The sequence below is a fragment of the Niabella hirudinis genome (assembly GCF_051201075.1).
Classification (GTDB): domain Bacteria; phylum Bacteroidota; class Bacteroidia; order Chitinophagales; family Chitinophagaceae; genus Niabella; species Niabella hirudinis.
This window is the reverse complement of sequence record NZ_JBPEHJ010000015.1, coordinates 1-101371: the sequence shown is the minus strand read 5'-3', so window position 1 is coordinate 101371 and position 101371 is coordinate 1. Positions and strand designations below refer to the sequence as shown.

Annotated in this window: 72 protein-coding genes; 34 read left to right on the top strand and 38 right to left on the bottom strand. The window is 48.6% G+C overall.

What is annotated here, in order from left to right:
* Positions 1-71: 71 nt before the first annotated feature.
* The 3 genes from GGU45_RS19960 to GGU45_RS19950 form a co-directional block, all read right to left on the bottom strand.
* The gene (locus GGU45_RS19960; RefSeq protein ID WP_435227780.1) at positions 72-1085 is read right to left on the bottom strand and encodes an Rpn family recombination-promoting nuclease/putative transposase; all 1014 of its coding nucleotides are present in this window, start codon (positions 1083-1085) and stop codon (positions 72-74) included.
* 89 nt (positions 1086-1174) lie between these two features.
* Entirely contained in the window at positions 1175-1426 is a 252-nt protein-coding gene (locus GGU45_RS19955) for a hypothetical protein (RefSeq protein WP_435227778.1), read from the bottom strand.
* Between the two features lie 62 nt (positions 1427-1488).
* On the bottom strand, positions 1489-2916 hold the full coding sequence (locus GGU45_RS19950; protein ID WP_435227776.1) for a tetratricopeptide repeat protein: 1428 nt from the start codon (positions 2914-2916) through the stop codon (positions 1489-1491).
* Between the two features lie 343 nt (positions 2917-3259).
* Between GGU45_RS19950 and GGU45_RS19945 the strand changes: the two genes are divergently transcribed.
* On the top strand, positions 3260-3622 hold the full coding sequence (locus GGU45_RS19945; protein WP_435227774.1) for a hypothetical protein: 363 nt from the start codon (positions 3260-3262) through the stop codon (positions 3620-3622).
* A gap of 46 nt (positions 3623-3668) precedes the next feature.
* On the opposite strand, the gene GGU45_RS19940 is transcribed toward GGU45_RS19945, so the two are convergent.
* Entirely contained in the window at positions 3669-5234 is a 1566-nt protein-coding gene (locus tag GGU45_RS19940) for a hypothetical protein (RefSeq protein ID WP_435227772.1), read from the bottom strand.
* 199 nt (positions 5235-5433) lie between these two features.
* Here GGU45_RS19940 and GGU45_RS19935 point away from each other — a divergent pair, with 199 nt between their 5' ends.
* From GGU45_RS19935 to GGU45_RS19870, 14 genes are all read left to right on the top strand, one after another.
* A complete protein-coding gene (locus GGU45_RS19935) occupies positions 5434-6594 on the top strand; it encodes a 2-isopropylmalate synthase (protein ID WP_435227771.1) in 1161 nt (386 codons plus the stop codon).
* Positions 6595-6607: 13 nt separating this feature from the next.
* Positions 6608-8065: an ATP-binding cassette domain-containing protein gene (locus GGU45_RS19930; protein ID WP_435227769.1), complete on the top strand. Its 1458-nt coding sequence runs from the start codon at positions 6608-6610 to the stop codon at positions 8063-8065.
* A gap of 1 nt (position 8066) precedes the next feature.
* The gene (locus tag GGU45_RS19925; protein WP_435227767.1) at positions 8067-9041 is read left to right on the top strand and encodes an isocitrate/isopropylmalate family dehydrogenase; all 975 of its coding nucleotides are present in this window, start codon (positions 8067-8069) and stop codon (positions 9039-9041) included.
* Positions 9042-9344: 303 nt separating this feature from the next.
* Positions 9345-11027 (top strand): dihydroxy-acid dehydratase, encoded by a 1683-nt coding sequence (gene ilvD, locus GGU45_RS19920; protein WP_435227765.1) that lies wholly within the window; start codon positions 9345-9347, stop codon positions 11025-11027.
* 6 nt (positions 11028-11033) lie between these two features.
* Positions 11034-11522 carry a DinB family protein gene (locus GGU45_RS19915; RefSeq protein ID WP_435227763.1) on the top strand — a complete coding sequence of 163 codons (489 nt, stop codon included), beginning with the start codon at positions 11034-11036 and terminating at the stop codon, positions 11520-11522.
* 43 nt (positions 11523-11565) lie between these two features.
* A complete protein-coding gene (ilvB, locus tag GGU45_RS19910; protein ID WP_435227761.1) occupies positions 11566-13326 on the top strand; it encodes a biosynthetic-type acetolactate synthase large subunit in 1761 nt (586 codons plus the stop codon).
* 347 nt (positions 13327-13673) lie between these two features.
* On the top strand, positions 13674-14261 hold the full coding sequence (gene ilvN / locus GGU45_RS19905) for an acetolactate synthase small subunit (protein ID WP_435227759.1): 588 nt from the start codon (positions 13674-13676) through the stop codon (positions 14259-14261).
* Positions 14262-14285: 24 nt separating this feature from the next.
* Positions 14286-14750 (top strand): DinB family protein, encoded by a 465-nt coding sequence (locus GGU45_RS19900; RefSeq protein ID WP_435227758.1) that lies wholly within the window; start codon positions 14286-14288, stop codon positions 14748-14750.
* A 40-nt stretch (positions 14751-14790) separates the two neighbouring features.
* Positions 14791-16272 carry a ketol-acid reductoisomerase gene (gene ilvC, locus GGU45_RS19895; protein ID WP_435227756.1) on the top strand — a complete coding sequence of 494 codons (1482 nt, stop codon included), beginning with the start codon at positions 14791-14793 and terminating at the stop codon, positions 16270-16272.
* Between the two features lie 236 nt (positions 16273-16508).
* On the top strand, positions 16509-17945 hold the full coding sequence (locus tag GGU45_RS19890; protein WP_435227755.1) for an ATP-binding cassette domain-containing protein: 1437 nt from the start codon (positions 16509-16511) through the stop codon (positions 17943-17945).
* 299 nt (positions 17946-18244) lie between these two features.
* On the top strand, positions 18245-18892 hold the full coding sequence (locus GGU45_RS19885) for a hypothetical protein (RefSeq protein ID WP_435227754.1): 648 nt from the start codon (positions 18245-18247) through the stop codon (positions 18890-18892).
* A gap of 86 nt (positions 18893-18978) precedes the next feature.
* Positions 18979-19794 carry a hypothetical protein gene (locus GGU45_RS19880; protein ID WP_435227752.1) on the top strand — a complete coding sequence of 272 codons (816 nt, stop codon included), beginning with the start codon at positions 18979-18981 and terminating at the stop codon, positions 19792-19794.
* 66 nt (positions 19795-19860) lie between these two features.
* The gene (ilvA, locus tag GGU45_RS19875; RefSeq protein WP_435227750.1) at positions 19861-21093 is read left to right on the top strand and encodes a threonine ammonia-lyase IlvA; all 1233 of its coding nucleotides are present in this window, start codon (positions 19861-19863) and stop codon (positions 21091-21093) included.
* A 65-nt stretch (positions 21094-21158) separates the two neighbouring features.
* Positions 21159-21650: a DinB family protein gene (locus GGU45_RS19870; RefSeq protein WP_435227748.1), complete on the top strand. Its 492-nt coding sequence runs from the start codon at positions 21159-21161 to the stop codon at positions 21648-21650.
* A 157-nt stretch (positions 21651-21807) separates the two neighbouring features.
* On the opposite strand, the gene GGU45_RS19865 is transcribed toward GGU45_RS19870, so the two are convergent.
* Both GGU45_RS19865 and nhaA read right to left on the bottom strand, forming a co-directional pair.
* Positions 21808-22758 (bottom strand): helix-turn-helix transcriptional regulator, encoded by a 951-nt coding sequence (locus GGU45_RS19865; RefSeq protein ID WP_435227747.1) that lies wholly within the window; start codon positions 22756-22758, stop codon positions 21808-21810.
* Between the two features lie 54 nt (positions 22759-22812).
* Positions 22813-24009 carry a Na+/H+ antiporter NhaA gene (gene nhaA / locus GGU45_RS19860; protein ID WP_435227746.1) on the bottom strand — a complete coding sequence of 399 codons (1197 nt, stop codon included), beginning with the start codon at positions 24007-24009 and terminating at the stop codon, positions 22813-22815.
* A 94-nt stretch (positions 24010-24103) separates the two neighbouring features.
* On the opposite strand from nhaA, the gene GGU45_RS19855 reads away from it, so the two are divergent.
* Positions 24104-24997: a LysR family transcriptional regulator gene (locus tag GGU45_RS19855; protein WP_435227744.1), complete on the top strand. Its 894-nt coding sequence runs from the start codon at positions 24104-24106 to the stop codon at positions 24995-24997.
* Here GGU45_RS19855 and GGU45_RS19850 read toward each other — a convergent pair.
* Entirely contained in the window at positions 24990-26255 is a 1266-nt protein-coding gene (locus GGU45_RS19850; protein ID WP_435227742.1) for an MFS transporter, read from the bottom strand. The genes GGU45_RS19855 and GGU45_RS19850 overlap by 8 nt on opposite strands.
* A gap of 36 nt (positions 26256-26291) precedes the next feature.
* On the opposite strand from GGU45_RS19850, the gene GGU45_RS19845 reads away from it, so the two are divergent.
* Positions 26292-26963, top strand: coding sequence for a DUF1345 domain-containing protein (locus tag GGU45_RS19845; RefSeq protein WP_435227741.1), 672 nt, complete (start codon positions 26292-26294; stop codon positions 26961-26963).
* 1755 nt (positions 26964-28718) lie between these two features.
* Here the strand turns inward: GGU45_RS19845 and GGU45_RS19840 are convergent.
* From GGU45_RS19840 to GGU45_RS19775, 14 genes are all read right to left on the bottom strand, one after another.
* Complete coding sequence (locus GGU45_RS19840; protein ID WP_435227739.1) at positions 28719-30338, bottom strand: beta-N-acetylhexosaminidase; 1620 nt, start codon at positions 30336-30338, stop codon at positions 28719-28721.
* Positions 30339-30619: 281 nt separating this feature from the next.
* Positions 30620-32125, bottom strand: coding sequence for an alpha-L-fucosidase (locus GGU45_RS19835; protein ID WP_435227738.1), 1506 nt, complete (start codon positions 32123-32125; stop codon positions 30620-30622).
* Between the two features lie 643 nt (positions 32126-32768).
* The gene (locus GGU45_RS19830; RefSeq protein ID WP_435227736.1) at positions 32769-34874 is read right to left on the bottom strand and encodes a glycoside hydrolase family 2 protein; all 2106 of its coding nucleotides are present in this window, start codon (positions 34872-34874) and stop codon (positions 32769-32771) included.
* A 222-nt stretch (positions 34875-35096) separates the two neighbouring features.
* Complete coding sequence (locus GGU45_RS19825) at positions 35097-36830, bottom strand: LamG-like jellyroll fold domain-containing protein (protein ID WP_435227734.1); 1734 nt, start codon at positions 36828-36830, stop codon at positions 35097-35099.
* Between the two features lie 10 nt (positions 36831-36840).
* Positions 36841-38865 carry a M60 family metallopeptidase gene (locus GGU45_RS19820; RefSeq protein ID WP_435227732.1) on the bottom strand — a complete coding sequence of 675 codons (2025 nt, stop codon included), beginning with the start codon at positions 38863-38865 and terminating at the stop codon, positions 36841-36843.
* A 21-nt stretch (positions 38866-38886) separates the two neighbouring features.
* Positions 38887-40677, bottom strand: a complete 1791-nt coding sequence (locus tag GGU45_RS19815) for a hypothetical protein (RefSeq protein ID WP_435227731.1) — start codon at positions 40675-40677, stop codon at positions 38887-38889.
* Positions 40678-40711: 34 nt separating this feature from the next.
* Positions 40712-42340 carry a DUF5008 domain-containing protein gene (locus GGU45_RS19810; protein ID WP_435227729.1) on the bottom strand — a complete coding sequence of 543 codons (1629 nt, stop codon included), beginning with the start codon at positions 42338-42340 and terminating at the stop codon, positions 40712-40714.
* Positions 42341-43108 carry a fasciclin domain-containing protein gene (locus GGU45_RS19805; protein ID WP_435227727.1) on the bottom strand — a complete coding sequence of 256 codons (768 nt, stop codon included), beginning with the start codon at positions 43106-43108 and terminating at the stop codon, positions 42341-42343.
* Positions 43109-43118: 10 nt separating this feature from the next.
* Positions 43119-44672, bottom strand: coding sequence for a RagB/SusD family nutrient uptake outer membrane protein (locus GGU45_RS19800; protein ID WP_435227725.1), 1554 nt, complete (start codon positions 44670-44672; stop codon positions 43119-43121).
* A gap of 10 nt (positions 44673-44682) precedes the next feature.
* Positions 44683-47823: a SusC/RagA family TonB-linked outer membrane protein gene (locus GGU45_RS19795; RefSeq protein WP_435227723.1), complete on the bottom strand. Its 3141-nt coding sequence runs from the start codon at positions 47821-47823 to the stop codon at positions 44683-44685.
* A gap of 29 nt (positions 47824-47852) precedes the next feature.
* Complete coding sequence (locus tag GGU45_RS19790; RefSeq protein ID WP_435227722.1) at positions 47853-48872, bottom strand: DUF5007 domain-containing protein; 1020 nt, start codon at positions 48870-48872, stop codon at positions 47853-47855.
* Positions 48873-48892: 20 nt separating this feature from the next.
* The gene (locus GGU45_RS19785; RefSeq protein WP_435227720.1) at positions 48893-49564 is read right to left on the bottom strand and encodes a fasciclin domain-containing protein; all 672 of its coding nucleotides are present in this window, start codon (positions 49562-49564) and stop codon (positions 48893-48895) included.
* A gap of 34 nt (positions 49565-49598) precedes the next feature.
* Positions 49599-51140 carry a RagB/SusD family nutrient uptake outer membrane protein gene (locus tag GGU45_RS19780; RefSeq protein ID WP_435227719.1) on the bottom strand — a complete coding sequence of 514 codons (1542 nt, stop codon included), beginning with the start codon at positions 51138-51140 and terminating at the stop codon, positions 49599-49601.
* A gap of 19 nt (positions 51141-51159) precedes the next feature.
* A complete protein-coding gene (locus tag GGU45_RS19775) occupies positions 51160-54120 on the bottom strand; it encodes a TonB-dependent receptor plug domain-containing protein (RefSeq protein WP_435227716.1) in 2961 nt (986 codons plus the stop codon).
* Between the two features lie 442 nt (positions 54121-54562).
* On the opposite strand from GGU45_RS19775, the gene GGU45_RS19770 reads away from it, so the two are divergent.
* The 4 genes from GGU45_RS19770 to GGU45_RS19755 all read left to right on the top strand — a co-directional run bounded on the left by GGU45_RS19770 (position 54563) and on the right by GGU45_RS19755 (position 60065).
* Positions 54563-58633 (top strand): hybrid sensor histidine kinase/response regulator transcription factor, encoded by a 4071-nt coding sequence (locus tag GGU45_RS19770; protein ID WP_435227714.1) that lies wholly within the window; start codon positions 54563-54565, stop codon positions 58631-58633.
* A 184-nt stretch (positions 58634-58817) separates the two neighbouring features.
* Entirely contained in the window at positions 58818-59024 is a 207-nt protein-coding gene (locus tag GGU45_RS19765; protein WP_435227712.1) for an AtpZ/AtpI family protein, read from the top strand.
* Positions 59021-59440, top strand: coding sequence for a hypothetical protein (locus GGU45_RS19760; RefSeq protein ID WP_435227710.1), 420 nt, complete (start codon positions 59021-59023; stop codon positions 59438-59440). The genes GGU45_RS19765 and GGU45_RS19760 overlap by 4 nt, the downstream gene beginning before the upstream one ends.
* On the top strand, positions 59433-60065 hold the full coding sequence (locus GGU45_RS19755; RefSeq protein WP_435227708.1) for a SprT-like domain-containing protein: 633 nt from the start codon (positions 59433-59435) through the stop codon (positions 60063-60065). Before GGU45_RS19760 ends, GGU45_RS19755 begins: the two co-directional genes overlap by 8 nt.
* 190 nt (positions 60066-60255) lie before the next feature.
* Here GGU45_RS19755 and GGU45_RS19750 read toward each other — a convergent pair whose 3' ends face one another.
* The 4 genes from GGU45_RS19750 to GGU45_RS19735 all read right to left on the bottom strand — a co-directional run bounded on the left by GGU45_RS19750 (position 60256) and on the right by GGU45_RS19735 (position 66025).
* A complete protein-coding gene (locus tag GGU45_RS19750) occupies positions 60256-62526 on the bottom strand; it encodes a monovalent cation:proton antiporter family protein (RefSeq protein WP_435227706.1) in 2271 nt (756 codons plus the stop codon).
* Between the two features lie 339 nt (positions 62527-62865).
* Positions 62866-63033: a hypothetical protein gene (locus tag GGU45_RS19745; RefSeq protein WP_435227704.1), complete on the bottom strand. Its 168-nt coding sequence runs from the start codon at positions 63031-63033 to the stop codon at positions 62866-62868.
* Between the two features lie 262 nt (positions 63034-63295).
* Positions 63296-65149, bottom strand: coding sequence for a PL29 family lyase N-terminal domain-containing protein (locus GGU45_RS19740; RefSeq protein WP_435227702.1), 1854 nt, complete (start codon positions 65147-65149; stop codon positions 63296-63298).
* Positions 65150-65278: 129 nt separating this feature from the next.
* The gene (locus GGU45_RS19735) at positions 65279-66025 is read right to left on the bottom strand and encodes a hypothetical protein (RefSeq protein ID WP_435227700.1); all 747 of its coding nucleotides are present in this window, start codon (positions 66023-66025) and stop codon (positions 65279-65281) included.
* Between the two features lie 46 nt (positions 66026-66071).
* Here GGU45_RS19735 and GGU45_RS19730 point away from each other — a divergent pair, with 46 nt between their 5' ends.
* The 3 genes from GGU45_RS19730 (at position 66072) to GGU45_RS19720 (ending at position 69734) form a co-directional block, all read left to right on the top strand.
* The gene (locus tag GGU45_RS19730; protein WP_435227699.1) at positions 66072-68093 is read left to right on the top strand and encodes a sensor histidine kinase; all 2022 of its coding nucleotides are present in this window, start codon (positions 66072-66074) and stop codon (positions 68091-68093) included.
* Positions 68094-68105: 12 nt separating this feature from the next.
* Positions 68106-68741 (top strand): response regulator, encoded by a 636-nt coding sequence (locus tag GGU45_RS19725; RefSeq protein ID WP_435227697.1) that lies wholly within the window; start codon positions 68106-68108, stop codon positions 68739-68741.
* Between the two features lie 681 nt (positions 68742-69422).
* A complete protein-coding gene (locus GGU45_RS19720; RefSeq protein WP_435227695.1) occupies positions 69423-69734 on the top strand; it encodes a helix-turn-helix domain-containing protein in 312 nt (103 codons plus the stop codon).
* Positions 69735-69783: 49 nt separating this feature from the next.
* On the opposite strand, the gene GGU45_RS19715 is transcribed toward GGU45_RS19720, so the two are convergent.
* The 3 genes from GGU45_RS19715 to GGU45_RS19705 all read right to left on the bottom strand — a co-directional run bounded on the left by GGU45_RS19715 (position 69784) and on the right by GGU45_RS19705 (position 71665).
* A complete protein-coding gene (locus GGU45_RS19715; protein ID WP_435227693.1) occupies positions 69784-70344 on the bottom strand; it encodes a hypothetical protein in 561 nt (186 codons plus the stop codon).
* Between the two features lie 80 nt (positions 70345-70424).
* Positions 70425-70988, bottom strand: a complete 564-nt coding sequence (locus tag GGU45_RS19710) for a hypothetical protein (protein WP_435227692.1) — start codon at positions 70986-70988, stop codon at positions 70425-70427.
* Positions 70989-70999: 11 nt separating this feature from the next.
* Positions 71000-71665 carry an RHS repeat domain-containing protein gene (locus GGU45_RS19705; RefSeq protein ID WP_435227690.1) on the bottom strand — a complete coding sequence of 222 codons (666 nt, stop codon included), beginning with the start codon at positions 71663-71665 and terminating at the stop codon, positions 71000-71002.
* A 283-nt stretch (positions 71666-71948) separates the two neighbouring features.
* Between GGU45_RS19705 and GGU45_RS19700 the strand changes: the two genes are divergently transcribed.
* Positions 71949-72212 carry a hypothetical protein gene (locus GGU45_RS19700; RefSeq protein WP_435227689.1) on the top strand — a complete coding sequence of 88 codons (264 nt, stop codon included), beginning with the start codon at positions 71949-71951 and terminating at the stop codon, positions 72210-72212.
* Positions 72213-72884: 672 nt separating this feature from the next.
* On the opposite strand, the gene GGU45_RS19695 is transcribed toward GGU45_RS19700, so the two are convergent.
* Entirely contained in the window at positions 72885-73010 is a 126-nt protein-coding gene (locus GGU45_RS19695) for a hypothetical protein (RefSeq protein ID WP_435227688.1), read from the bottom strand.
* Positions 73011-73063: 53 nt separating this feature from the next.
* Here GGU45_RS19695 and GGU45_RS19690 point away from each other — a divergent pair, with 53 nt between their 5' ends.
* The 3 genes from GGU45_RS19690 (at position 73064) to GGU45_RS19680 (ending at position 87396) form a co-directional block, all read left to right on the top strand.
* Positions 73064-80557 (top strand): hypothetical protein, encoded by a 7494-nt coding sequence (locus tag GGU45_RS19690; RefSeq protein ID WP_435227686.1) that lies wholly within the window; start codon positions 73064-73066, stop codon positions 80555-80557.
* 42 nt (positions 80558-80599) lie between these two features.
* Positions 80600-84058, top strand: coding sequence for a hypothetical protein (locus GGU45_RS19685; protein ID WP_435227684.1), 3459 nt, complete (start codon positions 80600-80602; stop codon positions 84056-84058).
* Positions 84059-84192: 134 nt separating this feature from the next.
* Positions 84193-87396, top strand: coding sequence for a phospholipase D-like domain-containing protein (locus GGU45_RS19680; protein ID WP_435227683.1), 3204 nt, complete (start codon positions 84193-84195; stop codon positions 87394-87396).
* 908 nt (positions 87397-88304) lie between these two features.
* Here GGU45_RS19680 and GGU45_RS19675 read toward each other — a convergent pair.
* Positions 88305-89660: a 3-keto-disaccharide hydrolase gene (locus tag GGU45_RS19675; RefSeq protein WP_435227681.1), complete on the bottom strand. Its 1356-nt coding sequence runs from the start codon at positions 89658-89660 to the stop codon at positions 88305-88307.
* A 137-nt stretch (positions 89661-89797) separates the two neighbouring features.
* Between GGU45_RS19675 and GGU45_RS19670 the strand changes: the two genes are divergently transcribed.
* The 3 genes from GGU45_RS19670 (at position 89798) to GGU45_RS19660 (ending at position 92171) form a co-directional block, all read left to right on the top strand.
* Positions 89798-91117: a Gfo/Idh/MocA family protein gene (locus GGU45_RS19670; protein WP_435227679.1), complete on the top strand. Its 1320-nt coding sequence runs from the start codon at positions 89798-89800 to the stop codon at positions 91115-91117.
* Between the two features lie 234 nt (positions 91118-91351).
* Positions 91352-91771, top strand: coding sequence for a hypothetical protein (locus GGU45_RS19665; protein WP_435227678.1), 420 nt, complete (start codon positions 91352-91354; stop codon positions 91769-91771).
* A 1-nt stretch (position 91772) separates the two neighbouring features.
* On the top strand, positions 91773-92171 hold the full coding sequence (locus GGU45_RS19660) for a thiol-disulfide oxidoreductase DCC family protein (RefSeq protein WP_435227676.1): 399 nt from the start codon (positions 91773-91775) through the stop codon (positions 92169-92171).
* Between the two features lie 313 nt (positions 92172-92484).
* On the opposite strand, the gene GGU45_RS19655 is transcribed toward GGU45_RS19660, so the two are convergent.
* The 3 genes from GGU45_RS19655 to GGU45_RS19645 all read right to left on the bottom strand — a co-directional run bounded on the left by GGU45_RS19655 (position 92485) and on the right by GGU45_RS19645 (position 93837).
* A complete protein-coding gene (locus GGU45_RS19655; protein ID WP_435227674.1) occupies positions 92485-92862 on the bottom strand; it encodes a VOC family protein in 378 nt (125 codons plus the stop codon).
* A 135-nt stretch (positions 92863-92997) separates the two neighbouring features.
* Positions 92998-93420 carry an acyl-CoA thioesterase gene (locus tag GGU45_RS19650; RefSeq protein ID WP_435227672.1) on the bottom strand — a complete coding sequence of 141 codons (423 nt, stop codon included), beginning with the start codon at positions 93418-93420 and terminating at the stop codon, positions 92998-93000.
* A 6-nt stretch (positions 93421-93426) separates the two neighbouring features.
* Positions 93427-93837 carry a DoxX family protein gene (locus tag GGU45_RS19645; protein WP_435227670.1) on the bottom strand — a complete coding sequence of 137 codons (411 nt, stop codon included), beginning with the start codon at positions 93835-93837 and terminating at the stop codon, positions 93427-93429.
* Between the two features lie 97 nt (positions 93838-93934).
* Here GGU45_RS19645 and GGU45_RS19640 point away from each other — a divergent pair, with 97 nt between their 5' ends.
* Complete coding sequence (locus GGU45_RS19640) at positions 93935-94579, top strand: hypothetical protein (protein WP_435227668.1); 645 nt, start codon at positions 93935-93937, stop codon at positions 94577-94579.
* A gap of 93 nt (positions 94580-94672) precedes the next feature.
* Here GGU45_RS19640 and GGU45_RS19635 read toward each other — a convergent pair whose 3' ends face one another.
* Complete coding sequence (locus tag GGU45_RS19635) at positions 94673-94861, bottom strand: hypothetical protein (RefSeq protein WP_435227667.1); 189 nt, start codon at positions 94859-94861, stop codon at positions 94673-94675.
* A 210-nt stretch (positions 94862-95071) separates the two neighbouring features.
* On the opposite strand from GGU45_RS19635, the gene GGU45_RS19630 reads away from it, so the two are divergent.
* Positions 95072-95563, top strand: a complete 492-nt coding sequence (locus GGU45_RS19630; RefSeq protein ID WP_435227665.1) for a hypothetical protein — start codon at positions 95072-95074, stop codon at positions 95561-95563.
* A gap of 84 nt (positions 95564-95647) precedes the next feature.
* Here the strand turns inward: GGU45_RS19630 and GGU45_RS19625 are convergent, their stop codons facing one another.
* From GGU45_RS19625 to GGU45_RS19610, 4 genes are all read right to left on the bottom strand, one after another.
* Positions 95648-96502 (bottom strand): hypothetical protein, encoded by an 855-nt coding sequence (locus tag GGU45_RS19625; RefSeq protein ID WP_435227663.1) that lies wholly within the window; start codon positions 96500-96502, stop codon positions 95648-95650.
* 10 nt (positions 96503-96512) lie between these two features.
* Positions 96513-97259: an LVIVD repeat-containing protein gene (locus GGU45_RS19620; RefSeq protein ID WP_435227661.1), complete on the bottom strand. Its 747-nt coding sequence runs from the start codon at positions 97257-97259 to the stop codon at positions 96513-96515.
* A gap of 17 nt (positions 97260-97276) precedes the next feature.
* Positions 97277-97789: a hypothetical protein gene (locus GGU45_RS19615; RefSeq protein WP_435227659.1), complete on the bottom strand. Its 513-nt coding sequence runs from the start codon at positions 97787-97789 to the stop codon at positions 97277-97279.
* 233 nt (positions 97790-98022) lie between these two features.
* The gene (locus GGU45_RS19610; protein ID WP_435227658.1) at positions 98023-98172 is read right to left on the bottom strand and encodes a hypothetical protein; all 150 of its coding nucleotides are present in this window, start codon (positions 98170-98172) and stop codon (positions 98023-98025) included.
* A 285-nt stretch (positions 98173-98457) separates the two neighbouring features.
* Between GGU45_RS19610 and GGU45_RS19605 the strand changes: the two genes are divergently transcribed.
* A complete protein-coding gene (locus tag GGU45_RS19605; RefSeq protein WP_435227657.1) occupies positions 98458-101130 on the top strand; it encodes a 4-alpha-glucanotransferase in 2673 nt (890 codons plus the stop codon).
* The last annotated feature ends 241 nt before the right edge of the window (positions 101131-101371 follow it).

Below are 101371 nucleotides of genomic sequence, written 5' to 3'. Positions count from 1 at the left end.
ACCAGTTCTTAATTATTTTTGGTGACAGATTGAAGGTATAAGTTCTACGATTATTTTACCTCGATTTTAACTTACACACTTTTCGGGATACTCCCCTTTTTTAATGAAGCCCTGATTTCCTTTACAACACTCAGGGAAACCTCCGCCGCAGCTGCAGCTTGTTTATCACTAAAATCAAACTTAAGGATGAGATTTTTTACAAAATTGCGGCTCTTCTGTTCTGCGCCTTTTACAATACCTTTTGCAATGCCCTTTTCCATACCCTGCTCCATTCCTTTTGCAATCCCCTTTTCTATTCCTTTTTCTATCCCTTTTTTCATACCCCGCTCCATTGCTTTTTCTTCAGCAGTTTTTAACACAGCATATTCTGTCCATTTATCCAAAAGGTCTTTTTCGTACAACATATAATCCTCCTTTTTTAAATGGGCTATTTCAGCGATCTGGAATAACTTCTGAAATATCCTCTTATGTAAAATTACCGGAATTTTCTCCAACTTTCCCATATTGCGCAGCACATACAACCATCGTTCCAGATCGGTTTTAATTTCTTCCTCTTTCAATTGGAAATTAGGAAGCTCTAAAAATATGAAGCCTAATTTATTATAAAATATCTGGCCGGTTTCTTCTTCTGCCAGCCGTACCCTGTGCAGATATTTTCCGGGCAATGTATTATCAAAGGTAAAGTCCATCACGGCAATAAGGTACACCTCCTTCAATTCAAAGTCCCAGTTTTTTTCACCCTTAGGTCCCTGTTCATGCAATTTACTGGCGGTATAAAAAACAGCGCGGTCGACAAAGCATCTTTGATTAGCCCGTTGTACTTCTATAATAAAGGTTTCGCCATGAACTCCTGTGCAGGTAAGATCAAAAATAGCTTTCCGGTATTCCTTCACCGGTCCTGTTTTTTCCTGTTGATTATAAACCAGGTCCCGTATTACCTTACGGCCCTTAAACAGTTCGTTGAGAAATGCGATTAACAGGTCTTTATTGGGCTCAGAGCCAAAAATTCGTTTAAACCCAAAATCGGTTAGTGGATCTATATACCGCCCCATAGACGGCACGATGTTTTTCTGTGTGTTTCCCATAATCTGGTGTGTTTTTCATAATCAAAGGTAGTATTTGTTTTAAAACAAGCCAACATCCGTTTCAGGACAAAATTGTCGATTCGGCACTATTACCCAATAAAAGGATATAGTTTGTATTCACGCGCCTGCTCAGGATTTAAATAAATATAGGTAAAGTGCGCAGCACTCGTATTTTTATTGTCCAATGGTTTCATTTTACCATCGCATCCACCAATTAAAACAGGAGCACTGCCTGGCTTTAACAGGTAACCAATCCCGATGGAATAGGCGCCCGCCGTTATGTTTTCCAGCCAGATATCCAGCTTTCCATTATTTAAAGGGGTATCTATTTTTAAAGGCACAATAAACAGCCGGCCGCCCCGCAAACCTGGAAAAACATTGAAAGTTATACATCAAACAAAAACTACTTCCGTTTCAACTTTGCGATCAAAGCTGCAACCGCCGGCCGCTGCAGCAGCGCCGGTTCAATCTCTAATATCTTCTTTAACTGACGGGGGGCCCTGGCCAGTCCTTCTTCCAGCTCAATCAGCGCCTGCTTCGACTGGCCCAAACCAAAATAGAAGAGCGCTTTGTAATAATAAAATAAGGGTTTGGGCTTATCTGCTCCAATCCGCGCTATCGCATGCTGGATCTGCTCCAATCCCTGGTCAAACTGCTCTGCTTTGTATAAACCAATAATCAGCGCATCCCAACCCATGAGCTGTTTGGGGCGCAGCCGTACAACATTTAAAAAATATTGCAACGCGTCCTTATTCAGGCCTAAGGCCAGCTTGCTCTGCCCCATCAGCAACAGGTATTCCGGTGTATTGTTTTTGATTTTCAGAGCGGCTTCCAACTGACGAATGCAAAGCTCAAATTTATCCTCCTTATAATAGGTAAGCGCCATTTTGTATAGCAGGGCGCCTTTATCTTCATTGAGATGCGAGGCCTTGCGAAAATAAAACCGGGCCTGCGCATAGTTCTTTAATTTTTCATAACAATACCCAATGGCTTCGTAGATCACATCTTCAGGCTTGGCCAGCTCCAGCACCCGCTCCAGATACTCAATAGCATCCTTGTATTTTCTTAACCGGATATACGCATCCCCGATATTCCGGTAGGCATAGTCAAACTTTTCATCAATGACAATTGCGTACTGGTAGGCATCGATGGCTTTTTCGTAAAGCTTAATACCCTGGTAAGCAGCGCCAAGATTAAACCAGGCCAGCTCACTATACGGAAATTCGTTAATAATCTTTTGGTGCAACTCAATACTTTCAGCATTCCGGCCGGTATAGTCCGTCCAGAAACATATTTTGTAAAGCGCCTCCTCATTGGCGGGTTCCAGCTCCAGGATCCATTTCAGGCAATCAAAAACCTTGTCAAAACTTTCATAGTCGTCATACACATCCGCCAGCTCAAAAAGCAATTCGATCTTTTCATCCCCATCAAAAAGATTCAGCGCCTCCTCCAGCAACATCACGGCCGCCTCCTGCCGGTCCAGCGCCAGCAGCGCCTCCGTTCTTAAAATATAAATATCAATATTATTACCATCAAATATCGATGCCTTATCCAGCAACTCAAGCGCAGTATCGTAGGCCCGGTTGTTCAAAACAAGGTCCGCTTTTTTGATCAGCAGTCCTGCAGAATACGGAAACTGCTCTATCGCTGTTTCAGTGGCCTGGAGGGCTTTTTTAAACGCTTCGCGGGATTCAAAATAGTTGATAATCCGTTCAAACTCTTCCTCTTCAAGATAGGAAGCCGATTGTCCGGTTTTCAGATTTTCATAGCGTTGTAATAATTCCTCCATATCTTCCTTACGCTCCTCGCTTTGATGCGAATACTCTCTCATATCTGCCCATTTAATGTATTATCAAAACCACAAAACCCACTAATTTGTTTCAATATAGCAAAATATTAAGATTTACCACCCCCATAAGTTATCCTCCTGTGTGTAAAACTTTCTTATAAGAGGTTTTTAGCGGCATTTTTGTTGCATTTTTCGCAATGTATTAAAAATCAATAGATTAAAAAAAATCAGCCTTTTATAACGGGTTTAAAAATTTCTAACCGACCTCGAAAACGATTATTTGATATTCATATTATGGGATTTCTGGTTAAAAAAAAATTAAAATTTTCCATTCTTACAATTATATTATACCTTTGTATTAGTTTAAATTCTTAAAGAAACAAAAATGTTGAAAACCTTCTTACTTACTGTGCTGTTTGTCCTGGCTGTAGGGGGTGTTTCGTTTGCAACAGAGAATACCGCTACAGATGCTGATCACGGGAAAGACAAACCGAAAAACGGTTATGTAGCTGCGGAAAATAAATTTGAAAAGCAGCTTTCATCTTTTTCCCTGCGATCTGATTACCAGTTCAGAGGAGATCGTGTTCTTACAAACACAAGCACAACCAATAACAATTATATCAACCTGAATACTTCCATTTCTTACCAGAAAGGAGCCAATACTTATGTGGTGCCTTACAAGAAGAAAGTAATATTGAACCGGTTCACCTTCAACCCGAACGAATCATTGAGGAATTCTTACCGGTAATCCCCCCGGGAATACAATCGTTACAAGAAATTGAATCGCTCCACTATCAGGGAGCGATTTTTTTTACGGGCCGGGTTTCCCGCAAATATTTCTTCCGGATCACATCCTGTACATTTATCCCCGACAATTTACTCTCCAGCCAGCTGATCACATCCAGGTAGGCAAAAGCCCGCGCCTCAAGGCGGTTGCTTTGATACTTTTTTAATTTGACCAGCAGCTTTTCAAACTCCGGTTGTATGGTTTTTGTATTAAACCGGAAGGCATTTCTGAGAAAGCGAAACATCTCTTCCTCTACCTTGCTGAGGTTTTCCATTTTTGCCATGTACCGGTATACCGATTTAATCAGGTATTCCAGCAAATCAAAATTACCCAGCTCATAATGCGCAATCAGGTGCAGCAAACGGGAATAGCATTGCAAATCAGTTCTCAAATCATCTTTCTGATGAATGATGCGGTTTAGATAATCAATGGTTTTTTTGTTATTGCCGCTCCCAAAATACAGGCAGGCGATCTTATAATAAAACACCATCACCCGGTGGCGGTCCAGGTAGCGCCCATGCTCTACCAGCATTTCCTCCAGGTAGGGCACCATCTTCAACCCGCGGTTAAAGGTACCTTCCAGGAAATGCAGGTTAATGACGGCCGTGTACAGGTACACATACCCGGTGATGCGGTTGTTGTTATTATCCTGCACCAGCGGGGTTTGCACAAAATGCTTGAACTTCTTGATGCAGGCCGCCAGCCCATCGCGGTTCATCAGGTCAAAATGAGCACTCATCAGGTTGTGCACCCCTTTGATATACATCGTTGTTTCAACCGCAATCATGTGGGGCGCGGTTTCAAATGTATCTACCCATTTTTGGCAGTACCGGTAAAACATCAGGAAATCCAGCTTTATAAACGCATACCAGGCATAGCTTTGATAATAATATTGCTTTTCGTAAAAGCCGTCCAGCTGCGCCACATTTTTAGGCAGGCTTTTCTCAAAAAAAAGTTTGGCCGTCTTTACATCGTTCTCATTGCGGGCGTGCCCGTTCTGAATATACCAGCTGTACAAATGCAGGGCAAGGTTAGAGAGCGTATTAATATGGCTCAGTTTCTCAACAATAATATCAGCTTCTTCCGCCAGGGCATCTGCCCGGTTCTGAATGCTGCGGGTAATATAGAGGCCTTCAATTTTCTTTTCAAAAAACAGCGCCTGTTGTAAATAAGTAAGCTGATGATAGGTACGTGCAAACTCCTTGGTTTTATCCAGCACTTTGAGCGTTTGCAGGTACAGGCCCTTGTTAAACAAGATGCGGGCGCTGTCCATCATTTCGCGCAGCTGCATGTCTACATTCTTATCATCACGGATGATTCTTAAGCTACCCAGTATCTGCTTATACAACAACGCCTTGGTATTGGAAAGCTGTTGTTTGCTAACCGTGGGCACCCGCTTCAGCAGCTGCTTTTCGTCATACTCCGTCAGCTTGTCCAACGCATTAAAAAGCTGCATGCTCTTTAAAGACTCGGCGCCGGAATTACGCCCGGCAAAAAGTTTCAGATTTCGCTTTTCTGATTTTTCCAGCGATTTTATCAATTGAAATAATGCGTCGGTCGACCTACTGGGCATCGTAATTTACTCCTTCTTTTAACAATGATTATCAATCAATTACAATTCATCAATTCCCTTTATTCAATGTAAGTAGTTCCACAAATTAGTTTCGAAATTCTATAATATAAACTTATTTTTAGGAATATTAAAAGAAACCTCATCCCGATGTTGTGGATTAGGTATTGAAAATAACAATTCTTAATTAAATAAACGAATTATGGCGGATAACAAGGTTTTTATTTTTGACACTACATTAAGAGATGGCGAACAGGTGCCGGGTTGTAAACTGAACACGGACGAAAAAATCAAACTGGCGTTGAAACTGGAAGCTCTTGGCGTAGACATTATTGAGGCCGGTTTTCCGATTTCCAGCCCCGGGGATTTCACTTCCGTAGAGGAGATCGCTAAAGTTGTTAAGAATGCCACTATCTGCGGCCTTACAAGGGCCGTACAAAAAGATATTGAAGTAGCGGCAGCGGCGCTGAAGCCGGCTGTGCGTCCGCGGATCCATACGGGCATCGGCTCTTCCGACAATCATATCAAATACAAATTTAATACCACCCGCGAAAACATCATTGAGCGGGCAGTTGCCGCGGTAAAGCTGGCACGGAACCTGGTTCCGGATGTGGAGTTTTTTGCAGAGGATGCCGGCCGCGCCGACTTACAGTTTCTGGCACAGCTGGTAGAAGCCGTGATTGGCGCCGGCGCTACTGTGGTAAACATACCCGACACAACGGGGTCCTGCCTGCCACATCAGTATGCAGAAAAATTCAGCTACCTGCTGAATCATGTATCCAATGCCGATAAAGCCATTTTCTCCTGCCATTGTCATAACGACCTGGGACTGGCCACAGCCAATTCTATTGCCGGCGCTATTGCCGGCGCCCGGCAGATCGAATGTACCATCAACGGCATTGGAGAACGCGCAGGAAACACTTCTCTTGAGGAAGTGGTAATGGCCATCAAAAAACACCCGGAACTGGGCCTGTATACCGGTATTGACACAACGCAGTTATTACCCATGAGCCACACGGTGGCCGAAACCATGCGGATGGTCGTCCAGCCAAACAAAGCGGTGGTGGGCGATAATGCATTTTCCCATTCTTCCGGTATTCATCAGGACGGCTTTTTGAAAGAAGCCACCACGTACGAAATCATCGCTCCGCACGAAGTAGGTGCCGATACCTCCCGCATTGTGCTTACCGCCCGCAGCGGCCGCAGCGCATTAGCCTACCGGTTTAAAAACCTGGGCTATGAGTTTGACCGCAACCAGGTAGATGAGCTTTACCAGCAATTTCTGAACGTTGCGGATGCAAAAAAAGAAGTAGGCGATGAGGATTTGAAAGAAATGGCAGACAACGTAAAGACAACGGCTTAGGCTTTAATATCCAATGGAAACGTATTGTAGCATCATATTAAACAATGTATCGGTTCAACAGGCCGGCCACCTTCTATTGGATCATATCAGCTTTACATTAAATGCAGGTGAACACCTGGCTATTTTTGGCGCCAGCGGCAGCGGAAAATCCCTGCTGGCTCAGGTGCTCAAAGGATCCCTGCTCCATACCGGCAGCATTGAATATAAACGGTCCGGCAGGCCGGCAGCGCCTTTTGTAGCCTATATCCCTTCCGTACATCCGCTTGAGAATTATGTTGCAGCCGTAAAAAGCGGAGCCACCCTTACTGAAACCCTGCTGCACAAAGGCCCCGCGGCCGATGTGACAAATTGGCTGGAGAAATTCCAGCTTACCCCGCGTGCGCACGCACCGATAACCCGGCTTTCTTACGGGGAACTAAAGAAAATGCAGCTGATTGATCACCTGCTGGGCCAACCAGACATACTGATTCTTGACCGTATTTTTACGGGGCTGGATGTAAAAAGCCGGACCGTCTTACATAAAGTAATTAACCTGCTGGCAACCGAAGGTGTTACCATCATTTTAATTGCAGACCGCCATGAACTGCCTGCAAGCATTACGCATTTTGCAGAAATGGCCGGAGGTACGGTCATCAATTATGCCCCGGTAGAAAAACTGGGTTTTATGAAATCGGTGCTACCCCGGGAACCGGAAACACCCCTTCCTTCGCTGAAAAAAGCCTACCATATCGGGCCACTCATTGGCATGAAGCAGGTGAGCATCCGCAGTGGCAATACCCTCCTGCTTAACAATATTAACTGGCAGGTAAACAATGGAGAGTGCTGGCTGATCAAAGGGCACAACGGAGCGGGAAAATCGACCCTGCTCCGTCTTATAAACGGCGATCACCCCCAGGCTTATGCACAACAGATCTCACTATTCGGAAGGAAAAGAGGAAGCGGCGAAAGCGTTTGGGATATCAAGCGGCGCATTGGCTTTATATCGCCCGAGCTCCAGCATTTATTTGACCGGGACATCTCCGTTTTCGAAGTGATCGGCTCCGGATTTTTCGACACCATTGGTCTTTTTGAGAAACTGGACGAAGCTCAGGCTTTGAAAGTAAAGGAATGGCTATCCTTTTTTTCATTGCAGGACAAAGCCCGCCACCTGATGACCACGCTTTCGGGCGGTGAACGGCGGCTGGTACTCCTGGCAAGGGCGCTGATCAAAGATCCGCTGATGCTGGCGCTTGATGGTCCCTGCCAGGGGCTTGATGACAGCCAGTCGGCAATGGTGGTACGTCTGCTGGAACGGATCCACGCAGAAACCGGGATGACCTTGTTATTTATCAGTCATTATGAAGATGAGGTTCCATCCTGTGTAAAACATATTATAGAGCTGGAGAACGGCCACCCCACGCTTTATAAAAAAATAGCCCGCCCGGCTTTTGCCACATCAAAGAAATATACATTAACCCATAGGGTATTATAAAATGAACAAGAACATTGCGATCATAGAAGAGGGAGGGGCCGCCGGGGAAGTGGATCTGCAGGTACTGAAGGTAATACGGGCGGTTGCCGAACAGTATGATCATCATTTTAACATTTCACGGGTCAGCAGGGAAACCGCAATACCGGGCCTGCCAGCCTCCGGGCAGGATGCCATCCTGCTTAGCAGCACCGGCGTTCAGCAGTTTATTGAAGCGGCCGGACCCCTGCTGGTAACGGTACAATCTGTTGTCGTTTATCCGCCCCTTCAGCACTTGTCGCCGCTGAAGGCCAGGCACAGCGAGGGGCTGAACCTCCTGTTGTACCAGCACCAGGTTCCGGCATCTAATGAAAGCGACCGGCTCCGGATCGCTCACTCGGCGCTTCAGCAGGCCATCAGCCGCAGGAAAAAGATAACAGTAATGGTGCACCCCGAAGTCCGGGCGGATCACGCATGGCCGGCCATTTTTGAAAAGACGGAAGCTGCGGCCCGGGAAGTAACCATCGAAGAGATTCCTGTGCAGGAGGCCTGGGACAGGATGCTGCAACAGCCGGCCGGGTTTGATACATTGATCGCCGGTGCTTCGGCCGGAGATTACCTCTTCAGACTGGCAGCCACTATCACCGGTACACGGTTCATGATCCCATCCGTTCGGGTCGCCAGCGCCACACCGTTCTTTGGTCCGGCATTTGGTTTTGAGCTTCAGCAGGAGAGCGCCCGGAATCACTCCAACCCTGTTGGCGCCATCCTTTCCACCGCTATGATGATGGATTATTTCAATTTGCATGAGGAAGCGCTCATCATCCGCACAGCCGTTAACTGGACGCTGTTACATGGCTTTGTGGCAAAAGATATTGATCCGGTAAACAATTACTCCACCAATACCATCGGTGACCTGATCAGCGATTTTATACGGGGTACCATCCCGGGTTTTGCCAAAGGAGAAAATATGGCGTTGCAAAAATCAACGATCATATAACCCGGCTTTTGTAGTTCTTTTCATAACAAGATGTTTTCTTCCTCTGAGAAGAAAAAATTTTGATCAAAACAAATGAGGCTTTATATTCGCAGAAAGCTCCTTCGTTTTATGATCGGCAATAATTATAACAATGTATCTTTCTTCCGCAATATTTTTTCGGTGATCGTCATTGTCATTACCTGCCATCGGGGAGGAGGGTTGATTCTATAAAACAAACGAATTTTAAACAGGACCCGCCTCAGATAAAGGCGGGTTTTTTTATTGCACCAGAAATTATATCATTAACACATAAGTAAAAACGGTATGGCAGAATTAAACAAATATTCCAAAACCATTACACAGGACCCTACACAGCCGGCAGCACAAGCACAGTTATATGCGCTTGGCCTCACAGAGGAAGATCTGAAAAAAGCCCAGGTCGGCATCGTTAGCATGGGCTACGACGGCAACCCCTGTAACATGCACCTCAACGGTTTGGCCAAAGAGGTAAAAGACGCTGTTTGGGAACAGGACCTGGTGGGCCTAACCTTTCATACCATTGGGGTAAGCGATGGGATGAGCAACGGCACTGATGGTATGCGTTACTCCCTCGTTAGCCGTGACGTTATTGCCGACTCCATCGAAACCGTATGCGGCGCACAATATTACGATGGACTGATTACCGTGCCGGGCTGCGACAAAAACATGCCGGGCTCCATTATGGCTATGGGCCGGCTAAACAGGCCCTCCCTTATGGTATACGGGGGCACAATTGCTCCCGGGCACTACAAGGGCCAGGACCTGAATATCGTTTCGGCCTTTGAAGCCCTTGGGCAAAAAATTGCCGGTCAGCTGGATGAAGCCGATTTTATGGGCATTGTAAAGAACAGCTGCCCCGGCGCCGGAGCCTGTGGTGGAATGTACACGGCCAATACGATGGCCTCTGCCATTGAAGCCATGGGTATGAGCCTCCCCTACTCCAGTAGCAACCCGGCTATCAGCGAAGAAAAAAAACAGGAATGCGCTGCTGCGGGCAAAGCCATTCGCCTGTTGCTGGAAAGGGACATTAAGCCCCGCGATATCATGACCCGCAAGGCCTTTGAAAATGCCATTGTTGTGATCATGGTACTGGGTGGCAGCACCAATGCCGTACTGCATTTGCTGGCCATGGCCCGTAGTGTGGAGGTGCCGCTGACACAGGACGACTTCCAGGCCATCAGTGACCGGATACCGGTGCTGGCCGACTTTAAGCCCAGCGGTAAATACCTCATGGAAGACCTGCATAAAAAAGGCGGAGTTCCGGCGGTAATGAAATACCTGCTGCAAAAGGGACTGATCGATGGCAGCTGTTTAACCGTAACCGGTAAAACCATTGCCGAAAACCTGGAAACTGTTCCTGACCTGGATTTTGAAAACCAGGACATCATACATCCTCTCGAAAGCCCTTTAAAAGCTACAGGACATTTGCAGATTCTTTATGGCAATCTTGCAGAAAAAGGAAGTGTAGCCAAAATCAGCGGTAAAGAAGGTGAAATTTTCACCGGCCCTGCGCGGGTATTCGATGGCGAAAAAAACCTGATTGCAGGCATATCCAGCGGTAAAGTAAAATCAGGCGATGTGGTAGTAATCAAGAATGAAGGCCCCAAAGGCGCCCCGGGCATGCCCGAAATGCTGAAACCCACTTCTGCCATCATTGGCGCCGGACTGGGCAAGAGCGTGGCGCTGATCACCGATGGAAGGTTCAGCGGCGGCACCCATGGTTTTGTGGTGGGGCACGTAACGCCCGAAGCCTTTGAAGGCGGATTGATCGGTTTTGTAAAAGATGAAGATATTATTGAAATTGATGCCGTTAACAATACGCTTACGCTCAAGGTTACCGATGAAGAAATCGCAAAACGCAAAGAAGGTTGGCAGCAGCCTGCGCTTAAGGCCAAAAACGGTGTATTATATAAATATGCCAAACTCGTAAAAGATGCTTCGCAGGGGTGCGTAACGGACGAAGACTAAAAAAAAATGGATAAAGCATATTTTACAGAATTGGCCGAGTTTAACCGGGTAAGTACCGGGCAGGTATGCTCCTGGCTGCAACAGATCAGCGATGAGCAATGGCAGCAACCCGTGGTAAGCAGTTTCAACAGCATACAGCATACTGTAATGCACATGATAAACGCTGAAGATGCCTGGTTGCAACGGTTTAAAAAGGAAAATGTGATACGTCTTGATCAGCGTTTTACCGGTACCCGGCAGGAGCTGCTGGAGCTGTGGCAGCAAACATCGCAACAGTTAAGCGATTGGGTAGCCGGTTTCGATGAGGCAAAATTAAAAACCCCGTTCACCTACAGGCGCTTTAACGGGCAGGAATATACATCGCTTTACTACCAGGTAATAGCCCATGTCGTCAACCATGCCACGTACCATCGTGGCCAGTTGGTAACCCTGCTGCGGCAGGTTGGTTTTACCGCGGTACAATCAACCGATCTGATCGGGTTTTACCGGGTATAAATAAAGCGCTTTAAAATATTCGACAACAATCAAAATCACCAATATGGAAACAATCCAGGTAAAAGATAAAGAACAAGAAACAGCAATGGAGACCAATAAAACATTTGAACCCGGCAGCAGCATTACCGGAAGCCAGGCCGTACTGGAAGCCCTGATCGCCGAAGGCGTATCTACTATTTTCGGGTATCCCGGCGGTGCCATCATGCCCATTTATGATGCATTATATGATTATACCAGCAAGCTGGAGCATATCCTGGTACGGCATGAGCAGGGAGGTATTCACGCAGCGCAGGGGTTTGCGCGCACCAGCGGCAAAACGGGTGTTGTATTTGCTACCAGCGGGCCCGGAGCCACCAACCTGGTAACAGGACTTGCCGATGCACAGATCGACTCTACCCCGCTGGTATGCATCACCGGCCAGGTATTTGCCCATTTGCTGGGAACCGATGCTTTTCAGGAAACCGATGTGATCAATGTGACCATGCCGGTAACCAAGTGGAACTACCAGATTACCGATGCCAATGAAATTCCGAATGTGATGGCAAAAGCCTTCCACATCGCCCGTAGTGGCCGACCCGGTCCCGTACTGGTAGACATCACGAAGAATGCCCAGCTGCAGCAGTTTGAATACCCCGGCTACCAGCAATGCCATCACGTGCGTAGCTACCGGCCCAAGCCAATCGTTCGCAAAGAATATATTACTGAAGCCGCAAAGCTGATCAACAGCGCCCAAAAGCCGTTTGTGATCTTTGGCCAGGGAGTGATCCTGGGCGGGGCCGAAGACGAATTCAAAGCTTTTATTGAAAAAGGGAATCTGCCGGCAGCCTGGACCATCCTGGGTGAAAGCGCGCTGCCCACGGATCATCCGCTGGGTGTGGGCATGCTGGGTATGCATGGAAATTATGGCCCCAACGTGCTAACCAATGAATGTGATGTACTGATCGCCGTTGGTATGCGTTTCGATGACCGTGTAACCGGCCGCCTGGATAAATATGCCAAACAGGCCAAGGTCATTCACCTGGATATTGACCCCGCAGAAGTAGATAAAAATGTAAAGACCACGGTACCTGTTTGGGGCGACTGTAAAGAGACCCTGCCCCTGCTTACCGCGCTGATCGAACAAAAAGATAACAGCAGCTGGCTAAGCGAGTTTGCCCGGTATGCTGCAGAAGAAGATAAAGAATGCATTCAGCCGGAAATGCACCCACAGGGCGATGTTATGTCGATGGCCGAAGTAATGAACGCGCTGAATGAACTTACTAACGGGGATGCAGTAATTGTTACGGATGTAGGCCAGCACCAGATGGTAGCCTGCCGGTACGCAAAATTCACCAAAAGCCGGAGCAATGTTACTTCCGGCGGCCTGGGCACCATGGGCTTTGGCCTGCCCGCAGCCATCGGTGCCAAATATGGGGCTCCGGACCGGACCGTTGTCGCCATCATTGGCGATGGTGGTTTTCAAATGACCCTGCAGGAATTGGGAACCATCATGCAGTTTGGCGCTGCCGTAAAAATCCTGATTCTGAACAACGAATTCCTGGGCATGGTACGCCAATGGCAGCAACTCTTTCACGACAAACGATATTCTTTTGTAAACATTACCAGCCCCGACTTTGTAATGCTGGCCAAATCCTACGGCATTGAGGGACAGACTATTGATCAGCGCGCAGCACTGAAGGCCGCTTTGAAAACCATGCTGGATCACGATGGCGCCTATTTGCTGGAAGTTAAGGTGGGTAAAGAAAACAACGTATTTCCCATGGTACCCCAGGGTAGCAGCGTGGCGGAGATCCGGCTGAAATAGTGAACAGGCAATGGTGAACAATGAATGGAGCATCGTAACAAATAATCTTCAGCAGTAAAAGAAGGAATGAACCGTATTAAGGATATACCCGCTCAATATGAAGCTATTGTTTTCAAAACAAAAGCACTGGGTTTTGATATGCCTTCCGATCTGCAAACCGGGAGCCTGTTAAGGACCCTGGAAGCCTCAAAGCCAGGTGGCCGGAGGGGCACGCACAAAAGGAGGCAGCCTTTGTTACAATGCTTGAATCAGGAACAGATCTTGTGCTTACAAAACTGAACTGGTCCACGGGGATTATCATCGCCACAAAAACTTCAAACATCAAACTTTAAACATCAAACATTGAAATGAAACAGCAATATACCATAACCGTTTACGCGGAGGACCAGATTGGGCTGCTGGCCCGCATTACCATCATTTTTTCCCGGCGGAAAATCAATATCGACAGCCTGAACACTTCTTCTTCTGAAATACCCGGCATTCACCGGTTCAATATCGTGATTGACGAAACAGAAGAGGTTGTAAAAAAATTATGCAAGCAGATCGAAAAACAGGTAGAGGTATTAAAAGCCTACTACAACCTGAACAGCGAGATTATCTGGCAGGAACTGGCCTTGTATAAAGTACCTACCAGCCAGGTAACCGAAAAAATGGTGGTAGAACGTGTACTGCGGGAATACGGCGCCCGCGTGGTATCCATCAACAGCGACTACACGGTTTTTGAATGCACGGGGCATCGCGAGGAAACAGACAAGCTGGTAAAACTGTTTGAAGAATACGGGCTGATCGAATTTGTACGCGGCGCGCGGGTAGCCATCATCAAGAGTAGCGAAGGCTTTCATAAAAAGATCAAGGAGTTTGAAGCCCGGGAACCGGGGGAAGAAGTGGTGGAAAATGAGTTTCTGAACGAGCAGGACAAGGTTTTCAGCATGTAAACTATCAATGACAAAATTTGACGTATGTACACATTTAAGATCATCGACAGTATCCGGCAAAAAGCAATCAGCCTTATAAGAGCAAGCTCTCCCGAAGTGCTCAACCAGGTGCCGGCCGGCTTCAACAACAATATTATCTGGAATTTTGGTCACCTCGTGGTAAGTGGCTACAGCCTTGTATTTAAGGCAACGCAGGTAGACCCGGGCTTTATCATTCCCCTTCAGGACAACTACAGAAAAGGAAGCAAACCATCGGCTCCCGCCACACAACAGGAAATCGATGAGCTGATCAGGTTATCCGATGCTTTTACGTTGGCCGTAAAAGAGGCGCTTGACGCCAACCGCTTCCAGGAAATAACCGAATACACTACCGACACCTACGGGGTTCCGGTGACCAGTATTGAAGAAATGCTGATAACCGTAGCGGCCCATGACACCCTGCACTGGCAAGCCATGCGGGACTATGCACGAATGCTGAATGTCAACTAATTTTAATTATTCAATCGTAAATACTAAATATCAAATAACAATGGCAAATTACTTTAACACACTATCCCTGAGAGAGCAGCTCAACCAATTGGGCGTTTGCGAATTCATGAGCAATGATGAGTTCCTGGATGGCGTGGATGCATTAAAAGGAAAAAAAATCGTAATCGTTGGTTGCGGCGCACAAGGTTTGAACCAGGGCTTAAACTTAAGAGATAGCGGTCTTGATGTTTCCTACGCCCTGCGTAAAGAAGCAATAGAAGAAAAAAGAGCCAGCTGGAAAAATGCCACCGACAACAATTTTAATGTAGGCACCTACGAGGAACTGATTCCTACTGCAGACCTTGTAATTAACCTGACTCCGGACAAACAACACACTAATGTGGTAAGCGCTGTTATGCCGCTGATGAAACAAGGCGCCACCCTGTCTTATTCCCATGGCTTCAACATTGTTGAAGAAGGCATGCAGATCCGTAAAGATCTTACCGTAATTATGGTGGCTCCCAAAAGCCCCGGAAGTGAGGTAAGAGCTGAATACCTGCGTGGCTTTGGTGTACCCACACTGATTGCCGTACATCCCGAAAACGATCCTCAGGGCAAGGGCCTGGAGCAGGCAAAAGCATATTGCGTGGGCACCGGCGGTCATCGCGCTGGGGTATTGCGCTCTTCTTTTGTAGCTGAGGTAAAATCCGACCTGATGGGTGAGCAAACCATTCTTTGTGGCCTGCTGCAAACCGGTTCTATTCTTTCTTTTGATAAGATGATCGAAAAAGGAATCGATCCGGGCTATGCTTCCAAATTAGTACAATACGGTGTGGAAGTGATCACGGAGGCCCTGAAACATGGCGGTGTTACCGGTATGATGGACCGTTTAAGCAACCCGGCAAAGATCAAAGCGTTCCGGATTTCAGAAGAGCTGAAAACCATTATGCGCCCCTTGTTCCAGAAGCACCAGGACGATATCATGAGTGGCGAGTTTAGCCGTGTTATGATGGAAGACTGGGCCAATGGCGATGCCAACCTGCTCAAATGGAGGGCCGAAACCGGGGAAACCGCTTTTGAAAAAACACCGGCTGGCGATGTAAAAATCGGTGATCAGGAATACTTTGACAACTATACCCTAATGGTAGCCTTTATTAAATCGGGTGTGGAACTGGCTTTTGAAACCATGGTGGAAGCTGGCATTAAACCCGAATCAGCCTATTATGAATCCTTACACGAAACGCCGCTCATAGCCAATACCATCGCACGCAAGAAATTGTTTGAAATGAACCGCGTGATCTCCGATACCGCCGAGTATGGCTGTTACCTGTTTGACCAGGCATGTAAACCCTTACTGGCCGGGTTCATGAAAACAGTAGATACAGACCTGGTGGGTAAAAACTTTAATGACGGTAAAGACGGTGCGGTAGACAACCAGGAACTGGTAGAAGTAAACGAAGCCCTCCGTTCGCATCCCGTAGAGCTGGTAGGTTCGGTATTGCGTAAAGCAATGACTGCAATGAAGGCGATCAAAACGGCCTAGGGTTCTAGAGGTTCAGCCGGACTTCGAAGGCTTGGCCTGCTGAGACCGGATCCTTCTTTTCATGGGCCCGGCTATGTGCTGCTATCATCCGGGTTGCGTCGCACGCTTGTACGGATGAATACAGATCAGCTCTCACACATTAAAAAATTGCGCGCCTAAGGTGCGCAATTTTTTACCTTCAAAGAACAGGTAAGAACACATTACTAAAACACCATTAAGAACAGCAATCATAAACTATGGCACTACTCAACATACAAAATTTATCCGTAAGCTACGGTGCCAAGACTATTTTGCAGGATATATCCCTTACAGTGACCCAGGGCGAAGGCTGGGCTATCAAAGGCGAAAGCGGCAGCGGAAAAACCACGCTCGGCAGGGCTATTGCAGGAGCCGTAAGCTATTCCGGTGCTATAACCCTCCATTTCAATACCCAAAGCTCCCTGCCCGCAAAAACACTTTTTGTAGAAAGCTGGTACCGCTTCACCAACCTGGAAGGAGACCGGAATTTCTACTACCAGCAGCGATACAATCATCAGCAAAGAAGAGATACCGTTACCATTGCAAGGGAGCTGGAATTATATGGCAGCGAATATGCGCTGGACAACGACCGTTTAAAGGAGCTTATTGCAACGCTGGATTACTCGGGGGTGTTGGACGAGCAGCTTTTTGAAATATCCAGCGGTGAGCATAAAAAGCTACAGTTGATCAAGGCATTGTGGATGCGCCCCCAATTACTCATTATTGACCAGCCTTATACGGGGCTTGATGTAAAATCGCGCGCAAGTCTCAACCTGTTGCTCAACGACTACGCCGGTAATGGCGGCACCCTGCTGCTCATCAGCAATGACACCGAACTACCTGCCTGCATCCGGCAGGTTGCCGTACTGAAAAACGGTAGTCTTTCAACCGGTGACACCTCCTTTATTTTTGAAGAAAAGATCTTGAAGCCGCTTCCGGGTTTCCTGGAAGAACCGCCGGTGTATACTGCTCAAACATTAATCCAGATGAAGGATGTACAGGTCCACTATGACGGCAAACAGGTATTATCAAACATTAATTGGCAGGTAAATGCCGGGGAGCGGTGGCTGCTCCAGGGCCACAACGGGTCGGGAAAATCCACCCTCCTGAGCTTAGTAACCGGCGATCATCCCCAGGCTTATGCCAACGATATCAAACTATTTGGTGTACAACGCGGCGGCGGGGAAAGCATCTGGGATATCAAAAAAAGAATCGGCCTCATTTCCCCCGAGCTGCACTGGTATTTTGATGCCAATGCCACTGTATCCCAAAGTATCGCTTCCGGTTTTTTTGATGCCAATGGCCAGTATCAGCGCCTGCGTTATGTACAGCAGCAGCAATTAAATGAACTGTTGCATTTCCTCGACTTGTACGATGTAAAAGACGAGCTGCTTTCCACGCTCCCGCTTGGCAAACAGCGGCTGGCTTTACTGGGACGCACCATCATTAAAAATCCGCAGCTACTGGTTTTGGACGAGCCCTGCCAGGGACTCGATCAGCAGCAAACGCAATACTTCAACAAGCTGGTAGACGCAATTAGCAGTAACGGCGTCACCATCATTTATGTAGGGCATTTTGAAACACAACTGCCGGCATGCATTAACCATAGGCTCGTACTGCAGAACGGAAAAGCCATACAAAATACAACGATTTAACCTCGCTGCCATAAGCAGGAACCAACCGAACGGATGAAGCCCTCAGCCTATGCATCTATTTAAACAACCAGGAGCATCCGCTCCCCTGGCAATAAAAATGAAGGTTTCATGAAAAACAAAACATCAAAAAACACATTGGTTAAATAACGGAAACCTGGCTGAATGCATGGCGCTGGTAATAAATTTCTTAGCTAAAGAACAACAATAAGTTCATTCATCCTTCATTTGCATACACCATTTTTGGCACAGTCGTTGAATTAAAGACCTCATCACGATCCTAAATTTAAAATTCCGTTTTTATGAAAAGAAATCTCAAAATCTCAGTTGCCGCTCTTTCAATGTTGTTTATCAGCGCAACTCATGCGCAGGTAGGCGTAGGCACTGCTGTAAAGGGCTCAGTAAACGCCTCCGTAAATGCGGCAAAGGCAGCTTCGGCGGCAACCAACGCCGTTGGCAAAGCATCCGCTGCCACTACTGCCGTTGTTCATAAAACCCAGGCGACTGCCACGGGGGCTGTCGATAAAACAAAAGTTGCAGCCAACGCAGCCGTTGACAAAACAGCCTCCGCAGCTGCAGGCACCGTCAACACCGGAAATTCGGTTCAGGTAGCTGCCGGCGCCAATACAAATGGAGATGTGCAAGCAGGCCTTCATGCCAATGAAAATGCAAAGGCCAGGGCCAATGAGCAATCGGCGGTACAGCAGGGAAATGTTTCCGCAGGTGCCGGTGCATCCGGAAATTCCTCAATTAGCGCATCAGGTTCTACCGAAACGACCACCACTGCCAAAGAAGATGCCCGGGCGGGTGCAAATGCTGCCGTTGCAGGTACAAAAAAAGCAGCGGGCTCTGTTAAGTCAGGTGTAAAGAAAGGATCCGGTAAAATAAAAAGCGTTCAGCCTTCAGCATCCGCTGGTGTAAAGGCCTCCGGTAATGCAAAAGCAAAATAATCCGGTTCTGAATGTATGCTATCGATTGCCCTCCCTTCAACAGGAGGGCAATCTCATTACTCATTGTACAAACTGCAAACCGTTCTATGAAACGAAAACTGAGGTATCTCCTTTCTGGTATCCTGCTGATACCTGTAACCTGCTTTAGCCAAAAAGACAGCGCCGGTAAAAGTGAATTCGGGGTTGGTGTTAATTTCCAGACAAGACTCCACTATTTCGGAAGAACGGACAGTCTGCAAAGCAGCGCGCTCTTACCCAATATCGGCTACCAGCTCAAAAACGGGTTATATGTACAGGGGAATTTTATCTTCACTCAAAATAAAGCCGCGGCCACTTCCTATGCCGGAACTACCCTGGAAGGCGGTTTCCGGTTTAAGCCCACGAAACATTTCAGTGGTAATATTTTTTATATGCAGGTGTTGTATAAAGATAACAGTACCCTGCCTCAATCTGCATTAAAAGGCCAGGCCGGTGCAAATGCAGCCATTACGACCCCCGTAATCACCATCAATGCCGGCGGCGACCTGAAATTCTCCAAAGATCAAACAGATATTGGAGCTACACTGGGAGTGGATCATATTTTTATTCTTCACAAAGCCAACAGCCGTATTGCATTTGCCATTGACCCCTCCTGTTACCTGTATGCAGGAACACAACGGTTTACAAAGAGCTATATCGAACGTACCAAATTCCTGGGCATACCGGTGGGCCAGAAAGAAAACACCCAATCCTTCGATCGTTTTAATGTTTTGGCATACGAAGCCTCTGTGCCCCTTGTGGCCGTAGCCGGGAAATTTTTTGCAACCGCCATCCCCTCTTATGTAATACCACAAAACCTGCTGGAAGGAGAAACCGGAAAAAACCTTTTCTATCTTACCCTTGGTATCGGCGTTAAACTATAACCCGGTTCCACATAATAAATCTGCAGGTGGCAGCTTTAAAATGTAGATTCCTTTTTACCTTTGGACATGCAGATTGAATTTGAAAAAGCTACAGAACGGTTAAAAGATGTGGTTACAAAAACGCCGTTACAATACAACCAAAATCTCTCCAAACAATACCAATGCAATGTTTACCTGAAGCGGGAGGATCTTCAGGTGGTACGCTCCTATAAACTCCGGGGCGCCTTTAACATGATGCAATCCCTGAGCCCCGGGGAACTGAAAAAAGGGGTGGTTTGCGCCAGCGCCGGCAATCATGCGCAGGGCGTTGCTTACAGCTGCAACCGCCTGAATGTAAAAGGGGTAATCTTTATGCCCACCATTACTCCGAACCAGAAGATCGAGCAAACAAAGATGTTTGGCGAAGCCAATATCGAAATCATCCTTACAGGGGATACTTTTGATGACTGTGCGGCAGCTGCAAAGATTTATACAGAAGAAAACGGGATGATCTTTATACCGCCGTTCGATCACGAACGCATCATCGAAGGTCAGGGCACTGTTGGCGTTGAGATTTGGGAGGATCTGAAAAAGATCGATCACATCATCATACCCAATGGCGGCGGCGGACTTTGCGCCGGGGTAAGCACTTACATTAAATCGGTAAGCTCCCATATAAAAATTACCGGGGTTGAACCCGAGGGAGCTCCATCTATGACCTTGGCCCTGAAAGGCGGCGGGCCGGTGGAGCTGAAATCCATTGACCGTTTTGTAGATGGCGCTGCCGTAAAAAAAGTAGGCCAGCTCACCTATGAACTCTGCAAGGCACACCTGGATGAAATACGCCTGGTACCGGAAGGAAAGATCTGCAGCACTATTTTGCAATTGTATAATAAGGACGCCATTGTTGTAGAACCTGCCGGTGCGCTGTCCATTGCTGCTCTGGAATTTATGCGGGAGGAAATAAAGGGAAAGAATGTAGTGTGCATCGTAAGCGGCAGCAACAACGATATCGACCGGATGCAGGAAATAAAAGAGCGCAGCCTGCAATATGAAGGTTTAAAACACTATTTCCTTGTCAACTTTGCCCAACGGCCGGGTGCTTTAAAGGAATTCGTAAACGATGTACTGGGCCCTAATGATGACATTACCCGCTTTGAGTACATGCAAAAGACCAATAAAGAAAGCGGTCCTGCACTGATTGGCATTGAGCTCAAGAACCGGGAAGACTATCGGCCCCTGATCCGGAATCTTGAAAAAATGCAGATCGAATTTACAGAACTGAACAAGGACAATACCTTATTTAGCTACCTGGTATAAAAAAATCCTGCTGACAATAGGCTGTCACTGCCCTGTTTTAGCTTTGACCTATAAAACATAATAATATGATGACAACAACAGCAATCCAGCATGACAGCATTATTGGCAAAGAACAACTTTTAAAACATTGGCAAGGCCACCGCGCCCTGACCCGCAGGGTTATTGAGGCCTTCCCGGAAAAAGAACTGTTTGAATTCTCCGTTGCAGGCATGCGTCCGTTCTCAGACCTGGCCATTGAGCTGCTATCGATCGGCGGGCCAGCGTTAAAAGCCATCGTTGACCGGGCTGCTACACCTTACAGCGAAGAGGGCATTACCCCCAAAACCAAAGCGGAACTCCTGAAATTATGGGATGCCGAAACAGAAACGATCAACAACTATTTTGGCCGGATTCCGCATGAAGATTTTTCGGAAACCTTTAACCTCTTTGGCCAGTATGCGTTTCCGATATATCAAAACATCCTCTACTTTGTGGATAACGAAATCCATCATCGCGGGCAGGGTTATGTATACCTGAGGGCCCTGGGTATTCAGCCTCCGTTCTTCTGGGAGCGTTAACTTTTAGATGCCACTGAGACGCTGAAACACAGATTTTTGAGGATCTTTCCCGCAAAGACCTTTAACGCCAGAGCGGCGTTCCGGATTTAGTTCAGAAACCTAAAGCCTTCAGTGTTTCAGCCCCTCAGTGGCATTTGACTATAACTTCCCCGTAGTCTTATTTGTCTTCCAGGTTTTCCAGTTGTTTTTGCACAATCTGCCGCACGCATTGCCGCAGCGACTCCGGCTCCAGGATCCTGGCATGATCGCCAAAACCCAGGAACCAGCGTGCAAAGTCACTTTCGGGATAACGGCTCATGAATGTCATTTCAATTCCGTCCTCGGTCGCCTTCTCTTCGGTAAATCCCTGATGATGCCGGTTCCATTGAAGGTGCCCGGCTGCCTTAGGCGCAACGATGATCCGCACTTTTGTGCGGGGAACCTCCTGCTGTGGCCCGAGGAAGGTTTTAAGCTCAGGATGTTCCTTTGTAAACGGATCCTCGGTTTTCCGGATACCATGGATCCGGTCTGTGCGAAAACGGCGGTAATCTTTTCTCAGGTGGCAATAGGCCATCAGGTACCAGAACGCATTTTCATGAAAAACGCCAACGGGTTCTATCATCCTTAACTCCGGATCGCTGGATTCGAGTTTTTTATAGCTTACCTCCACCTGCTCTTTCCGTGCAAGGCTATCAAACAGCACCGACATGGCCTCGGGTACTTTTTCATTAAAAATGCTTCGCCCCTGCCGCACCAGCACCTGTTCTTCTATGGATGATATCCAGTCCTTATCGGCCATCCGCAATACCGCTTTCATCTTGGCGATGGCCGAAGCAAAATGATCGCCCAGTCGTTTGTCGATAAACTTCTGCATCAGCTTTTCCGCCGCTACAAAACTGGAGGCCTCCTCCCTGGTAAACATTACCGGGGGCAGCCGGTAGCCCTCCACCAGCTCATACCCAACACCGGCCTCGCTGGAAATAGGCACACCCGCGGTTTGCAGGCTGCGTATATCCCTGTAAATAGTGCGCAGGCTTACCTGGAACCTTTCTGCAAGGTCCTGGGCCTTCACAATGCGCCGCGACTGCAACTGTATGAGGATAGCCACAATCCGGTCAAATTTATTCATGTTTCCATCAGACATGCAATACCTCCTGTCATCTGATTAAAAAGCTGCTCAAAATTAATGCAATGGCCTTTTATCCACCCGGGTACCCTTGCGGTGGATGGTTAGCAAGGTAATGCAGCCCAACAAGGCCGCAAGAACGGATGCCACAAGGATGGCCAGTTTTGCTGCCGCTATCGTCTGCGGGTTATCAAAAGAAAGCAGGCTGATGAATATCGACATCGTAAACCCGATACCCGCCAGCAATCCCAACCCGATCATATGCCGCCAGCCCGCCGCCCGGGGCAATTTGCCGATCCCCAGTTTAACCCCCAGCCAGGTAGAAAAAAAGATACCGATACTCTTTCCTGCAATAAGGCCAATAATAATACCCAGCCCCAATGGTTCTGCCAGTCCTTTAAGCAGGGAGGGTTCAAATTTTATATTGGTATTGGCCAGTGCAAAAAGTGGTATGATAAAAAAATTGACCGGCTTTGCCAGGGCGTTCTCCAGTTTTTCGAGCGGCGATTGGGTGGCATCCGGCGTGGTGGGCAGGGTCATGGCCACCAGCACTCCGGCAATGGTGGCGTGTATTCCCGAGTGATGAATAAAGTACCATACAAAAAGGCCCGGCACCAGGTACCACCAAAGCCCCTTCAGCTTCAGGCGGTTAAAAATAATCAGCAAGATCATTACCGCACAGGCATATAAAAGATAGTGGACATGGATTTCTGATGAATAAAACAGCGCAATCACCAGTATGGCGATCAAATCATCCACAATGGCCAGCGCGGCCAGGAATATCTTCAGGCTACCAGGTACTTTTTTGCCAAGCAGGGTAATGGCAGCCAGGGCAAATGCGATATCCGTGGCCATCGGAATGCCCCAGCCCGCAGCAGTGACAGTTCCCCTGTTTAATACTACAAAAATTACCGCCGGTAATATGGCCCCGCCAAAAGCGGCAATCACCGGCAGCAGGGCCTTTTGGGGCGACGAAAGTTCTCCCTCCACCATCTCACGTTTGATCTCAAGCCCAACCAATAGAAAGAAGACGGCCATCAGGCCATCATTGATCCAATTAAGGATGGAAAACCGCAGGTTGATATGATCATTTTCCCAGCCCACAGCCGTCTGCAGCCAGCCTTCAAATGAACGACCGGCCGATAGATTGGCGATGATCAGCGAAGCCAGCACGCACCCCATCAATATGAGCCCGCCAATGGAATTAGCGCTAACATATTTTTTAAAGTTGTCTAAATTGATCCGTTTCAGCATAGCTCCTAAAATTACGGCTAAAAATTTTGGCAAATCAAAAATAACGTTGAATTTTGTTGAAATCGTCAAGATAAAAAAGGTATAACCTGCAGCTATGTTTGATTTCAGATTACAGGTATTTCATGCAGTAGCAAGGCGACTGAATTTTACCAGAGCCGCAGAGGAATTGTTTATTTCTCAGCCAGCAGCAACCAAACATGTACAGGAGATCGAACAGCATTTTAAAACCAAATTATTTGACCGGAATGGTTCAAAGATTGCCTTAACGGAAGCAGGAAAAGTGCTGCTGCGTTATACAGAAGAGTTGTTCAGTATTTACCGTAAAATAGAATTCGAGATCCATTCTTTTGCCGAGCAACACAAGGGAACGCTGAGGATTGGAGCCAGCACCACCATTGCAGAATACCTGCTGCCTCCAGCCCTGGCTGCGTTCAAAAGCCGGTACAGGGACCTGTCCATTATCCTTTCGGGCGGTAACACGGAGCATATTGAGCAGCTGCTTCAAAAGAATGAAATCGACTTTGGCATGATTGAGGGACGTCCTAAAAACAGCCTGTTCAAGTACACTCCATTTACGAAGGACGAAATCGTATTGGTAGCCGCCTGGAAAAACCCCATTGCAAAAAAGCAGAAAATAACGTTACAAGAGCTTCAGGCGCTGCCCATCGTGCTGCGGGAGCCGGGTTCGGGCACCCTGGAGATCATCACCAAACACCTGAAGTCAAAAGGTATCCGGCTTTCGCAGCTCAACCGGGAAATACAGCTCGAAAGTTCGGAAAGTATCAAGTCCTATATCGCCAATTCAACGGCAGTGTCCTTCCTTTCCATCCATACAATACTAAAAGAGCTGAACAGCAATGAGCTGGCCATCATCGATGTGCAGGGCCTGGAAATTGAACGGCAATTCCAGTTTATACAATTGCATAGCGGCGCTGCAAGCATTGCCCCCCTTTTTATGAATTTTATCCGGCACTATAATTTTAAGTAGGGTCAGTTTTTGGCGGCATCATCCACCGCACACAAAAATAAAGTGCAAAAGCCACCACCAGCAGTATCAGGCCGGTAGCGGTCCACAACACATTAAATCCAAAGTCGCTTGCCACGCGGGTTCCAAGATAAGGAGTAATAATAAAAGAGATGGCAACGGCCATTCCGTTTAATCCCATATAGGCGCCCCTGTTTTCCTTTCCGGAACGCATAGCGGTTATCGCCGACATAAATGGAAGCACCAGGATCTCTGCCAGGCTCAGCACGGTAATGGATAACAAAAGCGTCCCAATCCTATGATCCAGGATTAACATAGAATAGGATAAGGCCGTACCCAATGCTCCAAATAAAAGCGTAGCAGCAGGCGTTAGCTTTCTTTCTGCGAAGTTCACCAGCAACATTTCCATCACAACGATCACAAAACCACTGTATCCAAGTATATAGCCGATCATAGTCTGATCCAGGCCAGCCACATCCCGGTAAAACAGCGGCAGCGTGTTAAAGAACTGGAAAAAGCATACGGAAAAAATGCCGCAAAAAACAGAATAGATAACAAAGGGCAGATCCCGGTATGCAGAAGCCCCTTTGAGCGTACCCGTCCCTTTTACTTCCTTTTGCTGCGGTCTGGAAATACGGTGAAACGGCATAGACCGCTTCTTAAAAAAGCGAACATACACCACCCCGGCAGCCAGGGCCCCCAGCGCATTCACCGCAAATAAAAAGTTATAAGATATGGCTGCCAGGATCCCGCCCAGGGCCGGCCCAATGGAAAATCCCAGGTTGATGGCCATACGGTTTAAAGAAAACGCACGGGTCAGGTTTTCCGGGGTTGCATACCGGGTAATCGCTACCGAATTGGCCGGTCTGAAGGATTCGCTGATAACACTTTGAATAAAGATAATGGCCGCTAATTCGTAAACCGTAGTAAAGAAGGGGATGATGGCGAACATCGGAGCGCTCAAAAACAAGCTAAAGCGCTGCACCTTAAATTCCCCGATTCGATCGGTGATGAAGCCGCCCAGCCAGGACCCCACAACGGAGCCGATCCCAAAAAAACTAAGTACCAGACCGGATTCTTTTAAACTAAAATGCAAATGATCCGTCATGTAAACGCCAAGGAAAGGCAATACCATCGATCCGGCCCGGTTGATCAGCATGACCACAGCCAGCATCCAGGCCTCTTTTGACAGACCTTTAAATGAGTTGATATAAATACGCAGTATTCCCATAGAAACCGAAAAAGCCTGCGAAGTTACCACATTATCCAGTAAATTTGGTAAACCAGGAATAGTAGTATGCAGAACCTGCACTCCTTTAAACCCGGGTTCGCGCATAAACTGCGCGCCATCGACCGGGTATATCTATCGCTGATTGCGGGCGGAGCCGGCTGTTTGGGATTAAGCGTTACCGGCATCCCGCTTCTTTTAAACTTACTCGGCAGCTGGTTTATTTTTTGCGTTTGTTACCTGTTGTTTTGCTGGTATGTGATCTATACCACGCCGCTGGCCTATATTATAAAAAAGGCAGCAGTGGAAGATGGGAGCAGAGTTTTTGTCTTTATTTTTATCCTGCTGGCCTGCTTTGCCTGTTTGAGCGCCGTGCTGAGCATCGTGATCAACATCGGTCAAAACAATATCAGCGATCATTTATGGCTTCCTGTTTCTATCGCAGCTATGACGGCCTCCTGGCTGCTGGTGCATACCCTTTATATCTTTCACTATGCGCATCTCTATTACCAGAATAGCCCTGCCGGCGATGGGCTGCATTTTCCCGGAAACGAGAAACCCGATTACAAGGATTTTGCCTATTATGCGTTATGCATGGGCTGTACCTTCCAGGTTTCAGATGTAGATACCACTTCCAAAAGGCTGCGGATGGTAACGATGTATCACGGGCTTATTTCCTTTGCGCTGAATACCTTTTTAGTGGCACTTACTATTAATATCATTTCCGGGCTGATACATTAGGTGTGATGAGATGAGCCTTTCGCTTTTCAATTTCGTTTCCTTAGTATACGGAGGTCCAATATATGCTCACACCCGATACATCGCATATCCATCAAGTTAATTTTGCCCCCGGGAGCTGCGGCGCAGCGCTGATCCTGTTAGTAAACAACAATACGGGTAATCGGGAAATAAAGGTGCAGCGCACCGGTAATTAGGGCCTGCTGTTTAACCGGTATTCAAGCAAATTAGACGGTAAGACAATAAGTTTTGGTCGTTGAGGAACGAAGATGATGCAAGCAAAATGCAGCCAACCCTGCAAAACCCTTGCAATTAATTTTCTTGTAGCCTTTTTGTTTGCCCAAAAATCCCGATCGCCATCGGGACAAAAAGGGCCCCGACTCTAATCGGGAGGTTATCCCGCTCCGCGGGAATTCCGGAGGGGTGCTTCTATCGGTTTTAGTACAAAGTGGTAGGTCCGCCACTGCGGACACTCAGCTTTAGTATTTCTATACTTTAATCGATGTAACCTTCACCGTTTGTGGCAGCGATAACCCTGATTATGCTAAAGGAGTGGCTACATCCTCGGAGGGGTGTCCGCCGCACAGCGAAAGATAAAATCAAGTGGAATGGCGGTTATGACGCCGATGAGAGTCCTCAAAAAGCAGCTGCAGGAAGGCTGTCATAACCAAGCCTGAAACGCAGAGTTTATCGGTTCCGCCCTCCCGTAAATATTCAGTCGTACCCGATCACAATAGGGCGGAATTTGCCTTGTGGCGGGCTAGATTTTTATTCGCTGATTTATTATTTTTTTATTGGACCTTATGAGCTCCCTTCGGTCGGTTGCTCCACTTTTCATTCCCGATTGATCCTGTCGTGTGGACACATCTCTTGAAAATGATTCAAATAATTTGATACATCTTCAGGATTCAGGTCGTAACGAATCGCCCGTACCGTATCCATCCTGAACGTGCCCGAAGGGTATAATGTGCATAGCCCCTGGCTGCGCCAGGGGTAACAGATGCGTAGCAGGCACGGCCCCAACGGGGTCGTAGGTTTAATGTTTCGGGTCATATAAGACAGTGCTTACAATAAATATTTTTCGTCAAATTTGACACCATTCTCAATTAGCAACCGCTTATATTCATCGTAAAATGGCTCATTTTTATGATGCACCTTTGGTTTTTGACATAATTGATGATGATATCATGGGTTATAAAATATTGTTCTGTCCGCTCTGATTTACATTTAATTTTCGAAGATCCAATCTGGGTTCATCACATTCGACCCCTCCGGGGCCGCATCGGCTACGCATCTGTTACCCCCGGCTTTGCATATAGCACCCTGCGGGCACAACTATAGAATGATCGCCCGGTACAACCCCAAAAAATGTGTCCACACGATAGGATTGATCGGGAGAAAAGTGGAAGAAAAAAGCCTGGATATTCGAGTTAATCAGCAGGCTCTAATTATTGCAGTTTGTATAGGCCCGGCGTACGAAATCACCGCCGCGCTGCGGCTTCAGGAGGTTTTGGGCGTTCATAGTTATAAGGGTCAACGGCGCGCTGCGCCTGTTTGCCATTAAAAGATGGAGTCTTTTTGGCGTGAAAGGCTTACCCGTACTACATTTCATGGCAACGGACCTGTTCTCAACCTGACGTATATGCAATGCATCGGGACTCAGATTTTCACAGAACGGCTGAAGTCAGCTGGGCCTAACGTGGAATTTTATCCCGGTAATCGGGAAAACCTTTAACGCCTCAGCTGATGGCTGACGGCTTAATTCTCCCGGGCCGACAGGTTTCGTTTATCTTTCCGGAAATAAACCGGTTCAGGGATTTCCGAGGGGTTAAAAGGATTATAAAAATAAATGTCTGCCTCCCGGTACAGCGGCAACTGTTTTTTCAGACGTCCGGTAAAGTCATCGTAATTTTTCAGTGATTCCTTTGTCCATGCGGCTTCGGCAAGTGCGGCAATGCGGGGAAACACCAGGTAGTCCATCCGGTTGAAGTCGGTAACGGTCTCCGTCCATAAATTCGCCTGCAACCCCTGCACCTGTTTCGCCAGTTTTTCAGTTACAAGGGACGTTACATCATAGGAATATACATCTTTTATCGGGCTGTATCCCTTACCCCATTTTCTTCCCATATAATGCATGCTGTCTTGTACGAAGTCGAAGTAATACGGCAAGCGCGGGCATACCACCACATCATATCCCCTGTCCAATGCCATCTTCAACTGCGCCGGTTTATCGTGCCGCCACCAAAAAATGATGGTTTTTTCTTTGGGAAGGTTCACCTCAGCCATTTCATCCCAGGCCAGCAATTTGGCACCCATGCCATACACGGAGTCTGCCATGCGTTCCATAAAATAGCGTTCTACGGCCTTCAGATCCTTCAGGCCCTGAGCGGCCATCAGTTTTTTTATTACATCGTTCTGCAGCCATTTATCGGAACCAAAGCTTACTTCATCGCCACCAAGGTGAATAAGACCGGAAGGAAACAGTGCGTTTACTTCACGCAGGATATTGGTAAGGTAGGAGTAGGTATGTGCATTGCCCGGATCGAAGGTAAAATCGGGATGCTGGTCGCTTCCGCCTCCGCTAAATTCCGGGTAGGCCCGGTTGGCAGCAGTAGCATGTCCCGGCATATCAATCTCCGGTATCACGGTAATATTGCGTTGCGCCGCATAGTGCACTACATCGGCTATATCCTGCTGTGTATAGTAAGCCGCTGCAGCCAGCGGATTTGTAAAACTACCAACACCCCCAATCAATGTCAGCATGGGGTAACGCTTTATTTCGATGCGCCAGGCCGGTTCATCGGTCAGATGCCAGTGAAAACGGTTCAGCTTATAAAAAGCCATCCAGTCCAGCAGCTGCAGTACTTTTTGTTTACCCATAAAATGCCTTGACTCATCCAACATAAAGCCCCGCCAGTGATACCGGGGCGCATCAGTGATCTGCCAGCCCTGCAGCGCAATGGTTCCGTTTTGGATCTTTTGCGCACGTACCAGTTGCAGCAGGCTGGAGATTCCGTTGACAATTCCTCCTACCGAGTTGCCGTTAATATTGATCTGCCGGTCTGTAATACGGAGCGTATATCCTTCATCGCCTCCGATTTCTTTTTTATTAAGGGCCAACAGGATCGTATTGGACGTCGAAGCTGAGGTTGTTAAGCCCAGCGGGAGCAATTCCCTTTTCATCAGCTCCTGCTGCAGGTAAACGGCGGCATCTTTTAACGCGGGGCTTGCCAGGTAAATACGGGTGTATTTGTTGAGCATAAATGTACCATTGGCTACCACGGCTTTTTCAGGAGCCGGTATTACCGGGCAAGCAGTTTGTGCACCGGCCATAACAACAATCATCAAAAGCAGCAAAGCAGTATAAACTTTTTTCATCAGCATCTATTTGGGAGCAAGATATGATTTTTAGAGGAGTCTTTGTACAGGGAATCGTGGTTGTAGGATGCCACGAAGACACCAGGGCACAAAGTAACACGAAGAACGATGATCTGCCGCCGCGCCTTTGCTTTGGAAAACGCCACGAAGACACAAAGGCACAAAGCAGCACGAAGGACAAAGCCTGCCGCGGCATCGCTGCTTCTTTGCGCCGTTGCGTGAAAACCCTTTGAAAGCGCCACGAATACACGAAGGCTCAAAGCGCTTCAGTGGCAAACCCCTTACATCTTTGCATCCATCAGCTTCCCTCCTTTTTTTGCGGGTGCGCCCAATTGTATGGCGATCACAAACGCTCTCGTAGCCTGAAAGGATGAAGGCAGCAGGATATCATAATAGGTATGCTTATCCAGGTCGAACCCTATATCTGCAGTCCGCACATCAAGGCGATTGCCGTTTTGCAGCAGTGAAGCGGCTACGGGTACCTGTTTGAAATTTTTTGGAACAACTACCCGTATAATATTGTTGACCGGCCTGTTAAACACGGTCAGGTAAAGCATGCTGTCTTTTTGTGTAAAATACCCGTAGTTGGAAGCGGGAAAACCGGAATGCCGGCTTTCATAAACAGCGGGCGCGTTTTGGTGAATCCATGCCCCCATTTCCCTGGCGATCCGGTCTTCCTCCGGCCGCATCCTTCCATTTCCATCAGGTCCGAAATTGATAACAAAATTCCCGTTCATAGAGCGGCTGCGCATCAGCAGGTCCAGCAGGTCATCGGTTGTTTTGGTATAGAGCCCGGACCAGTCTTTCATATAACCCCATCCGTTGGGCGGTATGGTCATTACGCAATCCCAGTCATTACCATCCAGCCATTCAAAGCTCCCCGGCATCTTCCGCTCCCAACCCTGCTCGTAGTCGCCCAGCAGGCGCCCGTTGCTATCAAAATGCCGCGCTCCAAATTCGTCATTACGAAACCTGGAACCGATGATGAGCCCCGGGTGTTTGTCGCGCAACTCTTTTTCCAGCTGATAGGTAAACGCATAAGCGCTCTTCCAGGATGCGTCCCAGGTGCCATCAAACCACAGTCCCTTTATTTTTGGATAGTTATTTACCAGCTCCAATAGCTGGTTGCGGGTATATTGCAGGAATTTATCAAACCGCTTTTTGTCCTCATCTGTTTTTGGAGTGCCGCCCATATAGTTGGGATTGTTCCATTCCAGCACCGAAAAATACAGGTATACATCAATCCCCTCTGCCGTATAGGCATCTACCACCTGCTTTACGATGTCCTTCTTATATGGAGTTGCAGCGATATTGTAGTCTGAATATTTTGTGGGCCATAGTGCAAATCCGTCATGATGTTTGGTTGTAAAGATCACATACCGGGCTCCCATTTCCTTAGCCTGCCGGGCCCAGCGCCTGGCGTCAAAATCTTTTGGATTAAACTGTTTGTATAAATTATCGTAGATATTTTTCCAGTCTTTGGGAGCGGTGGGGCCACCCCAGGAGCGGATCCATTCAGAAGCAGCCGCTCCGCCCCTGGCGCTAACTCCTTTCCATTCGTTTCCCGGAATGGAGTATAGCCCCCAATGGATAAACTGGCCCAGGCCATAATTGCGAAAAGCCTGCATGGCCGCATCAGTACGGTGTGCCGGCGTTATGGGACCGTATTGGATGGCTCTCAGGCTATCCGGCTTTTTTTTAGGGCCTGTCCATTGTGCATTTGCAAAGGGCGTAAAAACCGCCATCAACACAAAAAAAACAAACCCGGTCTTTTTAATACTTTTCATTTGCTATTTTTTTAAATATTATTTTCATCCCGCAAAGCGGGACAGATTTCAACTACGGCCATTCTCCTTAGTTACGACTTCATCGCTCAACATCTGATTTATGGAAACGGTATTGATTGCCCATTCACTATTCAATGTCGTTTCCTTAAACTACCCTGTTCGTCTATTGCCATTTCAAAACGGCAGATAGGGAAACTACAAGAAGTATAGCGCTTCTTAAAATAATTTGCGTTGATAAGAAAGAGCCGTTTTTTAGTTCCCTTCCTACTTTTTCCAATCGATGAAAAAGTAGGCAAAAAATCTTGTCTGCAAAGAAGGCAAATCCCGCCTGGCATTCATTGCTGGTAGTTGCCTTTCCTTCTTCCGGCGGGACCGAAAAATGTGCGTTACAGGCTTTGGCGCTTCCGCCCGCGCGCTGCCTGATTATTGAAGTCCTCAATAGGCGTCACCGCCGCCATTCCACTTCATTTTTTCTTTTGCTGCCTTGCAGACGGCCTCCTAAGCAATATCACCGTTTAAAAGGAAAAAATTCATTCCAAAAATAGTTCTTTCCTGTCACGGCTTCGTTTCAAGGCTTAAGTAAACGACATTGATTCACTATTCACCTACTACCTATTTCTCACATTTCCACATTTTCAAATTCCTATTGCAAAGTCCAGGTCATGGAGTCTTTTAATATGCTGCCATTTGCGGCACCGGTTGCTTCAATTTTATTGATGCCTTTCTTTAATTTTATATTTTCAAAAACCCGGTGTTTGTCATTAACACCTTGTTTCCCGGGAACGATTTTGCCATTTACTTTTAGCTGTACGTTCTTCAAATTGGTAAACAACTGTATCCGGGTAGTGGCATGGGTGCGAATGCTATCGCGCCGGTTGGCCAGGTAAAGCATCGGTTCCGGGTTCCAGTTGGCCTTGTACCAGTAAAAAGCATCTTTTTTTCTTTTACGGTCAAAACTCACCAGGCCCTTTAAATTCCGGGCATTCACCCCTCCCCTGTTCCACATCGGCACAGCAAACTCAAAGGTATTCCATAAATAAGATGCCAGTATGTAGGGATGCTTTTCGATGATGGCCCATTGCTGAATATGCGTTTCCGTTTGGTAGTTTTCCGGGAAGAACTGCCCGCTTACAGGATTGAGTTTTGATGGATCAGGCAGTGTATCCGAAGACTGATCCATATTACCATCGGCGCCGTATTCTGTCAGCATTACTTTATAGCCCGGATAGTTTGCTTCCAGACCCGAAGCCCATTTTTCCAGGTCGCCGATCCGGCCTTCATACCAGCCATAATACCGGTTCATGCCCTGTACATCGGCTGCAAGATTGGCCGGGCGGTTCATTTCACCATACCCGCTTACAGAAACCGTATACCGGTCCGGGTCGTTTGTTTTGGCGATATCGTTCAGTTCTCTTGTAAGCACGGGCACATGTTCATCGGGAGTTTTGGAATACACCTCGTTGTGCATGCCCCAAATGTAGATTGATGGATGATTCCTGTTTTGCCGCACCAGTTCCGTCATTTGCTGTTTGGCATTCTCACGCTCCTGGTAAGAAGTGGTATTAACAAAGGGAATTTCGGCCCAGATCAGCAGACCCATTTTATCGGCAAGAGCATACATATCTTCTGCCTGCTGATAATGAGCCAGGCGGATGGTGGTGGCGCCCATCTCCCGGATGATCTTCATATCTTCTTCATGCTGCTCATGGGAGAGCGCGTTTCCATACTGCCAGCGATCCTGATGCCTTGTAACACCATACATCGGGTATTTAACACCATTCAGGTATACGCCATCGCCGGCCCTTATTTCGACCCGTCGGATGCCTAATGGCTGTGTAACGGCATCCAGCTCTTTTCCATCGCGGATCAGCGCTGTTGTTAACGTATACAGGTAGGGATCTTTTACCCCGTTCCACAAATGCGGAGCCTTTATTTCCAGGGACTGGCCGGCATAGGTGGTTCCCTGCGGATCTACTGTTATTGCTTTGCGGGCAACGGCAACCTTCCGGCCAGCAGCATCTTTTATCATTGTTTGCAGCAGAACAGGCTGCATCCCTTTTTCTTTATTTTCCAGCTTGGCTTTCACGTTAATCGTTGCACTTTTATCTGATACGTTTTGTTGCGTAATATAAATGCCGGGCGAGGCGTAGTCCGTAACCGTGATATTTACGGGGCCGGTAATGATCATACTTACGGGCCGGTAAATACCTCCATATATGGGGAACAGGAAATGATTGACCGGCAGCACATCTTTGCGCGCCGCATTATTGGTTTTTACCAGGATATTATTTTCCTGTCCGTACTTGACGGAGTGCGTTATTTCAAAGGAAAAGGCGGCGTAACTGCCTTTATGTTCTGTAAGGTAGCGGCCGTTGATGTAGATGGTGGCCACGGACCCCACACCTTCAAACCGGAGAAAGAGGCGTTTACCTTTTAAGCTGTTTTCAACCCGGAATTTCTTTTTATAAAATGCATCACCGGTATAAAAGTTTTTATCCAGCTGCATATCGGTGCGGTTATAGGTATGCGGCACCGTTACCGGCTCCCATACGGCGGTCATGTAGCTGGTATCTTTATCAAAATCGCCGGGGCCTTTTTTAAATTCCCAGTGATCGTTAAAGGATTGTACCAGCCGGCCTACAGGGGTTTGCCCGGCGGCTTTATCTATGGCAAGGCCGCAGAAAACCATCACCGCAATCATTCCGGCATATTTTTTAAAAAAAGGAAACCTAAAATGCATCTGCTTCATAATCTGATCAACAAATTTAAAAAAAAGTTACGCCATAGACATGGCGCAACGAGAGAATGATTGTTTGTCGAAAATCGTATTACCTGTTATCCCCGATTGGTTCATCAGCGGGTTGTATGATTATATAATGTGGTTCGCCTTCAGGAAAATAAATACAACTACTATTACAATCAGCAATACCGTAGCTATATTTTCATAATGTTTTAAATTCATTCCCGAATACTATTTTATAAACTCTGTTTCATAGGCCGACAGCCATTCCTTACTTTCAAAACCCCAGGCGCTCAGCGGGTTCAGACGAAGCCAATAGAAAAGGTTGGGCGCAATGTCTGTATTGGTTGCCAGGAAATTATCAGCGGTATTGCAGTTTGTGGCCGACAACAACAACCACCCGGGGGTAAAATTCATATTCATGTCCTTGCCTGCCGCTAAGGGGCTCCTGTTATAATATACCGTTCCTGATGCTTCATCACAGGGCCAGTATCCTACGAGGTTGCTATAAAATTCATCGGCGCTGGTAATGCCGTTTTTACAGGTATAGCTTTGAATGTAGTTTTCGGATAGCGCTTTGTTCCAGATACCCAGCTGCGTTACGCGAAAAGGCTGGTTACCTGTAGCCGGATTGATATTGCCAATGATGAGGTCGTTGCCCGTGGCGGCAAGATCGGCATAAGCTGAGATATCGTATGTAGAATCCTTTACCCCATCGGTATATACACTGGCATACCGTTTCCCGCCTTCGCTGTATACCACCAGGCCAATAGTCATCCAGGTGGTGTTTACAGGCGGCAGCGGCTGTTTGCTATGCAAAAAATATCTTGGGGTGGTACCGCCGGCTCCATTGCCTATACAGATCCGGAAATTGCTGGTTCCGTTGGTCATAAGTTCCCACCCTTTAATATTTGTATACGGGTGGTTTACTTTGGACACAACAACCCCGTTACCGCTATTTGTTGCCGTACGCATCACTTTTACCAGCATCGAAAATTCGCCGCCACCTATTGCTGGAATGTCGTATCCAAGCCCGGCCGCATCTGACGCCGGCAGCGTTGCCTGTGTGGCATTTCTTGTTGTGCTACCGCTACCGCCGGTATGGTTTACCGCATTGGTAAGCGCCGGGGCAATAAATTCCTTTTTTACAAAGCTGGCGTTATGGTAAATGGTAAAAATCTTTCTTTGGATAATTGTAGGATCGCCATAGCGATTGCCGTCTCCCCCATGATTGGAGGTAACAATAACCAGCCAGTCTTCCAGGTTATAATCCGGCCTTTTGGCCATAGCGTCCAGTATTTCCTTAATATAGCCATCCGTTTTTAATACCGCATTTTTGTACACCTCCTGGCCCGCAGAAAAGGCGGAAGCCCTGCCCGCCAGGTTTACCCCGTTAAAGTTTACCAGCATTAAGCCCAGTTTATCATCGGCCAGATTGCTGAGGGCGCTATCTTTTACCGCCTCGTCATTAGCAGCATCCACCACTTTGCCGGCAAATTTCAGTCCGCGCTCAGCAAGGGTATTCCAGGGTGTTATGGCCACTGTTTTAGGCAGGTAGCCCGAAATTAACAGGCGTTGAAAAAAGTTGCTGAATACGGGGATCTCCGCATGTTCATCCTCGGGGTCAAAAGCCGGGGCCAGGGTACTATCCGTTATATCGGAAGCTGCTGCGGCTTTACCGGTAAGAATATTGGTCCAGGAAGGGCCATCGGCCGTTTGCGCATCTGCAAAAGCCTCCCAGGAATATTTGGCGTGCTCCGTAAGCCCCATAATAGCAGGCGGCGCTATTTTCTTTACCTCGGGGCCGGCGGCTCCATCCAGCACAATGATCATCACCTTCCGCTTCTTGCTAAAGGGTTTTTCCTCCGCTGTTTGAAAAACTTCGGGCGGATCGTAGTACTTGGTACAGGACAGGCCTGCTGCGCACACCAAGAGGAATAATATCGGTAAATAGTATCTTTTCATTACATAATTTTTAATAGTAAAACGCGCCCAGTTCTGCCATGGCTGAGTTGTTGTTTGCATCTGCTGTTTTGCTCCATGTATACCGGAAATAGCGGAAGGTTTTAGCATCCGGCATTTCTATATACTGTTTGGCCAATGCCTCGGCTGATGTGCCGGTCTTCAGCGTAAACGTGCCTATATTTTCCCAGGTGGTATTATCCATACTGATGTCGATGGTAATGGCTGTAAGGTGGGTGGATGGAGTGTTTTGCCTTTGCACCAAATAAAAACCATCTGCCGTTACCGGCGCTGCTCCTGTTTTTACCACGGCGGAGAAAGGATAAGCGCTTGCCGGCGTATTTCCGCCGGTATTGGGGCCTATATAACATCCCTGGAAACAGCTGGACCAGATGGTGCTCACACTTCCATCAAGCAGGTTGGCGGGTGTATAAGTATTATACGGGCTTCGTACATTGGTAATGGATTCAACCGTCCAGCCCAGACCGGGTCCGGGTTTGCCGGCGCCAAAATCATTTTTAGGCAGCAGGGAGGCATCGCCCCCGGTGCGGGTGTAAGGATTGTACATCCATAAATTAGTCTTCAGCGGAGGGTACCCTTTATCGGCAATCACCTTGCGTGAAGTAGCGCTTATGGTAAGCCCCCACTCCCGCATAAACCGGTACATATCGGTTTTGGTAAACTCGCAAAGGCGCTCATAATAAAAATCGATTTTAGATTGATCATCAATGGATGTAAACCGGGCATTGCGGGCGGCGGTAGCCAAATAGGTCATAAACGCGTACCCGTATTTTTCAAAAATCTGGGTATAAAAACTCATCTTGGCATCTTCTGTAGGATTTTCAGGCTTCACACTGCTGCCCGGCCAGGAGGCGGTTCCGTCCCAACGTTTAGAGAAGGTATCTTTCTGCACAAAGGGCAGGGCCGCATTCCAGGAGCGCAGTTCATTGCCATGGCGTACATTATTAATTTGTGCGTTTTTAAAATTAAACAGGTTATTGCTTACCTCGCCATTGCCTGCAAAGGTCCAGGTGCTGTGCATCTGCATATTATGCCCCAGTTCATGAAACGTGCCCCAGTTCTGGGTTTTAACCAGGTCTGGCACCACGGCCTGCCGGAAATAGTTCATGGTAGTCATCGCCACTACCGGAAAACCGCTGTGCTGAGCGCCTACGGAGGGCTGCACATCATGCACAATTCTCCATTGATTAAACGGTGCCCGGTTCTTTACATCCGGGTTACCTTCCGTAAGACCATACCAATCCCAGTACACCTGTTTGATGGTATTATCCCACAGGGTCATCAGCTCGCCGGGGCTGCTAATGGGCACCTGTTCCAGCTTTGCCGTTTCGAGGGTAAATACAATACGTTTACCTACCAGTTCAAAAAAAGGAACGGTTGTTTTACGCACCAGCTCCTGCCACTCAGCATCCGTAGTCTTTCCTAAAAAGAAACTGGCCGATTTTGCCACACCGCTAAACGTGATGGGCACTATGGCCCCGGTGGGCCTGGAGGGAATAATATAAATTAACCCACCGTAAAGATTGCGCAAGTAGTTTTTGCCCGGAAACAGCTGCCGCCGGTTATAAATTAACGGGTCCCGCTTCAGATCCGGTTTACCGCTAAGATTATCGGTATGTGAGCCTATCTGCGCTTCGAGGCCATAAATACCTTCGGGCACCTCTACCGTAACCAGTTCCCCGGCCGGGGCCCACATGCCGGTACTGAGCCAGTTGCCCGGCGCCACGCTGATGCGCAGGTCGGATGCCGGCACATTCACATAGTTCAGGTCGATTGGCACCACGTAGTTCTGCAGGCGCGGCTCATCCGGGCTTATCAGTCCCGGGAAAACGCTGGCCTGGATATACTTCGATTTATCAATCTTAACGGATGTATCAATCGTTACATTGATCGTATCCGGGAAGCTGGTAGTGGTATACCCATTGTCAAACTTCAACCCGTAATTTTTGCTGCATCCTGCCAGGCAAAGGAAGAAGCAGCTCAACATGATCAGTGCATCGTATTTGTTCCTTTTCATATAAAAAGTTCTTTCAATGAATTATTTCGTATTGTTAAAGAGCGGCAGCCAGGGTTTGCTATCCAGCTGAAGCCCGGCAATATCTGCAACACCCAGCCAGCTGTAAATAAACAGCGGAATATCTACCGGCTGCGGAAGGGTTGTTTGTATATCATTGGGAATAGTGGGGCAAATGTTATCTCCTTTTGCAAAGGCAAAAGCATTCCAGGAGGAGGTTGTGGCCGGGAACTCAATATCGGTTTTATCGGCACCAGGGCTCATATCTGCAAATTTTTTTCCAAATATTTCGGCTTGTTTAAAGCCCATTGCCGGCCAGTACCCGGTAAGATTATTATAAAAGGGGTCGGAAGGATTTACCAGCGTACTGCAATATTCGGTTTGAATATATGCTTCCGGCAGCGCCGTGTTATACAACCGTATGTCCGCTACTTTAAACCGGGGTGAAAAACGGCCATAGGACCCAATGATGCCTCCTACGCGGAACGGCGCATTGTCGGTCCCGTTCTTACCTGTAATGTCGGTGGCATTGCCGCCGGGAATGCCGTTGGTATAAGTGCGCAGCCATCTTTTAGCAGTGCTGTCCCAAATGCGTATGGTAAACGTGTTCCAGGTATTTGTTTCAAAATCAGAAGCGGTATTGGAAGTTCCCTGTATCCGGAAATCCCAGTTTTTGCGGCCATCTGCATGCAGGATCACCGACCATCCCCTTGTAGGGCTGGCATTAGCAGTGGCAGCAGATTTGGCCATAATCCCCGGCAAAACCCCGGAACTGCCCCTGTTGGTAATATATGCTTTAAACTGAATGGTATAATTGCCTGAAGTGCCCAGGTCAAACTTTGACGCGGCAGCATCCGCAATTTCCCCCGTGGCCCTTTCCGAACCAATATTGCCATCAATATCGGCATCGCCGATCAGGTACCCGTTTTGCTGGTAATTTTTAATATCCGGTTTGGCCAGATATCTCACGGCAAAATGATCGTTGGCAAAAAGCACAAACGCGTTTCGTTGCGGCTGGGAAAATACGCTATTGTCATACTCCTCGGGATACAGTTCATACAACCCACCCTGGTTGGAGGCTACAATGATGAGCCAGTTTTCGGAACTATAGGCGGCGCGGCTGCGCAGGGCGGTTAGCAGCTGGCCCATAAAATGATCAAAAGGCGTTATGGCCGCCACATATTCCTGCGACCGCGGACCGTACCCAAACTGCTGCCCGGCATCATACAGCCCCTGGTATTGTGCCAGCACCACATCTGAAGCGGGGTTTTTTAACTCGGTAACGGCGGCTGCCTGTACTTCAGCGTCTGAATTCAGCAATTGCTTTTGATCCGCGCCGGCAAGAAGATTGTTATATAAAAATACGTTCCGGACAAAGGCGGCCGTCCGTAAACCGGCATTGCTGTTTTTGACCACTTTCATAAATGTGGGGTAGCTATCCAGGCTATTGGTTCCCGAAGCTTTTACCTGGTGCTTGGCTACCAGCACACCCGTAAGCATATCGGCATAGGCTGTAGGCAAAAAGGAATTGCTGTCGGCCACACTGCCGCCGGTATAGATGGCCTCGCGGGTAAGCGCATATAAATTGGGGTTTTTATCGTCCTTTTGCGCTTCTGTTTCCAAAACGGCGCCCACGCCGCCATCAACCATTACATACAATACTTTATTGGCGTTCCGGAACTGGTGTACCGTGGTATCGGCATCAGCATCCAACTGCATCCGCTGATCAAAATCGCGGTTACAGGAAGCCATCAGGGTACCCAACAAAACGCTCAGCAAGCTTAGCCGTCCAATTGTATATTTAAAACTATTCATATCAAAAATTGTGGTCTTCAAATGAGGCCGGGGCTTAATTGTTAAAAATTAATTTCATAACGCTGTTGATGGGCTGCCCCTGAAATGTAGTCATTACACCGCCCAGGAGCACCGCGGGCATTCCTCCTACCCCGGACTTTGTTTCTACCATATCCCTTACCAGTGCATTCAGCTTGCCGGTGGCGTTATAGCCGGCCGCCAGGCTGCCATCGGTGTTTAGCACCAGCAATCCCTGCCTGGTGATATTATTGTATTTTTCAAAAGAGCCGGTAACCACAATCAATCCATTGCTCAGCTGCAATGCCAGTGTGGGCGCCCCTCCTGAAAAACCGCTGCTCTTAAACCCGGGGTCCAGGCTGCCATCGGCATCCAGCACTGCAATACCAGCGGCATCCTGACCGTCAAATTTGCTAAAGTCGCCGGTCAGTACCATTTTTTTTGTAGTGGTATTGTACCGGACAGAGAAAATGGTTCCGTTTGCTCCCGATCCGGATTTAAACGAAGCATCTACCGTACCATCGGTATTGAGCCGTACAATCCTGTTTGCCTGTTTTCCGCGAAAGGTAGTGAACGCCCCCACCAATACCAGCTTTCCGTCTGCCTGCATAAAGCCATCACTCAGGTCTCCGTTACCGGCAGGCAGGGGTGCTTTTGCTGCAGCATTATAGGAATAGGCCGAATCTAAGTTGCCATCCAGGTCCATACGGGCTACCTGCGGATTGGCGATATAGGCAAATAGCTTATTGTCTTTTGTGGAACGCTCGTAAAAATAAGTGCCATACCCGCTAAAACCGCCAATGGCCGTAACCTGGTTGTTGTAGTAAAACAATTTTCCTACACCGCCTAAAAGGTTGCCGTTAAAATAAGAAACAGTGTCGGTGGCCATCGATGGATCCGATACCCCGGGACTTACATACAGATTGACGATCCGGGTTTTTAGGGTAGCATCGGGGTTTAAGCGCAGGATGCCGCTCAGCCCTCTTTTATCATTGTAAGCATTTAGGCTACCTCCTGCCAGGTACTCACCGGAGGGCAGCCGCAGCATACAGCTCAACGTTCCCGTACCGGAGCCGGTGCCGGTATTAAAGCCATTCACCAATCCTCCCGTGGTATTGATCTGAACCAGATCGCGCAGCGATTTTCCCTGGTAGGAAGATATATGCCCTACCAGTACAAAATTGCCATTGGGCAGCGGCATAATCTGGTTAATCACACTAAAAGACCCATCGCTGTTTCCGGAGTTAAACGTAGGATCCAGTCCCAGTTTGCCCCGCACCGTAAACGAGGGACCCAGGAACACCTGGCCGTCTACACGCAGGGAAGCGCCGCCGGAACTTACATTTTGCGGCAGCAGGATGGTGATTGTACTATCGGTAAACCCGGATATGGTTGCCTGCATTCCATTGGCCAGAAAGGTGATTTTATCCTTCATCTCGGGCTTCAGCCCTTTAACGGAAAAGGTCATTGCCTGGCCGGCTTCGCCATTGGCCGGAACGGGTGGCGTGTTCAAAAAATCGACCTGCAGCACCGTTTGTCCGCCCCCGTAAGGGTCCTCATAAATTTCTGATGTTTTGTTGCAGGAAGCAGTCGCTGCCAAAACAAGTGAAAACAATCCGATATAAAAATAATTCCGCACCATCAGCGTTGATAATTTTGTAGTCAATTAATTATAGTCAATCCCTTTTTCCCTTGCCGCCTGGATAAAGCTGAAGGGGTCAAAGCCAAACGTGTGGGTCATGTACCGCAGACGGTGCACCCGGCCATTGGTGGGCGCCACATCCGAAGCGGAAACCACAGCATTGATCCAAAAGGAATACGGACGCGCCTGGTCCGGTACATAAGAGAGCATCAGCTGCCGGTATCCCTGGTATTTTAATACGGTAGACCCTCCCGCCGAATTGGGATTGCCACTGATGGCATCGTTAAAAATAACTCCAATATTCATGGGGGCGTTGCTTACCGATTCAAACAGGGCGCCCTTATAGGTATCCAGCGCAAGGGTGTCTACCTGTGTATAATCCTTTAACCCCCTGTTGCCGGGGAATAGATACATTTGCAGAAACTGTTTCCAAACCTCGGGCTTGATCTGTTCAAAGCGGGTAACACTATCGGCGCCTACCCGTAACTGGTACTCGCTAACCGCATCCAGTATTTTTTTGAAACAGGGATCCGGCGGCGCAAAAAAGGTAAGCGGGTCTTTGCTAAGCGACTCCTCCAGTCCGGCATATTTTACCACACGCACCAATGTATCAAAATAGAGCGTATCGGATTTTATATAGTCCATTATAGTGCCGTTAAAGCGGGGATCATTAATGCCGGTATCTTCGTAGTAGCTGTTTTTTTTACAGGCGCTGAAAATGATCATGATCAAAACCGGCAGGATCAATAGCTGTTTCATCTTCTTATGGGTTTGTGCTGAATAGTTATTCATACTGCTGTATTTAATTATTACCCCAATAGGTATTCAATGTCATGTATGGATTATTGGTCAATGCTTTTGCATCGATGGGCCAGGTCCAGGCGCCTCTTACAAAATTGCTGTACAGCATCGGGCGGTCGCAATAGTCGGGGTTATACACTTTGCGTGTGCGCACCATATCATAGTAAGCATGCCCCTCGCCAATCAGCTCGCGGCGTTCTTCCCAAAATATGGCATCGCCCAGGGGGTCGCCTTCAGCGCTGGCAGGCGCTGTATAATCATCGGCTCCCGCCCGCTGCCGCACTGCATTTAGCAGTTCAATGGCTTTGGGGCTGTTTTTTTCAATATTGGCCAGGGCCTCTGCCTGCAGCAGCAGGGCGCCCGCATACCTGAAAATAATAAAGTAATTGCTCAAAGAGGAGGTGGTATTGTTTTCGCCAAGCGCCAGGTTAAAAAATTTGAAGCACTGCATGGTTCCGTCTTCATTGTAAATATTGGCATCAAACCAAACCTCTTTACGTCCATCAGTTACATCGGGTGGAAATAATTTTTTAAGGTACCCGTCTTTGTAAGTAAGTTCCGATTTTGTGCTGTTCTGGTTCAGCTGTATGTACGGGTAGTGCAGTACGGCACCGGTGAAAGTGCGGCGGATATTGCCCAGCACATCGCCATAGTTTACATTTTGCGGCACTTCAAACAGGCCTTCTTCGGATCTGCCGGCAAAAACAAGGGCTATATCCTGCAAGCTTAGCAACCGGTAGGCGCCGCTGCCCTGAAGTTCATCGCCCAAACGGTCGGTTTCCTGGTAGTAGCTGGTTGCATTTCCGGCATCGATACCGGCCAGCCACATGTTAAAATACATTTCCAGCGCCAGCGCGCTTCCCCGCATGGCCCTTACCGCACGGTTTGCCGGATCATCGGGTGTCCAGGGCAGGTATTCTTTATACGCCTCCAGTTCCTTAAGACAGGCTTTTGCCACTTCCACATCCTTTGTACGGGGCAGGGCCGCATCGTTATACGCATTGGTATAATAGGGTACATCGCCAAACAGGCGGATCAGGAAAAAATAACTTACACACCGCATAAACACGGCCTCCGCCTGGTATTTTTTTACCATGGCATCCGTTATTGAGGCATCCCGTTGCTTTACCTCCGGTGCTTTGTCAAAAAGGATATTGGCCGATTGAATGACCTTATAGATGGGCGACCAGTCGCCAATATAATCCCAGGCGCCGTGCAGTTGCCAGAATGTATTTTCGTTATTCTGGATACGGGGGGTATTAACGAGTGTGCGGATATCATTACGCGCCAGCAGGCTAAAATCGCCCCGCGGTGGATAGGCGCCCTGGGCTACCGGCATGCAGCGCAAATCGCCCACCATGATGAGGCCGGAGCGGATGGCCACGCCTTCACGAAATAAGCGGTACACTTCCCGGGTAAAACTTTCCATGTCCTGCCGGGTCTGCCAGAAATTGTTCCCGGAGAGACTATCCTGCGAATCCACGTTCAAAAATTTCTTACACCCGCTGCAAAGCGTAATGAAAAAAACAACGGTTATAAAAATGCTCTTCTTCATTCCTGCAATTTTAAAATTGAATATTTACACCCAGCGTATAACTCCTCCGGTTCGGATACCCGTCTGACCGGTCTTTTCCCAGGTCCGTCACCAGCTCGGGATCGGGCCCGCTATAGTTGGAGAACGTATATACATTGTTGGCTGTGGCATACACCTGGAACCTTGTCATGCGGTAACGGCTGGTAAATGATTTGGGCAACATGTAAGAGAGGGTTGCGGTATTGATTTTGAAATAAGAGCCATCCTCCATAAACAATGTCTGATCAAAACGGAAAGGATTATACCGCGAAGCATACAGGTAATTATAGGGATTGGGCACGGTACCATCCGGGTTGGAGGGCGACCAGAACCGGGTATCCCCAACCGGGATGAGGCTGGCATCTTCCTGAACCTTAAATGGCGAGCTGTAGGCCGCCAGGCGCTGCGCCAGGGCGTTGTTTAAAATATCGCGGCCATAAAGATAGGACATGCTGATGTTGAGCGACCAGCCGCCATATTTCAGGAACGATTGGATACCGCCGATAATTTTAGTGGCTGCACTGCCGGCAATTACCCGGTCGTTTGCATCGGAAATATAGTTGCCATCCAGGTCGGTCCAGTAGGGATCGCCCGGCTGGAAGTAATAGGGGTCGCCATTGGTTCTTACCCGGTAAGGCAGCCCCGTGGCAGGATCAACAGGCACCTCGCTATTGGATTTAAAAACACCACGGTAATCATAGAGGATATAGCTCAGGTTGCTGCGTCCCAGGCGGTAAACAATATCCTGGCCGTTCGCCCCATCCCTGTAAATGATCAGGCGGCTGTTACCAGGCAGGCCCGTCATCACATTTTTATTAATAGCGCCGTTCATGCTGATATTCCATTGCCATTTTGAGGAAACGGGCAGCGGCGCCATGGTCAGTGTTAACTCGTAACCGTAGTTCACCTCGCTCAGGCTGTTAAGCTTAATTTTTCCGAAAGCATTATGATCGGCCAGGCTATAATCATAGATCTCATTATCTACCTGGTTATAGTAGGTTTCAAAAGTGGCGGTGTACTTGTTGTTCAGAAAACCGAGGTCTGTCCCAAAGTTGTATTTCGAGGTTGTTTTAGGCGCCAGGTTGGGGTTGGGAATATAATCCCAAACCGTACCCACAGTACTGTTATTGTTAAACCTTCCTGTAAACAGGTATTTCCCGTTTGCATCAAAAACAGAGCCCTGCGGGGTAGTGCTTTTTCCCCAGTCGAACCGCAGGCCCCCAAGGCTCAGCCAGTTCAGGTTTTCGAAGAATTTTTCTTTATAAAAATTCCAGCGTGCGGCAATCGTGGGGATCTTTGAAAACGGGCGGTTGGGTCCGTTAGATGAAGTACCGTTGGTATTGTAGGTAAGATCCAGCATATAGCGATCCTTGTAATTATATCCCAGAACGGCTCCATTGGTCAGCAGCCGCTCTTCGGCTTTATAGTTATCAATGATTCCCCAAAGGCTGCCGCTTCCTGCAAAGGGTCCTTCGTACTGATCATTGGGAAACCCGCTAAAAGACATGGCTTTGGGATAATAGGTGCTCATGGTAACCTCCGTAAACAAGGTAGACGTAAGTTTATGACCACCCCCCAGCTCCTTATTATACTCCAGCATGGCGCGGTTGTTTAACTGCAGCCGGCGGTCGTCATATACATAAAGTTCCGCCACATTGTTATTAATGGTGGAGGGTCTGAAATTACTTTCACGGCCGGCATTGTAGGAGTAGCTGAATACATCACGCACATTCAGGTCTTTTATAAAACGATACCATATATTCAGGTTCGCCTGCAGGCTGTTGGTTTTATTTTCGTTGCGGGTAGAAAAGTTGCCTAAGGCCGTGGTATTGCCGCCAAAGAAAGAAGGCCGGGGCAATAAGGACGAGGCGCTGGTGGCATTGGCTACCCCGGTTTGCGAAACGCCATTGCCATTTCCTTTTTGCTGCTCGCCCAGGGCCGCCATAAGCGAGGTGCTCACTTTAAAATCATCCGTGGGCTGATAGTCGGCGTTCATCGTCAGGTTATACCTGGTAAACCCTGTATTCTTAATGATCCCCTGGTCTTTTGCATACCCCATGTTTACTTTGTAGTTAAACTTCTGATCGCCCCCGGACGCGGATATATTATGCGACATATTATACGTGGGTCCGTAAAAAATAGATTGCCAGTCGGTAGAGTTATTATAATAAGGATTTAAAAAATCCGATAATGCCGGGTTCATATCGATCTTATCACGTCCGCTGTATAAGCTGGTATCGTTGGCCAGTATTTCCTGTATGCGCAATGCACGCTCCATTTGACCGCCGATCACTGTTTTTAATTTGGGTACGGTATTCAAATAAAATTTGCCGGCATAGCTTACGATGGGCACTTTCGATTTACCTCTTTTCGTGTTCACCAGTACCACCCCATAGGCGGCCCTGGACCCATACAGCGCTGTGGCGGCCGCGCTTTTCAGGAAACTGATTTCAGCAATATCTTCCGGGGGAATCAAGGCCAGGGGGCTGGTACCGGGGCCGCTTTGATCAAACCCGTATTCGTACCCCGAGTTTACATCCACCGGCACACCATCGATCACAAAAAGCGGTGATGTGGGCGATAAAAATGCATCGTTGCCCGAACCGGAAACCGCACCGGAGGAAAATCCGCGAAGGTTCATCGTAGTGCGCGCGCCGGGCATACCGCTTGTATTTTGCACATTTACCCCGGCTACGCGGCCCTGGAGCAGCTCGGTAAAGTTGGATACGGGCACATTCTGTATATCTTCCCCGCTTAGCGTAACGGTAGACCCCGTTGCGGTATTCTTTGAGCGCCGCTGAAAGCCCTGTACTACCACACCCTGCATGGCGTCTGCCGATGCATCCATCCATACTTCCAGGTCTGTTTTTCCTTTTATAGAAACCGTTTTTTTCTTAAAGCCGACATTGGAAAAATGCAGCGTTACGGCGTTTGCCGGTACCACAACGGAAAAGTTTCCATTTTCATCAGTAGCCGTCAATCCCTGTGCCGAATCGGATAAACTTATGGTTACACCCACCAATGGCTGTTTATTAGACGGATCCATTACTTTACCGGTAATCTTACGGGTATCCTGCGCCTGCAGCGCAGAGCCCGAAAGGATGGCCAATAGTATAAATAGAATAAAGCGCATGTTGCTGAAATTCATATCTGCTAAAAAAATTAATCGTTACTAAACTTGGGCGTTTCCTTTTTAAAGGCGAAAATGATTTCCCAATCGCCCTTTGTATAAATGGCAAAGTCAAACTGCATATTGGCTACCTGGCGCTGGCCGCCGAACCCGATGCGCTCGTAACCAAAATCAAGATGCGCGCTGGTACCATCGATATTGGTATAGGCCGTCCGCCGCTGCACCAGGGGTATGGGATAGGCCACATCATATTTTACATAGGTGCTGGTTTGCTTCATATTAAAACCATGAATCAGCGTAGCCCATTTGGTAAGGTTGAATTTTGCCGGGTCAATCAACTGATTGTCGGCATCTAAAAAGCGAAAGGTCAGGGAGGATCCTGTATTGGATACCTTATGAAAAGTAACCTCTACATCGCTGGAATAAATGGCGCTTTCTGTTGAATCGCCAATCATCCCGGATACGGAACCGGGGCGCAGGGCTTCGTCCACAACGTTGCCGGTAATGATGTCCGCCTTGTTGGGTGCGTATTCCTGTTCCCGGTAGGGAAGCAGCCGCAGTCCTTCAATAATTTTACGCCCGCCTTTATTGCTTACCTCCACATCAAATACGTAGCCGGAATCGGGCTGCGGGCGCACGATATTGGAGTTGGCGCTCTGCCACATAATAAACTCGCCCGAATGATCTCTTATTTCAAATACCGGGTGCTCTTCGATCTTTCTTTTTGCTTCTATGGCTGCTAATGAAGTTTCCAGCCCGGTATAGGGCTCGGTCCATACCTGCACCGGAAAAGGCTTTTGCAGCTCGGGAGCCGGGCCGCCGTCATAGGTGCGGATGTTGAGCATCCGGAAACTTAATGGCCGGGAGGAGTTGATGTCCGTGAAATTATCGGCAAAAAGCGTGGTCCTTCCCAAAAACGGCTGGTAGGTTGTTGTTGTAAACTGTGAGCTCAGGTCAAAAGCATCCTTATCAGAAGGAAGATATTTTTTATAACAACCCTGCAAACCCGCAACAGACAAGAGCAGCAAGGTTCCCAAACAAAAATTTTTCATTGTATACTTATTTATCGGCACTATTGATTCCATCGTTGTATTACTTGTTCAAACCCAAATTGATTTGCATTCGCCAATACATGCACAATACCGTTGGTGGCTTTAATGTTCACCACCTGGGTGGGCGCTACCACCCATTTTGAAGCAAATCCGGATCCGTTTGTATAAGCAAAATTGACGCTCACCGGTCCCCCGTTTACAATACCCTGCGCCCCATCGATAGATCGCTGGGCATGAAGCGAATCCTGGTACCGGATGGATTTCAGAAACAGGCCATCTACAAAAAGCATGCTGTCCGTAGGATAGTAGCCCCTTACCGCATACAGGTCTATTAATGTATCCAGCTGGGCGGCATCCACGGTTTTCAGATCCAGCGGCGGTTTATTGCTTCCCAGGCGCACTACGTTCAGGTTTTGAAACGCCAGCCGGAAATTATTGTTCACGGGTGCAAAAATGGTATACCGGCCTGCGGCGTTGCTCAGACTGTCTTTCAGCCAGGGGCTCCGGTCCATCGCTTCCAGGAGCGAGTCAAAAACTCCGGGCTTCGACCGGAGGTATTCATAAATGGTGCCGTTGAATACATTTTCCTTGTTGGCAAAATCATAGTACCCGTCCGGCTTTCTCTGGCAGGAAGCGCACCAGGCCAACACCCAGCACAAAACAGGCACAAGAATTATAGCTACTTTTTTCATTTTAATCAATTTTATCTGCAGGCAAATCGGTTGTTTATTTCCAGTAGGGGGTTTGCTCAACTGATGAATTCCTGTCGATTACATCCTGGCTCACCGGCCAATAAATACCCCCCTTTTGCCGCATTGCATTAAAGGCTGCATCATTATTTTTTATTTGTTTATAGCGTACCAGGTCGTACCAGGCCCAGGCCTCGCCCATCAGCTCGCGCTGCCGTTCGTGAAAAACCTGTTCCAAAAGATTGTCGGTAGTGTTTAAAAGGGCCAGGCCGCGGTTAAATCGGATTTCATTCAGTACATCCAGCGCATCGCCCGGCTGCCCCAGCACCGTAAGCGCCTCGGCTTTTAACAACTTCAGTTCCTCAAGCCGCGTAAATACCACGGGTGAACTGTACACTGTAATTACATTCGTATTTTGCCCCGCTGTATTTTGCTGTGTACCCCCGGTTCCAATCACTTTTATCTTACTAAAAATGGTAAGGTTTGAGGACGACTCTGAAAAATAAGCGGAATGCGCCACCCCGGCGCTATCCAGGTAAAAGCGCTGGTCGCCCGGCTCGTTAAAAACGCTAACAATGCGGGTATCGGGCACATACACCAGGGGGTTGGCCCGGGGAATAATCGGGTTGGCCAGCGTCAGGTTTTCAAGATGCCCTGTGGGGGTAGATTCTCCGTCAGCGGCTGAAAACCCAAGTGAAAACACCTGGTTGGTATTCTGATTCAAAAAGAACCCATCCGAGCGGGTAAGATCATACACCGTGGAAGCATTGATACCGGACAGGGCCGCATTACTGATTACGAAATCTACATATACCGATGCATCGAGGTACCGGTTATCCCAGGCAGCTATATGTGCCATATAGGCATACGCTGCATTACGCGTAACCAATGATCCGGCCCATTTGCTCCGGTCGCCCCCGTAATACTGGCCGGGAAAATAGCTGGCCAAAACATCTCCGTATACATACGGCAATACCGGCGCGGCGGCCTTTAGTTGTTCCTCCGCATATTTTAAAACAGCCCGGCCCTGCGAACGCGGAATCTTTGGAAATGTGCCATCATAGGATTGGGTCACCAGCGGCACATCGCCCCAGATGCGTACCATATAAAAATAGGTGATGCCAATCAGCGCTTTCATCTGAGCAATGTCCACGCTGTTGTTCAGCTTTGTGTACTGGGGATCTCTTTTTAATATTTCGCCGGACCGCTCTATAAACAAATTGGCGGCATTAATGACTGCATAAAATTTTCGCCAGTTGGAAACCTCATTTAAAAGGCTGTACGATTGTTTGAGGTTACCATCGATTACGGCCTGCAGATCGGGCCGGTTCATGGCGGCAAACACCCCTCCTCTCAACTCTCCATACAGCCAGTACGCTTCATTTTCAGCAAGCGCCGTGCGCAGCAGTCCGTAGGTTCCCAGCAGGGCCGAACGCGCATCATTGAGTGAGGACCAGGCATTGCTTTCATTAACCAGGTTGGTGGCTTTTATATCCAATATTTTCCGGCAGCCGCTTCCCGCTGCTGCTATGAGCAGCAGGACTATTGCCAGGTTGATCATTCTGTTTCTAATACGCATGGTAATACTGTTGCTGTTTTTAGAGATCCACTTTTACTCCCAGGATAAAACTTTTTGGCAGGCGAAGGCCATATCCTGTATCATACCCGTTGTACTCAATAAGCTCCGGATCACGGCCTTTATACGGGCTGACGGTTAATAAATTGGTACCCGTTACATACAAATAGATCCGCTGTATTTTTTGAAGGTTTTGTTTTTTACGGATCTCGTAGCCAAGGTTCACTGTTCTGAGTTTGAGGTAGGAAGCATTTTCCATAAACAGGTCCTGGTTTACCTGGTAGGGATGTACATCGCTCCACTGGTTGTACAGTTCGTACTGGCCGGGATCCACCTGTTTTTCCCAATAGGTGATTTCCTTCATACTCTCAAGCGTATTGGCATTGTCGCGGTCTATAAACCCATAGTAGCTGGAGGCTACCTGGTTCATAGCGTATTTCTTCAACGCAAAAACCAATTGAAAACCAAGATCAAATTTTTTGTATACAAACTGGTTGGTGAACCCGCCGCTTATACGGGGCAGATAGTTGCCGGTTAATACCCGGTCCTTATCATCAATATTATAATCGCCGTTTACATCGGCCCATTTAGGGTCTCCGGCTTTCAGCACCACTCCCCGGTAGGTCATGGGCTGCCGGGTTTGAGGATTTACGGGCACTTCCGCATCGGAATTGTAGATTCCGTTATTTTGCAGCAGCCAAAACTGGTCAACTGGTTTTCCTGTTTCCAGCAAGCGGTCGTTCGTAATCACTGAGCTTCCCTCCGGCAGTGCTTTTAGTTTATTTTTGTTCATGGCCAGGTTCAGCGTGCCCGTCCAGGAAAGTGTCTGGTCCTTTCCGGCCTTTCCGGTAACCGTGGCTTCCATACCGGTGTTATTTACCACCATCCCTGGTTTCCATTCATAATTGTAGCCGGACTCTGCCGTTACCGGGGCGGGAAACACGATGTTCCGGTTATCTTTATTGTACCATTCTACCGTTACATTTAACGTATTTTTCAAAACGGAGAAAGATGCCCCGGCGTTCAGCTGTGTGCTGTAGGCCCATGGAATATCGTAACCCACCCATCCGTAATTATAAGGGCGGGAGTAAACGCCGTAGGAATTGTAAGAACCAAGAGCCGGATAGTCGGCCCAGCCCACCTGGGGCTGATACTGGGGCCCAGCGCCAATATTCTGATCTAACCGCAGGTTTCCAATACGACCCCAGGAAGCAAACAGATCCAGCTGTGAAAAGACGCCCGATGCCAATAAGGGCTGTAAATGGTAGGTGGCGTCCACTGCGGAGGACACAAACCACCGGCTGTCCGGCTGCATAGCAGACGACCCATCGCTGCGCAGCAAAGCCCCCAGGTCCAGATTTTGTACCGGGTTAAAATCGGCCCTGCCATAAAAACTCATTAAGCGCTGCTGCATCCTGTCGGTAAACCCGGATACCGTAAATCCATTCGACTTCAGGTATTTGGCCGGATTTTGTTTATCGCCACTGACCACATTGATCTTGATATAATCATTGGGCCCGTTATAACCGATACCATAATTATACCTCTGGATGTCGCCGGCATAGCTGATACCGCCTTTTAGTTTCAACGTGCGGCCGCCGGAAAAATATTTCCGGTAACCCAGGGTATTATCAATAATCAGCCGCTGGTTAAACCCAAAGTAGTTGGATGCATAGTTGGTTCCATCAAACAGGTTGCTGTTCCAGAACAGATCCCGGCGCCCTTCATTGTAATCGAAGGCAATCCGCGCATCGTAGTTCAGATTTTTGGCCAGCTTCAGGTTGATATTCCAATATCCCTGGATGGAAGTGGTGGCATTTTTATCAATCGTGTTATCATATAACTGTAAAAACGCGTCATAATTGGTTAAGTTGGGCGAGAGGGGCTCCCGGGTATTGGGCAAATAACGCATTTCCGCAAACCGGTCGGTAAAGCTCCGGTTCCGGTCGCGATTGAGGAAGCTGGCGTTCACCATGCTCGACAGGGTAAGCCACCTGGTAGGCATCATATTGATAAAGAAGGATCCGGTATACCGGTCAAACCGGGTATCATCAGCGCCCGCCGCCGAACGGGTATAATCGCCAAAAAAACGGAAATTAGCCCTTTCAGACCCTCCTGTTAAGCTTGCATTTACAGAATACAGCGGTGTATTTTTGTAGTACCGGTCCGTCCAGTTGGAGGGGCCATAATAACTTACATTGGAAGAGTCGCTCAAGTAGGCCGGCATTGAAACCAGGCTGGCCGCCGGGCCGTATTTTGTATAAAAGGGCATCCGGAAATCCTTTTCATAGGCGGCGTTGATGGTGGTAATCTTTGGCTCCTGAACATAGCCGAAGTAGCTGTTAATGCTCACCTTATTGTCTCCTGCAGCGGCTGTTTTGGTCGTAATATAGATAGCGCCGTTGGACGCCAGGGGCCCCAGCAGGGCCACATCCTTATAATCTTTTACCACGCGGATTTGCTCAATATTATCCAGGCTCAGCGTTGACAAAAGGCTGGTAGCCGGCCCCGCAGGATTTACAGAATAGGATTGCACATTGTATATAAAGGGGTTATCCTGTATCAACGGAATCCCGTTTACATAAACCGTTGGCTGCACCTCATACATATCTTTAACGGAAAGAATGGGTTTGGAAGCGCCCCGGAGATACATAAACTGCCTCCAGCTGCCCGGCTCCCCGGTGTTTTCCTGTACATACAGGCCGGCGGCAGCCCCCTTTAAATACTGCGGTACACTAACCAGGGGCATTTTCCCCTGCAGCGTTGTTAAAACGGAGTCGCCCCTGGAGGCCAGCTCATAGGCTACCGGTTTTAAAAAATCGGCATCGTACAACCGGATATCCGGCGCAGCGGAATCCTCCGCTGGTATAGTATCCCTTTGATGAATGAAAGCGCTCCTGTACATACTGCCATACGCCGCTGCGCGGGCACTATTGGAACAAATGCTTCCAAAAACAAAGGCAATGAATAGCAATTTTCTCATTATTAAAATATAGATCGTTTTTGCTTTAAATGACAACCGCATAAAGGGTACTACAGCTCCGGACCAACCGCCGTTTTCAGCAATCAAAATGGCTTTTTTCAATCTTCTCTCAATTTCAATTTTCTATATGCACAATCAATCCTGCTCTGTATTGCTAAAGTGCAGCTGTTTTGCCACGGATAAGGGCGATAATCCTGCTTAAAAAGGGGGAAAAATCCGTTCCTTCTTTTTCAAAGACACAACAATATGATTATCAAATATTTAACAAAACAAGGTTTCTGAAACAAACGGAGCACTCCTACATTTTACATCAAAAATCCCCTTACATTTGTGGCCATTCCCTGTTTTTTCCGGGTTAATTGACCAACAAAAACCATCGCGGACCAACAAAACGCCCGCTGCCAGAAAGAAAAAATGAAAGGAAGCCTGTTTTTCTGCCGCTATGCACGGCCATTACAAATATTATAGCTGGGTCCTGGCACTGCTATCCTGTTGTATCATTACGGCGGGGCAACCGGTATCATTTACCAACCTGAGCTCGGACCAGGGGTTGTCACAAAATACCGTGCTGGCTATTGCCCAGGACAATACCGGTTTTATATGGCTGGGTACCCGGTACGGGCTGAACCGCTACGATGGGTACCGTTTTAAAACCTATACCAACGACCCGCTGGACAGCAGTTCTATTTCTAATAATTATATTAATACCATTTGTTACAACCCGGCTTCGGGGCTTTGGATTGGTACCGAAAAGGGCCTCAATAAATTCAATCCTCAAAAAAACCGGTTCGAACGGGTCCCCCTGGGAAATGACGCCGCCTCCCGCGCACCGGTTATTGACTGGATCATCAGCGATAAGAACCGCGTCTGGGTGGGCAGTTTCAGCGGGCTCTATATACTTACAGATCCCAAAAAATACCAGTTTAAACGGGCCGACCAGCTAGGCATACTCAAGCCCGAAGAAAATAAAAGGGTACGCCGGGCATTTATGGATTCGAGGGGCGGGCTTTGGCTGGCCGGCGACTCCTGGCAGGGCGCCATGCGGGTCAATATCCGGTCTGCTAACCACGAAAAAAAAATATTTACCGCCGGCAGTAACGATCCGGGCAGCATCAGCGACAATTTTGTTACCGCATTTTACGAGGATGCAGCCGGCGCCATTTGGATTGGCACGCTTAACGGGCTCAACCGCTTTGACCCCGTTACCGGGCAGATTACCCGGTTTTATGCAGACCCTGCCAACCCCTTTTCGATTGCACACGACAATATCCGTGCGCTGGAAAGTGATCCGGCCGGCCATTTATGGATTGGCACCCAGGATGGCATTAGCATTATGGACCCACGTACGCAGCGCTGTGCTTCCTATCGCTATGATGCAAAAAATCCCGAGAGCCTGAGCCAAAACTCTATCCAGAACATCTTCCGCGATACAGAGGGATCGATGTGGGCCGGCACTTTTTATGGCGGGGTTAATATTGTTTATAACCCTGCCCTGAACGCCTCGTCCTGGCAGCAGCACTATACGTTTCCGGCCATCAGCAGCAATATCATCAGTTCGATTGCTACGGACTTGCAGCAAAACCTGTGGATCGGCACCGAGGGCGGCGGGTTAAATTTCGTGGATCGGGAAACCGGCCGGATCCGCAGCTATAAAAATCAGCCCGGGGTAGCGGGCAGCCTGGAATCAAACCTTGTAAAAACGGTATACATGGACCGGGATCAGAACCTCTGGATCGGTACCCACGGGGGCAAGCTGAACCGTTTTGAGGCTAAAACCGGCACTTTCCGGCGTTACCTGGATGAGCTTCATATACTCAATTACCGCCAGGCGGAGATCCCTGCGCTTCTTGAAGACCAGCAGGGCCTTTTTTGGGTAGGTACCAGTGCGGGGCTATACCTCTATCAGCGCAGCGGTACCACCCTGCGGCCCTCGGCGCTGCAATCTGTCCTGGCCCCCCTTCGTTACCCCTATATTACCGCCTTGTTGGAAGACCGGCGGCAAAATGTATGGATTGCCACGCTAAAAGGAATCTGGCGCTTTAACCGGAAAACATTATCGCTCACCCAGCCCGGCTTTGCCACCCTGAAGGGTCAACCCAAGATCAACTGCATTGGCGAAGATGCCAATGGCAATATCCTGCTGGGCCTGTACTACGGGGGATTGGCAGTGTATGATAAAAATCAAAACAATTTCCGCATCCATCCCATTACCCGCAGCCTGCCTAATAACAATGTACAGGGAATCCTTTGCGACAGCGAACAAAACCTGTGGCTCAGCACCGGAAACGGCCTGGTAAAATACAATCCCGGTAAAGATGCGTTCCGGATCTATACCACCAGCGATGGCTTACCCGGCAATGAATTTAACAAGAACGCCTGCCTGAAAAGCGCATCCGGGAACCTCTTTTTTGGCGGAATGAAGGGGTTGACCACCTTTAACCCCGCCTATATACCGGAAAACAAGGACCCGGCCCCGGTTATATTCACCGGCCTCCGGGTACTCAATGAAGCCGTAGGGGTAAAAGATGAAGAAGGGGTTCTTCATAATGATATTAACTACATCAGCCAGCTGACGCTCCCCTATAAAGACAATACCTTTTCCGTTGAATTTGCGCTTTTAAACTTCATTAAACCGGGAAAAAACGTTTATGCCTACCAGCTGCAGGAAGTGCATAAAAACTGGATCAATGCGGCCTTACCGGTGGCCACGTTTACTAACCTTGCTCCCGGCACCTATACACTGGCTGTTAAAGGCGCCAATAATGACGGGATATGGAGCCCGCCCCGGCTGTTAAAAATAAGAGTGCTGCCCCCCTATTGGGCCACCTGGTGGGCTTACCTGCTCTATATCGCCGCAGGCCTTACCATCCTGTTTTTTATTGTGCGTTTTTTTTACCTCCGGGCACTGCTTACAAAGGACCATGCCCTGCAGGAAATGAAGCTGAATTTTTTCACCAATATTTCGCATGAGATCCGCACGCACCTCACCCTGATCCAGGCGTCCATTGAGCAGATAGAGCAGGAAAATCGCCAGCATCCCGGGCTGATGCGTCAACTCACCCACCTGAAATCCAGCACCGGCCGCCTGCTGCAGCTCGTTACCGAGCTGATGGACTTCCGTAAAGCGGAAACTGCAGAAATGCAGCTGCACACCGGCCGCTACGATCTGATCGGGTTCCTGGCGGGCATTTGCGAATCCTTTGAAGACCTGTCGTTAAAAAAGAATATACAGCTGCAGTTTGTGCACGATGAACCGGAATTGTTTTTGTATTTCGATAAAATACAAATGGAGAAAGTAATTTTTAACCTGGTAAACAACGCGTTCAAATTTACACAGGAAGGGGGCCGCATCCGGGTTTATGCACAAAATATTGAGCACAGCGTGATGATCCATATCACGGATAACGGAAAAGGCATCGCCCCCGAATATCTTAATAAAATTTTTAACAACTACTTCCAGGTTCAGGATCACCCCAATGAAAATACCGGCTACGGGATCGGGTTGGCACTTTCAAAATCGATCATCGCATTGCATGGGGGCGTTTTAACAGCAGCCAGCACCCCATCGGGGAACGGCAACCCCGGCGCTACCTGTTTTACCATCACCCTTCAAAAGGGACTTGCACATCTGAAAAATGCGGAACCCCTGCCGGGCCCATACGAAGCGGCAGCACCCTCCCTGCCTCCCGGCGCTCCGGCCCCGCTGGCGCCTATCGGCTATGAGGGATCGGGTCGCCCGGGCATCGTGGTTGCAGAGGACAATGAATCACTGCGCAATCTTATCAGAGAATCGATCGGGGAACCCTATAATATCACGCTTTGCGAAAACGGACGGGCAGGGTGGGAAGCCGCTGTACGGCAAATTCCGGACCTGGTCATCAGCGATGTGATGATGCCGGAAATGGACGGGCTCACGTTATGCGATCAACTGAAAACAGATAGCCGCACCAGCCATATACCGGTGGTATTGCTAACCGCCAAAAGCGCGCAAACCGACCAGATAGCCGGGTTGACGAAGGGCGCCGATGCCTACATTACCAAACCCTTCAGCATACAGGTGTTACAGCTTACGGTAAAAAACCTGCTGGCGGCCCGCGAAAAAATGCGCCAGAAGTTCAGCCATGAATTTACCATTTCGCCCGCTAACACCATCATCCAGTCTGCCGACAAAGACTTTATAGACCGGCTGGTGGATATTATCGAAAAGCACCTTGATGATCCGGCTTTTAGCGTAGATGCGCTTTCTGTAAAGATCGCCATGAGCCAGTCCGTACTTTACAAAAAACTGCGGGCGCTTACGGATATGTCGGTAAACGATTTTATCAAATCGATCCGTCTTAAAAAGGCAGCCCAGCTGCTGCAGTTAAAAACCTATTCGGTAAACGAAATCAGCCTGATGGTAGGGTTTTACGATCGCAAATATTTCAGCCGGGAGTTTAAAAAACAATTTGGCCTTACACCCAGGGAATATGCCAAAAATGAGCCTCCGGCATCCGGGCTGTCCGGGGAATGAATTCGTAACCACATAGGCAAATAGAATTACGATGGCATAAATATCGAATGAGGAATGTAAAAGAAAAAGAGTATAAGTTTGTGAAAAGGAATTTGTCGGTTTTAACCCTGCTCCGTTCTGCATTTTTCATGGGGTGTTTTATATGTTACATTTCTTCGAACCTTTATAAAAGAACTGTTTTATCATGAAAAATAACAGTCCCAACCCCTGGTTAAAATACCTGGGCCTTACCGCCCAATTGCTGGTCATGATTGGCCTGGCCGTTTATGCCGCTATCTGGCTCGATAAAAAGCTGGGAGTTTCTCCATTGTTTTTAATCCTGTTACCTTTGCTGGTTTTAGGAGTTACCTTTTACAAGCTTTATAAAGAAACTATTAAGAATAAACAATGAACCAGTTTAGTACCAAAGCCGCCATCAAAACACCTATCCGGATCATGATCATCGTGTTTGTGGCAATCAGCGCCCTTTTTATTTTCGGAAAGGCGGAATTTCTGAAAAGCAATGTGGATGCCACCGTGGTGCTTGCGGGCAATCTCCTGCTGTTCCTTATCAGCCTGCTCAATATCCTGCGCTCTGCAAAGGCGGCCGACAATCCCAATCCCCACGTTTTTGTGCGGGTATTTTACGGTGGTTTTATTATCCGTTTATTTGCCTGTGCCATTGCAGCATTTATTTATATTTACACACAACAGGGTCGTATTAACAAACCGGCCTTGTTCATCTGCCTGGGTATTTACATCATCTATTCACTGATTGAGACCACTACCCTCAAGAAAATATTCAACAATAAGAAAAACAATGGCTAAAAAACAGGTTCCCATGGGGCAGCTGGCGGCCTACCTGCCGGATGACACCTATGAGGCCGTGCTGTCCTACCTGGATCATTACAAGGTACACCTGACCATTGCCAAAAGCCGTTCCTCTGTTTTGGGCGATTACCGGCATCGCGGGGCTGCACAGCACCACCGCATTAGTGTAAATGGCAACCTGAATAAATACGCCTTTTTGATTACCCTGCTGCATGAACTGGGCCACCTGGTTACCTTTGAACAGTACCAGAACCGGGTAATGGCGCACGGGCCGGAATGGAAGCACCATTACGGCCTTCTTTTGGCACAGTTTCTTGAGAAAAAAGTTTTTCCAGCCGATATTGCAGCCGAGCTAAAACGCTCCCTGCACAACCCGGGCGCTTCTACCTGTGCGGAAGAAGGACTGCAGCGGATCCTGTACCGCTACGATAACCGTAAACAGCACCATCACCTGGTAGAAGAACTGCCTGCCGGCGCCTTGTTTGCCCTGGCCAATGGACGTGTTTTTAAAAAGGGAAAAAAGCGCACCAAACGGTTTGAATGCCTGGAAGTGAATACCGGAAAGCTCTATTTGTTCAGCCCGGTGTACGAGGTGTATGCGCCGGAAAGGTTCCAGGTTTAAAGTTCAATGTTCCAGGTTGGGTTCCATTCTCTGTGTTGGTTCCTTCGTTTTTTAGTTTTCTTCGATATTCGAGATCAGATTTTTCCAATTTAAGAAATGTGAAAATATGGCAATGAAAACCGCACATCAAGTGTGAAAACAGGTTCCAACGTTAGACGTTAAACGTTGAACCGCCAGCATAATGCCGGCGTTACTCCACGATCAGTTTCTGTAACTTCTTCCGGTCGCCTACAATCCACACGATATCGCCCCATTCCAGCACCGTTGAGGATTCAGGATTCAGGATCCGGTCTTTTTCCTTTTCAATACCCACCACCAGGCCGTTGGTCCGCTCGCGAAGGCCGGAGCCGTGTATCGTTTGCCCCCTGAGCTTCGTATGTTCATCTACCAGTACCTTTTGAAGTACAATATCATCGATGCTCATCTCATCATATTCCTGCACTTCCCGCGCATCAAAAACCGGTTTAAAAACAGCCAGCTGATCATCCGTGGCAAGCACGCCCACCCGGTCAAAAGGCAGCAGACGGTTATTTCTTCCGGGGGTATGAATGATTTGCTCGCCCCGCTTTATATACACAATATTGATCCCGAACTGTTCGCGCCACTGCAGGTCTTTTAGCAGGATGCCGATGGCCGTTGCCTGCGGGCTTAGTTCCATTTCCACAATATGGGCATCCCAGGCCTCCAGGTTGGAGCGCATTTCCTTGTTCTTTTGATGCAGATTATTTTCTACAGCATTGGCTTCGGCCGCCACCGTTTCCCGCTCATTCAGGTTGCGCATAAAGCGTTTTTCCATCCGCTGGTAAAACTTCTGGATGCGGTTGGAGAACAGTATCAGCACCAATACGGTAAAGGGAATACCCACCAGCAATGCAATACGGGTGGGTACCAGCGTGTTTACAAAGATGGCCATAAACAAAATGCCCATGGCTACCCGCAGCAGCTCTACAATAAGCAGCGGACCACGGTTATACTTCTTATCCACCCACAATTCCTTATACGCCTGGTTTTTGGGTTTACCGGCCATAAAGGCCCAAAAGAAGGGAGCCGCAGCGGCCAGCGAAATCACGAGTATGATACCATTGCGCAGGTAATTATTGGCTACCCGTTCTTCTACAAACGGCAGCAGGAAGTTTTTACTTACCAGCAGCAGCGCCACCAGGATAATCGTATTGGTAAGCAGGATCCGCAGGTAGGTCTTCAGTACGATCTTCCAGTCGCTTTCGGCCTGGATCTGCTGGGTGCTGGAGGAATATTTATTGATCTTATTCACCCATCTTTGGGGCAACCGTTTCAGGATAAAATTATAGATCGGCTCCGAAAACTTGATCAGGTATGGAGTGGTGAAGGTAGTAATGGCAGAGGCTCCCACGGCGATGGGGAACAGAAATTCGGAGATCACGCCCAACGAAAGGCCCAGCGTGGCCACAATAAAGGCAAATTCGCCAATCTGCGCCATGCTCATCCCCACCTGTACCGATTGCTTCAGCGGCTGCCCGGAGATAAGCGCACCGATGGTGGTGCTGATCATTTTGCCAAACAGTGTCAGCAGGGTGATCCAGCAGATCGGACCGGCATAAGTGGCCATGGCTTTGGGATCGATCATCATCCCTACTGATACAAAGAACACCGCGCCAAACAGGTCCTTTACCGGTTTGATGAGGTGCTCCACTTTCTCTGCCAATGTTGTTTCCGCGATAATAGATCCCATCACAAAGGCGCCCAGCTCGGCGGAAAAGCCAACCTGTGTAGCCAGTACCACCATGCCCAGGCAGAGGCCCAGCGCCAGTATCAGCAGGGTTTCTTCATCCAGCAGCTTCCGGGCTACCCGTAAAAAGGTTGGCAATAAAAAAATGCCCACTATAAACCACATGCCCAGGAAAAAAAGCAGTTTTAAAACAGTAAACAGGATCTGTCCTCCTTCAAAATTCTTGGTAACTGCAACGGTCGAAAGCAATACCATCAGCAGGATTACCACAATATCCTCAACCACCAGCACCCCAAAAACAATCCTTGCAAATTGTTTGGTCTTTACCCCCAATTCATCAAATGCTCTCAAAATAATGGTGGTAGAAGAACTGGCCAGCATCCCGCCCAGGAACAGGCTGTCCATGGTGGTCCACCCCATCAGCTTGCCTGCAAAATATCCGCCCACGGTAATAAAGAGGATCTCCGTAAACGCCGTAATAGAGGCAGTGCCGCCTACCCGTACCAGCTTTTTAAAGCTAAACTCCAGTCCCAGGCTGAACAGGAGGAAGATAACGCCGATCTCCGCCAGCGTTTTTACGTTCTCCTGGTCTACCACATTGGGCGTAAAAATAAAGTGCGGACTTACCAAAAAGCCTGCAATGATATAGCCCAGCACCAGTGGCTGTTTGATTTTGCGGAACAATAAGGTTACAATGGCTCCTGCCATCAGTATCAGTGCCAGGTCTTCAATCAACTTTGGTAAATGCCCCATAAAAAAATTACTCGCTTTGCGGAAAAAATAAGCTTTTTTGGGGAGAAAATTGCTATTATTTCCTGCTGACTGCTCCGGGCCATGCTGATGGATTCTCTTCTGCGATTCGTCAATGTAAAGCGGCTGTCAAAAGTCGCTTTAAAGCGGGATGCCATTCCGAAGATGTCATCCCGGGCCTGACCCGGGATCTATTCTTGTTTCAGCATCTATTGACGAACAAGCATCTTTATATACCGAAACAATCCCGATCGCTCCTATCGGGACGGCATGACATAATAGCGACTTTTGAACTTGCGTCCGCTTCCATTTATTCTGCCATAAAGACTACGATCTTAAGACTTACTCAAACCTATAATCATTTTTGTTAACATAAAAAATCTCAATGGTCCAATGGCAGCCCCTGGTCGTTTGCGACTCTACAAAGATCCTGTAGTTAGAGCTCCCGATGATCTGGCCTCCCTTTTTCTCCCAGCCACCGTTGGTACCATCGGTCCAGTTTCGCAGCAAATCAGGCGCAGGATCTCATTCTCTCTTTCCGAAAGGTAAATGAGAATATCGTTATTGTTTTTGAAGGCATACGCGTGCGCATGCACACGGGCTTGCCGAGGGGCTTGCATGGTAAACAGGGGGTTGAGGGCTAACCCTTTCCGGGTCAGTTATTTTATACAATGGGCATCTCCGGCCTTAAAAAGCACTTACTCCGGGCCTTGTTCTATCTTCTTTGCTATAAACGCAACGGTTGAGGGTTGCCTGATTAAAGATCTCCGCGTTACGGCAGTACAGCTTTAGTAAACACACTCACATTAGAGGTACCGCCAATCAGTAAATTACCAAATTCGTTAAAACCCGTTGCCCAATAGCTACCATCGCTCTTTTTGATCATATTGCTTGCCAATCCAGGAATCAATTTTACGGCATCGCCCGCTACCTGTGTAAACTGATTAATGGCACTTCTGCTGCCGGTACCCATCTCTCCACGCTGGTCTGTCCCTGTAGTCCACACCGAGCCGTCATTTTTCAGGAGTATGGAATTGATGATACCGCAGCCGATTGCTTTTACGTCGTCTGCTACTTTTGTAAATTGATAACGTGGGTTGTTATCCCCGGTACCCATTTCACCAGCTGCGTTGCGGCCGGCAGCCCAGGCCGTACCATCATTCTTAAGAATGATAGAAAACGCATTGTAACCACAGGCAGCTGCTTTTACGCTGCCGGTAATATAAAGCGGCGTAAAGCTGCAAACAGTGCCACTGCCGGCAAGGTCGGTTGTCTGGCTTTGGTCCAGTCCCAGCTGATAGCTTGAGTTGGCACCTGCTCCATAAACCGAACCATCGTTTTTTACAAAAAGCGTATGCGCATAAGTGCCGGTTATCTCTTTTACATCATTGGTTATTATTTTTACGGGGGTGAAACTATTGGTGGGGTTGCGGTGGCCAATCCCCAGCTGGCCAAACTCATTGAAACCGGTAGCCCACAAACTGCCATCGTCTTTAACAATAAAAGAGGAAAAGTAGGTTGCTGCAATAGATTTTACGTCCTCTGCCAGTTTTACAAATGTGTTATGCGATTGTATATTTCCTGTTCCTAATTGGCCGTAAGAGTTGCGTCCTGCGCCCCAAACGGTACCATCATTCTTTAATACCAGGGTATGGCCATTACCGGCAACCGCCTGTTTAACGCCAAACATGATAACCACAGGTGTTGCGGGATTATCATAGTTTCCCGTACCCAGCTGCCCGTATGCATTATCCCCCACTCCGTAAAGATCTCCATTGGGTTTTAAAAGCAGGGTATAGCCCGGTCCCGGTGTTATTTGCCAATCGGCTGTGGGCAGGGTGTAGCTTTGAGTTTGCCCGTTAGTCGTGTAGGTAATCGTTACATAATTGCCATCTCCTGTAATACTAAAGCCCGGTATGCCTGCCGGGCCCTGTGCACCGGTATCGCCTTTGCTGCCCTGCGGGCCAATGGCGGGTACAGGGTTGCCGTTTTTGTCTTTTACCACCTGCCAGTTGGTACCGCCATCATAACTGATGAGCCATTGGTTGGCTGCCGCATCTGCCCGTAGCTGCGGGGTAATGCCATTGGCGCCATCTTTACCGTTTTGACCATCCTGTCCATCCTGCCCGCTTGCACCATCATTACCCGTTACCCGCAGCTTTTGGCCGCTTTGCAGTATAAAATCCCCGCCAAGTGTCCAGTAATATTGTCCATCGCCCCCCTGCTTTACTCCTATGGCCGGGGCATTCAATCCGTCTTTTCCATTAACGCCATTAGTACCGTTTTGTCCATTATTGCCATTAGCACCGTCTTTTCCATTGGTACCATCTTTACCGTTAACAAGTGCAATGCTGCTGCCATCGCTCATCGTAAGCAGGTAACCGGTGGCAGTGGCAACATAAGATGTTACGCTGATGTTTTTTTGCAGCGCTTCTGCAACGGCTTTTAAAGCATTAATATCGCTGTTAATGCCTTTTACCGCTGCTTCCAAAGCCGCAATGCGGTTAGCCTGACTATTGAGCTGATCCTGCTGATTTTCCTGCATCCGGCGCAGTTCATCAAAATCGGTGCGGCGGCAAGCGGCTACCATCATTATCAACAGGAATAAGTAAACTGAAATACGCATAAATAAAAATTTTTATTTAGTTGGTTGGTTCGTGAGGACACGAACCAAGACAATGGGGACACGAACCAAGACAATGAGCACACAAACCAAAACGAACCGGAAGTTGGTTCGTGGGGACACGAACCAAGGCTAATTTTTGGCTCTTCCAATATCGAACTGTACGCCGGCCGTGGTATAAAGCAAAAGATTGACCCGCCATGCCGGCCGGGTGCTGATCCCTTCAAACCGCTCATCACTAATCCAGCTCAGGGCAGAACGCAGATAAACTTTGGCCTTTCTATCCAGCTTCACGGCAACCCCCGCATCACCTCCGGCTGCATATACCCATTTTTGAGGCGCAGCGCCTTCCGTAAGTTTCCCGTAGGAACGGAGATCGAAAATTTCCGGGGTAAAATGGTTGAAAGAGAAGCGGGGCGCCAGCTCCAGGTCCACCACCCTGTCTTTTGAAGGACGCAGCAGGGCAAACAAGCGCACGGGAAGCCGCAAACCCAGGCTTATAAAACGGGTCCTGCTGTAAACGGATCCCAGTGTCCAGCTTCCTTTGGTATATTGGAGTACTCCGTTATTGTCGATGTAGTCATTAACCTGCCATTCTGATGCTCCCAATATTCCCGCACCATAATCGGCGTCCAGCTCGGCAGCCAGCCATTTGCCAAAACGGTAGCCGCCGGCAATACCTATGGCAGCCCCCGGATAGGTTTTTTTACCAACTGAAGTAATATCGCCCCAAAACAAGGGGGCGCCCGCCTGCAGCCCAATGTAGCACTTTGGCTCCGGAACACCGGACCCATACTGCGCCTTTAAAAAAAGAGGGAGCAGCAGGCAACAGCAGGTAAGATTGAACAGTCTTTTTAAAAGATATTTATAGTGTATCATATAAGCAGTTGTTCTATCAGGGCTTTTAAATACTGGTACAAAAGTAATGTTGGAACGGGCCGGGTACAATACCAAAAAGTCGGTAGTGCTCATAAAACAAGAGCCTTTACCTGTTTTTTGGTATTTTAATCCTAATATTTTATTGCGCATCTTTACAAGATATATGAAACGATTCCGGCTGCGGTTTGGTATCCCTCTTTATTGGCTGCTCTGCCTCCTGGGCAGCGGGCCGGCTTTATGCCGGCCGCAGCAAAAACCACTGATCATTACCGGCCAGGAAGTATACCCTGTTGCAGACTATTTGCACTGGATGCAAACAGCGCAACGGATGCCGGCAGACAGCGCCTTCTATTTACTGCAAAACGGAGCGGGCCGGTTGCTGGCACCTGATATTTCCATCAACTCCGGGTTCAGCAGCTATTATTACTGGATGACGTTCACCCTGCAAAACAGATCAGATAGCAGCAATGCTCTTTTTTATCAGTTCAACAACCCCTATATTGACGTCATAGACATTTATCTTAAAACAACGGCTGGTTTTGAAAAGCTGTGGACCCAGGGTTCTTTGTTTCCCTTTGCAACAAGAAGCTATCCCTATCATGATTTTGTATTTCCCATAAGTATGGAAGCCGGGCAAAGCGCTACTTACCTGATCATGGCTGAAAAGCGGGGAGAACTATTCAGTACAAAGCCGGAACTAATGAGCGCCCGTCATTTTAAAAAAAAGGAACAAAACCTTTACCTGGTCTTTGGAACGATTATGGGGATGATGCTCTTTAATATCCTGATCAATATATTCCTGGGCATTTCATTAAAGGACCGGATCCATTTCCTGTACGCGCTTTATGTATGCGTGGCACTCATCTGGTTCTTTAGCAGTATGGGCATCGACTACCAGTTATTCTTCCCCAACCACCCCGCCTGGTTCCAGCAGTCGCAGGGGATCACCGGCGCCGTCACCATGGTACTAATGGCCCAGCTGGCCACGGTCTTTTTAAAATTAAAGCAGACAAAAGCCAGGGCTTATACATTTTTGACTATCGCAAAATGGGTATTAATCCTCATATTGCCCGTAAAAATAGGAGTATATACCGGCGTGCCCTATTATTCGGTTCTGAAAAAGATCGTCATGAACATTTACCTGCTTGCGGTTGCCGGCATTGCATTGGGTATGATATGGGCCGCCATCTTGCGTATCCGCCAGGGTTTTAAGCCCGCCTGGTTTTTCCTGGCCGCCATGTTTTACCTGGCCTTCAGTATTGCGAAAACCTGTTATATTATCATTGGACGCGGAGATGTATCGGAGCTGGTTTCTCCTCCCACCAATATACAGCAGGGGATCATTATAGAAACGATCATTATTTTTATCGGGATCATTTACCGGTATAACCTGTTTAAAAACGAAAAAGAAACGCTGCGCCTGGCGCTGGCCGGTCAGCAGCTCCAAATGGCACAGCAGATCGTAAGCGCCCAGGAGGAGGAGCGAAAGCGGCTGGCCCAGGATCTGCACGATGATGTGGGAGCCACCTTAAGCTCATTATTACTACACATCACCAACCCGCCCGAAACCGGGAGCCCGGCAACGCCTGCAGTCCAACAACACTATGAGCGTAGTACGTCTATAACTAAAAAAGCGCTTACTGATCTCCGGAATATTTCGCATAACTTATTGCCAAAGGATCTCACAACATTGTACCTGTTCCAGGAATTAAAGAACAGGATGGATGTACTCAACAGCTTTGGCGCCACCCGTTTTGCAATAAGCACTGATGGCGATGATACAAAGCTCAATGAAATGCAGACCGTTACCCTGTACCGGGTCATTAACGAGCTGGTGAACAATATCGTAAAACATGCCAAAGCTTCGCAGGCGAATATTGATATTACAATTGCAGATGAGCAAATAACCCTGGTTGTGGAAGACAATGGCATTGGTTTTACAACCGGCAAAACAGCAGCCGGCATCGGGTTAAAGAACATAAGCTCACGCGTAGCCTTTCTCAACGGAACAATAAATATTGATACAAACAGGCAGGGTACCACCATTATTATTGTTATACCCTTATAAAAATTCACGTTCATGAACCGGACCAAAATCATCATCGCAGACGATCACACACTTTTTGCCGACGGGCTGGAGCAGATCGTACACTCGCTGGACAGTTTTGATGTGATCGGCAAAGTAACGGATGGCAAAATGCTGATGCAAAAACTGAATACAGCTGTGCCCGACATGATCCTGATGGACGTGAATATGCCCTTCTTAAACGGCATGGAGGCGGCCCGGAAGATATTGGGCCTGTTCCCAAAAATGAAAATCATTTTTATCAGTATGTATAACAATGTGCAGCTAACCGAACAGGCAAAAAAAATGGGGGCGGCCGGCTTTATTATGAAGGATGTAACAGCACCGGTGCTGAAAGAAGCGATCCTGAATGTAAATAAGGGATTGACCGCCTTTCCGGCCGCGGCAGCGCCTGCCATTGTTCCCGGTTTCCCGGGAGATGATGATCCTTTCCTGCTGCAGTACAAATTATCGCCCCGGGAGCTGGACATTTTGCAGCTGATAAAAGAAGGCAATGCCTCCAAGCAAATTGCGGGGATACTGGACCTGAGCGTTTATACCGTTGAAACCCACCGGAAAAATATACACCGTAAATTACAGGTTCAGAGCACGGCCGAGCTGATTGCCCTGGCGCATAGGATGAGCAAATGAAAACCAGCCCGATGCTAAGATTTAATTATCTATTATCGCCAAAGGCAATATCTTAATGGCATGTGCCTACAAGCCTCATGCAGCTTCATGCTTCGAAGAGTTTGGGGATATTGCGGCTACGGCGGAACCGCTAAAATCTGCGTTTCAGGCCTGGTTATGACCGCCTGCAGGCAGTATTCTGTTTGCTGCTCGTTGTGGACGTCATAACCGCCATTCCACTGGATTTTATCTTTCACTGTGCGGCGGACGGCACCTTCGGGAAGGTAATCGTTTCTTTAGCATGTTCAAAATCATTGCTGCTACAAATGGTGGAGGCAGTATCGATTGAAGCATAGAAATTCTGAAGCTGAGTGTCCGCCAGCGGCGGACCTACCACTTTGTACTGAAGGTAATAGAAGCACTCATCCGGAATCGAGCCGTAACCGATTCCGGGGCCCTTTTTGGGTACCTTTTTGGGCAAACAAAAAGGCTACAAAAAAATAATGCAAGGGTTTTGCGGGGTTGGTCGTGCTTTGCTTGCCGCATCTTGTCTTTATCTGACCTCAAATGAGCCCGTTTTATGATGAAATTTGTTGAATCGCGAGTTAAACAGCAGACCCTATGTAGATATTGGCATTTATCATCGGTTCCGCAATGAGATTTAATTATCTATTATCGCCAAAGGCAATATCTTAATGGCATGTGGCTGCAAGCCTCATGCAGCTACATGCTTCGAAGAGCTTGGGGATAAAGATCGGCATCAATGGCGATGCCTACGGTCGCTACGAGCGCAACGAAGTAAAACCCTCTATTGAAGTGGCGGCTAAGATCGCTGACGCTCTCGAAGTATCATCAAATTACCTCACCGGCAATACCGATCTGCTGCTCGAAAAAAGCATGGTAAAACGCATGGCCGATATCCAGCAGTTACCTGAAGATGAGCAAGCTCACCTGTTCGCCCTCATGGACGCTCTTCTCAGAGATCATAAAACTAAAAAAGCTTACGCGCAATAAGTAAAGCCCGGCTGCGCCGGGCTTTACTGTTGAAGATTTCTCGATCCCCTTACTTCCCAATAAAACTAAAACCATTTACGTAATTGTAAAACAACTGATATCTTTTGGGGTCAATGTTATATAACAAAATGGTTGCCGCTCCTTTTTTTATAAACATCTGTTTCCTGTTGATGTTTATCGGTATTGCTTTAATGTTATCCTTCTTATGATCTGAAGTAGATATCTTATAAAGAACAAAATTATTTAATTCATCTTGAGAAGGGGAATAAGCTGTATCTCGATTTGCTTCTTTAATGTCTAAATCAATATTAATAAAGACTACCTGTTTTTTATCATAATGGAACTCAAAATCGGAGGAACCTAATATTCCATACCATCTTAACCCTTTAGGCAGCTTAACCTTAAATGATTTTGGATATATCTTTTCTGTATCCTTTGTTAAAACAACATTCGTTTTATGCAAAAAAACATTGCTATCAGGATAAAAATCAAAGTAGTCCTGCATTATTGGTACACGAGTTCTTGTCTTGGCAACATCTATATACCTGTTGCAAGAAACAGCAATGCAGCATATAAAAAACAATACTAAATATGTAAGAGACTTGGCCATTACTTTTTGTTTATTTTCTTAATTGCATCCTGAAAAGATGAAAACGGTTGGGTAATAATTGATCCGCTATAATTGTAAAATCATATGTGCCTTGTTGTCTCTACTTTAGAACCGCCTCCTCCCAATGTAGTAGTGCTACCCCCTAATGAACTGGAAGTGGATACTACTTCTTGTTTATAGCCTAAAACAACGTTGGGCGTTGTACCTGAACCGGCTTGATCTGTCTTTGATGGAGTTGGAGTACCAACGCTTACAATATTCCCGTCTTTATCTTTCTCTAATGGATGAGTGTGCGCATCATAAGAAGGCTTATCTCCCTGTGCTATTAGATCTCTTCTTGCATCAGCTCGATCATTATAAGTAACCTCAGCCTCTTTACTTTCAACAGTTTTGGATATTTTTCCTTGTTGGCCAACTTCTAAATAATTTTCTTTCCCACTAGCCTCAGTTTTATCATATGCATTTTCAAGTTTTGCAGACAACTCATTCGTTGGATTATTCAATACATTTCTCTTATCAATGGCAGCATTAACGTCAGCCTCCTTCTTACTTGTAGTCAATACAAGCACTTTATCTGTTTTTCCATCTTCGACATGCTTAACCATCTTACCATAGAGTTTATAATAATCAGTCAATGGCGCCATGCCATCTGGATCTATATATCGAATGGATTATCAAAGGCGTAATTGTACGGTGAGAAGCGTCGCATTTTGTCGCTTAGAGGATCTATAGTATCCCATCTTCCGATTTGTGGGTCATAATTCCTCGCCCCAAAATCATACATCTCCAATCCCGTACCATCTGTAAATTCTTTGTTGTTTAACTCTTTACCTCCGAACATATAACGGTTGTGTAATGAGCCTGTTTGCTCACTACTGATACCTTTCACTGTCAACCCGAACGGATAATAACTCGTCTCCTCTAATAAATTTCCATTTTCATCGATAACGGACCTCACATTGCCCAAATGATCCTTCAAAAAATAATCATACACCCATGCACCACCCGACAGCCTTACCCGTCCTTCTTCGGTGTTTACAAATTGCAATACCCCATTTTCAAAGATCATTCCACCCAGGTAGGTGGTTACTTTTTGCGGTTGGCCGGTTTCCGATACTGTTTTGCCGAGCTTATTACCTGCCGCATCATAAAGATACGCAATTGTTCCGCCCCCTCCGGATCCCCCCACTGGGGAAGTAACAATAATTTGCTCCGGTAAATTTAAAACATTGTAGCTGATACTGCTGATGTTTTTGTTTTCATCTTTAGTCAGGTTGCCGTTGGCATCATAGGCAGTATTGGGATCAACCCCATCGCCCATGCGGCTGTTAAAACTGCCGGCAGCGTCAAAAGAACTGCGTTATATAGGGGCTGCTGTTCAACCAGTATTCAAGCAAATTAGACTGTAAGACAGTAGGTTCTGGTTGTTGAGGAGCGAAGATGCTGCAAGCAAAACACAACCAACCCCACAAAACCCTTGCATTAATTTTTTTGTAGCCTTTTTGTTTGCCCAAAAAGGTACCCAAAAAGGGCCCCGGAATCGGTTACGGCACGATTCCGGAGGGGTGCTTCTATCACCTTCAGTACAAAGTGGTAGGTCCGCCGTGGCGGACGCTCAGCTTCAGAATTTCTATGCTTTAATCGATACAACCTTCACCGTCTGTTGCAGCGATAACCCCGATCATGCTAAAGAAGTGGCTACATCCTCGAAGGGGGCGTCCGCCGCACAGCAAAAGATAAAATCAAGTGGAATGGCGGTTATGGCGCCGATGAGAATCTTCAAAAAGCAGCTGCAGGAAGGCTGTCATAACCAGGCCTGCAACGCAGATTTTATCGGTTCCGCCCCCTCCGTAAATATTCAGCCGTAACCGATCACAATAGGGCGGAATTTGCCTTGTGGCGGACTAGATCTTTTGCTCCACTTTTGTATCAATGACAAAAGTGGAAAATAAAATCAGGGTACCGATCTGGCTTAAACAGCAGATCCTACAGTGGCATTCGTCATCGGTTCCGCAATAAAATTTAATTATCTATTATCGCCAAAGGCAATATCTTAATGGCACGAGGCTGCAAGCCTCATGTAGCTACATGCTTCGAAGAGCTTGGGTTAAAACAAATCGCATTTGCAAAAAAAAAGGCGCGTTCCCATAAACCTAATGTCACCCCAAGATGTCATCCCGGGCTTGACCCGGGATCTATTCTTGTTTCAGGGTCTATTGAACGACAATATGCATAGATGCTGAAATAAATTCAGCATGACAGCAACAATTTGGAATGCAGCCAAAAACATTGTCTATAACATCTTTAAATTTTAAAAATGAATACATAAATGGTTTCTTACATAAAGTTAGGGCATTAAAGTGCCGGTTTATTTTTTTGATCCCTTATGACCCTTTATGATCTCTTCTGATCCCTTGTGATCCCTCCTGATCCCTTCTGATCTCAAAACGCATGTTTTCTGTATCCTTTCTGTATCCTTTCTGTATCCTGGCTGTATTCTGGCTGTATCCTTTCTGTATCGCCTGGAAAGTCTAAATAAATCAACAGGCATCTCCGTAATGCGCAAAAAACCTGTTTTTAACAACACCAGCGGCATAAACAAGCGGCAATACGGTCAGCGCATCCCCTCCATCACCAAAAATAGCGATTGCAATCGCCTTTTTCATGACTTAGATTTATAGGATCATGTACGACCCTCATTGACTTTAAACAGCATTATATGCCCCGGAAATTAGGCCTCTTTGACCTCTTAGCGCCACAGTACCTGGCCGGAATCCAGCTGCCGCAGCAGGTGTCCAGTTACCTGTCGATACTGGCAGTGGACGAACTAAATTGTTTTTATGACGACCACTTTGTGGTGTACACCGGTACGGCCAGCTTTGAGGACTCCGGCAGCGGCACCGCCGAAGTGGTACACGAAGAGCCCGGCGGAAGCCGCTTTACCTGGGAGAAAAAAAACCTCGGGTTCCGGATGATGATCCCGCGGGACGGGGCCGAATTTGTGGATATAGCAGCCAACAGTTCATCAAGCGGGAAACTGCCCCAGGTGGCGGCCCTGCTCAACGATCTGCGCCCGCAGCCGGATGCGGATATGGATGCATTGCCGGTGCAGGTGGTCGATTACCCCGCCGTATCCTTCCGGCTGGAGCTGCTCATTGATGTGCTCAATTTTTCGCTGGGCGATACCTGGAAGCCCGGCACCATCGACCCCTCCAATAACCGGGTCAAAATTGACCCGGAGCACGCCAGTGAGCGGGTTACCATCAGTCTGCCCAAAGTATTGATCAGCTATACCCAAACCGATAATGCCAACGACCTTAGTCCCCAGGTAAAACTTGAAAGCTGGGGTGTAGCCGGTTTTGACGCCCCCCAGGACCTGGCCATGGGAGAACTGATCAGGATGCATCCTGCCATTGCCGTACACCAGAGCGAGCATGTGGCCTTCAGCATCGACCAGGTGGTTTTGGACCTGAGCAAAGATGCCACCCCGCCCGAGATCCTGGATCATTTTGGTGTGGACGAGGAGTGGACGGGTATCTATATTGGCCAGGCGCTTTTATACTATAGTAACGACCAGGGGCTGGGATTTAACCTGCGGTTCAAAGACGCCCTTATTTCCTTTGACGGCGAAGTAACCCTGGAGGCGGCCCTGGATCTTTACCTGAATGAAACCCTCAGCAACCTTAGCACCACACCCCTCTTTTATAACGGCGCGCAGCGCGTGGACGGGCTGGTGAGGGGCATTATTGATCCCCCCGTTTCGGTATTACCTGCCGGACAACCCACCGGGAGGATCACTGTACCCCAGGGCACGGTGATGCAACTGGATATATCCGGCGGTATGCCGGCCTATACCATTGAAGTGCTGGAAAACGGCACCAATATCTGGAACGGCAGCTCCCGCTCCGCCACGTTTAATACCCCCGGCGACCGTAATGTATTTATTGCCGTAACCGATTCCGCAACCGGTGTCAGCGGGCCCGGGCATAGTTCGGAATACATTAAAGTAACGGTACAAGCCCCGTCCACACCCGCCCCGCCGCAGGGCACCAGTGCCGACAACCCCGCTTCCACAGACCCTTTACAGCCACTGGACCCCTTTAATATTACGGGTAACGACACCAATCATGAACTGGCCATCAGCAGCAGCGGCGAAACGGTAGGACTCACTGTAAGAGGGCCAGAGCCCTTTACATTAACCGTTACCGGCGGCGCCAGTCCGCAAACATTCACCAACCAGCGCACGGTACAGCTTACGGTGCCCAACGATACCAATCTTTCGGTAAGTGTCACCTTCCAGGGCAACCCGGGAGGCGCGCTCCCGGTTCAGCCGGAGGCCCTGTTTACCTTCAAACGCCCCGGCACCGGCTCCGGCGATATGAGTGGTTATACCAGCAACCCGATGAGCACGGACGACAGTATTTTTACCGCTTCCTGGAACAGCATCCGGGCAAATTTCCCCGATGCCGCCAGCATTGCTTCCATTCACCTGGAGGGCTGGGCCAGCAATGACCCCAGCGGTGCCACGGCCGATATCAACCTCTCCGACCGGAGAGCCCAGGTGGTAAAAACCCGGCTGGAGCAACTGTATCCCGGCATTACCCCCACCAAACATGCCAACGGCCACTCCAACCTGCCCTATGCACCGGATTCCAATGCCTCCAACCGGATGGTGCGCATCACTTTTACTTCGGCAGCCACTGCCGACCAGGCCATTACCGCTACCATCCACCGCCCGGCTTACAACCCCGGCAATCCACCGCCTACGCCGGTGCCGCCAGCGCCACCGCAGGCGCCCCCCCTGCCCAATTCCATACCACCGGTATTAAAACAACTGGGCATACGGGTAAAAGTGGAACGCAACCGGCTCAGCCTGCTGGAGCTGTACGGGAAAATTGATTTTCAAACCGAGATGGAGGACCGCCTGCGGACAGAATCCGGCGAGTCGAACGGTTTGGAGCTCAATAACGGCAACCCCAACGATGGCACGGTCGATTTTAAAATAGGCTACCAGTACGATCAGGCCACCCATGAAACCACGCTGGTCTTCATGCTCAAAAGCGATGCCACCGACACCGATGGCCTGCTGCACATGGATAACAATGCCGACCGCACCGACCGGCTTAAAAATATCTTTGGCGCCCTGCTGCTCTTTGCCCCCATCATTAACAGCGCAGCTACCAAAGTAGGGCAAAATACCGATGATGCCGGCGCCTGGATATCGCTGGCTGTAGGGCTGGCCGTACCCGTAGCTATCGGCAGCCTCAACGTATTCCGTACCCGCCGCGTGATCTTATTTGGCGGCGAGGCCCGTACCCGTTTTGTAACACCCGCCGCCGGCGAGCCCCTGCGCAGTCTGGACATCGGGCTGGTGTTTGACTATGAAGTTCAGTTTGACATCATTTGCGAGCAGCTGGGCATTGGCCGCGACCGGCTGCCCGGGGCCAGCACACCCCTGCCCCCGCCACTGCGCGCCCGGTACAAGGCCATCGGCTTTAACCTGAACTATTCCGACACCCCGGCTTATAAAGGACTTACCTACACACCGGTATTTGACGCCAGCCGCGGGTACGACCTGGACCTGAGTGATCCGTCTTTATTCCGGCTGCCGGACCCCCTGGGCCAGCTGTTCAATATTGCCGGCGCCCGCATTGCCCGCTTTAACCCGGTAACATTAGAAATCGACTTTGTTATAAAAGTAGACCTGGGCGTTATTACCGTAGACCGGTTCAAACTCAAAATACCGCTGGACCCGCCCGGTGTACCGCAGATCATTCCCAGCGGCGTACGGGTCAATATTCCCGGAGTATTGGTAGGCAGCGGGTATGTAGAGATCCTGGACACGACCGTGCAGGTACCGGTCAATGAAAACAATCCCGATGAAGGATTCCGGGAAATTCCGGCCAAAGGGGTACAGGGCGGACTGGACCTTACCCTGGTAAGCCTGAAGATACGGATTGCCGCCAATGTAGGCGTAGGTACCATCAAGGACCCTGTTACCAAACGCGAAGCCATCAGCGTTTTTGTAGGACTGCGGGTAGAGTTTCCCACGCCCATTATCCTGGGCGCCACCGGGCTGGGTATCTATGGCTTCCTGGGTGTATTTGCCATGCACTACAAACGCCTGGAGCCCGCCGCCGATCCTACAAGTGCCGTGGGGCCTGCATTGCGCTGGCTCATTAATGCCGATGGCGACCCTACCAAATTAAAAAACGGCAGTACTGCCCTCTGGGGTATGGCGCTGGACCGCTGGAGTTTTGGTGTGGGCGTTTTACTGGGTACAACGGAAGGCGGCTTCCTTGTGAACCTGCAGGGGATGTTTGTGCTGGAGCTGCCGGGCCCCCGTATCCTCATTATGATAAAGGCAAAAATTGTTTCGGTATTGCCTTCCAACCCCGCCCAGCCCGCTACCGAGCTACAAGTGGGTATCATTGGTATTGTAGATATCGACTTCGGGCGCCAGCAGCTGACATTGGGTGTAATGCTCAACTTCAACATTAAACAGGTGCTTGCCGTTACCCTGCCCATTGAGCTGTATTTCAGCTGGAACAATCCCAGCAACTGGCATCTCTGGCTGGGCACCATTGCACAACCCGCAAGCGCCACCATACTGGATATTGTACGCGGCTCCGCCTACCTGATGCTCCAGGGCAACGAGCTGGACTATTCCAAATTCGGCAACCGGGTGCCGGCATTTTTACGCAATAAAAAATTAAATGGTATTGCCATCGCCATTGGCCTGGAAGCCGCACTGGTACTGGGCGATGAGAGCGCAGGTGTCTATCTTAAAATAGCCGCGGGCGCGCATTTTGGCGTCAGCTTCAGCCCCTTCCTGGTAGTAGGCACTATGTACTTTGAGGGCAAGCTACGCCTGGTTATCATCAGCATTGGGGCAAGAGGCAGCTTTGATGTAATGGTAAGCAAGGTTTCCGGCAGTAATGACCTGAAAGTATATATGCACGGGGAGATCTGCGGCAGCATCGACCTCTTTTTCTTTGAAATCAGTGCCTGTGTGGGTCTCACCATCGGCGATGACAACTATGATGTGGAAGCGCCGCCGCTGATACGCGGGGTGTACCTGCAAAGCTTCAGCCCCGTGCTCACCAGCGGGCAGGGCAGCACCAAGCCCATTGATGCAAGCCTCGGTAATGCCCACGATCTGGCATCGGGCCCTGTTCCATCCAACCTGCTTTCCGTTCCCATCGATTCCCTCCCCGTTATCCAACTGCATGCCGCACCGCTGGTAGATGGCAGCTTTGCCGGCAACTCCTTTGTACAATCACCGGGCACCTACAGCGGCACCGGGGGCACCATTGCGCTGAGCGATGAAGTACAGGTAACCTACACGCTAACGAGTGTAATCCTTACCGAGAACGGCACTAACTATACCGATCCCTCGGGAAAGCCCCCCAGCGTTTGGCGCATCGACCGGCCCAATAATGGCAGTCCGACCGATACCAGCATCGACCTGGCTACGTTCAGCAGAACCCCCACCACGGCTCCCCATGCGGTGGAAAGAAGCACGGAACTGGATACCAATGTAACCGTTCGCTGGCAGGATGCCTGTAAAAAGCCAGCCCCTCCCGCACCGGTATTGTTCACCTTTTGTGAACAGACCATCGGCTACTCCTCTAACGGGTGGACGCTGACCGGCATTCCCAAGCCCGACCCGGATGGTACCGTAAGACTAAAGGCGGTGAACACTATGATGCGCGTGGTGGAATCAACCCCCAATAAAAAATTCAGCAGCTTTGATATCCTCATGAGCGAAGCCGGCTATGGCACCTGCAATGCCGCTAAAATCCTGGGCATCGACCAGTATAATGTACAGGTACCGCCATCGCGGGAACGGAAATGCTTTAAGCTTACCCGCGACCGGAAGGCCTATGCCGCCAACCCGCTGATTGTAGAAAAAGAGCTGGAGATCTTCAGCGCATCTGAAAAGAAATCCTTCTATAATACGACCCGTGGTTTTATAAAACACACCGAGCTCAAACCTTTTGAAAGTCCTTATAAAACACATTTCCGGCTTATAAAAGAACAGATCGGGCTCAGCATCCGCGAATACATGCGTATTGATGTATTAAAAGAGCCCGTAACTGAAATAGACTTCACGTTTACCAGTTTTAACACAAGGGCAAAAGAGGAGCCCCGCATGATCTTTTATGCCTATGATGCGGCAGGCAAACTGGTAAGCAAGCAGCTGTTCATCGATAAAAGCCGGAAAGAGGAAACCCACCTGGTATCATTAAAAGGTGAAAATATCAAACACATCATTGTGTACAACCGGAACTTTACCGGGCAGTTTTTGCAGATCTGCTATACCCGCATCCGGAAGCCGGACCTGGACCGCTTCAAAGACATGCTGAAATGCTTCCGCACCCTGCAGCTGCCCTATTGCTCCAAACCGGATGAAAAGAAACGGCGGCAGTTTATAGAATGGCTGAAAGAAGAGGAGATCAAAAAATATTATGACTCGGCCGACAACTGCTGTTATATCAATTTTGAAACAGGCCCCTGTGAATCGATCCTCTTTTACGGAGCCCTGCTGAACCAATTGAAAGAATCAACCCGGGAACAGCCATCGGCCACGCAATTGAGCGAAGCCATCGCCAAACGGATAAAGGTGGAGGAGTTGGATGCCGATAATCATGTACTGCATACCTACAGCCTTGCAGAGCTGGTAACCGACTACGATGTGGTATTACCAACCGATATACCGGCCGACTGGCTGAATGCAGCTCTGCCCTGGAGGCCCAAAATGATCCCCACGCTGGCCTACCTCAACAGCGGCTTCTTTAACCAGTACCGCAAGATCCTGTTCCTGGTAAAACCGCAGAGCGCCGCAACCACCCGCATCCGCATCTGTGCCTGCGACCGGCGCATTGGTTATCCTTTATTGCTGGTATCGGCCATTGAAACCCTGCAGCTGAGCGAAGTGGAGCAAAGCGCCCAGGTAGGCGAAATGCTGCAGACCGAGCAGGAAACCCTTACCGGCTATCTGAACGACAACAGTCCTATTCCGCTGCTAAAACCCGGCAAAGAATACCGCATCTCCGTCAACTATCATGTAAAGATTGAAACCCGGCAAAAGAAATCAGATCCGTTTACCGTTAAAAAAGAAGAAGACAAAACACAAAGTTTTGCATTCAGAACGGACAGCAAGCCGCCTCTGCCGCTGGCCCCCTATGTACTGGGCACAACGCCGGCGATGGATGATGGGTTCCATTTTTACAAAGACCCGCTCAGTGTGGTATTTAATGACAACGCCTTCCTGAAGATGTACCAGGCTTATGGCAAGCAGCTGAAAGCCGTTATCCGCGGCGCCGATGGGCAACCGGTGTTCCAAAGCCCCGAGATCGTGAGCACCCTGGAAGCCATTCCGGCAAGCGTAAAAACGCCCTACCGGGAAGCCATTGAAAAGCTCATCGAAGAAGGGAAACTTCCCTGTATGGGCGAGATCAGCTATCCCACCCATGCAAAGTACAGTCCGCCGTTTGAGCTGAAGCCGTTGATGCCTTATACGTTTGATCTTGAATTTGACCCCAAAGATCCTGTTGCCGCCGATCAATCGGAACAACCGCTGTTCCGGCGGGCTTTTAAAACCAGCCGTTATGCCAATCTTGAGGCCTTTACCACCGATCTGCAATCAACAGCCGTCAAACATAAAGCATTAACCGGCGCATTTGCTGGCCTTCCTGCACCAGGTGGCGGTCCGGCCCCCAGTGTGCATACGCTTTCGGATATTGATTTTGAAAACATGCTGCTGGCGGCAGGCATCACCCCATCCAACGCCGGCGAGCAAACCGGGTTTACCCTGTGCTGGAGTAGCCAGGCGGGCGATTTTGCGCCCTATGCCCTGTTGATTGATGCGGCAGAACCGATATGGCGCAGCCGGACCGAGGCCGTAAAGAAACCCGTACTGAACGCGCAGATGACCGAGATCGATCCCAACTTTAAGATATACGAAAATACCCCGGTAGACAGTATGATCCTGAAACAAAAAACCGGGGAGGCCGTGATCCTCCAGTTTGTAAAGGCAACCAGCGGAACCCGTACACTTGTGGTGTTTAAGCCCATCGTTATTCCACCCGCAGGCACCAGCGTTACGGTAAATATAACCCAGCCGGCCAGTGCATTTTACGATCTCCCGGATAAGACCCTGCCCTTGATCACCTTAAATCTTTCGGCAAAAGCGCCCTGGGAGGACTGATGATAAAAAAATCTGGAACCGCAACAATAAAAAAATCAAGTTATGTTATTAACACACCCCGCATTTCAGCTGTTCAGCGCTTCATTAAAAGAAGTGGTGTTGCAGGGTATCTGGCAGAAAGTGTTTTTACCCGCTGCCCGCGGTGATGAGGATGTAAAAAGATCCCGGCTCGCCTTTCCCGGTCAAACCATACCGGTGGCCCTGCGCTGGACCACCCACCCCGAGTTTGGGTTTCCGCGCAAGCCGTTTAATGTGTACCGCAGGCCGGGGCGTTACCCGGCTGAAGGTATCCGGCGTCTCGTAGAAAACGGAGCCCAGGCCGTTAACGTATGGCGCAGCTTCGATTTTCATGAAGAACTGTTTGTGATGGCCATCAGTTGCACTGTGCCCGCTGGCCAGTCCCTTGTGTTAACACCCATCGGGCGGGACAATACGCTCATGAAGGCAAAAAAATACACCCTTACCGCCACCGGCACCGTATTGTTTAAAGCGCCGTTTATGACCGGCATTCAATGTGAAGGAATGGGAACGGTAACCAGCCTGGTGGGTGTAACCATGCAAAGTGTATTGAACGCAACCGACTGGCAGCATATACAGGTGGTAGGTTTGCCCTTCAAAACCGGCGAAGTAGGAGGTCTTGGCTATGATGGAGATCCGCAGGGGTTTGTACCGGCACTGATGGACGCAGAATCGGCTGCGCGCCTGCGTTTAAAAATGGGCCAATGGCTGTTTATGCCCCCTCCGTCTGTGAATGCAACCGACCCGCAATGCCCGGACGTGAACTGGAAACATCCTGAAGCAACCGACTATCTTAAATTTCTGGGGACCGAACAGTTGCCCATGATCAATGACTGTTTGACCAACTGTGACGACTACTCCTGGATACGGGAGACCCGGCAGGTTTTTTACAAAAAGGAATACACCGTTGATGGGTTGCATCAGCCGGGAGGCGGACCGCCGCAACCCGCAAAAGCCATTATACCGGTAGTGAACCATACCCTGCTGTCGGTTACCAACGAAAGTCCCGCCAGTCTGGGCCTGGGTTTTGGCACTTACGATTTTCCCCCGGTGAAGCAACCCGTCATTGACACCCGCGCGTTCAAGATGATGAAAATGGCGGCCGCCGCTTCCAGCCAGCAATTGCTGGGCATGGATTATATGGTAACCGCAGCCTATGTGGTACGGCCTTTTGAAAAATTTGAATTCAGTTTTCTCGATGATCTGAGCAAGGAGCTGGTCTTTGCCGCTCTCAATGATGAACGCGCGCTCCCGGTTACCCCGGAGCAATTAGATGCCATCGGCATCCAGCTAAACCGGCCGGAAACAAGGGATGCCGCCTACACCCAATCGGTAAAGCTCCGCTGGAACCAGAGTGTGGTGCCGCAGGGCTATGGCACAGCCGCCAACTACAAAGCCGGCAGCAGCACCCAGGTAATGAATGACGCGTATCCTTTTGATAAGGATTGTTATAAGAACTTTTTTACGCCCGTGCCCAAGGTCAACGGGGTAGAGCAGGACCCCGCTGATGTAGGCCGCTTTATCATCAATGCAACAGAAGAGCCCGTACCTCTTTACGGCAGTGAGACACATAAATATTTTGTGGCAGGCTGGGACGTCTTCGGGCGTTGGAGCGGCTGGTCAAAAAAGAATTTTACGGCAGTGGCAGCAGTACCCCAGCAGCCCGGTATTATGGCACTGAACCTGGCGTTAAGACCCGGTGTAGACATGTATACACTGGCACCCAATCAATCACCCGTACCCTGCCAGTTAGAGATCGAATTTGGGTGGGACTGGATCGACCGCTCGCCCTCCCGGATACAAATAGCCGGCACTTTTTTTAACGCAGCGCTTACAGAACCGCCACCGGGTGTACCCTCTTTCTTTGGGTTAAGAAGCGGCGATACTACCACTCCGGTCATCGAGGTTAACTTTCCGTTAAACGATCCCACCGTTGTGCCCGTAGTAGCCCCTCCGTATCAGATCACCATCATGCATACCAATGTACCGGCTTCCCCCGTAGATCCGGTGGTGGGCAGCAGCGATGTGCCGGCAAACAACCTGGTGCGTTATAAGCTGATCATCCCCAATATTGATTGCAGCTTCCCCGGAGGTTCGCCCTACCAGGTGGCTTATGCAGCCTATATCCGCGGACTGGAACGGATACGCATCCCCGTAAACGAATACAGCGACTGGAACCCCTGGGATATTCCTTTTGACCTCGTAAACCGTAAGAAGATCAACTATACCACGCAGATGGACGACCCGCGCCCGCCGGCGGTTACCACCCTTCCCGCAACAGTCAATTTTACCGCCATGCCCGATGCCGCAAAAACCGCACGCGGCAGGCTGACCTGGCCCACCGCCACCAATGCCATTGGTTACCATGTGTGGGAGGCCAATGAAACAGCCATCAGGGCCATACTCGACAAACAATTAAAACAGGAGTTCCCCTCCGACAGCTCCAAACATCTTAAGCCGTTGAGCGAGCCGCATACGGACCGGGCTACCCAGCTAAGGGACCTGCTGGCCCAGCCAAAATACAGTGAGCCCTGCCAGCGCTTTTTTAGCCGTGTTAATAAAGAACCGGTATTGCAGCCCGCTATTGAACTCATGCTGCCCGGATCGGCCGATATCCTTTTCCTGTACCAGGTAAGCAGTGTAAACAGCGCCAATATCGAAAGTAAAAAAAGCAATGTGATCTTTTTTGCCGTGCCGCAGGTAGTGGTACCGGCATCGCCCCTGTTACAGGTACGCCGGTACAAAAAGAAACTGGAAACAGATCCTGTTGGCGAAGGCATTGAGGTAAAAGTGGTATCCACTATTGGGGAGGAGCCTCTGGGCTACCACCTGTACCGTGTACGAAAGAAAATTGGAGGAAACGATGTAGGCATGAAAGGGTTGCCGGTTTATGTGGAGACCGATGCCCAGTGGGCAGATGCGGAGATCAGTTTTTTGAACGGGACCTCCTATAAAGGGAAAAAGATCAACGACCTCGGTGTCAGCAAAAGCTGGCGGCCCTTTGTATACCAGGCGGTAGCCATTGGCAAGGCAGATCCGGCCCGTGGATTGTATAGTGGCATCAGCGGAGGCAGCACCACCGAACTGATCTATTTTCCACCCGATATACCGCCTACCCTGGTTGCCGCGGGCATGCCGGCTTCCAACGCGTTTTGCAGCCGTTTCGAGGTCGATACCTCCGCCCCCTTTGAGCTGCTGGATCTGGGTAAAACGCTGATCGAAGTTTTTGAACTGGACAGCAATAACCAGCGCAGCCTGAAAGGAAGTTTTATTGCCCACGAGATCATGGAAGCCGCAACCCCGGTGCCCCTTGCCACAACAGCAGCTGCGGCAGATGCGCTACCGGCCATCAGCCGTATGTCCGTTAACTATACCACGGGTATTACAAGATTCAGCCTCTGTGTAAAGGGCGCCCCGGTTAAGATCATTCTCAGGATCACAGACCCCCTTAACCGGGCAGGTGAAATTCAGCTGGAATCCTGAACCGATGAGGCATAACATTTTTCTGCAACATTGAGCTCTTTGCGAAAAAACCTGGCGTCTTTGCGTGAAAAACAATAAAAAAAAATGTTATGCTCCTGATCATATTGTTTTGATGAACGTTTAAAAAAAAGTGTATGCCATTATTACAAGACCTGACTACGGAGAACCTGAAACAATTTGGTATTGAAGGGCTGAGTTTTACCATGCCGGCAACAACTCATAAATGGGCCAACGAGAGCAGCAATACGCCCTCCATTACCTCAGACAGTGATACCCTTAGCCTGAGCTATACGGCCAATAATTGGCTGGCGCCTTTCAGCGGCATCATCAATAAAGCAGACAGCACCCACCCGCTTTCCTTCAACCTGCAAAAAGCAGACGGTAGCATGGTGCAGGAGGATGGAGCCGTACTACGCTTGTTTCCCCAGCAAATACTGCGCATGAAGCGCCTGCTGGCATTAAAATTTGAGCAGGCCAATGCCCATAGTTTTGAAAGAGGCGCAGGGCAGCCGCTCCGGCAGGTGCCGGCCTTTATCTTTTACAGCGGCAGCGGCGCCGCGGGCGTTACCGAAGGATATGTTGCAGCGGGAGAAGACCTGGGTTTTAATGGCGGCATGACGTTCTTTGATGAACAGGGCTACCCGCTGCATCCCCAATATGCAGCCAGCCTGGTAAAAAGCCTGCTGGGCTTATACCCCGCGCTTGATATCGACAACGCACTCAATAACCAGCTGGACGCGATCATTGGCACTACGGGCAGCCAAACTGTGCGACTGGTAACAGCCGATGGGGCGCCTTACAATGGTGATCATATCGAGGGAATTACCGCCATCAATGCGGGAATAGGTCTGTTCGCCATCGACACTTATTCCGGAAGCGATACCAGCCTCAAAGGCGAGCTGCGGCGACAAACAGCCACAGCGGCTTCCGGCGATTTTCCACCGGAAAAAGCAGCGCGGTTTTTTATGGGCAATATTACTTACTGCCGCATGGCCGATAGAGTACCGCTGGTAACATTCCCGGCAAGCCTTGCAGCCAACACTCCCGCACACGATTTTTTTACCGTTAAAGTGATCGAAACTGAAAAATACCTGCTGGGCGATGCCAACAGCAGTTTTAACGGCACTCAGCTGGAGCCCAAACCCTTTATACGCCTGCACCAGAACCTTGCATTATTACCAACCGGCAACCACATAATGGGCCGGCTGCAAACTGTTTTTGCGGCACCATTAACCGAGGGTTTATGCGCCGCCACGGCCATAGATAATACCCTGCCCCTGCCTGCGGATGAAGCCAATGTACTTTGGCCACAGTTCCCTTCCATTGGCGGCGTTACCGCCGATAGCAGCTTTCCGCCCGCATTAAAAAATGAGATCAAAACCAACAGCCGGGCCGATTTTTTACCGGCAAGTGGCGGTGGTCAGCCAACCGATATCCGGCTCAAACTCACCGGCATCCCGGCGGGGGCCGCCATACGTGTATACAACCGGGTATTCCTGACCGATGCCATTATAAAAAGAGGCGATGGAGCCGGAGGTGTTTGTACCGCCACCGTAGCCCCGTTTACCGGTCGCACCCTGGATGGGGAGCTGGACCTGGTACTTACCGATCCGCTGGGCTTAAAGCGACCCGATGGTACGGTAACCGTGCCCACCAACCCGGAGCTGATCTTCGACCTCATGATCAACTTAAATGATGGCACCAATAAACGGCTCTATGGCGCCATTACCCTGCCGGTACAATCGGCGGCCGTAACCCTTCCTCCGGCCCGGCCCAACAATGCCATTCAGCCGCTTGCAAAAAAGGGCATCTGCACGGCAGCCATCCTGGGGCTCAATACAACATCCGTTACTTCGGTTGATTTCAGCAGCTTTGAAAATTTTGTCAACAGCATCCTTACACTTTGTACCGATACCCAGCCCCGCGATGCCTGCCGGCTGCCCACCATGGCCCGGAGAGACCTGCTGGCGGCTTCATTAAAAGCCGGCAACTGGCAGGCATTGATCAGTGGCGGCTCCATTACCGGAGGCCTTCACAATGCGATACAGGACCGGGGCTGCCCGGGAACCCCGGGCGGAAAAGAAACCAGCAACACGGGGATCTATACCCAGCAGGGACAACTGGCCTACGACATCGGGCGGATGGCATTCAGAAGAACCACCGGTTTTTATGACCGGATTGTACAGCTGGCGGATGCCAACTGGAATGAACCGGCCGCAACCCCGGCGCTGGGTGAAACCGAAGCTCCCGGCGCTGCCAACGGAACCGTATGTGGCGCTGTTTTACAGAACATAGCTCCTTACTGCGAAACACCGGAATTTGCTTTATTAAAAACCATCATTGAGCCCAATATCAGCAGCATACCCGCCACCTTTGACGACCTCGTAAACCTGGTTACCGGCTGGATCAACAATATCAATACCGGTTCATTGCCGGGGCTGCTGGCCACTGCTGCGGGCCAGCTGAAAACAGAGCTGGTCAACCGGCTCAATACGCTCAAAGACAACAATGCGCTGGCCGAAAGCGATAAAGAGCGCCTCTATAATGAGCTGAAACGCGAGTTGAGCGCCTCCTGCTTTGGCCGGCGGGATACACAATGGGCCTTACAGGAAGCCATCCGGAATGCCCGCCAGTTCATCTACATCGAAACACCCGGCTTCAGCTTTACGCAAGGCTCCCAGGCAGCCGATTATACGGTGGACCTGGTACAGGAGTTGCAGGATCAGCTAGCCGCAAAACCCGGGCTGAAACTGATCCTCTGCACACCGCGCCAGCCAGACTTTACAAAGAAATATGATCAATGGATCCGTAGCGAGGTAAAAGAGCGTTTTTCCATCATCAGTAACCTGCCAGCCAAACAGGTTGTGGCCTTTCACCCCATTGGTTTCCCCGGGCGGCCCTCCAACCTGGAACAAACAGTGGTTATTGCAGACGATGTGTGGGCACTAACCGGCAGCAGCGCCTTCCGGCGGCGGGGGCTCACCTTTGACGGCAGCAGCGACCTGGTAATAACCGACCTGCAGCAATCGAACGGAAGTTCTCCACTGATCAAAGACCTGCGCATCCGGTTACTGAAACAACGGCTCGGTATCCCCGACAGTGATACCACCAGCAGCCGCTCCCTCCAATTACAAAACATACGCACCACCTTTAAGATGATCCGGGAAACACTGGTAGCCGGCGGGCTGGGCAAAATAGAACGTTTATGGAACGGACATGAAGAGGGCATTGCCTATGCAGACCCGACCATTGACAAGGACCTGGCCAACCCGGATGGACTGGAGTTTAATACACTGAGTGCCGCAGTGTACACGATCTTTACCGATCTGGCACTGTAGTAAGGAATGTCCTTGTGTAACCCTCCATAAACAATGGAATATTCAACTCTTTTTGGCTTTTTTCCACTCGACCAGCTTATGAACAATTTCCCTTTTTATCTCCATTCGCCAGGGATAAGGGCCTGTATCAAAAGTCGCTGTTTTGTCATGCCGTCCCGATGGCGATCGCATCTGCGTCAGGTTAGCATGCAAACTGTACCCGCCGCATAGCGGCGATGAATATTGTAAGAGCGGGTTTTAACCCGTCTCACCATCCAGACGAAGGATTGAGAGCCGTCAGCCCGAAACATTTGCCGTGCCTATGGCACTCACATCTGCCTCTTGGCTGCTGACGTCGCGCTGAAGCAGGACGTTCTAAAATCTATCCGGGACTATGCCCCTCAAAGCCTTTAATAGAGCAGATTTGCCGGCATGCTTACATCCCCTTAACCTGACGCCAATGCGGTGGCGATCGGGATTGTTTCGGCATCTAATGATGCTTGTTCGTCAATAGATGCTGAAACAAGAATAGATCCCGGGTCAAGCCCGGGATGACATCTTCAGAACGACATCATGCTGTAAAACGACTTTTGAAACAGCCCCTTATTAGGTGAAATATCAGCTACCCTGGCTCAGCAGCGTCCCCACCGGGGGCCACCCCCAGCCTTCGTTGATCATCTCTTCATCCATCTCCTCGTCTTCATTCTTATACAGCGAAAGTTCTTCTACAACCGCATCGGGAATCTATCCCAGCTCCAGGGTATCAAGGTTCAGAAAACATACCAGCCCGGCCTGGAGACTTTGTGCAATACCAGGTTTCAATCATTGCTGCGCCGGATGGAGCGATGTGTTTATAGCATGCACCCAATAAAAGCGAGCGATCTTCTGCAGAAGATCGCTCGCTTTTACCAATCGTTGTTCTTATCCTTTTATTTTTTAAGCTCTTTGATCTTTAATGAGCGATAGGATACTTCATTGCCATGATCCTGCAGCAGCAGATGTCCTTTGGGCGCCATTCCAAAATTGGGCCAGTTCTTATACTTACTGATAGCTACCAGCTGTAAGAATTCCGGCGAGCCCCGCTGGTATTCCACCACTTTAAAGCCATTCAGCCAATGTTCTACTTTATTATTCGGGTATACAATAACCATCCCTTTATTCCACTCCCCGATGGGCTTGCGCGATTTCTTATCCCGGTCGGAGGTGATCAGGTCATACACGGAAGCCAGGGTACGGTTTCCGTCCCTTCCCATTTTAGCATCGGGATGCACCGCATCATCCAGCACCTGGTACTCCAGTCCAATAGCCGATCCTTTATTCTTTTCACTCTCGGTTACAAAATACTTCACACCGCTATTTGCTCCTTTTGTCAGTTTAAAATCAAATTCAAAAACAAATGCGCTGTACTGCTGCCGTGTAACAATATCGCCGCCGTTTGCCGATTCTTTCCCCTGGGAAGACAATACCGTCAGCTCGCCATCTTTTACTTCCCAGCCTTTAGCAGGAAAGGATGTTTTGTAAGCGCCTCTCCATCCCGTAGTTGTTTTACCATCAAACAATAACCGGAATCCGTTCTTTTTTTCCGCGGCAGACAGGTTATTGGGAATCATATTTACCACAAAAGTACCATCAAGCGGAGCAGGCTTCAGCCCGGTGGTCCGGATCCGGATATTCTTCCAGCGGATCTGCCGTCCCTCATCTTTTTTATTGCCAATGCCATGTACCTGCAGGGCAATAAAGCCCTTTGGCGTCATATCGTCAACAAGATAAGAGCAGGGAATACCATTTACCCAGGTACGCATGGTATTGCCGATACATTCCAGTTTGATCTTGTTCCATTGCCCTTGTTTAAATGCTTTTTTGGCAGCAGGATTTAACTCCAGTGTATATAACCACCCCCGGCGCGCCTCATCATAAATACCGCCGGTCCACGCCCTGGCCGATGGATCTATCTCAAACTGGTACCCATGCACACGACCATTGTTATAGTCGGCAGTGCTTTCGCTCCTAAACTGCACCCCGGAGTTCATAGTACTATCTACCTTAAACTCCAGTTCCAGGATAAAATCGCCATAGTCCTGCTCGGTTACCATAAAGGAATTGGGCTGTCCATATACCGTTGTGCCCACAATTTCCCCGTTTTCCACGGTATATTTTGCTTTACCATTCAATTGTTTCCAGCCGGTAAAATCCTTACCGTTGAAGAGATTCCTCCACCCCGAACCCTGGGCAGTAGCGGCAAGCACCAGTATAGCACAGCCTGCAAGCATCATTAATTTTTTCATTACCTGTTTTTTAAAAGATACCGGCTAAATTACCTGCTTTCCGTTAAACAACAGAAATTAACTATTCAAACGTTTTCGTAAATAGCTTTTTGATAAATGCTTTATATTCGTCAATATTACAATACAATTATTGCCACATGAGTACAAACAGAAGAGTTTTTATCCGCAATACAGGATTAGCTGCAGCTGCAGCAGGTTTGGGATCCATGGTTCCCCTGGATCTTTTGGCCAGCATCAAAAAAGCAGTATCGCCCAATGACAAGATCGGGATTGGAGTAATCGGGATGAAGGGAATGGGATGGTCCGATCTGTCTTCCATGTTAAAAGTACCCGAAACGCAGTGCGTAGCCGTATGTGATATTGATGACAATATCATCCGGCAACGACTTACAGACCTGGCAAAGATCAGCCCGCTGAAACCGGCTGTTTATAAAGATTACCGCAAATTGTTGCAAAATAAAGATGTGGACGTTGTGATCATAGGTACCCCGGACCACTGGCATTGCCTGCAGATGATTGATGCCTGTGCCGCCGGAAAAGACGTATACTGCGAAAAGCCGCTGGCCAATTCCATTTTTGAAGTACAGCTGATGGTGAAGGCAGCCGCCCGGTACAACCGCATGGTTCAGGCAGGCCAATGGCAGCGTAGCCAGCAGCATTTTAAAGATGCCATCGCCTATGCACAATCTGGTAAGCTGGGCCGCATTTCTTCAACAAAAACCTGGATGTATCGCGGAGGATCCACCCCATTGCCGGTGGTACCTAATTCCCCGGTACCGGCGGGGGTCGATTATACGATGTGGCTGGGGCCTGCCAAAAAAAGGCCGTTTAACAAAAACCGATTCCATTATGAGTTTCGCTGGTTCTGGGATTATGCCGGGGGACTGATGACGGACTGGGGCGTGCACCTGATCGATATCGTATTAATGGGTATGAAGGCCGAAGCGCCTAAATCGGTGATGGCTACCGGTGGCAAATTTGTATTTCCTGATGATGCCCGCGAAACCCCCGACCTGCAAACCACCCTCTACGATTTTGGCTCCTTTCAGATGAGCTGGGAACATAACCTGGCCACCGGAGTGGGCCTGTATAACATGCAACATGGTATCGCCTTCATTGGCGAGAACGGTACCCTGCTCCTAAACCGGGGAGGCTGGGAAGTACGGCCCGAAAAAAACAAGATCGAAGCCGTGCCCTGGACCAAATCTGTTGACAATGGGCTGAACCTGCATACGACCAACTTTATTGATGTGGTAAAATCGCGCAAAAAAGCAGACCTGCACTGCCCCGTAGAAGCGGCTGCAACCGTGGCTATTGCCAGCCACATGGGTAATATTGCCGTGCGCACAGGGCAAAAAATCTACTGGGATCAGGCAAAGAACCAGTTCAATACCCCCGCAGCTACCCAGCTGGTAAAACCGGTGTATCAAAACGGCTGGAGGCTGCCCGCGGTTTGATACTAATGCTGCCCTGAAGATGTCATCCCGGGCTTGACCCGGGATCTATTCTTGTTTCAGGCTCGATTGAACGGCAATATGCATAGATGCTGAAATGAATTCAGCATGACAGCGACAATTTGGAATGCCTCCCAGGCATAGTATACTGAGCAGTGACGAAGCATGCTGAGCTACGACGAAGTATACTGAGCAGTGACGAAGCATAGGTTGTATCTTTGCAAAAAGATATAACTTATGAAATCTTTTTTTGTCATTTTCCTTTTTGCTGTTGCTGCCGGCTGTGCAAAGAAAACCGCACCGGCCATTGATACAAACGGCACGGCCTTAAGCCTGGCGCTGAATGAAAAAAAATCGTATGGCAGCATAACAATTATGGTTTCCCGGATACAGGAAAGCCGCTGCCCTATGAACGCCCGCTGCATCCGGGCCGGGGAAGCCATTGCCGACCTCGTCATCAGCGATAACAAAAGCAGCATTACCGTTTCTTTATGCACCGGGGCCGATTGTGAGCGGCAAAAAACAGGCGCGCAGGCCAGGGCGGTACTGGGCACCCATCAATACCTGCTGGACCTGACCGACATTATCCCCAACCCCACAAAAACCCTGGATAAAGGCACGCAGAAAGTAATATGCTCCATCCGGAAACTACAGTAGCATGGAAAACGGGCCGGTTATATTATTTGATGGCTTCTGTAACCTCTGTAACGGTTCGGTGCAGTTTATTATCAAACACGATAAACGCAACCGTTTCAGGTTTGCATCCCTGCAATCGGCGGCCGGGGCACAGCTCCTGCGGCAATATGCACTGCCGCAAACCTGCCGTTCGGTGGTGCTTATCGAAAACGGGAAGGCGTTTCTGCGTTCAGCAGCCGCATTAAGAATTGTACGAAAGCTAAAAGCGCCCTGGCCTTTGCTGTACCTGTTCATCATTATTCCCCCATTTATCCGCAACGGCATATACAACTGGGTTGCCCGCAACCGCTACCGGTGGTTTGGCCGGGCCAGCCAGTGTATGCGCCCAACCCCGGAGCTTCAGGAAAAATTTATTGGGTAAACCCGGCGCAGCCCGTCTCTTTGTATTGCCGCCCCCCTGTGCCTTTATAATTGATCTGAACTGTTGTTGCCACGAAGGCAGGAAGACCCGAAGATACACGAAGAGCAAAGAATCTGTGTTTCTGCGTTTCAGTGGCAATGACCATCTGCGCACTAAGATTTAATCCCATTCGTTGCGATCTTTGCGAATTCTTTTTGGTTAAGTATTCAACCGCAAGGGGCGCCAGGGTAACGCTAAGTTCGCTAACGTATTTAATACCCTTTCCCTGCCGTCTTTGCGGATCCTTCGCGTACTTCGCGGTTAAGCGCACCTCCTATTTCATCGAAGTAAGCCACCAAACATTTCCAAAAGGATCCCTAACTCCCGCGCTATGCCCGTAATCCCGCTGCGCCAGCTCATCAATAATTTCACACCCATTGTTTACAGCCTTGCGCAGGGTTTCGGCAGCATCATCTACATATACAAATAAATTAGCCGGTGCCGCGTCATATCCTTCTGTTACATCTGCAAACAGGATATTGCAGCCATTGATCTGTACTTCGGCATGCATAATCTCTTTACTGTCTTCATCGCGATAGCTCTTAAAAATTTCAAGGGCATTGAATACACGCTGCGTAAAACCGATAAAGGATTCAGCATTCAGCAGGATCAGGTAAGGCATCAGCGGCTGGTGACCTTTGGCTACTTTCATCTGTTAATTTTTTATTGATTTTTATGGGTCAGATGGAATTCGCTATAAAAATTATCATCGCTTTTGATATAAATTACCCGATACTTTTTATAGCTCATTTCATATAAACTGTTTTAACAGGAACAAGTAAGCCGGCTACTTTGTTGTATCCCTGAAAAAAGGAAGCAATGCATCCCGCAATTGCTCCGGCATGGCAGCCCGCTTCATGGTACGGGCTTCCATAAAATAAAGCACCACATGGCCCTTGGCCAGCAATTCCTTTTTATCATTGTAAGCCTCCTGGTGAAAGGTAATCCGGTGCCCCTCCGGAAGTTCATGCAGGTTTGCCGTAACCGTGATCAGGTCATCATAGGTAGCCGGCCGAATGTACCGGCAATGCACTTCTATCACCGGCATAATGATCCCCGCCCTTTCCATAGCTGCATAAGTAATACCAAGGTTCCGGATCGACTCGGTACGCGCCACTTCAAAATAATTGATATAATTACTGTGATATACCACACCCATTTTATCTGTATCGGCATACCGCACCCGGAGCTGTGTTTCTGAAACGAACATATACGCTTATTTACCAATTGTTTTATCCAAACTGTACTTTCCCGGGCCCACCAGCAGCAGTACCAGAAAAACGGCCAGAAAAACCCCGGCCAGTTCACCCTTTCCAAAAAAATCTCCGCTATGCGCTACAAACAAGGCCACACACATGGCAATCATCAGCGGGATCACCGCCAAACGGGTTAACAAACCTAAAACAACAAATACCGCGCAAAAGAACTCGGCAAAAACCGTCATCCCCAATGAAGCTTTTACACCAATATGAAAAGGATCTGCAAAGCCTTTGGCCGCCATTTCCGAAAAGCCGGTCAGCTTTTTATATCCGTGATTGATGGCCATTGCGCTGCCGGCAACTACCCTCAGTATCAGCAAAGCCAGCGACACAGTCCCATCTTTATACTTTGTATTCAACCATTTCATAGAATTTGTTTAGTTCTTTGTTAAAAAACAAACATAGGTATAATTTCGATTTTTTCCTGCGGGGAATTGTATATTCGTTCCCGTAAAACGTTCGATCATGTTCCCTATATTGTCCGCTTATTTATACCAGGAAAAAAAGATCACGCTTCCCGGGATCGGCCGGTTTGAGCTGATTCCTGTAAATGCATCTACCGGCTTTCAAACCGTTGAAGCTCCGGGCTGGGAGATCCGCTTTACCGAAAACAAGGCGGTGGAAAGCAGCGAAAACCCTGAAGGTCTTTTTGCCCTGCTTGGATCAAAGGAAGCCATCAGCAGGGATGAATCCCGGCAGCAGTTTGAAGAGTTTGCCCGGAATATTCTTGTGAAGCTGAATGACCAGGAAACAGTTGAATGGGAAAACGTAGGAATTCTTGAAAAGCCCGATACGCGTATTGCATTTACTCCCAAAGCGATCCCGCTATCGCCCTTTACCGGCATTGCGGCACAAAAAGTGTTGCGCGACCACGCGCATCATCCCGTACTGGTAGGCGAAAAAGAAACGAGCCTGGGGGCCGCCAGAGAGCAGCTGCAGGAACGGAGCGCTAAAAAAAGCAATTCAAAGAAAATAACCTGGATCGTACTTGCTGCAATCATTATCGTTGGCGCTGTTTTCTTTTTAAGAAACGGATGCAGCCTGCAGTCCGCAGGAAACCAGCAACAGGCCCCGGTGCAAAAAGCCGGCCCAACTTACAAGTTGGAGTAATGAGGTCAATAGGCAGCGGGCAATAGGCAATAGCAAGTAGGATATAGCGTATCAATAACCTGAAACATAAAACCTGAAACGCTACCAGCCCTATCAGGCGTCCCGGGGTTTTACCTTCTTTAAAAGCAGGTAGAGTGCCACCGGGATGATATTAAAAATCAGGACTACGATAATACCCAGCACTTTCAGATGCGCCGGCAATACCTTATCCAGGAGGATCGACCTGATCCCAAAAGCAACCACCAGTACATAAAGCAGGATCAGCAAAAAGTAAAGCGCCATATATTATTGTTGAAGTTGTTTAAACTTAGGAAGGAATGGTATTCCCCGCAGATTTACGCCAATTTTTTGCGCAGAAAATCAATTAGCGGGAATCAGCGGTATATTGAATCTGCCCAAAATCCGCAGGAGCCTTAGAATCCTTACTGTTTGGGAGAAAGTCTAATCAACTTAAATGACAAATACATTACCTTCATAAGAAAATATGAATTTATGAAAAATTTATACTTTCTGCTTATAGCTGTTTCCATATATTCCATTTCCTGTTCTAAATCATCATATAAAAAACCTTTGAATAATAAGGAATCTGAATCTAACGATAGCAATCCGCTGGTTTTAGCTGATAAAAATAAAGCGTATTATGATTCCTTAATTGGTACATGGAAACTTGTAAAACAGGTTTCCGACATGGGGCCGGTTGTCTTCCCCGCCTCCTATCGGCGAACACTTACATTTGACAGTACCTTCTTTTATACGGACAGCGTACAATACGATTCTGAAAATAGTAAGATTGCTACTTTTAAATATAACATTGAGGTGAAAGAGTCGGATGGTCCAGGCTATAACCCCTATATATTTCTAAACCCCAACAACGAGGGATGGTCAATGAGATCCGGCGTTTTTCAGGGTGAGGCTAATGACACACTTTCTATTTTTAATGGAGTAGGCTCCGAATATTACGTTAAGGCTTCGTCCCAAAAGTAAAATCAACAGCACGGCTATTCGCTACATTCATCTAAGATTCCGTTACAATAAAGATCATATCCGAATTATTCAGGTGTCGGCGTCTCAAAACCGGATGCCCGCTCCCAAACCAGCCATATAGTAAACGTTATCGCGCTCCAGTTTCCACTGATCCGGGTGATGATCATCCGAAGCCCTGCCTCCCAGGGCGCCCCCAACGCTGAAATTGGCGGCCAGGCACAGGATTCTGTTCACATTTACGGTAAGTTTTCCGCTGAAAGCCAGGGACGAAAACCGGGCCTGTTCTCTCACATAAGCGCCCGTTGTATAGGGGAAGGAGCCATTATCATTAGCGCCCGCAACCCGGTAATAGGCAACTATATTCTTTGAAGAAAAAATGTATTGCGGTCCCATACCCAGCCGAACGCGTCCCCGGTTCTGCGGATAAAACCGCATCGCCAACCCCAATCCATAAGCTCCTTCGTTTACGCCCACAAACGGGGCCACATCCAGCCCCAGCCGGTTGTTAAGCACCGTACGTTCATACGACAGCTGAAAAACAGCCGAGGGCCGGTTGCGCATATTGGCCGGAGCATTGTATTCCAGGTTGGTATTGGCCATGTCAAAAACGCCGCCGGAAGCAATAAGGGTATGCGGACCCAGCTTTTCGTATGCTCTTTGCCGGGCCGCCTTTTCCGGGCCGATGGGCCGGTGTCCCCGTCCCGTTGAAAAATAATCGGCGGTACCATTCGCATATACGATAGAATCCACATATTTTATTGGATACTTATATACCGGGCCATCCGGATTATGCAGTTTCCTGTATTTTATAAACTCTATATCCACCTCGGTAATCCGTGCCTCTATAACCCGGCGCTCCTTTCTGGAATAAATCCGGTCCTGCGCCACCGCGGGCAGCATTCCTATGATCAAAAACAGGACTGTTAGTATCACTCTCATACAATTACTTTTAATGGTTGGCTATCTTTTTGGGATCGGCCGGGTTTGTAATATCATAAAGCAGGAAACCGCCCGCTGCATAAACGATCAAAATATGATCATAAGGGATCACATCTATAAAGTCCGTACCGTCCGATACAATTTTGCGACTGACGGGTTGGGTTTTATCTGCAACATCCACCACATTCAGCCCGTTTGTTCCCATACATACATAAAGAATATTGTCCTTAAGCCCAAGCCCCTGCGGCTCGCTCATGGGCAGGGACGATACCTGTTTGGGACTTAAAATACGAGTACCCTGTATGTCATAAATGTTCAGCTGATTTAATGTGCCGCCACATCCGTTATTATTGCTGCGCAGGGTTACATAGGCATAGTTTTCATCGGCCACTACGGGATCGCAGGAGCGGAGATGCTGCGCCTGCCCCTGGAGCTGCGGCTTTTTAGGATTGCTGTTGTCAAAAACATACATGCCGGTTTCGGAACCTATAAAAAGCTTATCCCGGTACGGAAAAATGGTTTCTATATTCCAGCCCACATTCTGGGTGCTCAGCAGGAGCATTTGTGCGGGGTTGGAGATGTCATAGGTCTGCAGCGATGAGCGGCTTACCAGGTAAAGATAATCTCCCGAAATGGTCATACGGGCTGTAGACCCCCCGGCACCCGAACCAGGGGACGATGCAGTATCTCCTTTTTTACAACCGGTACAAAAGAGCAGGATCAGGGGCACAAACATGAAGCATTGTTTCAATTTCATAAGAGCGATTTTTGGGTTTAATAAGAACAGGCCGGGTTGATCAATGTTTTCTTTTGCCAGCCGATCACCACTCCTCTCGTTTTGTCAGGGCATTCAAACGGGCCACGTTCAGGAGGAAGCGCCGAAGATCGCTTCAGCCCCAGTGAGGCCGGCATCCGCTTTACCACACTTAACTGGTCATTTTCAATTTTCAGGACCACGATATCGTCCTGGCTATTGGTATACACCAGGCCATTTCTTACGGCCACTTCCTGCGCGCCGGCCGCTTTTATAAAAGCTTTTGGCACGGGCGCCGCGGGATCCGAGATATCTGTAATGTGAACCCCTTTGCCCGTTTCTACCTGGTACAGCACGCCATCCTCCACGTAAATTTTGCCACCGCTGGCTACAGGTTGCGCAGCCATCAGAACAATACTGGCCATATCTGCCGGATCTCCATAAACAGGGGCATACCCGGTGACTTCATTTTTTTTACTGGAACAAGACAGCAGCAATAGCAGGCCCGTTAGCACCGGCAATAATTTTTTCATGGCTTGGTTTTTTCAGTCTTTTCAGAATTTTGGTCAATATGTTTTGTTTCAAACCGGGCATCACATTGGCAGGTTTTCATTTGATGCGGGGCACCGGTATTATAAATGAAACGCAGCTGGTGTTTAAAACGCAACAACGACATCATCTTTTTCTGATAGCAGATGATACCATAAAAAAGAGGCCGCTCTGATTGTCAGAACGGCCTCCCGTATACGTTGATCCGAAAAAATTGCTAAATAATATCCATCGCCTTTACAAAAAAGGTAGTTACAAACGGCAATACCAGCGTAAGCCAGGGATTATGGCTAAAAATTAAAAACAGAAAAAAAGCAGTGGACAGGAAGAAGAGAATCCACATTAATCCTTTATTTTTTGATGCCATCTTTAAAATTTTGCACAAAAATAAGGGAACCCGGCGATATTATACGGTATGGGGGATAAAATATCGGGACCACCGCATGAATTTGTTTCGATCCGGAAGTAAGCCGCCCAATGCGCCGGGGCCACCATCATAGCATTAAATCCCGACTATTAAAATGCAATTGCCTCAAAAAAATCGTCACATTTTTTAAATGCGTATCAAATACACAATATCTTTATGAAAAAAGAGTAACGATTATCAGATAAAACCCTGTTACTTGCCGGTTTTAAAAAAAATTGTTGATTGATGAAAGTTCAGTTCAATATAAAGTTCCATACAAAATACGGGGAAAGTTTATGGTTGTGTGGTTTGGATAACATATCGGGGAACAACCAGGGCGGGCGTGGTATCCTGATGAAATATCTGAATTATGACTACTGGGCGCTTGAACTGGACCTGGATCAGCAGGTCCTCCCGCAACCGCTTTCTTATTTTTATATTTTTGAGACCAACGAGGGAGAAAGGATCCCGGAATATAAAGCAGCCCGGCAGCTGCAGCTCCCCCGGGATCCCAAAGGCTCCCTGGTTATTTATGACACCTGGGTCGATATGGGCGCTATTGAAAACGTGTTTTACACAGCCCCATTCCAGGAAGTGCTGCAACATACGCCGCCTTCCCCGCCCGCTACTTTTACACCGGAAGCCAACTATACTTTTGTGGTGAGAGCCCCGCTGCTGGAAGCGCAGGAGGTGGTTTGCCTGCTGGGAAATATACCCGAGCTCTCCGGCTGGAACACTGCAGCGCCGGTGTTGCTGCAGCAGACAGGAAGCGATTGGGTGGCAAGTCTACCGGTATCATCGGTTCCTTTTTCGCTGGAATATAAATATGGCATCTACAATAAAAAGCAGGAACGTTTTGTGGCCTATGAAGAAAAAGAAAACCGGGTGTTTGGTCCGCCGGTACACGAAAACGAAACGGTCATACTCCACGATGGCTTTATAAGACGCCCCGGTAATACCTGGCGCGGCGCCGGGATGGCCATCCCCGTGTTTAGCCTGAGAAGCGGGAACGGACTGGGTATTGGTGAATTCAATGACCTGGAACCACTGGCGGACTGGGCACAACAAACGGGGTTAAAGCTCATACAGATCCTGCCCGTTAACGACACTACCGCCACATTTACCTGGAGGGATTCTTATCCCTATGCCGCCATTTCGGCCTTTGCCCTGAACCCTGTTTACCTGAATATAGAAACCGTAGCCGGCGACAGCGCACCGGAGTTGATAGAAGAAATGCAGGCCGAAAAGGAACGGCTGAATGCTGTTCCCCGGGTTGACTATGAGGCTGTCGTAAAATTAAAATTCCGGTTGCTCAGGCAATTGTTCGATCGGCGGGGCAAGGAACAGCTGGCATCAAAAACCTACAAGGCGTTTTTCAAAACCAACCAGCATTGGTTACAGCCATACGCAGTTTTCTGTTATCTGAGAGACCAATATAAAACGGTAGACTATTTGAAATGGAGAACGCACTCCGTATATGATGCAGCGGAGGTGAGCAAGCTTTTCAAAAACAACCCGGTTGTGGGTTTTTATTGCTTTCTTCAGTATCACCTGCATCTTCAGCTGGAAGCAGCTGTTGCTTATGCCCATAAAAAAGGCATCGTGATCAAGGGCGATATCCCGATTGGTGTATACCGCTACGGATGTGATACCTGGATGGCTCCTGAGCTCTACAATATGGAGTTGCAGGCCGGCGCTCCCCCGGACGACTTTGCTGTTCACGGTCAAAACTGGGGCTTTCCTACCTACAACTGGCCCCGGATGCAGGAAAACCAGTTTAGCTGGTGGAAAAGCCGTTTTGAACAGATGAGTCATTATTTTGATGCCTTTCGTATTGATCATATCCTGGGCTTTTTCAGGATCTGGAGCATTCCGCTGGATGGGGTGCAGGGTATTATGGGCTACTTTGACCCCAGCATTCCTTTGGAAGCGGAGGACTTTCACCGGTATGATATACCTTTTCATGAAGACCGGTTTTGCACACCTTTTATCAACGATGTTGTGCTGAACCAGGTATTTGGAGAAAAGGCCGGAGGTGTAAAAGAGCAGTTCCTGCAATCGGAAAACGGATTCGATTATTCTTTTCTTCCCCAATTTGACAGCCAGCGAAAACTGGAAAACTGGTTTGCCCTTAAAAACGGGCCGGATGATCTCAAACAGGGCCTGTTTCAGCTGTTGGCCAATGTACTGGTTTTAAAACAAAGCAGGGAGGGGCACACCGCTTACCATCCCCGGTTCGGATTGGACAAGACGCTCTCCTTTCAATCCTTGCCCCATGATCAGCAGGACAAATTAAATGCACTCGCCAACGATTATTTTTTTAACAGGCAGGACACCTTCTGGAAAAAAGAGTCGCTAAAAAAATTGCCGGATCTCAAGGCCGCTACCAATATGCTGGTCTGTGGCGAAGACCTGGGGCTGGTACCGTCCTGTGTGCCGGAAGTGATGAAGGAGCTCGGCATTCTTAGCCTCGAAATTCAGCGGATGCCCAAGCAATCCGGAATCCGCTTTTTTAACCCTGCAACGGCCCCCTATCTTTCCGTGGTGTCGCCCTCAACCCACGATATGAGCACCATCCGCGGCTGGTGGGAGGAGAACCGGGAGCTGACGCAAATTTTTTACAATGAGATGCTGCACCTCCAGGGCGAAGCCCCCGTTTATTGCGAAGACTGGATTAACCGGGAGATTGTTCAGCAGCATTTTAACTCCCCGGCCATGTGGTCGATATGCCAGTTACAGGATCTGCTGGGCATGGATGATCATATCCGGCGAAAAAACCCCGGGGAGGAGCGGATCAATATCCCGGCCGACCCGCACCATTACTGGCAGTACCGGATGCACATACCGCTTAAGGACCTGATTGCCAACAAGCCCTTTACCAATCTCCTGAAAACGATGATAGCGAATAGCGGACGATAGACAGGACTGTTCCAGGTTTCGGCTTCTGTTCCTGAGGAACTATACCTTCGAAGAAAGGGTTTCAGGTTTAACGTTCAAAGTTTCACGTTAGATTCGTTTTTATTTTTGATGGACTGTTCGCTGTTTCTTGTTTGAAGTTTGATATTACAGGTGTCCGGGGAAAAAAGTAAGTGTAAATAAAAGAAGGAGGCTTTTGGGCCTCCTTTTAAGTAGATTTAGGTTACCACACACAAAATCTACG

Bases quoted from the DNA above. Each gene is read 5' to 3' on its own strand.
- GGU45_RS19960 (WP_435227780.1), bottom strand. From the start codon at position 1,085: ATGGGAAACACACAGAAAAACATCGTGCCGTCTATGGGGCGGTATATA.
- GGU45_RS19950 (WP_435227776.1), bottom strand. From the start codon at position 2,916: ATGAGAGAGTATTCGCATCAAAGCGAGGAGCGTAAGGAAGATATGGAG.
- GGU45_RS19945 (WP_435227774.1), top strand. From the start codon at position 3,260: ATGTTGAAAACCTTCTTACTTACTGTGCTGTTTGTCCTGGCTGTAGGG.
- GGU45_RS19940 (WP_435227772.1), bottom strand. From the start codon at position 5,234: ATGCCCAGTAGGTCGACCGACGCATTATTTCAATTGATAAAATCGCTG.
- GGU45_RS19935 (WP_435227771.1), top strand. From the start codon at position 5,434: ATGGCGGATAACAAGGTTTTTATTTTTGACACTACATTAAGAGATGGC.
- GGU45_RS19930 (WP_435227769.1), top strand. From the start codon at position 6,608: ATGGAAACGTATTGTAGCATCATATTAAACAATGTATCGGTTCAACAG.
- GGU45_RS19925 (WP_435227767.1), top strand. From the start codon at position 8,067: ATGAACAAGAACATTGCGATCATAGAAGAGGGAGGGGCCGCCGGGGAA.
- ilvD (WP_435227765.1), top strand. From the start codon at position 9,345: ATGGCAGAATTAAACAAATATTCCAAAACCATTACACAGGACCCTACA.
- GGU45_RS19915 (WP_435227763.1), top strand. From the start codon at position 11,034: ATGGATAAAGCATATTTTACAGAATTGGCCGAGTTTAACCGGGTAAGT.
- ilvB (WP_435227761.1), top strand. From the start codon at position 11,566: ATGGAAACAATCCAGGTAAAAGATAAAGAACAAGAAACAGCAATGGAG.
- ilvN (WP_435227759.1), top strand. From the start codon at position 13,674: ATGAAACAGCAATATACCATAACCGTTTACGCGGAGGACCAGATTGGG.
- GGU45_RS19900 (WP_435227758.1), top strand. From the start codon at position 14,286: ATGTACACATTTAAGATCATCGACAGTATCCGGCAAAAAGCAATCAGC.
- ilvC (WP_435227756.1), top strand. From the start codon at position 14,791: ATGGCAAATTACTTTAACACACTATCCCTGAGAGAGCAGCTCAACCAA.
- GGU45_RS19890 (WP_435227755.1), top strand. From the start codon at position 16,509: ATGGCACTACTCAACATACAAAATTTATCCGTAAGCTACGGTGCCAAG.
- GGU45_RS19885 (WP_435227754.1), top strand. From the start codon at position 18,245: ATGAAAAGAAATCTCAAAATCTCAGTTGCCGCTCTTTCAATGTTGTTT.
- GGU45_RS19880 (WP_435227752.1), top strand. From the start codon at position 18,979: ATGAAACGAAAACTGAGGTATCTCCTTTCTGGTATCCTGCTGATACCT.
- ilvA (WP_435227750.1), top strand. From the start codon at position 19,861: ATGCAGATTGAATTTGAAAAAGCTACAGAACGGTTAAAAGATGTGGTT.
- GGU45_RS19870 (WP_435227748.1), top strand. From the start codon at position 21,159: ATGATGACAACAACAGCAATCCAGCATGACAGCATTATTGGCAAAGAA.
- GGU45_RS19865 (WP_435227747.1), bottom strand. From the start codon at position 22,758: ATGAATAAATTTGACCGGATTGTGGCTATCCTCATACAGTTGCAGTCG.
- nhaA (WP_435227746.1), bottom strand. From the start codon at position 24,009: ATGCTGAAACGGATCAATTTAGACAACTTTAAAAAATATGTTAGCGCT.
- GGU45_RS19855 (WP_435227744.1), top strand. From the start codon at position 24,104: ATGTTTGATTTCAGATTACAGGTATTTCATGCAGTAGCAAGGCGACTG.
- GGU45_RS19845 (WP_435227741.1), top strand. From the start codon at position 26,292: ATGCAGAACCTGCACTCCTTTAAACCCGGGTTCGCGCATAAACTGCGC.
- GGU45_RS19840 (WP_435227739.1), bottom strand. From the start codon at position 30,338: ATGAAAAAAGTTTATACTGCTTTGCTGCTTTTGATGATTGTTGTTATG.
- GGU45_RS19835 (WP_435227738.1), bottom strand. From the start codon at position 32,125: ATGAAAAGTATTAAAAAGACCGGGTTTGTTTTTTTTGTGTTGATGGCG.
- GGU45_RS19830 (WP_435227736.1), bottom strand. From the start codon at position 34,874: ATGAAGCAGATGCATTTTAGGTTTCCTTTTTTTAAAAAATATGCCGGA.
- GGU45_RS19825 (WP_435227734.1), bottom strand. From the start codon at position 36,830: ATGAAAAGATACTATTTACCGATATTATTCCTCTTGGTGTGCGCAGCA.
- GGU45_RS19820 (WP_435227732.1), bottom strand. From the start codon at position 38,865: ATGAAAAGGAACAAATACGATGCACTGATCATGTTGAGCTGCTTCTTC.
- GGU45_RS19815 (WP_435227731.1), bottom strand. From the start codon at position 40,677: ATGAATAGTTTTAAATATACAATTGGACGGCTAAGCTTGCTGAGCGTT.
- GGU45_RS19805 (WP_435227727.1), bottom strand. From the start codon at position 43,108: ATGAATAACTATTCAGCACAAACCCATAAGAAGATGAAACAGCTATTG.
- GGU45_RS19800 (WP_435227725.1), bottom strand. From the start codon at position 44,672: ATGAAGAAGAGCATTTTTATAACCGTTGTTTTTTTCATTACGCTTTGC.
- GGU45_RS19795 (WP_435227723.1), bottom strand. From the start codon at position 47,823: ATGCGCTTTATTCTATTTATACTATTGGCCATCCTTTCGGGCTCTGCG.
- GGU45_RS19790 (WP_435227722.1), bottom strand. From the start codon at position 48,872: ATGAAAAATTTTTGTTTGGGAACCTTGCTGCTCTTGTCTGTTGCGGGT.
- GGU45_RS19785 (WP_435227720.1), bottom strand. From the start codon at position 49,564: ATGAAAAAAGTAGCTATAATTCTTGTGCCTGTTTTGTGCTGGGTGTTG.
- GGU45_RS19780 (WP_435227719.1), bottom strand. From the start codon at position 51,140: ATGCGTATTAGAAACAGAATGATCAACCTGGCAATAGTCCTGCTGCTC.
- GGU45_RS19775 (WP_435227716.1), bottom strand. From the start codon at position 54,120: ATGAGAAAATTGCTATTCATTGCCTTTGTTTTTGGAAGCATTTGTTCC.
- GGU45_RS19770 (WP_435227714.1), top strand. From the start codon at position 54,563: ATGCACGGCCATTACAAATATTATAGCTGGGTCCTGGCACTGCTATCC.
- GGU45_RS19765 (WP_435227712.1), top strand. From the start codon at position 58,818: ATGAAAAATAACAGTCCCAACCCCTGGTTAAAATACCTGGGCCTTACC.
- GGU45_RS19760 (WP_435227710.1), top strand. From the start codon at position 59,021: ATGAACCAGTTTAGTACCAAAGCCGCCATCAAAACACCTATCCGGATC.
- GGU45_RS19755 (WP_435227708.1), top strand. From the start codon at position 59,433: ATGGCTAAAAAACAGGTTCCCATGGGGCAGCTGGCGGCCTACCTGCCG.
- GGU45_RS19750 (WP_435227706.1), bottom strand. From the start codon at position 62,526: ATGGGGCATTTACCAAAGTTGATTGAAGACCTGGCACTGATACTGATG.
- GGU45_RS19740 (WP_435227702.1), bottom strand. From the start codon at position 65,149: ATGCGTATTTCAGTTTACTTATTCCTGTTGATAATGATGGTAGCCGCT.
- GGU45_RS19735 (WP_435227700.1), bottom strand. From the start codon at position 66,025: ATGATACACTATAAATATCTTTTAAAAAGACTGTTCAATCTTACCTGC.
- GGU45_RS19730 (WP_435227699.1), top strand. From the start codon at position 66,072: ATGTTGGAACGGGCCGGGTACAATACCAAAAAGTCGGTAGTGCTCATA.
- GGU45_RS19725 (WP_435227697.1), top strand. From the start codon at position 68,106: ATGAACCGGACCAAAATCATCATCGCAGACGATCACACACTTTTTGCC.
- GGU45_RS19715 (WP_435227693.1), bottom strand. From the start codon at position 70,344: ATGGCCAAGTCTCTTACATATTTAGTATTGTTTTTTATATGCTGCATT.
- GGU45_RS19710 (WP_435227692.1), bottom strand. From the start codon at position 70,988: ATGGCGCCATTGACTGATTATTATAAACTCTATGGTAAGATGGTTAAG.
- GGU45_RS19705 (WP_435227690.1), bottom strand. From the start codon at position 71,665: ATGGGCGATGGGGTTGATCCCAATACTGCCTATGATGCCAACGGCAAC.
- GGU45_RS19695 (WP_435227688.1), bottom strand. From the start codon at position 73,010: ATGAAAAAGGCGATTGCAATCGCTATTTTTGGTGATGGAGGGGATGCG.
- GGU45_RS19690 (WP_435227686.1), top strand. From the start codon at position 73,064: ATGCCCCGGAAATTAGGCCTCTTTGACCTCTTAGCGCCACAGTACCTG.
- GGU45_RS19685 (WP_435227684.1), top strand. From the start codon at position 80,600: ATGTTATTAACACACCCCGCATTTCAGCTGTTCAGCGCTTCATTAAAA.
- GGU45_RS19680 (WP_435227683.1), top strand. From the start codon at position 84,193: ATGCCATTATTACAAGACCTGACTACGGAGAACCTGAAACAATTTGGT.
- GGU45_RS19675 (WP_435227681.1), bottom strand. From the start codon at position 89,660: ATGAAAAAATTAATGATGCTTGCAGGCTGTGCTATACTGGTGCTTGCC.
- GGU45_RS19670 (WP_435227679.1), top strand. From the start codon at position 89,798: ATGAGTACAAACAGAAGAGTTTTTATCCGCAATACAGGATTAGCTGCA.
- GGU45_RS19665 (WP_435227678.1), top strand. From the start codon at position 91,352: ATGAAATCTTTTTTTGTCATTTTCCTTTTTGCTGTTGCTGCCGGCTGT.
- GGU45_RS19660 (WP_435227676.1), top strand. From the start codon at position 91,773: ATGGAAAACGGGCCGGTTATATTATTTGATGGCTTCTGTAACCTCTGT.
- GGU45_RS19655 (WP_435227674.1), bottom strand. From the start codon at position 92,862: ATGAAAGTAGCCAAAGGTCACCAGCCGCTGATGCCTTACCTGATCCTG.
- GGU45_RS19650 (WP_435227672.1), bottom strand. From the start codon at position 93,420: ATGTTCGTTTCAGAAACACAGCTCCGGGTGCGGTATGCCGATACAGAT.
- GGU45_RS19645 (WP_435227670.1), bottom strand. From the start codon at position 93,837: ATGAAATGGTTGAATACAAAGTATAAAGATGGGACTGTGTCGCTGGCT.
- GGU45_RS19640 (WP_435227668.1), top strand. From the start codon at position 93,935: ATGTTCCCTATATTGTCCGCTTATTTATACCAGGAAAAAAAGATCACG.
- GGU45_RS19635 (WP_435227667.1), bottom strand. From the start codon at position 94,861: ATGGCGCTTTACTTTTTGCTGATCCTGCTTTATGTACTGGTGGTTGCT.
- GGU45_RS19630 (WP_435227665.1), top strand. From the start codon at position 95,072: ATGAAAAATTTATACTTTCTGCTTATAGCTGTTTCCATATATTCCATT.
- GGU45_RS19625 (WP_435227663.1), bottom strand. From the start codon at position 96,502: ATGAGAGTGATACTAACAGTCCTGTTTTTGATCATAGGAATGCTGCCC.
- GGU45_RS19620 (WP_435227661.1), bottom strand. From the start codon at position 97,259: ATGAAATTGAAACAATGCTTCATGTTTGTGCCCCTGATCCTGCTCTTT.
- GGU45_RS19615 (WP_435227659.1), bottom strand. From the start codon at position 97,789: ATGAAAAAATTATTGCCGGTGCTAACGGGCCTGCTATTGCTGCTGTCT.
- GGU45_RS19610 (WP_435227658.1), bottom strand. From the start codon at position 98,172: ATGGCATCAAAAAATAAAGGATTAATGTGGATTCTCTTCTTCCTGTCC.
- GGU45_RS19605 (WP_435227657.1), top strand. From the start codon at position 98,458: ATGAAAGTTCAGTTCAATATAAAGTTCCATACAAAATACGGGGAAAGT.